At 70.9% G+C, this 115,343-nt stretch carries 98 protein-coding genes, 1 tRNA gene and 2 riboswitches (1 of these 101 running past the window's edge); of the genes, 69 read left to right on the top strand and 30 right to left on the bottom strand.

Annotated features, from left to right (window positions below; all coding sequences use genetic code 11):
* Positions 1–406, bottom strand: the beginning of a protein-coding gene (nadA, locus tag ACPYN5_RS09775) for a quinolinate synthase NadA (protein ID WP_424448791.1). The gene continues 908 nt to the left of window position 1, outside the view; only the first 406 of its 1,314 coding nucleotides appear in the window; the start codon lies at positions 404–406; its stop codon lies beyond the left edge, outside the window.
* 10 nt (positions 407–416) lie between these two features.
* Positions 417–1,112 (bottom strand): NUDIX hydrolase, encoded by a 696-nt coding sequence (locus ACPYN5_RS09770; protein WP_424448790.1) that lies wholly within the window; start codon positions 1,110–1,112, stop codon positions 417–419.
* A 109-nt stretch (positions 1,113–1,221) separates the two neighbouring features.
* Here ACPYN5_RS09770 and ACPYN5_RS09765 point away from each other — a divergent pair, with 109 nt between their 5' ends.
* The 4 genes from ACPYN5_RS09765 to gcvP all read left to right on the top strand — a co-directional run bounded on the left by ACPYN5_RS09765 (position 1,222) and on the right by gcvP (position 7,206).
* Positions 1,222–2,394 carry a MarP family serine protease gene (locus ACPYN5_RS09765; RefSeq protein WP_424448789.1) on the top strand — a complete coding sequence of 391 codons (1,173 nt, stop codon included), beginning with the start codon at positions 1,222–1,224 and terminating at the stop codon, positions 2,392–2,394.
* Between the two features lie 145 nt (positions 2,395–2,539).
* Positions 2,540–2,631: riboswitch (glycine riboswitch) on the top strand.
* A 1-nt stretch (position 2,632) separates the two neighbouring features.
* A riboswitch (glycine riboswitch) is annotated at positions 2,633–2,721 on the top strand.
* A gap of 50 nt (positions 2,722–2,771) precedes the next feature.
* A complete protein-coding gene (locus tag ACPYN5_RS09760; protein ID WP_424448788.1) occupies positions 2,772–3,953 on the top strand; it encodes a glycine cleavage system aminomethyltransferase GcvT in 1,182 nt (393 codons plus the stop codon).
* Entirely contained in the window at positions 3,950–4,333 is a 384-nt protein-coding gene (gene gcvH / locus ACPYN5_RS09755; RefSeq protein ID WP_424448787.1) for a glycine cleavage system protein GcvH, read from the top strand. The genes ACPYN5_RS09760 and gcvH overlap by 4 nt, the downstream gene beginning before the upstream one ends.
* 53 nt (positions 4,334–4,386) lie before the next feature.
* Positions 4,387–7,206 (top strand): aminomethyl-transferring glycine dehydrogenase, encoded by a 2,820-nt coding sequence (gene gcvP / locus ACPYN5_RS09750; RefSeq protein ID WP_424448953.1) that lies wholly within the window; start codon positions 4,387–4,389, stop codon positions 7,204–7,206.
* A 40-nt stretch (positions 7,207–7,246) separates the two neighbouring features.
* Here gcvP and ACPYN5_RS09745 read toward each other — a convergent pair whose 3' ends face one another.
* The 5 genes from ACPYN5_RS09745 to ACPYN5_RS09725 form a co-directional block, all read right to left on the bottom strand.
* Positions 7,247–8,269 carry a type IV toxin-antitoxin system AbiEi family antitoxin domain-containing protein gene (locus ACPYN5_RS09745; protein WP_424448786.1) on the bottom strand — a complete coding sequence of 341 codons (1,023 nt, stop codon included), beginning with the start codon at positions 8,267–8,269 and terminating at the stop codon, positions 7,247–7,249.
* 200 nt (positions 8,270–8,469) lie between these two features.
* The gene (locus ACPYN5_RS09740; RefSeq protein ID WP_424448785.1) at positions 8,470–9,225 is read right to left on the bottom strand and encodes a CPBP family intramembrane glutamic endopeptidase; all 756 of its coding nucleotides are present in this window, start codon (positions 9,223–9,225) and stop codon (positions 8,470–8,472) included.
* Positions 9,226–9,262: 37 nt separating this feature from the next.
* Positions 9,263–9,811, bottom strand: coding sequence for an Lrp/AsnC family transcriptional regulator (locus tag ACPYN5_RS09735; RefSeq protein ID WP_424448784.1), 549 nt, complete (start codon positions 9,809–9,811; stop codon positions 9,263–9,265).
* Positions 9,808–11,172 (bottom strand): M20/M25/M40 family metallo-hydrolase, encoded by a 1,365-nt coding sequence (locus ACPYN5_RS09730; RefSeq protein ID WP_424448783.1) that lies wholly within the window; start codon positions 11,170–11,172, stop codon positions 9,808–9,810. The genes ACPYN5_RS09735 and ACPYN5_RS09730 overlap by 4 nt, the downstream gene beginning before the upstream one ends.
* A gap of 2 nt (positions 11,173–11,174) precedes the next feature.
* Positions 11,175–12,380: a M24 family metallopeptidase gene (locus ACPYN5_RS09725; RefSeq protein ID WP_424448782.1), complete on the bottom strand. Its 1,206-nt coding sequence runs from the start codon at positions 12,378–12,380 to the stop codon at positions 11,175–11,177.
* A gap of 326 nt (positions 12,381–12,706) precedes the next feature.
* Here ACPYN5_RS09725 and ACPYN5_RS09720 point away from each other — a divergent pair, with 326 nt between their 5' ends.
* The 10 genes from ACPYN5_RS09720 (at position 12,707) to typA (ending at position 26,935) form a co-directional block, all read left to right on the top strand.
* On the top strand, positions 12,707–14,317 hold the full coding sequence (locus ACPYN5_RS09720) for a peptide ABC transporter substrate-binding protein (protein ID WP_424448781.1): 1,611 nt from the start codon (positions 12,707–12,709) through the stop codon (positions 14,315–14,317).
* Positions 14,318–14,436: 119 nt separating this feature from the next.
* The gene (locus ACPYN5_RS09715) at positions 14,437–15,366 is read left to right on the top strand and encodes an ABC transporter permease (RefSeq protein ID WP_424448780.1); all 930 of its coding nucleotides are present in this window, start codon (positions 14,437–14,439) and stop codon (positions 15,364–15,366) included.
* Positions 15,356–16,306: an ABC transporter permease gene (locus tag ACPYN5_RS09710; protein WP_424448779.1), complete on the top strand. Its 951-nt coding sequence runs from the start codon at positions 15,356–15,358 to the stop codon at positions 16,304–16,306. Before ACPYN5_RS09715 ends, ACPYN5_RS09710 begins: the two co-directional genes overlap by 11 nt.
* Positions 16,303–18,027, top strand: coding sequence for a dipeptide ABC transporter ATP-binding protein (locus ACPYN5_RS09705; RefSeq protein WP_424448778.1), 1,725 nt, complete (start codon positions 16,303–16,305; stop codon positions 18,025–18,027). Before ACPYN5_RS09710 ends, ACPYN5_RS09705 begins: the two co-directional genes overlap by 4 nt.
* Positions 18,028–18,039: 12 nt before the next feature.
* Positions 18,040–18,594, top strand: coding sequence for a PH domain-containing protein (locus ACPYN5_RS09700; protein ID WP_424448777.1), 555 nt, complete (start codon positions 18,040–18,042; stop codon positions 18,592–18,594).
* A 269-nt stretch (positions 18,595–18,863) separates the two neighbouring features.
* Positions 18,864–20,588: an ABC transporter substrate-binding protein gene (locus tag ACPYN5_RS09695; protein WP_424448776.1), complete on the top strand. Its 1,725-nt coding sequence runs from the start codon at positions 18,864–18,866 to the stop codon at positions 20,586–20,588.
* A gap of 112 nt (positions 20,589–20,700) precedes the next feature.
* Entirely contained in the window at positions 20,701–22,221 is a 1,521-nt protein-coding gene (locus ACPYN5_RS09690) for an ABC transporter permease (RefSeq protein ID WP_424448775.1), read from the top strand.
* Positions 22,218–23,261, top strand: coding sequence for an ABC transporter permease (locus ACPYN5_RS09685; RefSeq protein ID WP_424448774.1), 1,044 nt, complete (start codon positions 22,218–22,220; stop codon positions 23,259–23,261). Before ACPYN5_RS09690 ends, ACPYN5_RS09685 begins: the two co-directional genes overlap by 4 nt.
* Complete coding sequence (locus tag ACPYN5_RS09680) at positions 23,258–24,913, top strand: ABC transporter ATP-binding protein (protein WP_424448773.1); 1,656 nt, start codon at positions 23,258–23,260, stop codon at positions 24,911–24,913. Before ACPYN5_RS09685 ends, ACPYN5_RS09680 begins: the two co-directional genes overlap by 4 nt.
* A gap of 108 nt (positions 24,914–25,021) precedes the next feature.
* Positions 25,022–26,935: a translational GTPase TypA gene (typA, locus tag ACPYN5_RS09675; protein ID WP_424448772.1), complete on the top strand. Its 1,914-nt coding sequence runs from the start codon at positions 25,022–25,024 to the stop codon at positions 26,933–26,935.
* Between the two features lie 79 nt (positions 26,936–27,014).
* On the opposite strand, the gene ACPYN5_RS09670 is transcribed toward typA, so the two are convergent.
* A complete protein-coding gene (locus ACPYN5_RS09670; RefSeq protein WP_424448771.1) occupies positions 27,015–27,356 on the bottom strand; it encodes a DUF2200 domain-containing protein in 342 nt (113 codons plus the stop codon).
* A gap of 48 nt (positions 27,357–27,404) precedes the next feature.
* Between ACPYN5_RS09670 and ACPYN5_RS09665 the strand changes: the two genes are divergently transcribed.
* The 6 genes from ACPYN5_RS09665 (at position 27,405) to ACPYN5_RS09640 (ending at position 31,652) form a co-directional block, all read left to right on the top strand.
* Positions 27,405–28,097: an AzlC family ABC transporter permease gene (locus tag ACPYN5_RS09665; protein ID WP_424448770.1), complete on the top strand. Its 693-nt coding sequence runs from the start codon at positions 27,405–27,407 to the stop codon at positions 28,095–28,097.
* Positions 28,094–28,408 carry an AzlD domain-containing protein gene (locus ACPYN5_RS09660; RefSeq protein ID WP_424448769.1) on the top strand — a complete coding sequence of 105 codons (315 nt, stop codon included), beginning with the start codon at positions 28,094–28,096 and terminating at the stop codon, positions 28,406–28,408. The genes ACPYN5_RS09665 and ACPYN5_RS09660 overlap by 4 nt, the downstream gene beginning before the upstream one ends.
* A 9-nt stretch (positions 28,409–28,417) precedes the next feature.
* Positions 28,418–28,819, top strand: a complete 402-nt coding sequence (locus ACPYN5_RS09655) for a histidinol dehydrogenase (RefSeq protein ID WP_424448768.1) — start codon at positions 28,418–28,420, stop codon at positions 28,817–28,819.
* A gap of 9 nt (positions 28,820–28,828) precedes the next feature.
* Positions 28,829–29,155: a ferredoxin gene (gene fdxA, locus ACPYN5_RS09650; RefSeq protein ID WP_023950512.1), complete on the top strand. Its 327-nt coding sequence runs from the start codon at positions 28,829–28,831 to the stop codon at positions 29,153–29,155.
* Positions 29,152–30,258, top strand: a complete 1,107-nt coding sequence (dapC, locus tag ACPYN5_RS09645; RefSeq protein WP_424448767.1) for a succinyldiaminopimelate transaminase — start codon at positions 29,152–29,154, stop codon at positions 30,256–30,258. The genes fdxA and dapC overlap by 4 nt, the downstream gene beginning before the upstream one ends.
* A gap of 101 nt (positions 30,259–30,359) precedes the next feature.
* Positions 30,360–31,652, top strand: a complete 1,293-nt coding sequence (locus ACPYN5_RS09640) for a citrate synthase (protein ID WP_424448766.1) — start codon at positions 30,360–30,362, stop codon at positions 31,650–31,652.
* Positions 31,653–31,740: 88 nt separating this feature from the next.
* On the opposite strand, the gene ppk2 is transcribed toward ACPYN5_RS09640, so the two are convergent.
* A complete protein-coding gene (gene ppk2 / locus ACPYN5_RS09635) occupies positions 31,741–32,541 on the bottom strand; it encodes a polyphosphate kinase 2 (RefSeq protein ID WP_424448765.1) in 801 nt (266 codons plus the stop codon).
* A 92-nt stretch (positions 32,542–32,633) separates the two neighbouring features.
* Between ppk2 and ACPYN5_RS09630 the strand changes: the two genes are divergently transcribed.
* Positions 32,634–34,241 carry an L-lactate permease gene (locus tag ACPYN5_RS09630; protein ID WP_424448764.1) on the top strand — a complete coding sequence of 536 codons (1,608 nt, stop codon included), beginning with the start codon at positions 32,634–32,636 and terminating at the stop codon, positions 34,239–34,241.
* Positions 34,242–34,312: 71 nt separating this feature from the next.
* Here ACPYN5_RS09630 and dapD read toward each other — a convergent pair whose 3' ends face one another.
* Positions 34,313–35,263, bottom strand: a complete 951-nt coding sequence (gene dapD / locus ACPYN5_RS09625; protein ID WP_424448763.1) for a 2,3,4,5-tetrahydropyridine-2,6-dicarboxylate N-succinyltransferase — start codon at positions 35,261–35,263, stop codon at positions 34,313–34,315.
* 43 nt (positions 35,264–35,306) lie between these two features.
* Here dapD and dapE point away from each other — a divergent pair, with 43 nt between their 5' ends.
* From dapE to ACPYN5_RS09610, 3 genes are all read left to right on the top strand, one after another.
* On the top strand, positions 35,307–36,383 hold the full coding sequence (gene dapE, locus ACPYN5_RS09620; RefSeq protein WP_424448762.1) for a succinyl-diaminopimelate desuccinylase: 1,077 nt from the start codon (positions 35,307–35,309) through the stop codon (positions 36,381–36,383).
* A 10-nt stretch (positions 36,384–36,393) separates the two neighbouring features.
* Positions 36,394–37,599 (top strand): hypothetical protein, encoded by a 1,206-nt coding sequence (locus ACPYN5_RS09615; protein ID WP_424448761.1) that lies wholly within the window; start codon positions 36,394–36,396, stop codon positions 37,597–37,599.
* A 73-nt stretch (positions 37,600–37,672) separates the two neighbouring features.
* Positions 37,673–37,846, top strand: coding sequence for a DUF3117 domain-containing protein (locus tag ACPYN5_RS09610; RefSeq protein ID WP_424448760.1), 174 nt, complete (start codon positions 37,673–37,675; stop codon positions 37,844–37,846).
* A 66-nt stretch (positions 37,847–37,912) separates the two neighbouring features.
* Here ACPYN5_RS09610 and ACPYN5_RS09605 read toward each other — a convergent pair whose 3' ends face one another.
* Positions 37,913–38,548 (bottom strand): O-methyltransferase, encoded by a 636-nt coding sequence (locus ACPYN5_RS09605; protein ID WP_424448759.1) that lies wholly within the window; start codon positions 38,546–38,548, stop codon positions 37,913–37,915.
* Positions 38,549–38,619: 71 nt separating this feature from the next.
* Between ACPYN5_RS09605 and ACPYN5_RS09600 the strand changes: the two genes are divergently transcribed.
* Positions 38,620–39,015 carry a twin-arginine translocase TatA/TatE family subunit gene (locus ACPYN5_RS09600; protein WP_424448758.1) on the top strand — a complete coding sequence of 132 codons (396 nt, stop codon included), beginning with the start codon at positions 38,620–38,622 and terminating at the stop codon, positions 39,013–39,015.
* Here the strand turns inward: ACPYN5_RS09600 and ACPYN5_RS09595 are convergent, their stop codons facing one another.
* From ACPYN5_RS09595 to ACPYN5_RS09585, 3 genes are read right to left on the bottom strand one after another with little or no spacing between them, the layout of a single operon-like run.
* Complete coding sequence (locus tag ACPYN5_RS09595; protein WP_424448757.1) at positions 39,016–40,152, bottom strand: Mrp/NBP35 family ATP-binding protein; 1,137 nt, start codon at positions 40,150–40,152, stop codon at positions 39,016–39,018.
* Positions 40,149–40,673 (bottom strand): DUF1003 domain-containing protein, encoded by a 525-nt coding sequence (locus ACPYN5_RS09590; RefSeq protein ID WP_424448756.1) that lies wholly within the window; start codon positions 40,671–40,673, stop codon positions 40,149–40,151. Before ACPYN5_RS09590 ends, ACPYN5_RS09595 begins: the two co-directional genes overlap by 4 nt.
* A complete protein-coding gene (locus ACPYN5_RS09585; RefSeq protein ID WP_424448755.1) occupies positions 40,673–41,944 on the bottom strand; it encodes a magnesium transporter MgtE N-terminal domain-containing protein in 1,272 nt (423 codons plus the stop codon). The genes ACPYN5_RS09590 and ACPYN5_RS09585 overlap by 1 nt, the downstream gene beginning before the upstream one ends.
* Before the next feature lie 51 nt (positions 41,945–41,995).
* Here ACPYN5_RS09585 and ACPYN5_RS09580 point away from each other — a divergent pair, with 51 nt between their 5' ends.
* Both ACPYN5_RS09580 and ACPYN5_RS09575 read left to right on the top strand, forming a co-directional pair.
* Positions 41,996–42,727, top strand: coding sequence for a YflT domain-containing protein (locus ACPYN5_RS09580; RefSeq protein ID WP_424448754.1), 732 nt, complete (start codon positions 41,996–41,998; stop codon positions 42,725–42,727).
* The gene (locus tag ACPYN5_RS09575; protein ID WP_424448753.1) at positions 42,724–43,395 is read left to right on the top strand and encodes an alpha/beta hydrolase family protein; all 672 of its coding nucleotides are present in this window, start codon (positions 42,724–42,726) and stop codon (positions 43,393–43,395) included. Before ACPYN5_RS09580 ends, ACPYN5_RS09575 begins: the two co-directional genes overlap by 4 nt.
* Positions 43,396–43,422: 27 nt before the next feature.
* On the opposite strand, the gene ACPYN5_RS09570 is transcribed toward ACPYN5_RS09575, so the two are convergent.
* From ACPYN5_RS09570 to ACPYN5_RS09560, 3 genes are read right to left on the bottom strand one after another with little or no spacing between them, the layout of a single operon-like run.
* Positions 43,423–45,180: a gamma-glutamyltransferase family protein gene (locus ACPYN5_RS09570; RefSeq protein ID WP_424448752.1), complete on the bottom strand. Its 1,758-nt coding sequence runs from the start codon at positions 45,178–45,180 to the stop codon at positions 43,423–43,425.
* Positions 45,181–45,206: 26 nt separating this feature from the next.
* Positions 45,207–46,637 (bottom strand): aminopeptidase P family protein, encoded by a 1,431-nt coding sequence (locus tag ACPYN5_RS09565; RefSeq protein WP_424448751.1) that lies wholly within the window; start codon positions 46,635–46,637, stop codon positions 45,207–45,209.
* Positions 46,638–46,675: 38 nt separating this feature from the next.
* Complete coding sequence (locus tag ACPYN5_RS09560; protein ID WP_424448750.1) at positions 46,676–47,695, bottom strand: endonuclease/exonuclease/phosphatase family protein; 1,020 nt, start codon at positions 47,693–47,695, stop codon at positions 46,676–46,678.
* 58 nt (positions 47,696–47,753) lie between these two features.
* On the opposite strand from ACPYN5_RS09560, the gene ACPYN5_RS09555 reads away from it, so the two are divergent.
* Positions 47,754–48,632, top strand: coding sequence for a PHP domain-containing protein (locus ACPYN5_RS09555; RefSeq protein WP_424448749.1), 879 nt, complete (start codon positions 47,754–47,756; stop codon positions 48,630–48,632).
* 27 nt (positions 48,633–48,659) lie between these two features.
* On the opposite strand, the gene ACPYN5_RS09550 is transcribed toward ACPYN5_RS09555, so the two are convergent.
* Complete coding sequence (locus ACPYN5_RS09550) at positions 48,660–50,153, bottom strand: DEAD/DEAH box helicase (RefSeq protein WP_424448748.1); 1,494 nt, start codon at positions 50,151–50,153, stop codon at positions 48,660–48,662.
* A gap of 130 nt (positions 50,154–50,283) precedes the next feature.
* Between ACPYN5_RS09550 and ACPYN5_RS09545 the strand changes: the two genes are divergently transcribed.
* Complete coding sequence (locus ACPYN5_RS09545; RefSeq protein ID WP_424448747.1) at positions 50,284–51,000, top strand: ferritin-like fold-containing protein; 717 nt, start codon at positions 50,284–50,286, stop codon at positions 50,998–51,000.
* Positions 51,001–51,028: 28 nt separating this feature from the next.
* On the opposite strand, the gene ACPYN5_RS09540 is transcribed toward ACPYN5_RS09545, so the two are convergent.
* Complete coding sequence (locus tag ACPYN5_RS09540) at positions 51,029–51,319, bottom strand: hypothetical protein (RefSeq protein ID WP_424448746.1); 291 nt, start codon at positions 51,317–51,319, stop codon at positions 51,029–51,031.
* Between the two features lie 2 nt (positions 51,320–51,321).
* The gene (locus tag ACPYN5_RS09535) at positions 51,322–51,546 is read right to left on the bottom strand and encodes a DUF3107 domain-containing protein (RefSeq protein ID WP_424448745.1); all 225 of its coding nucleotides are present in this window, start codon (positions 51,544–51,546) and stop codon (positions 51,322–51,324) included.
* A 127-nt stretch (positions 51,547–51,673) separates the two neighbouring features.
* Here ACPYN5_RS09535 and ACPYN5_RS09530 point away from each other — a divergent pair, with 127 nt between their 5' ends.
* Both ACPYN5_RS09530 and ACPYN5_RS09525 read left to right on the top strand, forming a co-directional pair.
* A complete protein-coding gene (locus tag ACPYN5_RS09530) occupies positions 51,674–54,745 on the top strand; it encodes an ATP-dependent helicase (protein WP_424448744.1) in 3,072 nt (1,023 codons plus the stop codon).
* Positions 54,742–58,029, top strand: coding sequence for an ATP-dependent DNA helicase (locus tag ACPYN5_RS09525; RefSeq protein ID WP_424448743.1), 3,288 nt, complete (start codon positions 54,742–54,744; stop codon positions 58,027–58,029). Before ACPYN5_RS09530 ends, ACPYN5_RS09525 begins: the two co-directional genes overlap by 4 nt.
* Positions 58,030–58,039: 10 nt before the next feature.
* Here the strand turns inward: ACPYN5_RS09525 and ACPYN5_RS09520 are convergent, their stop codons facing one another.
* Positions 58,040–59,308: a protein kinase family protein gene (locus tag ACPYN5_RS09520; RefSeq protein WP_424448742.1), complete on the bottom strand. Its 1,269-nt coding sequence runs from the start codon at positions 59,306–59,308 to the stop codon at positions 58,040–58,042.
* A 65-nt stretch (positions 59,309–59,373) separates the two neighbouring features.
* Here ACPYN5_RS09520 and nudC point away from each other — a divergent pair, with 65 nt between their 5' ends.
* Positions 59,374–60,276, top strand: coding sequence for an NAD(+) diphosphatase (nudC, locus tag ACPYN5_RS09515; RefSeq protein ID WP_424448741.1), 903 nt, complete (start codon positions 59,374–59,376; stop codon positions 60,274–60,276).
* A complete protein-coding gene (locus tag ACPYN5_RS09510; protein WP_424448740.1) occupies positions 60,273–62,027 on the top strand; it encodes an ATP-dependent helicase in 1,755 nt (584 codons plus the stop codon). The genes nudC and ACPYN5_RS09510 overlap by 4 nt, the downstream gene beginning before the upstream one ends.
* A 781-nt stretch (positions 62,028–62,808) precedes the next feature.
* On the opposite strand, the gene ACPYN5_RS09505 is transcribed toward ACPYN5_RS09510, so the two are convergent.
* On the bottom strand, positions 62,809–64,239 hold the full coding sequence (locus ACPYN5_RS09505) for a zinc-dependent metalloprotease (RefSeq protein WP_424448739.1): 1,431 nt from the start codon (positions 64,237–64,239) through the stop codon (positions 62,809–62,811).
* 125 nt (positions 64,240–64,364) lie between these two features.
* Between ACPYN5_RS09505 and ACPYN5_RS09500 the strand changes: the two genes are divergently transcribed.
* Positions 64,365–65,489 (top strand): YlbL family protein, encoded by a 1,125-nt coding sequence (locus ACPYN5_RS09500; RefSeq protein ID WP_424448738.1) that lies wholly within the window; start codon positions 64,365–64,367, stop codon positions 65,487–65,489.
* A 41-nt stretch (positions 65,490–65,530) separates the two neighbouring features.
* Positions 65,531–68,455, top strand: coding sequence for a UPF0182 family membrane protein (locus ACPYN5_RS09495; protein WP_424448737.1), 2,925 nt, complete (start codon positions 65,531–65,533; stop codon positions 68,453–68,455).
* Between the two features lie 115 nt (positions 68,456–68,570).
* Here ACPYN5_RS09495 and ACPYN5_RS09490 read toward each other — a convergent pair whose 3' ends face one another.
* From ACPYN5_RS09490 to mvk, 6 genes are read right to left on the bottom strand one after another with little or no spacing between them, the layout of a single operon-like run.
* Entirely contained in the window at positions 68,571–69,725 is a 1,155-nt protein-coding gene (locus ACPYN5_RS09490; RefSeq protein WP_424448736.1) for a hydroxymethylglutaryl-CoA synthase, read from the bottom strand.
* Positions 69,722–70,768 (bottom strand): hydroxymethylglutaryl-CoA reductase, encoded by a 1,047-nt coding sequence (locus tag ACPYN5_RS09485; RefSeq protein WP_424448735.1) that lies wholly within the window; start codon positions 70,766–70,768, stop codon positions 69,722–69,724. Before ACPYN5_RS09485 ends, ACPYN5_RS09490 begins: the two co-directional genes overlap by 4 nt.
* Positions 70,768–71,844: a type 2 isopentenyl-diphosphate Delta-isomerase gene (gene fni, locus ACPYN5_RS09480; RefSeq protein ID WP_424448734.1), complete on the bottom strand. Its 1,077-nt coding sequence runs from the start codon at positions 71,842–71,844 to the stop codon at positions 70,768–70,770. The genes ACPYN5_RS09485 and fni overlap by 1 nt, the downstream gene beginning before the upstream one ends.
* Positions 71,834–72,979 carry a phosphomevalonate kinase gene (locus tag ACPYN5_RS09475; RefSeq protein WP_424448733.1) on the bottom strand — a complete coding sequence of 382 codons (1,146 nt, stop codon included), beginning with the start codon at positions 72,977–72,979 and terminating at the stop codon, positions 71,834–71,836. The genes fni and ACPYN5_RS09475 overlap by 11 nt, the downstream gene beginning before the upstream one ends.
* Entirely contained in the window at positions 72,976–73,944 is a 969-nt protein-coding gene (gene mvaD, locus ACPYN5_RS09470) for a diphosphomevalonate decarboxylase (RefSeq protein WP_424448732.1), read from the bottom strand. The genes ACPYN5_RS09475 and mvaD overlap by 4 nt, the downstream gene beginning before the upstream one ends.
* Positions 73,941–74,945 (bottom strand): mevalonate kinase, encoded by a 1,005-nt coding sequence (gene mvk / locus ACPYN5_RS09465; RefSeq protein WP_424448731.1) that lies wholly within the window; start codon positions 74,943–74,945, stop codon positions 73,941–73,943. Before mvk ends, mvaD begins: the two co-directional genes overlap by 4 nt.
* A gap of 144 nt (positions 74,946–75,089) precedes the next feature.
* On the opposite strand from mvk, the gene pyrR reads away from it, so the two are divergent.
* The 27 genes from pyrR (at position 75,090) to pyk (ending at position 105,803) form a co-directional block, all read left to right on the top strand.
* On the top strand, positions 75,090–75,620 hold the full coding sequence (gene pyrR, locus ACPYN5_RS09460) for a bifunctional pyr operon transcriptional regulator/uracil phosphoribosyltransferase PyrR (RefSeq protein ID WP_424448730.1): 531 nt from the start codon (positions 75,090–75,092) through the stop codon (positions 75,618–75,620).
* Complete coding sequence (locus tag ACPYN5_RS09455) at positions 75,617–76,582, top strand: aspartate carbamoyltransferase catalytic subunit (protein ID WP_424448729.1); 966 nt, start codon at positions 75,617–75,619, stop codon at positions 76,580–76,582. Before pyrR ends, ACPYN5_RS09455 begins: the two co-directional genes overlap by 4 nt.
* On the top strand, positions 76,579–77,889 hold the full coding sequence (locus tag ACPYN5_RS09450) for a dihydroorotase (RefSeq protein ID WP_424448728.1): 1,311 nt from the start codon (positions 76,579–76,581) through the stop codon (positions 77,887–77,889). Before ACPYN5_RS09455 ends, ACPYN5_RS09450 begins: the two co-directional genes overlap by 4 nt.
* The gene (locus ACPYN5_RS09445) at positions 77,886–78,410 is read left to right on the top strand and encodes a PH-like domain-containing protein (protein WP_424448727.1); all 525 of its coding nucleotides are present in this window, start codon (positions 77,886–77,888) and stop codon (positions 78,408–78,410) included. The genes ACPYN5_RS09450 and ACPYN5_RS09445 overlap by 4 nt, the downstream gene beginning before the upstream one ends.
* Positions 78,407–79,555 (top strand): glutamine-hydrolyzing carbamoyl-phosphate synthase small subunit, encoded by a 1,149-nt coding sequence (gene carA / locus ACPYN5_RS09440; RefSeq protein ID WP_424448726.1) that lies wholly within the window; start codon positions 78,407–78,409, stop codon positions 79,553–79,555. The genes ACPYN5_RS09445 and carA overlap by 4 nt, the downstream gene beginning before the upstream one ends.
* Positions 79,555–82,842 (top strand): carbamoyl-phosphate synthase large subunit, encoded by a 3,288-nt coding sequence (gene carB / locus ACPYN5_RS09435; RefSeq protein WP_424448725.1) that lies wholly within the window; start codon positions 79,555–79,557, stop codon positions 82,840–82,842. Before carA ends, carB begins: the two co-directional genes overlap by 1 nt.
* Positions 82,839–83,708 carry an orotidine-5'-phosphate decarboxylase gene (pyrF, locus tag ACPYN5_RS09430; RefSeq protein ID WP_424448724.1) on the top strand — a complete coding sequence of 290 codons (870 nt, stop codon included), beginning with the start codon at positions 82,839–82,841 and terminating at the stop codon, positions 83,706–83,708. The genes carB and pyrF overlap by 4 nt, the downstream gene beginning before the upstream one ends.
* Positions 83,701–84,597 (top strand): guanylate kinase, encoded by an 897-nt coding sequence (gene gmk / locus ACPYN5_RS09425; protein ID WP_424448723.1) that lies wholly within the window; start codon positions 83,701–83,703, stop codon positions 84,595–84,597. Before pyrF ends, gmk begins: the two co-directional genes overlap by 8 nt.
* Positions 84,598–84,676: 79 nt before the next feature.
* Positions 84,677–84,931, top strand: a complete 255-nt coding sequence (rpoZ, locus tag ACPYN5_RS09420; RefSeq protein ID WP_023950606.1) for a DNA-directed RNA polymerase subunit omega — start codon at positions 84,677–84,679, stop codon at positions 84,929–84,931.
* 126 nt (positions 84,932–85,057) lie between these two features.
* Positions 85,058–86,251 (top strand): methionine adenosyltransferase, encoded by a 1,194-nt coding sequence (metK, locus tag ACPYN5_RS09415; RefSeq protein ID WP_424448722.1) that lies wholly within the window; start codon positions 85,058–85,060, stop codon positions 86,249–86,251.
* Positions 86,248–88,212 carry a primosomal protein N' family DNA-binding protein gene (locus tag ACPYN5_RS09410; RefSeq protein ID WP_424448721.1) on the top strand — a complete coding sequence of 655 codons (1,965 nt, stop codon included), beginning with the start codon at positions 86,248–86,250 and terminating at the stop codon, positions 88,210–88,212. Before metK ends, ACPYN5_RS09410 begins: the two co-directional genes overlap by 4 nt.
* Before the next feature lie 8 nt (positions 88,213–88,220).
* Complete coding sequence (gene fmt, locus ACPYN5_RS09405; protein WP_424448720.1) at positions 88,221–89,138, top strand: methionyl-tRNA formyltransferase; 918 nt, start codon at positions 88,221–88,223, stop codon at positions 89,136–89,138.
* On the top strand, positions 89,135–90,487 hold the full coding sequence (locus ACPYN5_RS09400) for a transcription antitermination factor NusB (protein WP_424448719.1): 1,353 nt from the start codon (positions 89,135–89,137) through the stop codon (positions 90,485–90,487). Before fmt ends, ACPYN5_RS09400 begins: the two co-directional genes overlap by 4 nt.
* A gap of 17 nt (positions 90,488–90,504) precedes the next feature.
* Entirely contained in the window at positions 90,505–91,182 is a 678-nt protein-coding gene (rpe, locus tag ACPYN5_RS09395) for a ribulose-phosphate 3-epimerase (RefSeq protein WP_424448718.1), read from the top strand.
* A gap of 52 nt (positions 91,183–91,234) precedes the next feature.
* Positions 91,235–91,498 (top strand): phosphoribosyl-ATP diphosphatase, encoded by a 264-nt coding sequence (locus ACPYN5_RS09390; protein ID WP_120262547.1) that lies wholly within the window; start codon positions 91,235–91,237, stop codon positions 91,496–91,498.
* A 40-nt stretch (positions 91,499–91,538) separates the two neighbouring features.
* A complete protein-coding gene (hisG, locus tag ACPYN5_RS09385; protein WP_424448717.1) occupies positions 91,539–92,381 on the top strand; it encodes an ATP phosphoribosyltransferase in 843 nt (280 codons plus the stop codon).
* A 1-nt stretch (position 92,382) separates the two neighbouring features.
* Positions 92,383–93,147, top strand: a complete 765-nt coding sequence (gene hisF, locus ACPYN5_RS09380; protein ID WP_424448716.1) for an imidazole glycerol phosphate synthase subunit HisF — start codon at positions 92,383–92,385, stop codon at positions 93,145–93,147.
* Entirely contained in the window at positions 93,144–93,500 is a 357-nt protein-coding gene (hisI, locus tag ACPYN5_RS09375) for a phosphoribosyl-AMP cyclohydrolase (protein WP_424448715.1), read from the top strand. The genes hisF and hisI overlap by 4 nt, the downstream gene beginning before the upstream one ends.
* Entirely contained in the window at positions 93,497–94,102 is a 606-nt protein-coding gene (locus tag ACPYN5_RS09370) for a Trp biosynthesis-associated membrane protein (protein WP_424448714.1), read from the top strand. Before hisI ends, ACPYN5_RS09370 begins: the two co-directional genes overlap by 4 nt.
* Before the next feature lie 47 nt (positions 94,103–94,149).
* The gene (locus ACPYN5_RS09365) at positions 94,150–94,377 is read left to right on the top strand and encodes a DUF6704 family protein (RefSeq protein WP_424448713.1); all 228 of its coding nucleotides are present in this window, start codon (positions 94,150–94,152) and stop codon (positions 94,375–94,377) included.
* 1 nt (position 94,378) lies between these two features.
* Positions 94,379–95,155: an indole-3-glycerol phosphate synthase TrpC gene (gene trpC, locus ACPYN5_RS09360; protein WP_424448712.1), complete on the top strand. Its 777-nt coding sequence runs from the start codon at positions 94,379–94,381 to the stop codon at positions 95,153–95,155.
* Positions 95,152–96,411 (top strand): tryptophan synthase subunit beta, encoded by a 1,260-nt coding sequence (gene trpB / locus ACPYN5_RS09355; RefSeq protein ID WP_424448711.1) that lies wholly within the window; start codon positions 95,152–95,154, stop codon positions 96,409–96,411. The genes trpC and trpB overlap by 4 nt, the downstream gene beginning before the upstream one ends.
* Entirely contained in the window at positions 96,408–97,202 is a 795-nt protein-coding gene (trpA, locus tag ACPYN5_RS09350) for a tryptophan synthase subunit alpha (protein WP_424448710.1), read from the top strand. Before trpB ends, trpA begins: the two co-directional genes overlap by 4 nt.
* Before the next feature lie 43 nt (positions 97,203–97,245).
* On the top strand, positions 97,246–98,220 hold the full coding sequence (gene lgt / locus ACPYN5_RS09345) for a prolipoprotein diacylglyceryl transferase (RefSeq protein WP_424448709.1): 975 nt from the start codon (positions 97,246–97,248) through the stop codon (positions 98,218–98,220).
* Positions 98,221–98,272: 52 nt separating this feature from the next.
* Positions 98,273–102,853: a glutamate synthase large subunit gene (gene gltB, locus ACPYN5_RS09340; RefSeq protein WP_424448708.1), complete on the top strand. Its 4,581-nt coding sequence runs from the start codon at positions 98,273–98,275 to the stop codon at positions 102,851–102,853.
* Entirely contained in the window at positions 102,846–104,312 is a 1,467-nt protein-coding gene (locus ACPYN5_RS09335; RefSeq protein ID WP_424448707.1) for a glutamate synthase subunit beta, read from the top strand. Before gltB ends, ACPYN5_RS09335 begins: the two co-directional genes overlap by 8 nt.
* A gap of 42 nt (positions 104,313–104,354) precedes the next feature.
* The gene (pyk, locus tag ACPYN5_RS09330) at positions 104,355–105,803 is read left to right on the top strand and encodes a pyruvate kinase (RefSeq protein ID WP_424448706.1); all 1,449 of its coding nucleotides are present in this window, start codon (positions 104,355–104,357) and stop codon (positions 105,801–105,803) included.
* A gap of 58 nt (positions 105,804–105,861) precedes the next feature.
* On the opposite strand, the gene ACPYN5_RS09325 is transcribed toward pyk, so the two are convergent.
* Positions 105,862–105,942, bottom strand: a tRNA-Leu gene (locus tag ACPYN5_RS09325).
* A gap of 80 nt (positions 105,943–106,022) precedes the next feature.
* On the opposite strand from ACPYN5_RS09325, the gene ACPYN5_RS09320 reads away from it, so the two are divergent.
* Positions 106,023–106,640 carry an ANTAR domain-containing response regulator gene (locus ACPYN5_RS09320; protein WP_424448705.1) on the top strand — a complete coding sequence of 206 codons (618 nt, stop codon included), beginning with the start codon at positions 106,023–106,025 and terminating at the stop codon, positions 106,638–106,640.
* A gap of 90 nt (positions 106,641–106,730) precedes the next feature.
* Here the strand turns inward: ACPYN5_RS09320 and ACPYN5_RS09315 are convergent, their stop codons facing one another.
* Positions 106,731–107,162 carry a hotdog fold thioesterase gene (locus ACPYN5_RS09315; RefSeq protein ID WP_424448704.1) on the bottom strand — a complete coding sequence of 144 codons (432 nt, stop codon included), beginning with the start codon at positions 107,160–107,162 and terminating at the stop codon, positions 106,731–106,733.
* A 57-nt stretch (positions 107,163–107,219) separates the two neighbouring features.
* Here ACPYN5_RS09315 and polA point away from each other — a divergent pair, with 57 nt between their 5' ends.
* The 6 genes from polA (at position 107,220) to ACPYN5_RS09285 (ending at position 115,209) form a co-directional block, all read left to right on the top strand.
* Positions 107,220–109,859 (top strand): DNA polymerase I, encoded by a 2,640-nt coding sequence (polA, locus tag ACPYN5_RS09310; RefSeq protein WP_424448703.1) that lies wholly within the window; start codon positions 107,220–107,222, stop codon positions 109,857–109,859.
* A gap of 40 nt (positions 109,860–109,899) precedes the next feature.
* A complete protein-coding gene (locus ACPYN5_RS09305; protein ID WP_424448702.1) occupies positions 109,900–111,576 on the top strand; it encodes a DUF885 domain-containing protein in 1,677 nt (558 codons plus the stop codon).
* Positions 111,577–111,648: 72 nt separating this feature from the next.
* The gene (locus ACPYN5_RS09300; protein ID WP_424448701.1) at positions 111,649–112,689 is read left to right on the top strand and encodes an LLM class flavin-dependent oxidoreductase; all 1,041 of its coding nucleotides are present in this window, start codon (positions 111,649–111,651) and stop codon (positions 112,687–112,689) included.
* Between the two features lie 43 nt (positions 112,690–112,732).
* Complete coding sequence (locus ACPYN5_RS09295; RefSeq protein ID WP_424448700.1) at positions 112,733–114,091, top strand: MFS transporter; 1,359 nt, start codon at positions 112,733–112,735, stop codon at positions 114,089–114,091.
* Complete coding sequence (locus tag ACPYN5_RS09290) at positions 114,081–114,860, top strand: SGNH/GDSL hydrolase family protein (protein ID WP_424448699.1); 780 nt, start codon at positions 114,081–114,083, stop codon at positions 114,858–114,860. The genes ACPYN5_RS09295 and ACPYN5_RS09290 overlap by 11 nt, the downstream gene beginning before the upstream one ends.
* A gap of 88 nt (positions 114,861–114,948) precedes the next feature.
* Positions 114,949–115,209: a DUF6458 family protein gene (locus ACPYN5_RS09285; RefSeq protein ID WP_424448698.1), complete on the top strand. Its 261-nt coding sequence runs from the start codon at positions 114,949–114,951 to the stop codon at positions 115,207–115,209.
* The last annotated feature ends 134 nt before the right edge of the window (positions 115,210–115,343 follow it).

Here is a 115,343-nt window from a genome sequence, read left to right as displayed (position 1 = left end):
TGGCCTCCGCCTCGGGGCGCGACCTCGCCGCTTCCGCGAGCTGGAAGGAGTCGCCGACATAGTCCGCGTGACGCACGACCTCCTCGCGCTGGTAGAAGTGTCCGAGCACGACGACGCGGTCGCCGAGCGCAGCTTTGGCGTCGCGGATGCGATCGTGCAGCTCGGTTTCACTCGCCGTGCGGTAGTACTCCGGGAGTTCGCCCTGCCGTGGCGCGCCGGTGGGGATGACATCGCCCATCGACGACCCCGGCCCGTAGCCCGGTCGGCTGTCGAAGCTCCACGGGCCCGCGGCGAGATCGGTGTTGCAGGTCTCGTCGGTCGAGGCGCCGGCGACGATCGCCTGGATGCCGTGGTCGACGCTCGGGTCGATCGGTCGCGGGGCCAGCGTGAGCGGGAAGGTGGTCATGCGCATTCCTTCATCGGGGGAGCGGGCCGCGGTCGGCGAGCTCGACATCGTGGTTGTAGCGGTACAGGCGGGCGGGCCGGTGACTGCCGGTGCGGAACTCACGCGTGGGGATGAGGGTGCCCGAGCCCTCGACCTGCCGTCGGAAGTTCGCCGGGTCGAGGCGTCTGCCTCCGATCGCCTCGTACACCTCGCGCAGCTCGGCGAGGGTGAACAGATCGGGGAGCAGGCCGTGTGCGATGCGGCTGTAGCCCACCTTGTTGCGCAGGCGCCAGAGGGCGTACTCGACGATGTTGTCGTGATCGAACGCCAGCGGCGGGAGGGCGGCGGTGTCGAACCACGCGACGTTCTCGTCCGCCGGCAGGGGAGTGGCGGCGACGTCCTCGCGCACGAGAGCCCAGTACACGATCGACACGACGCGCGACGGCGAGCGTCCGACGTCGCCGAAGACGTAGAGCTGCTCGAGGTAGCTCGGCGCGAGCGCCGTGGTCTCGGCGAGAGTTCGCGACGCGGCTGACTCGAGGTTCTCGGCGACGCCCAGCCAGCCGCCGGGCAGTGCCCACTGGCCCGCGTGCGGGTCGCGGGTGCGCCGCACGAGGGGCAGGACGACGGCGGGCAGCTCGCCGCCGCCGTGGCGCAGGCTGAAGATCACCGTCGAGACGGCGACCCGGATGTCGTCGGGCGACGCGTCGGCCCTACTTCGTGTCATTGTGACCCTAACTGTTCGCGTCGATCTTATAGTCACGGTGACACGAACGGCAAAACGGAAGTCTCACAGCGGACCGCCGTACGCTGTGACCATCCCCCGAGGAGGTCCTGTGCTGCTGGTCGACGTCATCGTCGTGATCCTCCTCGTCGGCTTCTTCGCCATCGGCGTCACCCGAGGGCTCGTCGCCATCGCCGGCTCGCTCGCGGGGCTCGTGGTCGGGTCGCTCCTGGCGGTGTGGGCCGTGCCCCTCATCGCGCCCGGTGTGGCCGACTGGGAGTACCGGTCGCTCGTCCTCGCGATCTGCGCCATCGCGATCATCGGCCTCTGCACCGCCCTCGGCACGGCCGTCGGTGCGGCCCTGCGGCGCGGGGTGGATCGTGCCAAGCTGCGCATCCTCGACCGCATCCTCGGCGCCGGCGGCGCGACCGTCGCCGGTGGCCTCGTCCTGCTCCTCGGTGCCGGCGCCGTGACCGCGAGCGGCATGCCCGTCGTCTCCACCGCCGTCGCCTCATCCCGCGTGCTCTCGTTCATCGACGGGATCACCCCCGACCCCGTCGACACGGCGCTCGCCGAGGTGCGCGGCTTCGTCGTCGACGAAGGCATCCCGCGCATCGGCGACCTCCTGCAGCCCCAGGTCGCGCCGACCGCGCCGGCCGTCGCTCTCGACGATCCGGAGCTGCAGCGCGCCGCCGCATCCGTCGCCCGGATCAGCGGCACCGCGTATGCCTGCGGCGTCTCGATGACCGGTTCGGGCTTCGTCGTGGGCGAAGGCCTGATCGTCACCAACGCGCACGTCGTCGCCGGCGTCGACACCCCCGTCGTCGAGTTGCCCGGCCGCGACGCCCGGGAGGGCCGCGTCGTCTACTTCGACCCTGTCGACGACCTCGCCGTGATCGCCGTCTCCGGCCTGGACGCCGCAGCGCTGCCGATCGTCCCGCCGGTCGCCGCCGGCGCTGCCGTCGCGGTGCAGGGCTACCCCCTGGGCGGCCCGTTCACGAGCGGCGCGGCGTTCGTGCTGTCGGTCGGCTCGGCTCCCGTGCCCGACATCTACGACGACTCGAGCGCGCCGCGCGAGATCTACGCACTCGAGGCGGACGTACGGCCGGGCAACTCCGGCGGCCCCCTCCTCACCGACGCTGGGGCCGTCGCGGGCGTCGTGTTCGCGCGCGGCGCCGACGACGAACGACGCGGCTACGCCATGACCACGACCGAGCTGCTGCCCGCCCTCGCGGGTGTGACCGTCGAGGCCCCCGCGGTGCCCGCCGGAGCCTGCACCCGCTGATCCCCGCCCCATCCGGACCATCCGGACCCGCGAGACGTCAGTGTTGCCCCGAGAAGGTGGGTTCGCGCCGGGGTGTCGGGGCGAAAGTGGGGTCTCGCGGTTCCGCGGTGGCGCTATGCTGATCGCGCAACTGAAGACAGGCCGCATGACGCACGCGGGAGAGCCCCGGATCCCTCCGGGCACCGAAGGAGCAAGCCTCCCCGCCAATCTCTCAGGTCCGCGTACCGCGCGCGTCCGGCCGCTCTGGAAAGCGATCCCCTCGGGGATCCGCCGACGGTGAAAGCCGGGTCCGCCCGGTGAAACTCTCAGGCCCAAGACAGAGGGGGAGTTCCGGATGCCGCAGCCGTGGCAGCCGCCCGCCCGCGACGGGAGAACTCATGACAGATCCCCGCTCCACCGTCCTGCACCACCGTCACGCCGCCCTCGGCGCTTCCTTCACCGACTTCGGCGGCTGGCTCATGCCCGTGCGCTACACCTCGGACCTCGCCGAGCACCACGCCGTGCGCACGGCAGCCGGGCTGTTCGACATCTCGCACATGGCCGAGTTCTGGGTGCATGACGGCGAGGCGGCCGCCTTCCTCGACTACGCGCTCGCGGGTCGCATCTCCGGGATGAAGGTCGGCAAGGCCAAGTACTCCCTCGTGCTCAGCGCCGACGGCGGCATCGTCGACGACGTCATCGTCTATCGCACGGGAGAGGAGTACTTCCTCGTCGTGGCCAACGCCGGCAATCGCGAGGCGGTCGCCGGTGCGCTGGCGGACGCCGTCGAGCCGTGGCGCGCGACCCGACCGTCTCCGGGCGCAGGCCGGTCCGACGGAGCGTTCGCGTTCGTCGCCGGTGCCGAGGTGCCGCGCATCGAGGACATCACCGACCGGATGGCGCTCATCGCGGTGCAGGGCCCGGCTGCGCAGTCCGTCCTGGCAGGGCTTCCCGGTTTCGAGGTCGTCGGGATCCCGCTCGACGAGGTCGGGTTCTACGCGTTCACCTCCGCCGAGTTCGATGGCGCGAGCGTCGTCGTCGCCCGCACCGGCTACACGGGCGAGGACGGATTCGAACTCATGATCCCGGTGGAGCACGCCGAGCTGCTCTGGGACGCCCTGCTCGAGCACGGTGCCCCCGCGGGCCTCGTGCCGGCCGGTCTCGCCGCGCGCGACACGCTGCGTCTCGAGGCGGGCATGCCCCTCTACGGACACGAGCTCTCGCTCGACATCGCCCCGGCTCAGGCCGGGCTCAACCGCGTCGTGGCCGCTGACAAGAGCGAGTTCGTCGGTCGAGAAGGTCTGGCCACGCGGGCATCCGATGGTGCGCCCGTCCTCGTCGGCCTCGTCTCGGAGGGCCGCCGAGCCGGTCGCGCCGGCTACGCCGTGCTCGGACCCGACGGCGAGCGGGTGGGCGAGGTCACGAGCGGCGCGCTCAGCCCGACACTCGGACACCCCGTCGCCATGGCCTTTGTCGCCCCTGAACACGCCGCGCCCGGCACCGAGCTCGCTCTCGATGTCCGCGGCACCCCCGTCCCCGCCACCGTCACCGCGCTGCCGTTCTACCGGAGGAAGAAATGACCGATCTCGACGCCCTGAAGTACACCGCCGAGCACGAGTGGGTCGCCCTTTCGGGCACCACGGCGACCGTCGGCATCACCGACTACGCGGCCGAGAAGCTCGGTGACGTCGTCTACGTCGACCTGCCCGCCGTCGGAACGGCCGTCACGGCGGATGCCGTCTGCGGCGAGATCGAGTCGACGAAGTCGGTCGGCGAACTCTACGCCCCGCTGAACGGGACGGTCGTGGAGATCAACGACGCCGTCGTCGACGACCCCTCCCTGGTGAACGCCGGACCCTTCGGCGACGGCTGGCTGATCCGCATCGAGATCGATCCCGACGCCGCAGCGGGGCTGCTCGACCGCGCCGCATACGTCGCGCTCACCGGCGGAGACCAGTGAGCGCCGCCTTCGCCGCCCGTCACATCGGCACCGACAGCGGCGCCCAGCGGCGCATGCTCGACGCGCTGGGTTATCCCGACGTCGACGCCCTCCTCGCGCGGGCCGTCCCGGCGGCGATCCAGGTCGATCCGCTCCCCGACAGCGTCATCCCGGCGGCCGTCGCGGAGCACGAGGCGCTCGCGGAGCTTCGCGAGCTGGCGTCACGGAACCGTCCGGCGCGCTCGATGATCGGTCTCGGCTACTACGACACCCTCACCCCCGCCGTCATCCAGCGAAACGTGCTCGAGAACCCGTCGTGGTACACCGCGTACACGCCGTACCAGCCCGAGATCTCGCAGGGCCGGCTCGAGGCGCTCATCAACTTCCAGACGATGGTCACGGATCTGACCGGGCTCGCCACGGCCAACGCGTCGATGCTGGATGAGGCGACCGCCGTCGTCGAGGGGATGCTCGTCGCGCGGCGCGCGTCGAGGTCGCGGAGCAACGTGTTCCTCGTCGACGCCGACGCGCTCCCGCAGACCCGGGCGCTCCTCGGCCATCGCGCCGGGGCCCTCGGGATCGAGCTGCGTGAGGTCGACTTCGCCGATGTGGATGCGGCACCTTCCGTGTCCGATGGGGTGTTCGGGGCCTTCGTGCAGTATCCCGGAGCGTCGGGCCGCGTCTGGGACCCGAGCGCCGTGATCGCCGCCGTCCAGGAGGCGGGCGGACTCGCCGTCGTCGCCGCCGACCTGCTCGCGCTCACGCTCCTGCGCTCGCCCGGCTCACTCGGAGCCGACGTCGCGGTCGGCACGACGCAGCGGTTCGGCGTCCCGATGGGGTTCGGAGGCCCGCACGCGGGCTACATGGCGGTGCGCGGCGGCCTCGAGCGCCAGCTGCCCGGACGTCTCGTCGGCGTCTCGGTCGACGCCGCCGGCGACCCCGCGTACCGCCTGTCGCTGCAGACGCGCGAGCAGCACATCCGCCGGGAGAAGGCCACGTCGAACATCTGCACCGCGCAGGTCCTCCTCGCGGTGATGGCGTCGATGTACGCGGTCTACCACGGTCCGGGGGGCCTCCGCCACATCGCGGAGAACGTCGCAGGACACGCGGCTCTGCTGTCCGAGTGGCTGGCGGATGCCGGTGCCGAGGTCGCACACGCATCCTTCTTCGACACGGTGATGGTCCGTGTCCCGGGCCGGGCCGCAGAGATCGTCGCCGCCGCACGCGGGCGCGGCTACCAGCTGTGGCACCGCGATGACGACACCGTCGGGATCTCCGTCGACGAGACCACCACGACGACCGACCTGCACCGCATCGCGCAGGCCTTCGGCGGGCCTGAGCAGCGCGCGTTCGCCTTCGTCGCCGGAGCATGGCGCGAGCGGCATGCTCCGGCGGCGCTGCTGCGCGAGGACGAGTACCTCACGCATCCGGTCTTCAACAGCCACCACTCCGAGACGGCGATGATGCGCTACCTCAAGCGCCTCGCCGACCGCGACTACGCGCTCGATCGCGGAATGATCCCGCTCGGGTCGTGCACCATGAAGCTCAACGCCGCGACGGAGATGGCGGCGGTGACCTGGCCGGAGTTCGCCCGCGTGCATCCGTTCGCCCCCGCCGACGACGTGCAGGGCTATCTCGACCTCGTGAACCAGCTCGAGTCTTGGCTCGCCGAGGTGACGGGCTACGACGCCGTCTCGCTCCAGCCCAACGCGGGATCGCAGGGAGAGCTCGCGGGCCTGCTCGCCATCCGCGGGTATCACCGCTCGCGCGGCGACGACGACCGCACGGTCTGCCTCATCCCCTCGTCGGCCCACGGGACCAACGCGGCGTCGGCGGTGCTGGCCGGAATGCGCGTCGTCGTCGTGGCGTGCGACGAGGCGGGGAACGTCGACCTCGACGACCTCCGCGCGAAGATCGCCGAACATGCCGCTGCCCTGTCTGCGCTCATGATCACGTACCCCTCGACCCACGGCGTGTACGAGCACGAGGTCCTCGCGATCACCGAGGCGGTGCACGCCGCCGGGGGTCAGGTCTACGTCGACGGGGCGAACCTCAACGCGCTGCTCGGCTACGCCCGGTTCGGCGACCTGGGCGGCGACGTGTCGCACCTGAACCTGCACAAGACCTTCGCCATCCCGCACGGCGGCGGGGGTCCGGGCGTGGGGCCCGTGGCGGCGAAGGCGCACCTCGCGCCGTTCCTGCCCTCGCATCCGTTCGCCCAGCGGTCCGAGCACGCCGGCGGCTTCGCGTTCGACGGCGGACCGATCTCGGCCGCGCCCTACGGTTCGGCATCCATCCTCCCGATCTCGTGGGCGTACGTGCGGATGCTGGGCGCTGCCGGCCTGCGCGCCGCGACGGGGGCCGCCGTCCTGGCGGCGAACTACGTCGCGGTTCGGCTGCGCGAGCACTACCCGGTGCTCTACGCCGGCGAAGGCGGTCTCGTCGCACACGAGTGCATCCTCGATCTCCGTCCGCTCCGCGAGCGCACGGGCATCACGGTCGACGACGTGGCCAAGCGCCTCATCGACTACGGCTTCCACGCCCCGACGATGTCGTTCCCCGTGGCGGGGACGCTCATGGTCGAGCCCACCGAGTCGGAGGACCTCGCCGAGATCGACCGCTTCGTCGAGGCGATGGTCGCGATTCGCGCCGAGGCCGATCGGGTCGCCGCGGGGGAGTGGCCGGCCGACGACAACCCGCTCGTGGCGGCTCCCCATACGGCGGAGTCGGTCGTCGCGGCGGAGTGGCCGCACCCGTACTCGCGCGAGGAGGCGGTGTATCCCGTGCGCTCCCTCGTGCGGGGCAAGTACTGGCCCCCGGTCCGCCGCATCGACCAGGCCTACGGCGACCGCAACCTCGTGTGCGCGTGCCCGCCCCCCGAGGCCTTCGCCTGACCCCGCGCCGCTTCGCCCGCCTCGCCTGATCCGCGAGACGTCAGTTCTGCCCTGAGACGCTGGGTTGACGCCGGGCTCTCGGGGCGAGACTGACGTCTCGCGGGTCCAGGGCGGGCGCCGGGCGGAGAGCGGCGCGGCAGCGCGTGAGGCGGTCCAGGTCGGCGGGGCGCAGGCGACGCACGCCCGCGGAGCGCAGGATGCCGTCGAGCCGGTCGAACTCGACGACATCCTGCCAGCCCCAGTGGACGACCCGGCGGACACCGCCCGAGCGCAGCCGGGCGTCGCGAGCCCGCTGCTCGCGCAGCAGCACCGGAGCGTCGCCGAATCGCCCGTCGTACTTCAGATCGCCGTCCGTCTCGCCGATCACGCCGTCGTCGGCCCAGCGGAAGTCGACCCGGTCACGCCCCAGAACCGTCTGCAGCTCGGGCTCGCTGTAGCCGAGCAGATCGATGGTGCCGCGGCTGAGCGACTCCAGCGTCGACTCGGCCGCGCCGTCGGCGCGGTGCAGCGGCCAGCGCGCACGCCGGCGCCCGCGGCTGCTCGCGCGATCCTCGTTGCGGGCGACGAGGACGTCGACGCTTCGGACGTGGCCCGCCCGCAGCACCGCGTCGGCGACGGCGAGCCCGACCAGCTCTCGGCGGTCGCGCGCGATGTCGATCGCGCACTCCGTGGCGCTGGTCAGCGCGATCCCGTCGACCTCGACGATCTCTCGGCGGTCGCGCGTGGTGTGGATGCGCAGCCCGCCGCGGTCTCCACCCGATACGGCTTCGTCCGCGAGTACATGGACATCCCGCGGGTCGCCCGTGACAGGCAGACCCAGGAGCGCGGCGGCCGACTCATGGCTGAACACGCACCCCGGACGGGTCGCGGCGACCGCGTGCACCCGCGCCACGTAGCGGTCCCACGGCGCGAGCCCGCCCCACGATTCCGCCGGCACGTACACGCCGCGGCGGATCGGCACCAGCTCGCCCCGTCGCGCGGCGCGTTCCGGGTGCGTGCGATGGCGGGCGAGTACGAGCGGAACCGGACAGGGCATGAGAGCGGATGCGGCGACCTCGGGCATCCCGTCATCCTCGCCGCCCGCGCCCCGTCGCCCGCGCGCGCCCTCTCACCCCTCTCGAACCCCGCCGCACCCCCACCCCTGTGCAGGAGCCGCGGCCGCCGCGGCCCCCGAACCGCGAGACGTCTCCCGCGCCCCGAGAGCCCGGCGTCAACCCAGCGTCTCGGGGCGAACCTGAGGTCTCGCGGATCGGAGCCGCACGGTCAGAACAGCGCGGGCCACCACGCCGCTGCCAGCGGGTAGCCGATGAAGGCGATGAGGTCGATGACGACGTGCGCGACGACGAGCGGCATGACCCGGCCCCAGCGGTGGTAAACCCATCCGAAGACCACACCCATCGCGATGTTGCCGAAGATCGGACCGATCCCCTGGTAGGCGTGGTACGCGCCGCGCAGTGCCGACGTCGACAGGATGATCGTCCACGTGCTCCAGCCGAGGCGGCGCAGCCGGTCGAACAGGTAGCCGATGAAGATGACCTCCTCGGTGAGCCCGGCGCGAAGCGCGGCGAGGGTGAGGAGCATGATCGCCGTCCACCCGCCGTCGAGCGGGGCGGCGCCGACCTGGACGGTGATCCCGAGCGTCCGGCCGAGCGCGTAGAGCCCGAGGCCGGGCACCCCGATGATCGCGACGAGCAGGATGCCGGCGCCCGCATCCCTCCCGAACATGCGGAAGTCCAGTCCGATGCGGCGCAGCGCCGAGCGCCCCGGCTCCCACAGGAAGTAGACCGCGAGTGCGACCGGCGCGAGGTTGAACAGGTGCGAGAACGCCTGCGAGACCACCGACCAGGGGTCGACGGTCGCGGCGCCGGGATTCAGCGACGTGGACTGATCGCCCAGGCTCACCTCGCGCGTCACCGCCTGCAGGAACGACAGCACCGAGAAGAACGCCGATCGGCCGACCGACAGCGCCAGGACGAGGGCGATCTCCCACCAGAGCCTGGTGCGCGACACGTGCGTCATGTTTCCTCCGCGTCGATGCTAGGACGGCGCGGCGCGTTCAGGGACGGCGGCGCTTGCGTGCCGGCGTCTCGGTAGCCAGGACGTGCTGCAGGGGCTCCGGGTCGGCGAGGCGGCCGATGGCGAGCATCGTCTCGACGCGGTCGATGCCCGGGATGGGCCACACGTGCTCGACGAGCAGAGCCTGCAGGTCGGCGTGATCGCGCACGCGGAAGCGGGCCATGAGGTCGTAGCCCGCAGCGAGCACGATGACCTCGGTCATCGCGTCGATCGCCTTGAGCGCGGTGAGCACGGCCGCGGCATCCGCGTTGCCGGTCAGTCGCAGCGGCATCACGACGAGCATCGGGTAGCCCAGCGCCGCCCAGTCGAGCTCGATCGTGTGGCGACGGATGACGTGTCCGCGCTCCATCCGCGCGATGCGCTCGGCGACCGCGGGGGCCGACATCCCGACGTCCGCGGCGATGCTGCGCATCGACGCCCGGGCATCCTCGTGCAGCCGGTGAAGGATGCGACGGTCGACGTCGTCGATCTCGAGCACCTCGCGTTCGGGCTCGAGCAGGGAGCGCAGTCGCGCAGGATCGGTCGTCATGCCCCTCCCCGGGCGCTGTCGGCGAAGCCGCTTCGTTCGAGCTCGCGAAGGACGTCGAGCGTGAACTGCACGTGATCGAGGAAGTCCTCGACGTAACCGTGCTCATCGTAACCGTGCATGTTGCCGGCGGGACGGAGCGTCCCGGTGGGCGAGATGATGGGCGCGCCGAGGTGCTCGAGGAACAGGGCCCCGGGACCGGCGCCGGTCATGACGTCGTAGACGACGGCCTCGGCGCCGAAGGCCTGCCCGGCCGCTCGCACCACGGCTTCACCGAACGCCGACTCGACCGGCGAGTAGGCGGGCGCAAGTGCCCGGATCACGGATACCGCGACGTCCGGATGCCGCTCGGACAGATGCGTCCGCACCGCGTCGACGACGCGCTCGGGCTGCATCCCCGGCACGAGCCCGAACCGGACGCGCGCCGACGCCGAGGCCGGGATGCTCTGTCGCACGCCCTCGTCGAGGTCGAAGCCCGACAGGCTCATGGAAGGTTCGAACACGAAGCGGGCGGAGAGCTCCGACGTCGTTCCCGGGAGGTACGGCGAGACCCCGTCGCGGGCGATCGAGGGGCCGGGCAGCGTGATGTCCGCGGTGCGGCGGCGCGCCCGCTCGTCGGGGACGAGCGCGTCGTCTCGAACACCGGCGACCGCGATGCGGCCGTCGGCGGTGCGCAGCGACGAGATCGCGGCCATCAGCTCGAGGGGAGCCGACCGCAGGATCGACGAGTAGGAGGGATGTTGCGCTGCCGCGAGGATGTCGAGCGAGAGCTCGATCTCAAGCGAGCCGCGGCATCCGAATCCTACGGCCGGTCGGCCGTCCTCCTCGCGCAGGTAGCTCTCCCACAGGCACGCGTCGGCGCGGAGGTCCGCGGCGTGGGCCGCCAGCACGTCGCCGAGCCCGGGGCTGCCGATCTCCTCGCACGGGTCGGCGAGGTAGATGACGCCGAAGGGCGTGCGCCCGTCGTGCTCCTCGATCCACAGGCGCAGCGACGCGAGTCGCCCCGCGACGTCGGCCTTGTCGTCGCACGCACCCCGGGCGTACATGGCGCCGCCCCGGATCTCGGTGGCGTACGGCGGCGAGCTCCAGCGCGCGGGGTCGCCCTCGGGCTGCACGTCGTAGTGGTTGTAGAGCAGCAGTGACGCATCGCTCGCGCCGGCGCGGAAGCCGACGACGACGGGACCGTACCCCGGGATGTCGTAGCGGACGACCCGGTCCATCAGGGGCGTCAGGCGCTCCTCGATCCAGTCCGCCGCCGCCGCGATGGCGTCGAGCCGCCCGGCGACCGTGGGGAAGCGGCACAGCTCCTGCCAGCTCGAGACGATCGCGTCGGCGGACTCGTCGATCCGCGGATCGCGGCTCATCGTCACTTCCCCCGCGGCAGCGAGAGCGGCACGAGGTCGTAGGGGTAGTCCGAGATGAGCTCGTAGCCGTCCTCGGTCACCAGCACGATGTCCTCGAGGCGCACGCCGCCGAAGCCCTGGCGGTAGCAGCCGGGCTCGATGGCGATGACGTCTCCCGCGACGAGTACCGCGTCGTTCTGGTTGAGGCTCGGCGGCTCGTGCACCTCGAGTCCGACGCCGTGTCCGAGGGAGTGGAAGTAGCCCTCGTCGAGGACCTCGCCCGGCTTCTTGGTCAGCTGAGTCGGCTGGCCGGCCGCTTCGATGGGCTCGCACGAGATGCGGTGCAGCTCCGCCACCGGCAGACCCGGGCGGATGGCGGCGAGCGTCGCGTCGAAGGACTTCTTGACGATGTCGTAGTAGAAGGCGAGCTCGTCGTCGATGTCGCCCTTGACGAAGGTGCGGGTCATGTCGGAGTTGCCGCCGGAGGCGATGTCGCGGGGACAGATGTCGACGGTGACCGGCTCGCCCTCGAAGATCTGGCCCGACCCGGCGTGGTGGCCGATGCAGGTCTGCGCGCCGTGGGCGACGATCATGCCGGCGTCCTCGCAGCCGTTGCGGAGGAACACCGACCGGATGCGGTCCTTCAGGTCCTCGCAGGTGAGGGGGACTCCGTCGAGGAGGAGTCCGCCGTCCGCGCCGACCGTGGCCCGGTCCATGGCGTCGGCCACGAGCGACACGCCCGCTTCGGCCGCCACCTGGGCGCGGCGGATGCCGGCCAGCTCGTGCGGGGTCTTCACGCGACGGCGCTGCACGAACAGCTCGCGGTCGACGCGCACCTCGACGCCGTTGGCCCGCAGGTGATCGGCCACCTCGAGCGGGAAGGTCGGCGGAACCGAGGCGGCGGTGACGCCGAGGCGGCGGCAGGCTTCGACGAGGGTGGAGAGCTCGGCGAGGTCGGGGTCCTGACCCGCTGCGCGGAAGTCGTCGAAGCCGAGTTCATCGAGGGGGAAGACGGTCATGCCGGGCACGTCGCGCATACGCGCGGCCTCGAGCGACTTGATGGCCACGTGGGGTGCGCCGTCGATCTCGATGTAGAGGAACGGGTCGTGCACATCGTGGGGGATGACGTGGCGCATGTCAGCGGCCAGCGTGCTCGCGTAGATGAGGATGGCGTCTTCCACCACGGCTGCTCTCTTCCAGTCGATGTCCGGCGCGGTGCAGGACGTCACGACCTTACATCAATCGGTTCAGACCAACCCTGCGCCTTCGTTACGAAAGATTTGCGTGTCTTGGGCCTCCGTACCGAAGGTGTCTTCGGAGCCGGTCCATCCGGTCCCGCCGCGTCGGTGCGACGCTCCGCCCAGACGCCGGACGGTTCCCGGCGCAGGATGACAAGCCTCCCGGCGCGATTGTTGCCGACATGTAACGGTTTGGGCCTGGATGCGGTCACAGGACCGGGGCGCGCTTATCGTCGGGGGTATATCCCGTGCTCTGGACACCGGCGTGTCTTCACCGCCGTCGACTATGAGCGCGTACCCGTCACCCAGGAGGAAACATGTCGAGACGACGTTGGGGAGTCGGCGCGATCGCGCTGGTATCCGCCGTCACGCTCACGCTGACCGGATGCTCGGCCGGCGGCGACAGCAACACGGGCGGGGGCTCCAATGCCTCCGCGATCATCACCGCGAACGGCACCGAGCCGCAGAACCCGCTGCTCACGTTCGGCACCACGGAGACCGGCGGTGGGCGCATCCTCACCTCGCTCTACGCGGGCCTCGTCAGCTACCAGGCCGACGGCGCCATCCAGAACGAGGTCGCCTCGTCGATCGAGAGCGATGACAACGTCGTCTGGACGATCACCGTCGCCGACGGCTGGACGTTCACCAACGGTGAGGAGATCACCGCGCAGACGTTCGTCGACACCTGGACCGCCGGCGCGCAGGACCCCAACGGCGCGTACTGGTTCTACACGATCGAGGGCGCGACCGACGACGGCAGCACCGCTCCCACGGGCCTCGCGGTCGTCGACGACATGACCTTCACGGTCACGCTCAAGGCTCCCGACGCCGACTTCCCGCTGCGTCTGGGCTACACGGCGTACATGCCGCTCCCGTCGGTCGCCTTCGAGGACCTCGAGGCGTTCGGTGAGAACCCGATCGGCAACGGCCCCTACATGCTCGACGGCGAGGGTGCCTGGCGTCACAACGAGGGCATCAACCTCGTTCCGAACCCCGACTACAAGGGCGTCCGCGAGGTCAAGAACGACGGCCTCAACTTCGTCTTCTACACCTCGCTCGAGTCGGCCTACGCCGACGCGCAGGGCGGAAACCTCGACGTTCTCGACACGGTGCCCGACACCGCGTTCGCGACCTACGAGACCGACTTCCCCGAGCGTTCGGTGAACCAGCCCGCCGCGATCTACCAGGGCTTCAACATCCCCTTCTACCTGCCGGACTTCGGCAACGACGAAGAGGGTCAGCTGCGTCGTGCGGCGATCTCGATGGCGATCAACCGCGAAGAGATCACCGACACGATCTTCCAGGGCACCCGCACGCCGGCCACCGACTTCACGTCGCCGGTCGTCGAGGGCTGGAGCGACGAGCTGCCCGGTTCCGAGGTGCTCGAGTACAACCCCGAAGAGGCGAAGGCGAAGTGGGCCGAGGCCGAGGCGATCAAGCCGTACACCGGCCCGTTCACCCTCGCCTACAACTCCGACGGCGGCCACCAGGCCTGGGTCGACGCGGTCGCGAACAGCATCGCCAACACGCTGGGCATCGAGGCGAGCGGCCTGCCGTTCCCGACCTTCGCCGCAGCGCTCGACCTGCGCACCACCGGCACCCTCACCGGCGCCACCCGCGCCGGCTGGCAGGCTGACTACCCCTCGCAGGGTAACTTCCTGTCGGCGCAGTACAGCACCGGCGGCAGCTCGAACTACGAGGGCTACACCAACCCCGAGTTCGACGACCTGCTCGCGCAGGCCGCGGCGGCTCCCTCGGTCGAGGATGCGGCCGGCCTCTACGAGCAGGCGCAGGAGATCCTGATGCGCGACCTGCCCAGCATCCCGCTGTGGTACGCCAACGCCGTGGGCGTCTGGGGCGAGGGCGTCGACAACGTCGTCTTCGGCTGGGACTCCGTTCCGCTCTACGAAGAGATCACCAAGGGCTGAGTTCGGCTTCCGGCGATCATCGAGTACGGTGTCCGGGGCGCGTTGCGTCCCGGACACCGTGCTGACCGGACCATGCCACCCCCCAAAACACCCGAACCTCATTTAGGAACTATTCGTCGATGCTCTGGTTCATCGGTCGACGGCTGTTGCAGCTGATCCCCGTCTTCTTCGGGGCGACCCTTCTCATCTACGCCCTCGTCTTCCTGCTGCCGGGAGACCCGATCGCCGCCCTCTACGGTGATCGTCAGCCTTCGCCCGCGGCCATTGAAGCGGTGCGCGCGCAGTACAACCTCGACAAGCCGTTCATCGTGCAGTACTTCCTGTACATCGGCGCCCTGGTCCAGGGCGACTGGGGCACGACCTTCTCCGGTCGCCCCGTCATCGACGTCATGGCTCAGGCATTCCCCATCACGCTGCGTCTGGCCGTCCTCGCGCTCGGCATCGAGGCCGTCTTCGGCATCGTCGTGGGTCTGATCGCCGGACTCCGCAAGGGAAAGCTCTTCGACGCCACCGCGCTGGTGGTGAGCCTGCTGCTCATCTCCGTGCCGACCTTCGTCATCGGCTTCGTTCTCCAGTACCTCCTCGGGATCCAGCTGGGGTGGTTCCGCACGACGGTGAGTGCCGGCGCACCCTGGAACGAGCTGCTGCTGCCCGCCATCGTGCTCGCGACGGTGTCGTTCGCCTACATCGTCCGTCTCACGCGTTCGTCGGTCGCCGAGAACCTGTCGGCCGACTTCGTCCGGACCGCGACCGCCAAGGGCCTCAGCCGCCCGCGCGTCGTCACGGTGCACGTGCTGCGCAACTCGCTCGTCCCCGTCGTCACCTATCTGGGCGTGGACCTCGGGTCGCTCATGGTCGGCGCGATCGTCACCGAGAGCATCTTCAACATCAACGGCGTGGGCGGCACGATCTACCGCGCCATCACGATCGGTGAAGGACCCACGGTCGTGTCCTTCGTCGCCATCATGGTGATCATCATCATGCTGGCGAACCTGCTGGTCGACCTCTTGTACGCCTGGCTCGACCCGAGGATCCGCTATGCCAAGTAATCTCCGCCGGAATCAGGACCACTTCGTCGCGCCCGAGGAGGAGACGCCCCTCCAGGCGATCGACGCCGTCTCGACCGACGACAAGCCGCGCACCGTCTGGGGCGACGCGTGGCAGTCGATGCGCCGACGCCCGATGTTCTGGGTGTCCGCCGTCCTCATCGTCCTCATCCTCGTCGTCGCTCTGCTGCCCGGACTGTTCTCGCCCGTCTCTCCGACCGCGAACTGTCTGCTGGCCAACAGCAACGGCGGCCCGACCGCGGGGCACCCGTTCGGCTTCACGCGCCAGGGATGCGACGTCTACGCACGTGTCATCTACGGCACGCAGTCGTCGGTGATGGTGGGCGTCGTCGCGACCCTGATGGTGACGATCTTCGGTTCGATCGTCGGCGCTCTGGCGGGCTATTACGGCGGCATCCTCGACGCGATCCTCTCGCGTGTGGCCGACATCTTCTTCGCCATCCCGACGGTCCTCGGTGCGATCGTGTTCATGTCGGTCGTCCCCGAGCGCACCCCGCTCGTCGTCGCGCTCGTGATCGCGGTGTTCGCCTGGCCGCAGATCGCCCGCATCATGCGCGGTGCGGTCCTGACCGCCAAGCAGGCCGACTACGTGGTGGCATCCATCGCGCTCGGCGTCTCGCGCTGGCGCGTGCTGCTGCGTCACGTCCTGCCCAACGCCGTCGCCCCCGTGATCGCGGTCGCCACCGTCTCGCTCGGCACGTTCATCGTCGCGGAGGCGACGCTGTCGTTCCTCGGCATCGGCCTCCCCGGCACGGTGATGAGCTGGGGCAACGACATCAACTCGGCGCGCCAGTCGCTCACCACGAGCCCCATGGTGCTGATCTACCCCGCCGCCGCGCTGTCGGTGACGGTCCTGTCCTTCCTCATGCTGGGCGACGTCGTGCGCGACGCCCTCGACCCGAAGGAGCGTGCGCGCCGATGAGCGACACCACGTCCTCGGATGCCACGCCGCTGCTGGACATCCGCAACCTCCACGTCGGGTTCCAGACCAAGGCTGGCCTCGTGCCGGCCGTGCGCGGTGTAGACCTGACCATCTACCCGCGCCAGTCCGTCGCGATCGTCGGCGAGTCCGGCTCGGGCAAGTCCACCACCGCGCAGGCGATCATCCGCCTGCTTCCGGGAACGGGACGCATCACCGACGGCCAGATCATGTTCGAGGGGCGCGATCTCGCCGCCCTGTCGAACCGCGAGCTGCAGTCCGTGCGCGGATCGCAGATCGGCTACGTGCCGCAGGACCCCATGTCCAACCTCAACCCGGTGCTCACCGTCGGGTTCCAGGTGCGTGAGGCCGTGCGCTCCAACCGGAGCGCGACGGGACGCGCCGGCGTGCGCGACCGCGCCGTCGAGGTGCTGACCGAGGCAGGACTCCCCGACGCCGAGGACCGGATGCGGCAGTACCCGCACCAGTTCTCCGGCGGCATGCGTCAGCGCGCCCTGATCGGCATCGGTCTGTCGGCGCGCCCGAAGCTGCTCATCGCCGACGAGCCGACCTCGGCGCTCGACGTGACGGTCCAGCGCCAGATCCTCGACCACCTCGGCACCCTGACGACGGACTTCGGCACGTCGGTGCTCTTCATCACCCACGACCTGGGCCTCGCGGCCGAGCGCGCCGAGCACCTCGTCGTGATGTACCGCGGCCGCGTCGTCGAGTCGGGCCCGTCGCAGGAGATCCTCGCCGACCCGAAGCACCCGTACACCAAGCGCCTGGTCTCGGCGGCTCCCAGCCTCGCGTCCCGTCGCATCCAGGCGGTGCGCCACCACGAGGACGTCGACGTGTTCGGTGCGGGAGAGGAGTTCCTCGCGCGTGCCGAAGAGCGCGAGGCCGAGGCGGAGTCCATCGCCGCGCGCACCGACTTCATCGACATCCGCAACGCGCGCCGCGTCTACAAGGTGCGCACGGGCGGCCTCTCCTCGAAGGAGATCGTCGCGGTCGACGACGTCAGCATCCAGGTCGCGAAGGGGACGACGACCGCGATCGTCGGCGAGTCCGGCTCGGGCAAGTCGACCCTCGCGAAGCTCTTCCTGCAGCTCGAGCAGCTGACCTCGGGCGAGATCCGTTTCGACGGCAAGAAGCTCGGCGGGCTGAGCCGCGCCGAGGAGCTGGCCTTCCGGCGCCGCGTGCAGCCGGTCTTCCAGGACCCCTACGGCACGCTCGACCCGCAGTACAGCGTCGGCGACACGATCGCCGAGCCCATGCGCGTGCACAAGTTCGGCAGCCAGAAGGAGCGGTCGGCGCGCGTGCGCGAACTGCTCGACCAGGTGTCGCTGCCGGCGGCGGCCAAGGACCGCTACCCGAGCGAGCTCTCGGGCGGTCAGCGTCAGCGCGTCGCGATCGCGCGCGCACTGGCTCTGAAGCCCGACGTGCTGGTTCTCGACGAGGCCGTGTCCGCGCTCGACGTGCTGGTGCAGGGTCAGATCCTGAACCTGCTGACGGAACTGCAGACCGAGCTCGACCTGACGTACCTGTTCATCACCCATGACCTCGCCGTGGTGCGCCTGGTGGCGGACAACGTCTCGGTCATGCGGCGGGGGCGGCTCGTCGAGTCGGCGACGACCGATGAGGTCTTCGATCACTCGACCGAGGACTACACGCGCGAACTCCTCGCGGCGATCCCCGGTGCGGGCTTCCAGTTCGGCGTCTGATCCGACCGCAGCATGAACAAGACCTACCGACCGGCGTCGGCGACCATCGCGGTTGCCGGCGCCGGTCTGCTCGCCGCCTTCCTCCTCGGCGACGTGTTCGTCCGCGGCGGCGTCATCCAGGGTCTGCTCATCGCGCCCTGGGTGCTGCTGGCGGTCTGGGTCATCTACACGCTGCTCTACGCGCCCTTCGTCGCGATCGACGAAAGCGCGATCGTCATCGCGAACCCGCTGCGCGTGACGCGCGTGCCGTGGGGCGCGGTCACCGGCGTCCGGCTGCGCTGGCAGATCGTCGTCGACACGGCCGACGGCCGATCGATCACCGCGTTCGGCGGCCCGTCGCCCGGAAGGCCTGCGCGCGTCGGCCGTGGCGCATGGTCGAGCGTGCGCGACGAGGCTGAGCGGATGCCGGCGGCGGTGCGCGAGATCGATGAGATCACGCAGGCGTGGGACGCGAACGCCCCCGGAGCCGTGACGGCTCCGATCACGACGACGTGGAATCGTGCGGTCCTCCTGCCGCTGGCGGTCATCGCCCTCTGGGCCGTCATCGCGCTCGTCGCCGGCGGCTGATCGACCCCGTCGTCCGATCCTCCGGGGCCCGCGTCTCCGCGTGCGCCCGCCGCCTGCCGAAGTGCTCACCCGGGTCGACGCAGGGTGAGCAAGGCGTGCGCCAACGGTGGCTCCCGTAGGACACATTTTGCTAACGAACGTGGTTCGCGCAACACGCTCGAAACGAACGCGCGCCAGGGTAGTGGTCATCTGAGCTCGGCGGCGACGTCGCCGGGCGGGGAGCGGAAAGGTCTTCCGTCGCCCGGATCATCAAGAGAACAGGAGTGGGAATGCGTTTGACGCGTATCTCCATGGCGGCCGCAAGCGCCGCAGCCCTGGCGCTCGTCGTCGTCGGCTGCGCGCCGGCGGACGGCGGCGAACAGGAGGCCACGACGGCGAGCCAGTCCATCGCCGTTTCGGTCGGTCCGAACGACTTCATCAGCTACAACGGGTTCACCCCGGAGACGTACTCGACGTACAACTCCGCGATCGTGGACCGCATCCTCGTGGGCTTCAGCTACTTCGACGAGGTCGGCGCCATCCAGCCGAACTCCGACCTGGGCTCCTACGAGATGGTGTCGGAAGACCCGATGATCATCGAATACACCATCGCCGACGACGCTGTCTGGTCCGACGGCACGCCGATCACGGTCGCGGATGCCGTCCTCGCGTGGGGCGTGCAGAACGCGAACATCGCCGGCGCTGAAGGCCCGCTCTTCAACTCGGTCTCGCAGGACCTCGGCGACACGGTGCCCCAGGGTCCCCAGGGCGAGGCCGACGCCAAGTCCTTCACCGTCGAGTTCGCCGCTCCCGACCCCGACTGGCAGATCCAGACGTGGCTCGTCAGCCCCGCGCACGTCGTGGCGGAGCAGGGCGGCATGTCGACCGAGGAGCTCGTCGAGGCGATCCGCGGCGGCGACGCCGCAGCGCTGGCGACGGCGGCCGAGTTCTGGAATACGGGCTGGAACACTGCGCCCGGCACGCTTCCCGACGAGGCGCTCATCCCGAGCTCCGGCCCGTACGTCCTCTCGTCCTGGGAGGCCGGCCAGTCCGTCACGCTCAAGCGCAACGAGAACTACTACGGTGAGCCGGCCGCCAACGACGAGCTCGTCATCCGCTTCGTCGAGCAGGACGCGATGGTCCAGGCGCTCGAGAACGGCGACCTCGACGTCATCGCGCCCCAGCCCTCGGTCGACACCGTCTCGCAGATCGAGGAACTCGGCGACGCCGCTCAGCTGCTCACCGGTCAGACCCTGACCTGGGAGCACCTCGACTTCAACTTCAAGGGCAACGCCTCGCTCGCGAACAGCCTCGAGCTGCGTCAGGCGTTCGCGATGTGCGTTCCGCGTCAGCAGATCGTCGACAACCTCATCAAGCCCGTCAGCTCGGACGCCGAGGTCATGAACGCCCGCGAGGTGTTCCCGTTCCAGGAGAACTACGACGAGGTCGTCTCGGCGGCGTACGACGGCCGCTACGACGAGCCCGACGTCGAGGCCGCCAAGGCGCTCGTGGATGAGGCCGGCGCCGCAGGCACCGTCGTCCGCATCGGCTACTCGGCTCCGAACCCGCGTCGTGCCGACGAGGTCGCCCTGATCAAGTCGTCGTGCGACCAGGCCGGCTTCGAGATCCAGGATGTCGGCAACGCCGACTTCTTCCAGCCCGGTGGCACGCAGGAGCGCGGTGACTACGACGTGGCCCTGTTCGCCTGGGCGGGCTCCGGCCAGATCACCTCGGGCCAGAACATCTACGCCACCGACAAGCCGCAGAACTACGGCGGCTACTCCAGCCCGGTCGTCGACGAGGCGTGGCAGACGCTCGTGACGAGCCTCGACGAGTCGGTGCACCTCGAGCAGACGAAGATCATCGAGAAGCAGCTGTGGGACGACCTCTACGGCATCCCGCTGTTCGCCCACCCCGGTGTCGACGCCGCCGCTGCCGACATCGAGAACGCGCAGCACTCCGTGGGCCAGAGCGGCATCATGTGGAACGCCGAGAAGTGGTCGCGCGCAGAGTGAACATGTTCTGTCTCTGACACGACCAGAGTGTGGGCCGTCGCTGCGGTGACGGCCCACACTCCCGTGAGGGGCGCACGTGCGCCCCGCGTACGACCAAGGGACTTCGACTTCCGTGCTGAAATTCATCATCCGCCGACTGGCGGCCGCGGTGGGCATCATGCTCGCCGCATCCCTCCTGATGTACGTCCTCACGATCAACTCCGGTGACCCGCTCGCCGACCTGCGCGAGAGCAACGCGGACAACCGCGAGCAGTTGATCGCCCGACGTACCGAATACATGAACCTCGATCTGCCCTGGTACCAGCGCTACTTCAGCTGGCTGCTCGGTGCGAGCAAGTGCCTCATCGGCCAGTGCGACCTGGGGCTGACCCGGCAGGGTGTCGAGGTCACCACGCTCGTGGGACAGGCGGCGGCCTCGACGATGAGGCTCGTCCTGCTCGCCACGATCCTCGCGCTGGTCATCGGCATCGCGATCGGTATCGTGACCGCGATCCGGCAGTACTCCGGCCTCGACTACGCCGTCACCTTCCTCACCTTCCTCTTCTTCTCGCTGCCGGTCTTCTGGGCCGCGGTGCTCTTCAAGGAGTACCTCGCGATCGGATACAACGACTGGATCCGCGACCCGCAGCTGACGCCGACACAGATCGTGGTGATAGCCGTGGTCATCGGTTTCGTCGTCCAGGTGTTCGGCGGCGGCTCATTCAAGCGGCGCGCGATCACCTTCGCCGTCACCGCGGTGTTCGTGGGTGCAGCCGTGTCGCTCATGCTCGCGACGGATGCGTTCCGCGAACCGCGGCTGACGATCATCGGGGTCGCGGTGCTCACCGTCCTGCTCGCCCTGAGCGCGACCGTGGCATCCGTCGGCCTCCACAACCGACGCGTCGTCGTCATCGGTCTGGCCAGTGCGGGTCTCGTCGTCGTCATGCATCTCGCGCTGACGAACGTGTTCATCTACTACATGAACTGGGGCGTCCTGGCGGCGGGCGCCGTCCTGGCGATCGTCGTGCCCTTCCTCATCGGCCGGTTCTTCGGCGGCCGCTTCCGGGGGCCCGCGACGGTGGTCGCCTTCGTGACGGTCTTCGGCGGCGCGCTCCTCACGGTGGTCGACTCGCTGTTCCGCGTCTGGCCGTCGTTCCTGCAGCGCAAGCCCCGACCCATCTCGACGATCGGTGCGCAGACTCCGAACTTCGACGGGACCTTCTGGCAGACCTTCCTCGACATCGGCACGCAGATGCTGCTGCCGACCCTGCTGCTGACGGTCATCTCGCTCGCCTCGTACAGCCGCTACACGCGTACGTCGATGCTCGAGGTCGGCAACCAGGACTTCATCCGCACGGCGCGTGCCAAGGGTGTGCCCGAGCGGCTCGTCATCTTCCGCCACGCCTTCCGTAACGCCCTGATCCCCATCGCGACGATCGCGGCCTTCGACTTCGCGGGCCTGATCGGCGGCGCCGTGGTCACCGAGCGCGTCTTCGGCTGGAAGGGCATGGGCGACCTGTTCGCCACCGGGCTGCACGAGGTCGACCCGAACCCCGTAATGGCCTTCTTCCTCGTGACCGGCCTGGCCGCGATCGTCTTCAACATGCTGGCGGACATCTTCTACGCCGTCATCGACCCGAGGATCCGAGTATGACGAACCCGAACGACAACGTGCCGACCACGACGTCGGTTCTCTCGGTCGCCGAGGCCGAGGATGCGGCGCTGGCCAAGAGCACCGCCCCGCCCCGCTCGCAGGCCCGCATCGTGTGGGGCCGGTTCCTGCGGCACCGGGCGGCCACCATCTCCTCCGTGGTCCTGATCTTCCTCACCCTCCTGAGCTTCTCCTCGGTGGGCTTCTTCGGCATCCCCGGATGGTGGCCGCACGACTACCGCGCCGCCGGCGACGTCGTCAACGGCGGCCTTCCGACGCTGAGCCTCATCCCGGAATGGCTCGGGGGAGACGGCATCCGCATCGGCGAGCACCCGTTCGGTCAGGAGAACACCGGCAAGGACTACTTCGCCCTGACGATGATGGGCACCCAGCGCTCGATCCTGCTGGGTCTCGTGCTCGGTGTGACGTCCACGGCCATCGGCGGAATCATCGGCGCGGTCGCGGGCTACTACCGGGGGTGGGTGGATTCGGTGCTGATGCGCATCACCGACCTGTTCATCGTCATCCCGCTGCTCGCGCTGGCGGCGGTCGTCGGCCAGATCGCGGGCAACATCGGCAAGAACCCGATCCTCCTGGCGTTCATGCTGTCGCTTCTGACCTGGACAGGACTCGCGCGTCTGGTGCGCGGCGAGGTGCTGTCGCTCCGCGAACGCGACTTCGTGCTGGCGGCCCGGGCCTCCGGCGCGGGGGGAGCGCGCATCATCTTCCGCCACCTCATGCCGAACGTCGTCGGCGTCATCGCGGTGAACGCGACGTTCGCCATCGCCGGCGCGATCCTGCTCGAGAGCTCGCTGTCGTTCCTCGGGTTCGGCGTCCAACCCCCGGAGACCTCGCTCGGTCTGCTGATCAGCCAGTACCAGGGCAGTTTCACGAGCCGGCCCTGGCTGTTCTGGTGGCCGGGCGTGATGATCCTCGCGATCGCCCTGTCCATCAACTTCCTGGGTGACGGCATCCGCGACGCGTACGACCCGCGTCAGTCCCGGAGCGTCCGCCGCGAGATCAAGAGGAGGAACCGCGCATGAGCCTCACCGCAACGCGTACCGCACTGAAGTTCACCGATCTCTCGGTCACCTTCCTCACCGGATCGGGTGACGTCGACGCCGTCAAGGGGATCTCGCTCGAGGTCCGACCGGGCGAGGTCGTCGCGGTGGTGGGGGAGTCGGGGTCGGGCAAGTCGGTGACCTCCCTCGCCGCGATGGGGCTCCTCGCCGAGAACGCGATCACACGCGGCTCCGTGACGGTGGGCGACACCGAGGTGATCGGTCTGCCGAACGAACGGATGCGGAAACTCCGGGCCACCGAGATCGCGATGATCTTCCAGGAGCCGATGACCGCGCTGAACCCGGTGCTCACGATCGAGCGTCAGCTCACCGAGATCTTCGAGCTGCACGACGTCGCCTACGGCGAGGACGCACGCGATCAATCGATCGAGCTGCTGCGCGATGTGGGCATCCCCGATCCCGAGCGGCGCATCAAGCAGTACCCGCACCAGTTCTCCGGCGGCCAGCGCCAGCGGATCGTGATCGCCATGGCGATCGCCCTCGATCCGAAGGTCATCATCGCCGACGAGCCGACCACGGCGCTGGACGTGACGGTGCAGGCGGAGATCCTCGACCTGCTGCGTCGTCTGAAGGACCACCGCGACGCCGGCATCCTGCTCATCACGCACAACATGGGCGTCGTGGCCGACATCGCAGACCGCGTGGCCGTCATGTACCGCGGTGACCTCGTCGAGGTCGGCACGGTCGAGGACGTTCTCACCCGGCCGCAGCATCCGTACACGAAGAAGCTGCTGGCAGCGGTTCCCCGGCTCGACCCGGCGATCACGTCGCGGGCTGCCCACGCCGTCACGCGCGACGTCGTCCTCGAGGCGAAGGGTCTCGTGCTCGAGTACGCCGGTCGGGGCAAGACGTTCCGCGCGGTCGAGGACGTGTCGTTCGACCTCGCTGCCGGCGAGGTGCTCGGGATCGTGGGCGAGTCCGGTTCGGGCAAGTCGACCATCGCCCGAGCCGTTCTCGGGCTGATGCCCGTCGCGGAGGGGACGCTGAGCCTGGGGGGAGCGGATCTCGCGAAGCTGCGGGGGCGGAAGGCCAAGAACGTGCGCCGCGAGATCGGTGTCGTCTTCCAGGACCCCGCCGCATCTCTCGACCCGCGGTTCCCGATCGGCGACTGCATCATCGAGCCGATGGTGATCCACCGCGTCGGCACCAAGGCCGAGCGGCTCGATCGAGCCCGCGAGCTGCTCGACGCGGTCCGGTTGCCGCGCGACGTGCTCGAGCGCTACCCGCACGAGCTCTCCGGCGGACAGCGCCAGCGCGTGTCGATCGCGCGCGCGCTCGCGCTGCGACCGAAGCTGTTCGTCGCCGACGAGCCCACCTCCGCGCTCGACGTGTCGGTCGAGGCGGCGGTGCTCGACATGCTGAAGGAACTGCAGGAGACCTACTCGTTCGCGTGCATCTTGGTCAGTCACGACCTCGCCGTCGTCGACCAGCTCTCCGATCAGATCCTCGTGCTCAAGTCCGGTCGCACAGTCGAGCAGGGCGCGACCTCGCAGGTGCTCCTGCAGCCCCGCGAGGCGTACACCCGCGAGCTGCTCGCCGCTTCTCCCGTACCCGATCCCCTCGAACAGCGCCGGCGCCGTGAGGGCCGTCGCGCAGCTCTCGACGCATCCTGAACACCGGCTTCCAGCCTCTCCGCGGGCGCCCCGCGTCCTCGCAGGGCGCCTGCGGTAAACTCTCCTGTCGGCATCCCGGCTTTTCCCCTTCATCCTGAGGACCCCTTCATGGCGCACGCCCTTCGTCCTGACCTCCGCAACGTCGCGATCGTCGCGCACGTCGACCACGGCAAGACGACGCTCGTCGACGCCATGCTCCGCCAGACCGGCTCGTTCGGCGACCACGCGCACGTCGAGGAACGTGCCATGGACTCCAACGACCTGGAGCGCGAGAAGGGCATCACGATCCTCGCCAAGAACACGGCGATCACCTACAACGGCGCACACACCGAGGTCCCCGTCACGATCAACGTGATCGACACCCCGGGCCACGCCGACTTCGGCGGTGAGGTCGAGCGCGGTCTGTCGATGGTCGACGGCGTCGTCCTGCTCGTCGACGCGTCCGAGGGCCCGCTGCCCCAGACGCGCTTCGTCCTTCGCAAGGCGCTCGAGGCTAAGCTGCCCGTCATCCTGCTGGTCAACAAGACCGACCGCCCCGACGCGCGCATCGCCGAGGTCGAGGAAGAGGCGCACGACCTGCTGCTCGGTCTCGCCGGCGACCTCGCCGACGACGTGCCCGACCTCGACGTCGACGCGCTGCTCGACGTGCCCGTCGTCTACGCGTCGGGCCGCGCCGGCGCTGCGTCGCGCAACCGTCCCGGCAACGGCGAGCTGCCCGACAACGAAGACCTCGAGCCGCTGTTCGAGGCCATCCTCGAGCACGTTCCGGCGCCGTCCTACGACGACGAGGCTCCGCTGCAGGCGTGGGTCACCAACCTCGACTCGAGCCCCTTCCTCGGCCGCCTCGCGCTGCTGCGCGTCTTCAACGGCACCCTGAAGAAGGGCCAGACCGTGGCCTGGGTGCGCGCCGACGGCACCACCAGCAACGCCCGGATCACCGAGCTGCTCAAGACCCGCGCGCTCGAGCGCTTCCCCGCGGAGGACGCCGGCCCCGGCGACATCGTCGCCATCGCCGGGTTCCCCGACATCACGATCGGTGAGACCATCGCCGACCCCGAGGACGTCCGCCCGCTCAAGGCGATCACGGTCGACGACCCGGCCATCTCGATGACGATCGGCACCAACACCTCGCCGCTCATGGGCAAGGTGAAGGGACACAAGCTCACCGCGCGCATGGTCAAGGACCGTCTCGACCGCGAGCTCATCGGCAACGTCTCGCTCAAGGTCGTCGACATCGGCCGACCCGACGCGTGGGAGGTTCAGGGCCGCGGCGAGCTGGCGCTGGCCATCCTCGTCGAGAACATGCGCCGCGAGGGCTTCGAGCTCACCGTCGGCAAGCCGCAGGTCGTCACCAAGCGCGGCGAGGACGGCAAGCTCAAGGAGCCCTTCGAGCACCTGACCATCGACGCGCCCGAGGAGCACCTCGGTGCGATCACGCAGCTCATGGCTGCGCGCAAGGGCCGTATGGACGGCATGTCCAACCACGGCACCGGCTGGGTGCGCATGGAGTTCGTGGTGCCCTCGCGCGGTCTCATCGGCTTCCGCAGCGAGTTCCTCACGATCACTCGCGGTACCGGCATCGCCAACGCGATCTCGCACGGGTACGACGACTGGGCGGGCTCGATCACCACGCGCCAGAACGGCTCGATCGTCGCCGACCGCTCGGGCGTGGTCACCCCGTTCGCCATGATCGCGCTGCAGGAGCGCATGAGCTTCTTCGTGCAGCCCACCGAAGAGGTCTACGAGGGAATGGTCATCGGCGAGAACTCGCGCGCCGACGACATGGACGTCAACATCACGAAGGAGAAGAAGCTCACGAACATGCGTTCGTCGACCTCCGACTCCTTCGAGTCGATGACGCCGCCGCGTGTGCTCACCCTCGAGGAGTCGCTCGAGTTCGCCCGCGACGACGAATGCGTCGAGGTCACCCCCGAGAAGGTGCGCATCCGCAAGGTCGTGCTCGCTGCGACCGACCGCGCGCGCGCCACGGCGCGTCTGAAGCGCCAGGACGCCAACGCCTGATCCCGGGCTTCGACGAAGCCTCGACCACGACCCCGGATGCCGACTCCTCGGCATCCGGGGTCGTGTCCTTGCGGCGGGATCAGCTGCGCAGGATGCTCGACATCCGCTTGCCGCGGGCGACCTCGTCGACGAGTTTGTCGAGGTATCGGATGCGTTGCATCAGCGGGTCTTCGATGTCCTCGACGCGGATGCCGCAGATGACGCCGGTGATCTTGGTGGCGTCGGGATTGAGGCGCGACTGGGCGAAGAAGTCCTGGAAGGTCGTGCCGGCGGCGAGGTGGGCCTCGAGCTCTGCCTGGCTGTAGCCGGTGAGCCATCGCGTGACCTCGTCGACGTCGTCACGCGTGCGGCCCTTGCGTTCCGCCTTGGTCACGTAGTGGACGTAGACCGAGGCGACGCTCATCGTGAACACGCGACTCATGCCGTCAGGGTATCCGGCCGTTCGCGACGGGTCGATAGCATCGGAGCGATGGAGCAGGATGCCGCGACGCGGCGCGCGTGGCGCGACGGGGTGGGGGTCGCGATCGCGACGAGCGCCTACGGTGTGTCTTTCGGCGCGCTCGGAGTCGCGGCGGGACTGGATGTCTGGCAGGTCTGCGTGCTCAGCCTGGTCATGTTCACCGGCGGGTCGCAGTTCGCCTTCGTCGGCGTGATCGCGACCGGCGGCTGGTCGGCGGTACCCGCGGCCGTCGCGTCGGCGGCGCTGCTCGGGGTGCGGAACGTCGCGTACGGTCTGCGGATGGCGCCGGTGGTCGGCGGCGGCATCGCACGCCGGCTCGCGGCCATCCCGTTCACGATCGACGAGTCGGCGGCGGTCGCACTCGCCCAGACGGGATCGCGAGCGAGACGTGTCGGGTTCTGGGTCACCGGTGTCGGCATCTACGCCGGATGGAACCTCTTCACGCTGCTCGGCGCGCTGCTCGGCGACATCCTGGGCGACCCGCGCAGCTACGGTCTGGATGCCGCCGCCGCAGCCGCCTTCCTCGCGTTGCTGTGGCCGCGGCTGCGGCGAGCCGAGGCGGTGGCCGTCGGAGTGGCGGCAGCGGTCGTCGCCGCTATGGCGACGCCTGTCACGATGCCCGGGGTCCCCGTGCTCATCGCCGCGGTCGTCTCGATCGTGGTCGCGGCGGCGATGCCGCTCCGTCGGGAGGCGGCGTCGTGACGCCCTGGACCGGCATCCTCCTCGCCTCCATCCTGTGCGTGGCCCTCAAGGCGATCGGCTACCTCCTGCCGCCGCGCTGGTTCGACGGCCCGCGGGCCCAGCGGGTGATCGATCAGTTGACGGTCGCGCTCCTGTCGGCGCTCGTCGTCGTCCAGACACTCGGTGCGGGAACGGCGATCGTCGTCGACGCCCGGCTGCCCGCCGTCGCGGCCGCCGCCGTACTGCTGATGCTCCGGGCGCCGTTCCTCGTCGTGGTCGCCGTCGCCGCGCTCGTGGCCGCGGCGCTTCGAGCGTGGGGGTGGGCCGCCTAGACTTGACCGGTGTCACAGACCTGGTCTCGCCTCGCCGGATGGCTCGTCGCGGCTCTGGCCGGCGGCGTCTACGGAGTGGCCGGCACGATCGCTCAGGCGTACGTGTGGGGCGTGCTCCCGATCGGCCTCATCGTCGCCGTGGCCGGCGTGACCGCTCTCGTGGCGGGGCTGCGCCTGCTCACGAGTGACCGCTGGGCGGCGCTCGCGTGCGGGCTCGGCGCCCTCGTCGCGACGATCGTCTTCTCGGGCCGCGGACCGGGGGGATCGGTCGTCGTCCCCGCCCCGCCGGAGGGTCAGCTGAGCACGGGCCTCATCTGGACGTTCGCGCTGCCGATCATGGTCGCCGTCGTCGTCGGGTGGCCCTCGTTCACCGGCGGCCGGTCGGCGGCGGGTCGTGAGCGCACGAACTAGACTCGTCGTGTGACTTATGTGATCGCCCTCCCGTGCGTGGACGTGAAGGACCGCGCCTGCATCGACGAATGCCCCGTGGACTGCATCTACGAAGGCGAGCGCTCGCTCTACATCCACCCGGACGAGTGCGTCGACTGCGGCGCGTGCGAACCGGTGTGCCCGGTCGAGGCGATCTACTACGAAGACGACCTGCCCGACGAGTGGCAGGACTACTACACCGCCAATGTCGAGTTCTTCGACGACCTCGGCTCGCCCGGGGGCGCCGCGAAGGTCGGCGTCATCGCGAAGGATCACCCCCTCGTGGCCGCTCTGCCGCCGCAGGGGGAGGGGCATTGAGCGTCCTCGACCTCGCCGACTACCCCTGGGACGCCGTCGCCCCGTACGCCGCGACGGCTCGCCGTCATCCCGACGGCATCGTGGATCTGTCGATCGGATCGCCGGTCGATCCCACCCCCGAGGTGGTGGCGCAGGCGCTGCGCGAGGCCACGGACGCCCACGCCTACCCGCAGACCGTCGGGACCCCCGCGCTGCGTGAGGCGATCGTGCAGTGGTACGAGCGCCGCCGAGGGGTGTCCGGCCTCGAGCCGGGGAACGTGCTGCCGACGATCGGGTCGAAAGAGCTCGTCGCGCTGCTGCCGCTCCTTCTCGGGCTGGGCTCGGGCGATGTCGTCGTGCACCCGCGTGCCGCCTACCCCACCTACGAGGTCGGTGCGCGCCTGGTCGGTGCGACGCCGATCGCAGCCGACGAACCCGACGACTTCCCCGAGGGGACCCGGCTCGTCTGGATCAACTCGCCGGGAAACCCCGACGGCCGTGTGCTCGACGTCGCCGACCTCCGCCGTGTGGTGGCGCGTGCGCGCGACCTGGGCGCCGTCGTCGTCTCGGACGAGTGCTACGCCGAGCTCGGCTGGGACGGGGCCTGGGCGAGCGCACCGGTGCCGAGCGTGCTGGACCCTCGCGTGAGCGAGGGCGATGTCTCCGGACTGCTGTCGGTGTACTCGCTCAGCAAGCAGTCGAACCTCGCGGGGTACCGCGCGGCGTTCCTGGCCGGCGACGCGGCGATCGTGGCCCGGCTGCTCACGGCGCGCAAGCACCTCGGGCTGATGCTGCCGTTGCCCGTGCAGCACGCGATGGCGGCGGCACTGCGCGACGACGGTCACGTCGCTGCGCAGAAGGAGATTTATCGCCGCCGCCGCGACGTGCTCCGGCCGGCGCTCGAGCGCGCCGGGTTCCGCATCGATCACAGCGAAGCCGGCCTGTACCTCTGGGCTACGGCGGGCGAGGACGCCTGGCAGACCCTCGGTCGTCTCGCCGAGCGCGGCATCCTGGCCGGGCCCGGGCACTTCTACGGGGAGCACTTCCCGCAGCACGTGCGCTTCTCGCTCACGGCGCCGCAGGAGCGGATCGAGTCCGCCGCTGCACGCCTGACGGATTCGTAGGATTACTCCCACTGATCCGCTGATCCTTTGGCGCCGTCCGGAGTAGGCTCGCGCGCCCGATAGGCTGTAATGACCGCACCGGACGATCGCAAGGAGGCTTCGTGAACGACACGGGCACCCCGCAGAAGGCCACCGTCACCATCGGTGACCGCACCGCCGAATTGCCGGTGCTGCACGGAACCGCTGGAGTTCCGAGCGTCGACTTCTCGACGTTCACGAAGCAGACGGGCCACACGAGCCTCGACTACGGCTTCGTCAACACCGCCGCAACGCGCTCGGCCATCACCTATATCGACGGCGATCAGGGCATCCTGCGGTACCGCGGCTACCCGATCGAGCAGATCGCGAAGCACTCCACCTACCTCGAGGTCGCGTGGCTGCTGCTCTACGGCGACCTGCCGACGGCCGACGAGCTGGCCGGGTTCGACGACCGCATCCGTCGCCACACGCTCCTGCACGAGGATCTGAAGCGCTTCTTCTCGTCGCTGCCGCACACGGCGCACCCGATGTCGGTCCTGTCCGCCGCGACGGCCGCGCTGTCGACCTACTACGAGGACCAGTCCGACCCGAACAACCCCGAGCACGTCGAGCTGAACACCATCCGGTTGCTCGCCAAGCTTCCGGTCATCGCGGCATACGCGCACAAGAAGAGCGTCGGCCAGGCGTTCCTCTACCCCGACAACTCGCTGAGCTTCGTCGACAACTTCCTGCGACTGAACTTCGGTGTGCTCGCCGAGACGTACGAGGTCAACCCGGTGGTCTCCCGGGCGCTCGAGCGCCTGCTGATCCTGCACGAGGACCACGAGCAGAACGCCTCGACCTCGACGGTGCGCCTGGTCGGATCGACCGGAGCCAACCAGTTCTCGTCGATCTCCGCCGGCATCAACGCCCTCTACGGCCCGCTGCACGGCGGCGCGAACGAGGCCGTCCTCGACATGCTCGCGCGCATCCGCGACTCGGGCGAGAGCGTCGAGCGCTTCGTCGAGCGGGTCAAGAACAAGGAAGACGGCGTGAAGCTCATGGGCTTCGGGCACCGCGTCTACAAGAACTACGACCCGCGCGCCAAGCTCGTGAAGGAGTCGGCCGACGAGGTCCTGAACGAGCTCGGCGTCGTCGACCCGCTGCTCGACCTGGCGAAGGAACTCGAAGAGATCGCGCTGAGCGACGACTACTTCCGTGAGCGTCGCCTCTACCCGAACGTCGACTTCTACACCGGCGTCATCTACAAGGCGATGGGCTTCCCCACGCGCATGTTCACGCCGCTGTTCGCAATCGGCCGACTGCCCGGGTGGCTCGCGCACTGGCGCGAGATGCAGAACGACCCCCAGACGAAGATCGGGCGTCCCCAGCAGCTGTACATCGGCTCGGAGGAGCGGGACTACCCCGTCTCCTGACCGAGGCCGAACGAACACGAAAGGCCGGCGCGTACCCATGACGCGCCGGCCTTTCGCACGTCGTCGCGATCTGCGGCCGCTCCGCGTGTCAGTCGGCGAGCAGCGTCGCCGCGTAGTCGGGGACGTATCCGTCCAGCTGCTGCGGCGGCCTCTCGTATCCTCCCGAGGCCGGGCGCGGCGGGATATCGATCTCGGCTCGCTCGACGACCTCGTAGGGGATCTGCTGGAGCAGGTGGTGGATCATGTTGATCCGTCCCCGGCGCTTGTCCTCGTTGTCGACCTCGTGCCACCGAGCCTCGGGGATGTCGGTGTGGACGAACATCGTGTCCTTCGCCCGCGAGTAGTCCTCCCACTTCGTGATGGAGAGCACGTCGTTGGGGGAGAGCTTCCAGCGCCTCATGGGGTCCTCGTTGCGCGAGCGGAACCGCTTCTCCTGCTCGACGTCCGAGACGCTGAACCAGTACTTCAGCAACAGGATGCCGTCCTCGACCAGCAGACGCTCGAAGATCGGTGCCTGGTGCAGGAACCGGTGATACTCGTCACTCGTGCAGTAGCCCATGACGCGCTCGACTCCCGCGCGGTTGTACCAGGAGCGGTCCATCAGCACGATCTCGCCGGCGGCGGGCAGGTGCGCGGTGTAGCGCTGGAAGTACCACTGCGAGCGCTCACGCTCCGTCGGCGCGGGGAGTGCCACGATGCGGGCGACGCGCGGATTGAGGTACTCGGACACCCGTTTGATCGTGGAGCCCTTGCCCGCGGCATCGCGCCCCTCGAAGATCACCACGATGCGGGCGCCGGTGGCCTGGACCCAGGCCTGCATGTCGACCAGCTGCGCCTGCAGACGCTTGAGCTCGGCCTCGTACACCTTCTTCGGCAGACGATCGGACATCTCACCACCTCCTGCCGCGAGCATACGCCCCCTCGCGTCCGCGACCCGGGGCCCGCTAGGGTGAGGCCCGGCGGTCGACCAGGGGAGTGCGCATGTGGGAGCAGACGACGGATCCGCTCGGTTCATTGGTCCTGTCGGCGCTCGTTGCGGCCATCCCCATCGTGGTGTTCCTCGTCGCGCTCGTGGTGGTGCGGCTCAGCGGCATCCTCGCCGGATTGATCGCCCTCGTCGCGCAGCTCCTGGTCGCGTCGCTCGGGTTCGGGATGCCGCTCACAGCCATCGGCGGAGCGGGACTCCTGGGTCTGCTCACCGCGATCTGGCCGATCGCGTACATCATCGTCATGGCGGTGTGGCTCTACAAGCTCGCCGTCGCCAGCGGCCGCTTCGACGTCATCCGCTCGTCGATCGGGGGGATCTCGACGGATCAGCGCATCCAGGTCCTGCTGATCAGCTTCTCGTTCGGCGCGTTCCTCGAGGGCGCCGCCGGGTTCGGCGTTCCCATCGCGATCTGCGCGGCGCTCCTGGTGCAGCTGGGCTTCCGTCCGCTGCGCGCGGCGATGATCTCGCTCGTCGCCAATGCCGGCGCGGGAGCCTACGGCGCCATCGGCATCCCGGTCATCGTGGGTGCGCAGGTCGGCGGGATCGAGGTGCACGAGCTCTCGCGGGCGATGGTGCTCGTCCTCCAGCCGCTGACACTGCTCATCCCGTTCCTGCTCGTCGTCATCCTCGACGGCGTCCGGGGACTCCGCGAGACGTGGCCGGCGACCGTCGTCGTCACGATCGTCTTCAGCGGAGTGCAGGCCGGGGTGCTGTGGTTCCTCGGCCCCGAGCTCGCCGACCTCGCCTCCGGCCTGGCAGCGATGGTCGCGCTCTTCCTGCTCGGCCGGGTCTGGCAGCCCCGCCGCATCCACCGCGAGCCGGGCGCGCCCGAGCCCGAAGCGCGGCGCGCGAGTCTCGGCGAGGTCGTCTCCGCGTGGAGCCCGTTCTACATCCTCACCGCGGTCATCCTGGTGTGGAGCCTCCCGGCGTTCAAAGACCTGTTCGCGGCCGGAGGGCCGCTGTCGTTCCTCGTCTTCGGGGTTCCGATGCCCGGGCTGACCGGCAGTGTCCAGACCCCGGCCGGCGACGTCGTCACGGCGGCCTGGAGCTTCACGCCGGTCAACGCGACCGGTACGGCCATCCTGCTGGCGGTGCTCGTATCGTTCTGGACGACTCCGCAGCTGCGGGCGGCGGATCTCGCGCGGACCCTCGTCGAGACGATGCGTGAGCTGTGGCGCGCGCTGCTCCTCATCGCGATCATCCTCGTTCTGGCGAACATCGCGAACTACTCGGGCGGGTCGGCGTCGATGGGAACGGCGCTGGCGGCCGTCGGCCCGCTCTTCCCCCTCCTCGCGCCCATCATCGGGTGGATCGGTGTGTTCCTGACCGGTTCGGTGGTCAACAACAACACGCTCTTCGCGCCCCTGCAGGTGGCTACCGCCGGTCAGCTCGCCGTCGACCCCGCGCTGCTGGTCGCGGCGAACACCGCCGGTGGCACGGCGGCCAAGGTCATCTCACCGCAGTCGATCGCGATCGCGGCCGGCGCCGTCGGGCTCGCGGGCCGGGAGTCCGAGATCCTCCGAGCGTCGCTGTGGTACAGCCTCGGAATGCTCGCGGTGGTGTGCCTCTGGAGCGGCCTGCTCTCGCTGCTCCTGACCTGATCAGTTGAGCCGGCCCTCCGGCGTCGTCCCGCCGCCGCACGTCCCGCCGCCGCACGTCCCGCCGCCGCTGGTCAGGCGTGCAGGGCCTCGTTTAGGGTGACACCGACGCCCGCACGCCGCACGGCTTCGATCGCGCCCGTCAGGGAGTTGCGACGGAACAGGATGCCGTCACGGCCGGACAACTCGGCGCCCTTGACGTTCGGGCGGGCTCCGGACGCGGTCGCAGGCTCGTCGGCGAGGACGATCTTCGAACCGGCCGTGATGTACAGACCGGCCTCGACGACGCAGTCGTCGCCGAGGGAGATGCCGATGCCGGCGTTGGCACCCAGCAGCGTGCGGCGACCGATCGAGACCTGGTGGCTGCCTCCGCCGGAGAGAGTCCCCATGATCGAGGCGCCGCCGCCGATGTCGCTGCCGTCGCCCACGACGACGCCCTGCGAGATCCGGCCCTCGACCATCGAGGCGCCGAGGGTACCGGCGTTGAAGTTGACGAAGCCCTCGTGCATCACCGTGGTGCCCGGCGCGAGGTGCGCCCCGAGTCGCACGCGCGAGGCGTCGGCGATCCGGACCCCGGGGGGAGTGACGTAGTCGAGCAGCCGCGGGAACTTGTCGAGGCTGTGCACCTGGATGCCGTCGCGCTGGAGCAGCGGGCGACGGCGGGTGGCGTCGTCGGGGTGCATCGCGCCGGCCGTGGTCCAGGCGACGATGGGGAGGTGGCCGAAGATGCCGTCGAGGTTGACGGTGTTGGGTGCCGCCAGGCGGTGCGAGAGCACGTGCAGGCGCAGGTAGGCGTCGGGGGTCGAGGCGGGCGCGGCGTCGAGGTCGATCGTGACGGTGACGGCTTCGACGCTCACTTCCCGACGCTCGTCGTCGGCGGCGAGAGGCGCCCAGGCGACCATCGCGGCGGCCGACTCGGCGGCCGTGGGCGCGCCCAGTGCGGGCTCGGGGTACCAGCTGTCGAGTGTCGTGCCGTCGCTGCTCGAGGTCGCCAGTCCCACGCCCCATGCCCACCGTTCGCTCATGCCTCCAGGTTATCGGTGCGGTCGGCGTCGATAGAATCGCGGCATGCCTGAGCTCGATCTGACCGTGTCCAGCGCCGATCTGACCCGGGCCGTGTGCGACATCCCGAGCGTGTCGGACGACGAGACGACCCTCGCCGACGCCATCTTCGCCGCCGTCTCGCCCCTGGGACACCTCGAGGTCGTCCGCGACGGCGACACGATCGTCGCCCGGACTCGGCTCGGGCGCGAGCAACGTGTCGTGATCGCCGGTCACATCGACACCGTTCCCATCAACGACAACCTCCCTGTGCGCGAGATCGTCGAGGACGGGCAGAAGCTGCTGTGGGGTCGGGGCACCGTCGACATGAAGGCGGGTCTGGCCGTGCAGCTGAAGCTGGCCGCCGAGCTGGTCGACCCGCGCGTCGATCTGACGTGGATGTGGTACGACCACGAGGAGGTCGCGGCGGAGCTCAACGGCCTCACGCGGCTCGCCGCGAACCGCCCCGATCTGTTCGCGGGCGACTTCGCGATCCTCGGCGAGCCCTCGAACGGTCAGGTCGAGGGAGGTTGCAACGGCAACCTCCGCGCGATCGTGCGCACCCGGGGCGTGCGGGCCCACAGCGCGCGGGCCTGGATCGGGGACAACGCGATCCACCACGCGGCGCCGATCCTGGAGCGTCTGGCCGCGCACACCCCGGCCGAGGTCGAGGTCGAGGGGCTCGTCTACCGCGAGGGTCTGAACGCCGTCCGCATCTCCGGTGGGGTCGCCGGCAACGTCATCCCCGACCTGTGCGAGGTGGAGGTCAACTACCGCTTCGCGCCGAGCCGGACTCCCGAGGAGGCGGTCGAGATCGTCCGCGCCTTCTTCGACGGCTTCGAGGTCGAGGTCATCGATCTCGCCGGCGGTGCCCGCCCGGGGCTCGACGCGCCGCTCGCGCAGGAGTTCGTCGCCGCCGTCGGCGCGGAGCCCCGTCCCAAGTACGGTTGGACGGATGTCGCGCGCTTCTCGGCGCTCGGTGTGCCCGCCGTCAACTACGGCCCCGGCGACCCCTCGCTGGCGCATCACGACGAGGAGCGGGTGCCGGTGGCGCAGATCGAAGCGGTCGAGCACGGGCTCCGGTCGTGGCTGTCGTCGCGGTGATCCCGGCCGCATGAGGCCGTTGCGCCGCGCCGCGATCGCTCTGCCCGCTGCGGCCGCGATCGCGCTGGTCTACCTCGCCTCCCGCGCGGTGACCACGGCCCTCCTGATCGCCGCCGCCGATCTGAGCGGCCCGCGATCGCGGTTCGGGCCCGATGCGACGCTGGGCTCGCTCACGATGGGGTGGGATGCCCAGTGGTACTGGCTCATCGCGCACAGCGGGTACCCGACGGCGCTGCCGGTGGATGCCGCCGGTCACGTCGCGCAGAACGCGTGGGCGTTCATGCCGGTGTATCCCGCGATCACCGAGGCCGTCGGCCGCCTCGTCGGAGGTTTCCCGGTCGCGGCGCCGCTGGTCTCGGGGGTGGCCGGGTATCTCGCGTGCCTGGTCTTCTTCGCGCTGCTGCGACGACGCATCGGGCGGGCCGCGGCGATGTGGGCGGTGGTCTTCTTCAGCTTCGCCGGTCCGATGGCCGCGCTGTTCCAGCTCGGCTACGCGGAATCGCTCTTCCAGCTGTTCCTTCTGCTCGGACTCCTCGCCGTCGAGCGTCGTCGGTGGTGGTGGCTCTACCTCTGGATCCCGCTCATGGCTTTCACGCGGCCGGGCGTGCTGGCGTTCTCGCTGATGCTCGCGCTCTACGGGATCTGGCGCTGGAGTCGGCGCACGCGCGACGCACTGACCCGACGCGAGGTCGTGCACATCGTCGCCGGTGGACTGCTCGCGGCCGCCTGCGGCCTCGCGTGGCCCATCATCACCGGCCTCGTGACGGGCGATGCGGGCGCTTACCTGCAGACCGAGCTGGCGTGGCGTCGATCGTGGGTGGGTGACCACGGCGGGTTCGTCCCCTTCGACGGCACGGTCCGGGCAGCTCTGCTGTGGTCCGAGATCTGGGGCATTCCGGCGTGGACCTGCCTGGCGGCTCTGGTCGCCGTGGCGGTCGTCTCGGCGGTGGCGCTCATCGCCGACCGTCGCGTGCGACGTCTCGGGGCGCCGATCCGCCTCTGGTCCGGCGCCTACCTGCTGTACCTGCTCGCCGTGTTCTTCCCGCAGTCCAGCACGTTCCGCCTCCTCGTCCCGCTCTCACCGCTGTGGGGCGCGGTGGCGCTTCCGACCTCGCGCCTGTGGCGGGTCGGGGTGCTCGCGGCGGGAATCGGCGTGCAGTGGTGGTGGATCTACACGATGTACGCCCTCGGGAGCACCTTCGCTCAGATTCCCTGAGGTGCGTGTCCGCGCCGTGCCTGCGCCGCACGATAAACTCTTCAGGTAGTCCTCATGACGAAAGGGAGCCGCGATGGCAGCCATGAAGCCGCGAACCGGAGACGGACCGATGGAGGCCGTGAAGGAGGGGCGCCTGATCATCGTGCGTGTCCCCCTGGAAGGCGGAGGGCGTCTGGTCGTCTCGGTCAATGATGAAGAGGCCAAGGAACTCCACAGCGTGCTGAGCGGAGTCGTCGGCGGCGCCTGACGACGAAGCCACGAGAACGGCCGGTCCCGATGGGGACCGGCCGTTCTCGTTCGTACGGGGCCGCCGTCAGGCGGACGCCACTGTCGTGAGCTGAAGCAGCCCCTCTCCGACGATCGAGAGAGCGCCGAGGACGGCGGGGGAGGACTGCGTCTCGTGGATGAGGGACCGGTAGGCGCGAGTGATGTCGTCGCGCCGGACCGGATCGGCGACGGCGCCGCCCGCGAGCACACGGGGGACGAGAACCATGCCGCCGGGCCGCACGAGGCGCAGTCCGTGCTCGACGTACTCGATCACGCCGTCGGGGTCGGCGTCGACGAGGACGATGTCGTACGACGCCTCGTTCATGCGGGGCAGGACGTCGGCGGCGCGGCCGGTGATGAAACGCGCACGCGCGGGCGGGACCTTCGCCTCGGTGAACGACTGCCGGGCGACGGCGAGATGCTCGGGCTCGATGTCGATCGTCGTGAGAGTCGCCCGGGGAGAGCCGTGGAGCAGCCACAGCGCCGAGACGCCGCCGCCGGTGCCGATCTCGACGATGTTGAGAGCTCCCGTCGCCGCGGCGAGGACGGCGCACTGCGCGCCCACCGGCGGACTGATCGGTGCCGCCCCGATCTCGAGGGCGTGTGCACGCGCGCGGGAGATGTGCTCCGGTTCCACCGTCGCCTCCATCGCGAACCTGCGGATCGCTTCTTGACCACCCATCGTTTCCTCCTCGTGCCAGCGTAGGTGCCCGAGTGGCTCGGTCCGCTCAGGCGCACGGGTAATCTGGGCTCATGTTCTTCGGCCTTGACGGGGACAAGCTCATCCTCATCGGGCTCGCCGCTGTCCTCCTCCTCGGTCCCGAGCGCCTTCCGCGTCTCGCCGAGACCCTGGCGCGCTTCACCGTGCGCGCGCGCGAATGGGTCAACGGCGCCAAGGATCGCGTCAAGGACGAGATGGGCGACGACTTCTCCGACGTCGAGTGGCGCAAACTCGATCCGCGCCAGTACGACCCGCGGCGCATCATCCGCGACGCCCTCCTCGAGGACGCGCCGGTGCCCACCGTCCGCGCGGCGGCAGCGGGAGCGGCCATCACGACCGCGGCCGCGGTGGGAATGGATGCCGCCGGCGAAGCCGCGATGCGCTTCGAGCGCGGGGCCATCGTGCCTTTCGACGACGAAGCGACCTGATCAGCCGACGCGCAGCGGCAGCGGCCGGCCGCCCAGGGCGCGCCCGCCGCGGGCGATCGTCTCGGCGATCCCGACGATCGCTGCAGCGGCCGGGTCGCCGGGGTGGGCCACGACGACGGGGACGCCGCTGTCGGCGTCGCTGCGGAGGGCAGGGCTCAGCGGAACCGACCCGAGCAGCGGCACCGGCGCATCGACCGACAGCGCCTCCGCGACACGGGCTCCGCCGCCGCTGCCGAACAGGTCCAGAGCGGTGCCGTCGGGCAGCGTCATGGCGGACATGTTCTCGATGACCCCGATCACGCGCTGACCGGTCTGCCGCGCGACCAGGCCGCTGCGCACGGCGACATCCGCCGCCGCCGTCTGCGGCGTCGTGACGACCACGACATCGGCGTGGGGGAGCAGCTGGCCGACGCTGATGGCGACGTCGCCGGTCCCGGGCGGCATATCGATCAGGAGCACATCGATGTCGCCGAAGTACACGTCGGTGAGGAACTGCGAGACCGTGCGGTGGAGCATCGGTCCGCGCCAGGCGACCGCACCGGGCGCTCTCTGATCACGGGGGAGGAACATCCCGATCGATATCGTGCGAACGTCGTGCGCGATCGGGGGGAGCATCAGTCCGTCGATGCGCGTCGGCTGGGGCGGCAGCCCGTCGTCTCCGACGAGGCCGAGAAGGGCAGGGATGGAGAAGCCGTGCACGTCCGCGTCGATCAGGCCGACAGCGAGCCCGCGCTGCGCCAGGGCGACGGCGAGGTTGGCGGTGAGCGTCGACTTGCCCACGCCGCCCTTGCCGCTCGTGATGGCGATGACGCGCGTGAGGGAGTCGGGACCGAACGGATTCTCCCGCGTCGCCCTCCCACCGCGCAGGCGCTCCGTGAGTGCCGCCCGCTCCGCGGGGGTCATGACGCCGACCTCGACCGAGACCGTCTCGACACCGGGCGCCGACAGCGCTGCATCCCGGACATCGCGCTCGATCCGGTCGGCCGCAGGACACCCGACGATCGTCAGAGCGATGCCCACGCGTGCGTGGGTACCGTCGAGGACGACGTCGCGGACCATGTCGAGCTCTCCGAGCGGCCGGCGCAGCTCGGGGTCGCGAACGGCGGCGACGGCAGCTCTTACCGCGGCCGAGGTCATCGCGGAGCCGGCCGCTCGTCCGAGTCGAGCCGGTCGAGCGCCGTTCGCAGCTCGGCGCGCAGCGTCTCCTTCGTCACGAGACCGTCCGTGAGGTCGGAGATCGCCATGCGGAGCGCGACGACCTCGCGGGCGAGGTACTCCGTGTCGGCCAGGTTCCGCTCGGCGCGCTGCCGGTCCTGCTCGATCTGCACGCGGTCGCGATCGTCTTGGCGGTTCTGAGCGAGCAGGATGAGGGGCGCGGCGTACGACGCCTGAAGCGAGAGCATCAGCGTCAGCGCGGTGAAGCCGTTGGCTGCGGAGTCGAAGCGCAGCTCGACCGGCGTCAGCGTGTTCCACGCGACCCACGCGGCGCAGAACAGCGACAGCGCCAAGAGGAAGGCCGGGGTGCCCATCGCCCGCGCGATCCATTCGGTGAAGCGCCCGAAGCGGTCGCGCGAGGGCTGCGGCGTCCGGGCTCCCAGAACGCCGGCCCGCCGGCCGCGCGGCGCCTCGAGCGACGGGGTCTTCGACGAGCGGGCCATCAGCGTCGCCCTCGCAGCGCGGCGGCTTCCCGGGGCTCGACATCCTGCGACCGCCAGTCGTCGGGCAGGAGGTGATCGAGCACATCGTCGACGCTCACGACGCCCAGGAGGCGGCGCGCCTGGTCGACGACGGGGACGGACACGAGGTTGTAGCTGGCCAGCATGCGTGCGACCTCGGCCGCCGACGAGGACGCTGCGACCGGGTCGACCGTGTCGTCGATGATGGCTCCCAGGCGCTCGTGGGGCGGGTAGCGCAGCATCCGCTGGAAGTGGACGGTGCCCAGGAGTCGCCCCGTGGGCGTCTCGTACGGCGGCAGGGTCACGAAGACCGAGGCCGCGAGAGCCGGATGCAGTTCGTGCCGCCGGATCAGCGCGAGGGCCTCGGCGACGGTCGCCTCGGCCGACAGCACGATCGGGTCGCTCGTCATCAGGCCGCCGGCGGTATCGGGGCCGTACTCGAGGAGCGCGCGGACATCCTCGGCCTCTTCGGGCTCCATGAGGTCGAGGAGCTGCTCCACGCGGCCCTCGGGCAGCTGGCCGAGCAGATCGGCGGCGTCGTCGGGCTCCATGGCGTCGAGGATGTTGGCGGCGCGTTCGTCGCCGAGGCGCTCGAGGATGTGCACCTGCTCGTCCTCGGGCATCTCCTCGAGGGCGTCGGCGAGCCGCTCGTCGGGGAGCTCTTCCGCCACCTCGAGCAGCCTTTCCGCGGGCAAATCGAGCAGCGTGTTGGCCAGATCGGCGGGCTTGAGCTCGGAGTACGTCGCGACGAGCTGCTCGGCCGACTGGGCGGCACCCGACGACTGGTCCTCGCGCACGTCGCCCCAGGAGGCGAAGGTCGTCGGTCCCTTGGCGAAGGGAGAGGCGCTGGTCTTCGGGCGACGGAGGAAGAGCTGGCCGATGTCCCATTCGCCGAGGCGGTTGCGCTCGATGGCGACATCTTCGATGACCGCGCCGCCCGAGCCGTCGCGGAGGTACACCTTGCGGCCGAGGAGCTCGGCCATGACGCGCACCTCGCCGCCGCGCTGCTCGAAGCGCCGCACATTGATGAGGCCCGTCGTGATGACCTGTCCCGTGGCGATCGAGGTGACCCGCCCGATCGAGAGGAAGACGTTGCGCCGGCCGGGGATCTCGACGACGAGACCGATGACGCGCGGAGGATCCGACTTGCGGAAGATCACGACGACGTCGCGGACCTTGCCGAGACGGTCGCCGGCGGGATCGAAGACCACGCACCCGACGAGGCGCGCGACGAAAACCCTCTGCGTACTCACCGCTCCAGCGTAGTCGGCGACCGCCGGAGTCGCCCGTGACACAATGACGGGATGAGCATGATGGGCGGGCCGCCCGCGGTCACGGGCGAGAAGGTTGCCGAATACGCGTCGTACGAGGCCGCGCAGAAGGCGGTGTCGACGCTCATCGCAGCCGACATCCCCGCACGTGAGATCGCGATCGTCGGCTCCGGCCTGCGCTCCGTCGAGACCGTCACCGGCCGGCTCGGCTACGCCACCGCAGCGCGGACGGGCGCGATCAACGGCATCCTGCTCGGCCTGATCTTCTCGCTCATCTTCGTCTTCGGCACTCCGGATGCCGCGATCCAGCTGTTCCTCGGCGTGATGCTCGTCGGAGTCGCGATCGGCATGATGATGAGCCTCGTGATGTTCGCCCTCGTGCGACGCCGACGCGACTTCGCCTCGGTCACGCAGGTCGTCGCCGATCACTACGAGGTCACCGTGCAGGCGAGCAGCATCCACCGGGCGCGCGGTGCGCTGAACGTCGCGGCCACCCGTCCGGCCGCGCCCGCCGCCCCGGTGCCCGATGGTCCTCCCCGCTACGGCGAGCGCATCGATCCCGTGCCCGCGCCCTCGGGCGATCGCCCCGCGCCGGGGCCGGCCGCGCCCAGCGGGGCTCCCGCGGGCCCGCCGTCGGGTGTCGGTGCCCCCGGCCCCGCGGACGCGCCGCTGCCGCCCGCCACGGGCCCCGCGCCCGGCGGCGAGGCCCCGGGGCCCGAGCTTCCGGAAACGCCCGCGCCGCCGACGGGCGATACGTCGCGATGACCGAGACGGTGCCGGTCGCTGTCGCCGCCGGAACCGTCCACCTGCCGCTCCTCCGCGACGACGCAGCTGATCCGCGTGCGGTGACCGTGGTCGCCCACGGTGCCGGCGCCGGACCGGACCACCCCTTCCTCGCGGGCTACGCGCGCTCGTGCGCAGCAGCCGGAGTCGCGGTCGTACGCTTCCCGTTCCCCTACGTCGTCGCCGGTCGCCGCCTGCCGGGCGCTGCCGCCGACGCCGTCGCGGCGTGGTCCGGCGTTCTCGAGTTCGTGGCCGAGGCGCACCCGGGACTCCCGGTGATCGCGGCGGGCAAGTCCTACGGCGGGCGGATGGCGTCGATGGCGGCCGCCGCGGGGTCTATCGATCCCGCCCTGCTCGTCTACCTCGGCTATCCGCTCCACGCGCCCGGGCGACCCGACCGGCCGCGGGCGGAACACCTTCCCGACGTGCGCGCTCCGCAGCTGTTCGTGTCCGGCACGCGCGACCCGTTCGTCGAGCCCGTGAGCGACCTCGAGGCGGTTGTGGCGTCGTGCCCAGACGCGGAGCTGATCTGGGTGGACGGCGGTCGGCACTCGTTCGAGGTGGCCGGCCGCAGACGAGACGCCGATGAGATCGGTGCCGGCATCGCCGGCCTCGTCGTGCCCTGGTGCCTCCGGCGGCTCGCCGCCTGACCGGAACGGCGACGGGACGACAGCGGCTCAGCGGCCGGCGGCGTAGCCCTGCATCCCCCGGGGGTTCGCCGCTGCCCACAGCACTCCGCGCTCGCGGTCCATCCCGACGGCAGAGAGGCGGCCGAGGCTCCAGGGGCCGGTCCGGGTGATGTCGTGGCCGCGGGCGATCAGCCCGGTCACGACATCGTCGCCGAATCGGTCCTCCATCACCACGCCGGCGGGAGTCCAGGTTCGCGGCCAGAACGAGTCGATCATGGCGGTGGTGTGCAGCGTCGGCGCGTCGATAGCCGACTGCGCGTCCCACCCGCCCACGAGCATGCGCAGCAGCATCGGGAGCTGCCACTGGTCCTGCTGATCGCCGCCGGGCGTGCCCAGCGCCGTGTCGGCGCGGTCCCCGCTCATCACGAGCGTCGGCGACAGCGTCGTCCGGGGACGCACGCCGGGCCGGAGGGCGGCGGGGGAGCTCTCATCGAGCCACATCATCTGCAGTCGTGTGCCGAGAGCGAATCCGAGCCCGGGGATCGCCGGCGACGACTGCAGCCAGCCGCCCGACGGCGTCACGGCGATGATGTTGCCCCAGCGATCGACGACGTCGATGTGGCACGTGTCGCCGCGCGTCTCGCCGGTCCGCCCGACCGTGGGCTCGCCGGTGCCGGCGGCCGTGGTGCCCGCGGGGCGCAGGAGCGGAGGGCGGTGCGGGAGGCGTCCCGCGGTGCTGCCCGGGTTCCACTCGCGGGATGCGGCGGCGCCGATCTCGGCCCGTCGTGCGCCGAGGTAGGCGGGATCGAAGAGACCCGCGATGTCGCTGCCGTCCCCGAAGTGCGCGTCGCGGTCGGCGAGGGCCAGTTTCAGCGTCTCGACGACGTTGTGCGCGCCTTCGACCGTCGCGGGGTCGAGGCGGGCGTCCGGCAGCGGCTCGAGCAGCGCGAGCGCCTGGAGCAGTGCCGGTCCTTGCGTCCACCCGCCGGCCTTCACGACGGTCCGCCCGCGGAAGACGGTCGTGAGTGGCTCCTCGTAGCCGGCCGAGAACGCGGCGAAGTCCGCGGCGGCGATGACGCCGGCGTGGCGTCCTCCGGTGGAGTGGCGATGCGGCTGGGCGGCGAACGCGCCCGCCGTCTGCGCGACGACGCCCGTCTTCCACTCGACGCGGGCCGCCTCGATGCGCGAGGCGCGCTCGTCCTCTCGACGCCCGGCATCCACCAGACGCTCGAAGACCTCCGCGAGCGCGCGGTTGCGGAACAGGTCGCCGGGCCGGGGCGCCCGCCCATCGGGCAGCCACAGCGCCGCGGACGTCGGCCACTCGTCACGGAAGAGGTCTGCGACCCGCGCGATCGTCGCCGCCGCCGATGCGAGCAGCGGGAACCCGTCGCGCGCGTAGCCGATCGCGAAGGCGAGGACGTCGGCGAGCTCCCAGGTGCCGTAGTCGCGCAGCAGCACCAGCCAGGCGTCGACGGCGCCGGGCACCGCCGCGGCAAGGGCGCCGGAGCCCGGCACGACGTCGAGACCCTCCGCGCGGTAGTGCTCGATCGTCGCTGCGCGAGGTGCGGGCCCCTGTCCCATGAGGACTCGGGGATGAGCGTCGCGGGCAGCGTGGAACAGACCCACGAGGTCGCCACCGGGTCCGTTCAGGTGGGGCTCCACGACCTGCAGGACGAAGCCGCCCGCCACGACGGCGTCGAAGGCGTTCCCCCCGCGTTCGAGGACCGCCTGCGAGGCGGCGGTGGCGAGCCAGTGGGTCGAAGCGGCCATGCCGAACGTGCCCGTCAGCAGCGGGCGGGTCGTCATCGCCGGCGGCGTCGAGAAGGACGCGCTCACGAGGCGGCGCGGGCGATCCAGGCTTCGATCTCGTCGGCGGTGCGCGGGATGTCGGCCGAGAGGTTGACCGGTCCGCTCTCGGTCATCAGGATGTCGTCCTCGATGCGCACACCGATGCCGCGATACTCCTCGGGCACCGTCAGGTCGTCGATCTGGAAGTACAGCCCCGGCTCGATGGTGAAGACCATTCCGGCCTCGAGCACTCCGTCGTAGTACATCTCGCGGCGGGCCTGGGCGCAGTCGTGAACGTCGATGCCGAGGTGGTGGCTCGTGCCGTGCACCATGTAGCGGCGGTGCTGGCCGCCGCGGTCGGCGTCGAGCGCCTCCTCGGCGCTGACGGGCAGGAGACCCCACTCAGACACCCGCGCGGCGATGACACTCATCGCGGCCTCGTGGATCGATCGGAAGGTCACTCCCGGGCGCGCTGCGGCGAGGGCGGTGTCGGCGGCTTCGCGCACCGTCTCGTAGATGCGCCGCTGGATGTCGGTGAAGCGTCCGGAGACCGGGAGCGTGCGGGTGATGTCGGCGGTGTAGAGGCTGTCGACTTCGACACCGGCATCGATGAGGATCAGATCGCCGGGCACCACCGGCCCGTCGTTGCGGGTCCAGTGCAGGTAGCACGCGTGGGGGCCGGACGCGGCGATGGTGTCGTAGCCCTCGCCGTTGCCGTCCGTACGGGCGCGCAGGTGGAAGAGGCCTTCCACGACACGCTCGCCCCGCGGAGTCGCGACGATGCGCGGCAGGTCGGCGACGATGTCGTCGAAGCCGCGCGCGGTCGCGGTCACGGCGAGCCGCATCTGCTCGATCTCGTACTCGTCCTTCGTCAGTCGCAGCTCCGACACCGCCCGCGTGAGGTCGGCGTCGGCATCGATCACGAGGTCGTCCGCGCGCAGTTCGACGTCGGCCAGATGCGCCGTCGCGACACCGAGGTCGACGGCGACGTCGTCCAGCGCCGGACGCGGTCCGATCCAGAACTCGCCGATCGACGCATCGGCGTAGAACTCCGCGGTGCTGCGGTCGGCGCGGTCGCGCAGATACAGCGTGACATCGTGGCCGGCGGCAGTGGGCTCGAACACGAGAACCGAGTCGGGGACCGCGTCGCTGCCCCAGCCGGTCAGGTGCGAGAACGCGGAGTGCGCGCGAAACGGGTAGTCGGTGTCGTTCGAGCGCTGCTTGAGCGAGCCCGCGGGGATGACGAGGCGCCGGCCGCGGAACTCGCGCGACAGCCGCTCGCGGCGAGCGGCGGCGAACACGGCGGCTTCGCGGGGCGTAGCGGGCATGTCCTCGCGTGTCGCCCACCCTTCCGAGATGGTGTCGAGGAACCCCTGCGGGAACGGCTGCCGCCGGTTGGTGTTCTCGGCGGGCGCCTCGGTCGTCTCGGTTCCGGTCGTGTCGGTTCCGGTCGTGTCGGTCTCGCTCGTGCTCATGGCTCCAGTCTCGCACCCGGGAGCGGTCGCCGGAACGGTCAGCGGCGCGTGTACTGCACCACGAGCGGGCGGTGATCGCTGCCGGAGTGGTCGAGCGAGGAGATCACGACCGAGCCCTCGGGCTTCCAGGATGCCGTCGCCATGACGTGGTCGATCGGTGCGCCGAGCGGTGCCGGTAGGTCGGTGGGCCAGGTGCCGATTCCGCCGTTCCCGGTGGTGCGCGCGGCGTCGTGGCACCGTCCGAGGTCGGCGTCGTCGACACCGAGGCGTGCCATGTGGTCGAGCGTCGCGTTGAAGTCGCCTGCCATGATCACATCGTCGGTCGCGCACTGGTCGGCGAGCCATTGGAGATCGCTGCGCCAGCTCGCCATCTCCTCCGGACGCGGCGCGACCGCGTGGACGGCCACGACCACGGGGCCGTCGCCGTCGACGGGCATCGCGACGGCGCTCGGGACGATGGTCGTGTTGCTCGTGCCGGCGGCCTCGGACTCGATGACCGCGTACTCGCCGAGCTCCGGCGAGATCAGCAGCGCCGTCGAGTTGGCGTCCCAGGTGTCGGGCCCCTCGTAGCTGTCGACGTGGGCCCACATCGGGCGGCCGCGTTCCCGCATCGCGATGGCGACGTCGCGTCCGGTGTCGATCGTCGTCTCCGGCAGCGCCACGATGTCCGCCTGCATGGCGACCGCGGTCTCGGCGATGGTCTCGGCGTCCGTCGCCTGACCGGCCGTGTTCCAGGTCATGACGCGGACGCTCTCGTCGGTCTTCGGCGGCAGCGTCTCGGCGCCGAGGCCGCGAATGGCCAGCGTGCCGGCGCCTCCGGCTGCGCCGACGAGCGAGACGAGGACGATCCAGAGGCAGAACGCGCGGATGCGTCGGCCGAGGGCGAGGACCAGGAAGAGCAGGGCGATCGCGATCAGGGCCCCGATGAGGATCGGGCGCAGCGCGACGATCTGGGCGAAGGGGAACTCGCGCTCGAGGCGGGCCAGCTCCGGCCAGGTCAGGAGCACGATCGCCGCCGCGAACAGTGCCACCACCACGGCTCCGAACACGCGCTTCACGCCTCGACTCTAAGAGAGCGAGCCTGGACGATCGCCGGGCACGGCTACGCTGTGGAGGATGGGAACGGCACAGGGGGCGACGCGATTCCGCGGGCCCACCGACCTGCACCTGCACTCGGTTCGTTCCGACGGCACGGAGCCGCCGGCAGGTGTCGTACAGGCGGCTCACCGCGCGGGTCTGCGCACCATCGCGCTCACCGACCACGACACGACCGCCGGCTGGGCCGAAGCGGCCGAGGCGTCGTCATCGCTGGGCATGACGTTCGTTCCGGGGATGGAGCTCAGCGCGCGCCACGACTGGCGAACGGTGCACCTGCTCGCCTACCTCTTCGACCCCGATCATCCGCGCCTGCGCGCCGAGACGGAGCGCATCCGTGAAGACCGCATCGGGCGAGCCGAGCGGATCGTCCGCAGCATCGCCCGCTCCCACGACCTGACGTGGGAGGACGTACTCGAGCAGACGGGAGCGGGCGCCACCGTGGGGCGGCCTCACATCGCCGATGCGCTCGTCGCTCGCGGACTCGCCGCCGATCGAGCCGCCGCCTTCGCCGGCATCCTCCATCCGAGCCAGGGTCACTTCACGCCCCACTACGCACCCGACCCGTTCACCGCCGTCGAGCTCGTCGTCGCGGCCGGGGGAGTGCCGATCCTCGCGCACCCGTCTCCGAGCGGCCGCGAACGGATGATGTCATCCTCCGTGCTGCGGGAGCTCGTCGACCGCGGCCTCGCGGGATTCGAGATCGAGCATCGCGAGAACACCGCAGACGGCAAACGGGCCCTGCGCGCCCTCGCCGCCGAGCTCGACCTCATCGTGACGGGTTCGAGCGACTATCACGGACTCGGCAAGCCGAATCAGCCGGGCGAGAACACGACCGACGACAGCATGGTCGCGCGCATCATCGCCCGGGCAAGCGGAACGGCGCCCGTCTACGCGTAGACGGGCGCCGTCGGCGCGTGGCGGCTGTCAGCCGGCGGCGGGAGCCGCGGCCCCCGCCGAGCCGGAACCCGAGCCGCCGCGCCGGCGGCGCCGCCGACGCGGCGACGTCTGACCGTCGCGGTGCTCGGACCCGCCGCCGTCATGAGTGCCGCTGCCGGCATCCGACGACGCGGGTGCGGCGCCCTCCGACGGGGCGGTGCGGTCGGCGGCAGCGGTGCTGTCAGAAGCGGTGCCATCGCCCGAGCCGCGCGAGCGACGACGGCGCGGACGCTTGGCGCCGCCTTCCGCGGAGTCCGACTCGGGTGCGACGGTCTTCACGCTCTGCGTGGTGGGGAGCTTGCGCAGCCGGCCCTTGGTGCCGGCGGGGATGTCGAGGTCTTCGAACAGATGCGGGCTCGACGAGTACGTCTCGACGGGCTCGGGCTGACCGAACTCCAGTGCGCGGTTGATGAGGGCCCACTTGTGCAGGTCGTCCCAGTCGACGAAGGTCACCGCGATGCCGGTGCGACCGGCGCGACCGGTGCGGCCGACGCGGTGCAGGTAGGCCTTCTCGTCGTCGGGGATCGTGTGGTTGATGACATGGGTGACGTCGTCGACATCGATGCCGCGGGCGGCGACGTCCGTCGCGATCAGGACGTCCTTCTTGCCCGCCTTGAAGCCGGCCATCGAGCGCTCGCGCGCCTCCTGGCTCATGTCGCCGTGCACGGCGCCCGCGTTGAAACCGCGGTCGTTCAGCTCGTCGACGAGCTTCTGCGCGGCACGCTTGGTGCGGGTGAAGATGACGGTCTTGCCGCGGCCCTCGGCCTGCAGGATGCGGGCGATGACCTCGTCCTTGTCGAGCGAGTGCGCGCGGTAGACGAGGTGCTTGATGTTCGCCTGCGTCAGGCCCTCGTCGGGGTCGGTCGCCCGGATGTGGATCGGGTTCGACATGAACCGCCGCGCGAGCGCGACGATCGGCCCCGGCATGGTCGCCGAGTACAGCATCGTGTGACGCACGGGGGCGACCTTCTGGAAGATCTTCTCGATGTCGGGCAGGAACCCGAGGTCGAGCATCTTGTCGGCCTCATCCAGCACGACCTCCGTCGCGTTGGACAAGTCGAGCAGACGCTGACCGGCGAGGTCGATCAGGCGGCCCGGGGTGCCGACCACGATCTGGGCGCCGGCCTTGAGCTGGTCGATCTGACCCTCGTAGGCCTTTCCGCCGTAGATCGCCACGACGCTCGTGGAGCGGTTGCGGGTGAGCATGTCCATGTCCTCGAACACCTGCACCGCCAGCTCACGGGTCGGCACGACGATGAGCGCCTTGACGCCGGGTGCCGGGTCGAGGCCGAGGCGCTGGACGACGGGGATGCCGAAGCCGAAGGTCTTGCCGGTGCCGGTCTTCGCCTGGCCGATGATGTCCTGGCCCGGGAGTCCGAGCGGGATCGTCTGCTCCTGGATGGGGAAGGCATCGACGATGCCCTTGTCGGCGAGGGCGTCGATGATGTCCTGGTCGACGCCGAGATCAGCGAATGTGGTCATGGGTGACGTGCCTGTCTGGCGGTGAGAAGCCGCCGGGAATGTGGGTCCACGCCCTTCACTCAGCCACAGGCGCGGGGCCCCGGTCCGATGCCGGGGCGCATCCAGCCTACCGCGACCCTAGGCTGGACCCGTGGTGAGCTGGTTCTTCAAGCGCAAGCGTCCCGTCGGCCGGACCCTGCGACTGCGTTCGCGGGGTGACTACGGCGATGTGCGCCGTGTCGATTTCGAGGAGCTCGCTCCCGATGTCGACACCTTCCTCGGGCAGGCCGCCTACCTGCAGCTCGGCTACTTCGAGACCCTCAGCGACCTCATCGCCTCGACGCCGGAGCTCTCGCAGAAGGAGTCCCTCTCGCTCGCCGCGGGGACGGCTCTGCTGAAGCACCGCGAACTCGTCGGGGTCATCCGCGATCGCGGGGCGGATCCGCTCGAGCTCATGCTGCCGTTCCGCGAGCCCCTCGACGCCTTCCGCCGCGCGACTCACGGAGCGCGTCCGCTCGAGACCATGCTCTCGGTGCACCTCACCGCGGGAATGCTCGACGACTTCTACCTCGCGCTGTCGGCGAGCTACGGCGACACCGGACGCCAGGTGGCGGTGATCCTGCGTGCCCACGACGACCGCAGCGCCCTCGTGAGCATCATCACCGATGCCATCGCGAGCGACGAGCAGTGGCGGGGGCTCCTGTCGCTGTGGGGTCGCCGCCTCGTGGGAGACACGCTGCTCATCGCGCGCGCCGCCCTGCGCTCGACCTCGCTGCAGCCCGCCGACGAGAAGCGGGTCGAGCCGACGTACGCCGACGTGATCGCCGCGCACTCGCGCCGCATGGCGGCGATGGGTCTCGAGGCCTGACGGTCCCGAGACCTGAGACGGAGCCGGCTCAGCCGATCCGAAGGCGGCGACGCTCGGCCGCGTCGGCCTGCATGCGCGTGCGCGTCAACAGGACGAGGACGGCGGGCACCACGACCACGGGGGCCAGGACGGAGACCGCCCAGATCACCGGATGATCGAATCCGAGACCCGCCCAGGTCAGGGCCGCCCACACCACCCCGCCGACGGCCGCTCCCAGCGCGGGGGCGAGAGCAGCGCCGCGCGTCTCGCGTCCGGGAAGGGCGTATTCGGCGGCGAGGCCGATCGCGGCGCCGATGAGCAGCGCCAGGACGATCTGCACGGTCAGGCCACGAAGCCCACGCGCCGGGTCTGGTCGGTGCCGACCTCGACGAACGCGATGCCCGCGGTCGGGACGATGTAGGAGCTGCCCTTCGCGTCGGTGAGCTCGACGAAGGGAGCGCCGGAGGTCAGAGCCTCGGAGACGGTCTTCCGGACCGCCTCCGCGGGCTCGTTGGACTCGAGGCTGAGCTCGCGGCCGGTGTTCGCGATGCCGATACGGATCTCCACGGATTCATCCTCCTCCGCGCCCGAGCCTCGGGCGCCATTCGACTCTACGACACGCGTCGGTGCGGGATGCCGACGGGGTCACGCCCTGGGCGAACGCGTGTCTGCGGTGCCGGTTAGCGTGGACGTCATGGGTCACGTCTCCGCCGGCATCGAGCTCGACGCGGCGCAGTCGCACGTTGTCGCGCTTCCGGTCGAGGCGAGCGCCGTCGTCGTCGGGGCGCCGGGCACGGGCAAGACACGGACCATCGTCGAGCGGGTGCGCAAGCTGGTGACGGATGGGTTCGATCCCGACTCCCTGGTGGTCCTCACCGCCACCCGTCAGGCCGCGACCGACCTCCGAGACGATCTCGGCATCGCGGTCGGTGTGGCGACGGCGGGGCCGCTCGCCCGGTCGGTGCCGGCGTTCGCGTTCCAGATCGTCCGAGCCGAGGCGGTGCGGCGCGGCGCGGAGCCCCCGCGCCTGCTGACCGGTGCCGACGAAGACGCGATCATCCGCGACCTGCTCGACGGCGACGCCGACGACGAGCGCGAGGGCCGGTCGCGTTGGCCGGTCGAGCTGCCCGCCCACGTCCGCGGCTCACGAGCGTTCCGCGCGGAGCTGCGCGCCTTCATCGCCGAGTGCACCGCGTCGGGCATCGACCACCGGGCGCTGGCCGCGCGAGCGCGGCACGAGCAGCGCCCGGCGTGGCAGGCGGCCGCGTCCTTCATGGCCGAGTACTTCGCGGTGCGCGACTCGATGCGAGGCGCGCACCGAGACGCCGCGGGTCTCGTCCGCGAGGCGGTGGAGATCGTCTCGCGGCGCGGCCTGCCGCAGCTGCGCGTCGCTCTCGTCGACGACGCGCAGGAGCTCACCGCGGGGGGCGTCGATCTGCTCGAGGCCTGCCGCGCCCGGGGGATGGCTGTCGTCGCGTTCGGCGATCCCGACGTCGGGTCGGGCGCGTTCCGCGGCGCCACGCCCGAGAACTTCGCCCGTCTCGCCGCGGGGGGCGATGTCCTGGTGCTCGACACCGTCCATCGCGCCGACGGACGTCACGCGCCGCTCGTCTCGGCGGTCACGGCCCGCATCGGCGCCGTCGGGGTCGTCGCCCATCGACGTCCCGTGATCTCGGGCGAGCCGATCACCGGCGTCCGCGCACTCGCGCTGCGCTCCCGATCGGAGGAGTTCGACGCCGTGGCACGGCTGCTGCGCGAGCGTCATGTGCACGGCGGCATCCCGTGGGAGCAGTGCGCCGTCATCGCCCACGACAGCCGGCAGGTGACAGCGCTCGAGGCCGAGCTCGCCGCGCGAGACGTGCCGACGGCGACGTCCGGCACGGGCACATCGCTCGGGGAGTCGCCCGTCGTGCGCGATCTGCTTCATCTGGTCGACCTCGCCGCCCGCCCCGGCGACACCTGGCAGCGCGACGAGGTGATCGCCGCGCTGAGCGGCGCGGGACTCGACGCGATCGACCAGCGCCGGCTCCGCTCCGCCCTCCGGCAGGCGGCGCCGGGGCGGGAGGCCGAGCCGGTGCCCGCCTGGGAGCTGCTGCGTTCGGCCATGGTCCATCCCGCTGAGCTCGCGCTCGTCGATCTGCGCGAGGCTCGACGCGCCGCTCGGGTCGCCGAGACGCTGCGCTCGATCGGCGACCTGATCGCCGACGACGCGACGGCCCACGAGCTCCTGTGGGCCGCATGGGAAGGCTCGGGACGCGAGCGCGGGCTGCGTGAAGCCGCTCGGGGACGCGGGCCCGTGGCGGCACAGGCCGATCGCGACCTCGACGCCGTCGTCGCGCTCTTCCAAGCCGCCAAGCGGCACGGCGAGCGCGAGGACGGCACGACCCCGGTCGGCTTCCTCCGCGGCATCCTCGACGCCGATGTCGGAGACGACCGCTTCGTTCCGCCGCCGGTCAGCGGGGCGGTGCGGGTGCTGACGCCGGCCGCGGCTCTCGGCACCGAGTTCGACACGGTCGTGGTGGCGGGCGTTCAGGAGGGTGTCTGGCCGAACCTGCGTGTGCGCGGCGGACTGCTCGAGACGTGGCGACTGCCGTTCGACGACCCCGCGGTCGCCGATGCGCTGGACCGCCGACGCGGGGTGCTCCACGACGAGCTGCGCTTGTTCGCCCGGGCCTTGTCGCGGGCGCGGGAGCTCGTCGTGGTGACGGCCGTCGACGATGACGACACCGGCCCGAGTCCCTTCTTCGAGCTGCTGCCCGAGGCTGAGGGCGCGTCCGCAGAGGTGGCGCATCCGCTGACCCTGCGCGGCCTCGTCGCCCGCCATCGCCGCGTCCTGACCGATCCCCGCTCGGCCGACGCCCATCGCGGCGCCGCGGCCGGGCAGCTGGCCCTGCTCGCTGACGCGGGCATCCCGGGCGCCGATCCCGGTGAGTGGTTCGGCGTGCGGCCCCCCACCACGACGGCACCGCTGCGCGAGCGGGCGACCGAAGGCATCCGAGTGTCGCCCTCGCGTCTGGAGACCCTCGAAGAATGCCAGTTGAACTGGGTCATCGCCGACCTCGGCGGCGACTCGTCGAGCGCGACGGCGGGCATCGGCACGATCGTGCACAGCGCGCTCGAGATCGCCTCGCCCGATGAGGAGTCGCTGTGGCAGGCGGTGGCCGCGCGCTGGGGAGAGCTCGATTTCGAGTCCGCGTGGCGAGAGCGTGCGGAGCGGGCGCGGGCGCGCGACCTCGTGCGGCGGCTGGCACGCTACCTGCGGGACTTCGAGCGCGACGGGGGACGCCTGCTGGGCGCCGAGCCCCGCTTCGAGGTCGAGCTCGCTCACGACGACGCCGAGGGCAGCATCGTCCTCAGCGGCGCCGTCGACCGGGTCGAGCTCCGCGCCGACGGCAGCGTCGTCATCGTCGATCTCAAGACGGGCAAGCGCGAGCCGCAGACCGACCGCGCCGTGACCCACCACGCGCAGCTCGCGGCGTACCAGCTCGCGCACGAGCGCGGAGCCATTCCGGCGGCTGCCGGGCTGCCTCCGGGCGGTGCGATGCTCCTCGTGCTGCGGCCGACGGCGGCCACGAAGGATTACGCCGTGCCGCGGCAACCGCCGTTCGGCGACGACGAGCGCGCCGCGTTCCTCGGTCGCGTGCACGGCGCGGCGCGCGTCATGAGCGGCTCGCGGTTCGACGCGCCCTTCGAGGAGCACTGCCGCGACGATCACTCCTTCGGCCTGTGCCGCATCCACACCATCGCGGCGGTGAGCGCCACGTGATCGTCTCTCCGGCAGCACTGGCCGCGGCGCTCGGTCAGTTCCCGCCCACCCCGGAGCAGAGCGCCGTGATCGCCGCCCCGCTCGAACCCGCCCTCGTCGTCGCCGGTGCCGGCAGCGGCAAGACCGAGACGATGGCGGGGCGCGTCGTGTGGCTCGTCGCGAACGGCCGGGTCGCGCGCTCGGGCGTGCTCGGGCTCACCTTCACGCGCAAGGCGGCGGGGGAGCTGAGCGAACGCATCCGGCGGCGGCTCGACCGGCTCGCCGAGTTCGAGGACGCGGGGCTCGTCCCGTACCTCGATGAGTTGCATCGCCGCGGCGCGCTCGACGTGTTCGGTGAACTGGAGCGCGCGGGAGACCCGGGGGGCGCCCGCAGGCACGCTGCGCAGCGTCGACTCGCCGATGACACGGGAGCCCGGACTCTCGCCTCCGCGACCGACTCGCTGCTCGAGCGACCGACGGTGTCGACCTACAACAGCTTCGCCGACGGCATCGTGCGCGAGAACGCGGTGCGCATCGGGCGCGACCCCGAGGCGGCCGTGCTCAGCGAGTCCGCCGCGTGGCTGCTGATGCGCCGCGTCGTCCTGGACTCCGACGACGAACGCCTCGAGACGCGGGAGAATGCGCTGCGGAGCATCATCGACGGTGCCCTCCGCATCGCCCGCGACGGCGTCGACAACCTCGTCGACTTCGCCGAGGTCGCTCGCTTCGGTGAGGCGTTCCAGGACGTCCTCGAGCGGCCCTCGACCCGGAGCGGCACGACCGTCTACGCCGATGTCGCACGCGCCGCCGAGCAGGTGGGAGGACTCCCCGTGCTCGCGGACCTCGCCGTGGAGTACCAGCGGCGCAAGGCGCGCTCCGGCGTCATCGACTTCTCCGACCAGGTGGCGGGCGCACTGACGATCATCCGGGCGCACCCGAGCGTCGCCGCCGAGCTTCGCGCGCGTCACCCCGTCGTGCTCCTCGACGAGTACCAGGACACCTCCGTCGTCCAGACCCACCTGCTCGGTGCGGTGTTCGCGGGGACCTCGGTCATGGCCGTCGGCGATCCCCACCAGTCCATCTACGGGTGGCGCGGCGCGAGCGCGGGCAACCTCGGCGACTTCGCGACGGCGTTCGCGCCCGGTGCGACGGCGGGCCGCTACTCCCTGGCCACGAGCTGGCGCAACAGCGAGCGGATCCTGGATGCCGCCAACGCCGTCCTCGCGCCGCTGTCGGAACGCTCACCGGTGCCGGTCGACCGGCTCAGGCCGCGCCCGGGCGCACCGGCCGGCGATGTCGAGATCGCGTTCGAGACCGATCTCGACGCCGAGACCGAACGCGTGGCCGCATGGTTCGAAGACGTGCGCACGGCGCGGGCCGGGCGCGGACTGCCGACGAGCGCCGCGATCCTCCTCCGGAGCAAGAAGCACATGGTGCGCTTCGCCGACGCGCTCGCGCGCCGCGGCATCCCGCACCGCATCCTCGGTCTCGGGGGCCTGCTCAGCACTCCCGAGGTCGTCGACGTCGTCTCCGCCCTCCGCGTCATCAGCGATCCGACCGCGGGCTCGGCGCTGCTGCGGCTGCTCGCCGGACCGCGCTGGTCGATCGGCCTGCGCGACCTCCGCTCGCTCGCCGAGCTCGGGCGGCGTCTGGCGCGATCGGATGTCGCGTTGCAGCCGCTGCCGGCTGAGACCGGAGCGGACGAGAACGCCTCACTCATCGACGCGCTCGACTTCTTCGTCCGCGTGGGCCCCGACCACGGATGGCTCGCCGAGTTCACTCCGGCCGGCGTCGAGCGGCTGCGCGACGCCGCCGCGACGTTCGCGGGACTGCGGCGTGCGTCGTCGATGCCGATCCCCGAGCTCGTGCGCCTGATCGAGGCGGAGCTCCGGCTCGACATCGAGCTCGCCGCGAACGAGAGCCGCGGGCCGGCCCGAGTCGCCTCGGATCAGCTGCGCGCCTTCGTCGATGAGCTGCAGGGGTTCCTCGCGACGGACGAGTCGGGGTCGTTGCCGAGCTTGCTCGCCTGGCTCGATCATGCCGAGCGCCAGGACGAGTTCGCCCCCCGTACCGAGCCTCCCGAAGACGACGTCGTGCAGATCCTCACCATTCACGGCTCGAAGGGGCTGGAATGGGATGCCGTCGCGATCGGGCGGGTCGTGGCCGATGAGCTCCCTTCGCGCCCGCGCGACAAGCAGGGGTGGCTGGGATTCGGCGTGCTGCCCTACGCCTTCCGGGGAGACGCCCGCTGGCTGCCGGGCCTCGCGTGGGAGGCTCACGCGTCGCCGACGCAGCAAGACCTGAAGGTCGCGCTCGCGCGCTTCGCCGACGAGAACGCCGACCGCCAGCGCGAAGAGGAGCGCCGCCTGGCCTATGTCGCGGTGACCCGCGCCCGCGACGCGCTCCTGCTGAGCGGATCGTTCTGGTCGGGCACGCGCAATCCCCGCGGCCCGAGTGCCTTCTTGCGCGAGATCGCGGCCGAGCTCGGGCGCGATCTGGCCGACAGCGACCCCGGAGACAACCCCTACCTCGACCGCCGCCAGATCCTCCAGTGGCCGCTCGATCCGCTGGGCGCGCGGAGACCGCGTGTGGAGGCCGCCGCCGAGCGCGTACGGCAGGCCCGCAGCGCCGACGGTCGGGACGAACCCGAGCGCGACCTGGCGCTTCTGCTCGCCGAGCGCGAGGAACGGGCACGAGGCGCCATGCGGGTGGCACCCACCCGCATCCCGGCGTCGCGCTTCAAGGACTACGCCGCGGACTACGACGCCGCGGTGGAGGCCACGCTCCGCCCGCTCCCCGAGCGCCCCTACCGCGAGACGCGCCTGGGTACCCGCTTCCACGCGTGGGTCGAGCAGCGCTCGGGCATCACCGCTCGCGGACCGCAACCGGACGCGCCGCTGTGGGAGATCGACGATCCCGAGGAGACCGCGGCGGGCGAAGCCGGCGGCGGCGATGACCTGAGCCGACTGCAGGAGATCTTCCTGCGGTCGGAATGGGCCGCCCTGCAGCCGATCGAGGTCGAGACCGAGATCGACTTCGCCGACGACCGGATGCTCGGCGACGGTCGTCCGCACGTCATCATCTGCAAGCTCGATGCCGTCTATCGCCGCGCGGACCGGAGCGGCCGCATCGAGATCGTCGACTGGAAGACGGGACGGCCACCGCGGACACCGGCTGAGCGCGCCGAGCGGATGCTGCAGCTCGAGCTCTACCGTCGGGCCTACTCGATCCGACACGGCATCCCCGAGTCGGAGATCGATGTCGCCTTGTTCTACGTCGGCGACGACCTGATCCTCCGCGGCTGAGCTGCAGCGGTCACTCCGCGCTCGACCACCGCCGCAGGGCGTTCCGGGCTGCTTCGGCGTGCTCGGCGTCGTCGGCGTCGCCCCTCGATGCCTCGGCGGGCGCGGCGATCGTCGGCGACGCGCCGGTGTCGGCACGTCGGTCGCTCGACGCCCCCTCGGGAGTCCAGTCGGAGAGGTCGATCGGCACCGTCTCGATATCGGCCTGTTCGGCGGTGTCCTGATCGGCGAGGTAGGCCGCGAGGAGGGCCGGGTCGTACGTGTCGGTCTGCATCGAGGTGTCGCCCGCCGTCACGGTCGCGGGGGTGCGACCGAGCAGCTCGAGCGCGTCGTCGACCGTGCTGTAGTCCTCAGGCAGCAGCGGCTCGTCGCGCACGCCCTCGTCGAGGGCGGAGAGCAGGGCGACGGCATCCTCCACGACCCGCGCGGCGCCGGTCTCGTGGCCGTGGGCGAGCCACCGGGCGAACTCGAGCTCGGCGTAGAGGCGGGAGCGGGCGGCGAGGGCGGCGTCCGGGGTGTGGTGGGCGGCTTCGGCGTAGGCGTCGAGGACGTCGTCTCGCGCGTCGGGTGCCGAAGCGAGCCAGCGGAGGTCTTCGGCCGGGTCGCCGACGCCGAGGCCGTGCCACGCGAGCAGGCCGGTCACGGTGGGGCCGGCTGCGGTATCGCTCAGGACGAATCTGCCCGGGTCCACGCCGCCGAGGGTCACCGTCGCCTCGAATCGCCACAACCGGTCTTCGCCGAGCGCGGTGCTCCACCTGCGGAGGAGCCCGAACGGCAGCGAGCCGGTCGCCTCGGCGCGATCGAGCAGTCGCTCGGCGTCGCGCCGCACCTCGGCGCTCGTCCGCGTGCGCAGACCGGCGTCGCGGGCGACGGCGTGGGGGAGCGCGTGCACGCGCGCGATCGCCGAACCGAGCGACCACGCGGCGCCGCGACCGGGCGGGATGTGTCCGGCCTCGACCCGGTAGCCGGCGACGTACTCCTGCACGACCGCGGTGAAGCCGCCCATGCGCGCGGTTCCGAGCACGGTGGGGGCGGCGAAGGGCAGCAGGCCGCGAACACCCGGCGTCAACGCCCGCAGGGCGCGGGTGTCGGCCACCAGTTCGAGGTCGGCGTCGGCGTCGACCGGAACTCGCACGACCACCCGCCGGCCGTCGTCCAGTGTCACGAGAGCACTGTCGTACCGGCCGTCCGCTCGCTCGGTGAGTTCGGCCGCGCCGACGACGGCGGCACCTGGGAGAGCCGAACTGACGGACGCGGCTAAAGTGAAGGGAGAGCGAGCCATGCCATCAGGGTAGGTCGGGCGGCCGTGCAGGCCGAGGCGCCACGCCCGCGAGAGAGGTCCCCGAGATGCGAATGCAGCCGCCGGCTCTGGCCCGGTCCGTCTTCGAGACGTCGCCCGAGGAGCGCTCCGACGAGTCGCTGATCGAGCGCCTGCGTGACGACTCCACGACCCGGGTCGTGCGGGTGCGCGGCGACCGCGCTCGCATCCGCGGCGACCGGCTTCTGTGGACCGCGCCCGCCGAGGCCGTCGATTCCGCGGATGCCGTGGAGTGGGGGTTCCTCGGACGTGCGACCGACGGCTCGGCCCGTCTCGTCGCAGCGAGCCCGGCACCTGCGGCCGATGCGGATGAGGCCGGCTGGGCGTCGCTGCGGATGTCGGGCGGCGACCTCGTCGACGAGGATGCCGGTGCGTTCGTGACGGCCGTCGCACTCGGACGGTGGTTCGCCGACTTCCGCTTCTGCCCGAGGTGCGGGGCGCCCGCGCGCCTGCGGTCCGCCGGGTGGTCGCGCCAGTGCACCGGATGCGGACGGGAGCAGTTCCCTCGGACGGACCCCGCGGTCATCGTCGCGGTGCGCGACAGGTCGGACGAGCGGCTGCTCCTCGGTCAGAACGCGGCGTGGGCCGTGGACAACCGGTTCTCGACCTTCGCCGGGTTCGTCGAGGCCGGTGAGTCCCTCGAGACGGCGATCCGGCGCGAGGTCGAGGAAGAGGCCGGAGTCGTCGTGGACGACCTCGTCTACCGCGGGTCGCAGGCCTGGCCGTATCCGCGTTCGCTCATGCTCGGTTTCCATGCCATCGCGGCAGACGAGCCGGCGGCGCGTCCCGACGGCGAGGAGATCGTCGCCGTGCGCTGGTTCGACCGCGATGAGATCCGTCGTTCCCTCGCCGGCACGGGTCCCGTGGCGCTCCCGGGCACCGCGTCGATCGCACGCCGGCTCATCGCCGACTGGTGCGGGGACGGGGCGTGACCGACCCGCTCGCCGGGCTCGACGATCAGCAGCGCGAGGCCGCGTCCGCGCTGCGCGGGCCGGTGTGCGTGCTCGCGGGCGCGGGGTCGGGGAAGACCCGGGTCATCACCCACCGGATCGCGCACGGTGTCGATACCGGCGCGTACTCTCCGGGCCGCGTGATGGCGGTGACGTTCACGGCGAAAGCGGCGGGCGAGATGCGCGGGCGACTGCGCGCGCTCGGGGTCGGCGGTGTGGCCGCCCGGACGTTCCACGCGGCGGCCCTGTCGCAGCTGAACTACTTCTGGCCGCAGCTGGCGGGGGACGCGGCACCCACGATCCTCGGAAGCAAAGTACGCCTGCTGGCCCAGGCGGCCGACTCGATCGGGCTCGATCCCGACCCGGCCGTGCTCCGTGACATCGCGACGCGCATCGAGTGGCGGAAGATCACGATGCGCTCGATCGAGAAGTACGCCCTCGACAGGCCGGAGCCCGTAGGCCCCCTGTCGCTCGACGCGGTGGTCGCCCTCCAGCGGGCGTACGAGAAGCTGAAGGACGAGCGCCGGCAGCTCGACTTCGAGGACGTCCTCCTCGCCTGCGCCGGGATGCTCGAGGCGGAGCCTCGCGTCGTGGCGGAGGTGCGCGAGCAGTACCGCCACTTCACCGTCGACGAGTTCCAGGACGTCTCTCCCATCCAGCACCGGCTCCTCGAACTCTGGCTCGGCGACAGGCGCGACATCTGCGTCGTCGGTGACGCCAGCCAGACCATCTACTCCTTCGCCGGCGCCGACCCCTCGTACCTCCTCGACTTCGGGGTGCGGCATCCGGATGCGCGCATCCTGCGCCTGGAACGCAACTACCGCTCCGAGGCGGGCGTGGTCGCCGTCGCGAACGCCCTCATGCGCGGCCGGCCCGGCGCGCTCGAGCTCGCCGCGCAGCGCGACACCCCGGGACACCCTCGTCCCACGGTGCGCGAGTTCCCCGACGACGCCGCGGAGGCGAACGGCGTGGCGGCGGCAGTGGCCGAGCAGCTCGCGCAGGGCGCCGACCCCCGCGACATCGCCGTGCTGTACCGGGCGAACGCGCAGTCGGCTCCGCTCCTGGCGGCCCTCGCCCGCCGGGGTATCGCCGGCGCGGTGCTGGGAGGTGCGCGCTTCTTCGACATCCCCGAGGTGCGTCAGGCCGTCATGGCCTTGCGTGGCGCATCCGTCGCTCCCTCTTCCGGCGACCTCGTGGCGGACGTGCGCGCGATCCTGCACTCGCTGGGATTGAGCGACGAGCCGCCCGCCGCGGGAGGTCCGCTCCGCGACGCATGGGAGGCGCGCGCGGCGCTCCTCCGCCTCGCCGAGGAGGCGCCGCCCGGGACGACGATGCGGGCGTTCACCGACGACCTCCAGGTTCGCGCGAAGGACCAGCACGAGGTCGCGACGCGCACGGTGACCCTGTCTACTCTCCACGCGGCCAAGGGGCTGGAGTGGGACCACGTCCATCTCGTGGGTCTCGCCGAGGGACTGCTGCCGATCGCCTACGCCACGACGTTCGAGCAGGTCGACGAGGAGCGCCGGCTCACGTACGTCGGAGTCACGCGGGCTGCGCGTACCCTGACGATCTCGTGGGCACGGGCGTCGGGGCGCTACGAGCGGCAGGTGTCGCGCTTCGTCCGGGAGATCGGCACCAGCACGCTGGATGAGGTTCGTGGTCGCGCCACGTCGGCTCGACGGCCCCCGTCCGCAGAGTCATCGAGCGCGTCCGTTCCACCGCGGGCGCGCTGACGAGCCGAAGGGCCGTCGCGCAGGCCTCGGCGATGAGCGCCGGGTCGGTCGGTGGACAGGGGCGGGCCAGCAGCTGCGCTGCCAGCGCCGGCCAGGCGGCGTCCTGATCGCGGCGGTGCTGGTGAAGGCATTCCAGGCACCCGGTGGTTCCCGGCACGACGAGGGGACCGACGATGACCCGGTCGCCGGAGAGCTCGATGCCGAGGTGAGGCGCGTCCGCCGCGACGAGGGCCGCGGCTCGGCGCGGCTCGACCAGTCGCGAGGCGACGAGGACGACGACGGCGGACGACCCCGCGGGCTGCGCCGCGCCGAGTACCGCCCCGGCCGCCGAGAACGCCGCGCGTACGGCCTCCCGATCGGCGTCGCCGACCTCGTCGGCGAACGAGACGTCGATTCGGGCAGGCATCCGCCCCGGCCGCGCGAGCGCGGGCTCCACGAGCTCGCGCAGGCCCGCGACCTCGTCGGCGGTCGCTCCGGCCTGTCGGGCAATCGTCTCGAAGAGACCGTCGGGAACACCGGCGATGAGCGCCTGGATGACCCGCTCCTGCCAGGGCTGGACCGGATCGATCAGCGCGCGCGGCTCGTCTCCGAGCTGCAGGGCGGTCGGGGATCGCCAGAGGGGCGGTGCGGATGCATCGAGCTGCAGCATCCCCTGATTCTGGGCGGGGTGCCGCTCCCGGGCCGGACGTTTCCACAGGGTGCCGCGCGGCCGGGGCGCCGGACCGCCTGGGGAGGAGCGATGCCCGGGAGGAATCCGCGAGCGACGCCCAGCCCCTGGAGGTCAGACCGGCGTGGGCCCTTCCGGTCCGTCGTCGTCGCTCCGACCGCGGCCCGCGTCGGGAGCATCGCCGGCAGCCCCCTGAGCGCCGGCCGTCCCCTCGGCGTCGCCCGCGGCGGAGGCCAGGAGCGCGTCGAGGGCATCGTCCATCTCGTCGCGTTCGGGTGCTTCGCCGCGGGCTCGCGCCTGCAGGCGCGCGATGAGCGCGGACGGGTCGTCGACGTCGGCGGGCGTGGGCATGAGATCGGGGTAGTCCCACAGGCCGTCACGGGCCTCGCGCCCGACGGCATCCGTGATGGCGCGCCACATCGCGGCCGCCTCGCGCAGTCGCCGCGGGCGCAGTTCCAGACCGACGAGCGAGGCCATCGCCTGCTCGGCGGGGCCGCCGACCGCACGCCGTCGCCGGACCGCCTCGGCGATCCGGCCCGCTGCGGGAAGGCGCGTCGTCGCGTCGGCGGACACGACGTCGACCCAGCCCTCGATCGTCGCGAGGAGGTGCTCGAGCCGGGTGAGGGCGGCCGCCTGCGCCTCCGAACGCTGGGGGAGGAGCACGCCGCTTTCGAGCGCCTGGCGCAGCTCGTCGGGCTGCGAGGGGTCGAAGCGGGATGCCAGCTCTTCGAGGGCGTCGGTGTCGACGTGGATGCCGCGGGCGAAGTCGGTGACCTGCGAGATGACGTGCAGGCGCAGCCAGCGGGCGTGGCGGAACAGGCGCGCGTGCGCGAGCTCACGGGTCGCGAGCGCGAGGGCGAGCTGCTCGTCGTCGATCCCGAGGTCGCGTCCGAAGTCCGCGAAGTTCTGCGGGAGGATCGCCGCTTCGCCGTCGGGCATGACCGGGATGCCCACGTCACCGCCTGAGACGACCTCGAGCGAGAGCTTGCCGACGACCGCGCCCAGTTGCGCCGCGAAGAGCGACCCGCCGACGGTTCGCATGAGCCTTCCGGCCCCCGCGATCATGCTCTGCATGTCTTCCGGCGCCTGGGACTCGAGAGCGGCGGTGAGGGCGTCGGCGACCGAGGTCGCGACCGGCTCGGCCAGCTCCTGCCAGACCGGCAGGGTCGCCTCGACCCAGGCGCCTCGGGTCAGCGCCCGCGGAGGGGCGGCGAGGTCGGAGATCGTCGTCGCCTCGCTCAGCCAGAGCGTCGCCAGCGCGAAGGCGTCGGTGAAGTCCTGGCGGTCGCCCGCGCTGATGCCGTGTCCGTCCTTGTTGGCCAGATGCAGCGCCTGCGTTCGCGTCGCGGTCCAGTCGACGGCGCCGTCGCCGCCGGCCGCGAACGCACCCTGGAGATGCTGCATCATCTGCTGCAGCATCGCGGGGTCGACGCCCATGGCCGAGAGTCGTTCGAGTTGCTCGGGCCCGAGCGTGCCGCCTTGCCCCAGCAGGCTGCGCAGCAGCTCCTGGAAGTCGTCGTCGGGGGAGCGGTCGTCATCAGCCATGTCAGGCGCCTTTCAGCAGGGCGGTCAGCTCGCGTTCTACGCTAGCCGCACGACCTCGTCGCACGGCTCGAACGGACCTCGTTCGCTTTCGCCGGTCGCGAACGACCGGGACCAGAAAGCAGCACGTGTCACTTTTCGACGAGAACGTCCCCGTCCACGCCCCGCGACGCCGCCGGATGAGCCGCGCCTCCCTGGCCGGCCTCTGGGCGGTGTCGTTCTCGCTCGTGGCGCTGCTGGTCCTCACGATCGTGCCCACCTCGTTCGTGATCCAGCGGCCGGGCCCCGTCTACGACACCCTCGGGTCCGTCGCCGCCGGTGACGGCGAGCAGCGGCCGCTGATCAGTGTGGCCGGCGCCGAGACCTTCCCGACGTCGGGGTCGCTCGACCTGCTGACCGTCGAGGTCCTCGGCAACCGGGAGCGCACGCCCTCGTGGCTCGAACTCGCCGCCGCGTGGTTCGACCCGTCACGCGCCGTCGTGCCGATCGACGACATCTTCCCCGAGGGGGTCACGACCGAGCAGCGCAACGATGAGAACGCTGCGCTGATGGTCGACTCGCAGAAGGAGGCGACGGCCGCCGCGCTCACCGAGCTGGGATACGACGTGACCTCTCTCGTACGTGTCTTCCAGCTGGCCGACGACTCGCCGGCCGAGGGAGTCCTCGAGCCCGACGACGTCATCCGCGCTGTCGACGGCGTGCCGGTGTCCACGACGACGGCGCTGCGCGACGCGATCAACGCAGCCGGCGGCGACCCGGTCACCCTCGAGGTGGACCGGCAGGGCGACATCCGTTCAGCCGAGGTGACCCCCGCTGAGGCGACGCTCGACGGTGAGACGCGGTGGGTCATCGGCGTCACGATCGCCCAGGACTTCGACTTCCCGATCGAGGTGACCCTCCAGCTCGACAACGTCGGCGGCCCGAGCGCGGGGATGATGTTCGCCCTCGGCATCATCGACACTCTGACGCCGGGCGAGCTCACCGGCGGTGAGCGCTTCGCCGGGACCGGGACGATCGACGCGGCCGGCGAGGTCGGCCCGATCGGCGGCATCCGCCAGAAGCTGTACGGCGCGAAGGATGCCGGCGCCGAGTGGTTCCTCGCGCCCGAGCGCAACTGCAACGAGGTCGTGGGCCACATCCCCGACGGGTTGCGGGTGTTCTCGGTCGCCGATCTCGAGGACGCACTCGCGGTCGTCGAGACGGTGAGCGAAGGCGGCGACCTCGACGCTCTGCCGACCTGTACCACGGGCTGAGGCACGGCGTCCGCCCAGCGGGCGACGCCTAGGATGGAGGGGTGACCACGACCTCAGCGCCGACCCCGGCCACACCCAGCAGATCCCGCCGCGCCGTCGGCATCACCCTCGCCGTCATCGCGGCCGTGGTGGTGGCCTTCTTCATCTTCGCGAGCCTGTACGCGGATTGGTTGTGGTTCCGTCAACTGGGCTTCGACGGCGTGCTGGTCACGCAGTGGACCGCTCGCGTCCTCATGTTCCTCGTCGGGTTCGTGGCCATGGCGGTTCCCGTCTGGCTCTCGATCCAGCTGGCCTACCGGCTGCGCCCGGTGTACGCGCGTCTGAGCTCGCAGCTCGACCGCTACCAGGAGGTCGTCGAGCCGCTGCGTCGCCTCGGCATGTGGGGCATCCCGACGTTCTTCGGGTTCTTCGCCGGCTTCGCCGCCTCGGCGCAGTGGGAGACGGTGGCGCTGTGGCTGAACGGCGTCACGACCGGCACGACCGACCCGCAGTTCGGGCTCGACACCGGTTTCTACCTCTTCACGCTTCCGTTCCTCTCGGCCGTGGTCGGCTTCGTCTCGGCCATCGTGATCGTGTGCCTGCTCGTGACGGCCCTCGTCTCGTACCTCTACGGCGCCGTCCGCGTCGGACAGCGCGAGCTGCGCATCTCCAAGTCGGCCCGCATCCAGCTCGCGGTGATCGCGGGGATCTACCTGCTCGTGCAGGGCGTGAGCATCTGGATCGATCGATACCGCACGCTCGTGACCCCGAACGACCGCATCACCGGTGCCGGTTACGTCGACGTCAACGCCGTCATCCCGGGTCAGACCATCCTCGCGATCGCCGCGGCGATCGTCGCGCTCCTCTTCTTCGTCACGGCCGTCATCGGGCGCTGGCGCTTCCCGCTCATCGGCACCGGTCTGCTCGTGGTGACCTCCCTCGTCGTGGGCGTCGCCTATCCGTGGTTCGTCAACAACGTGCAGGTGCGGCCGAACCAGCTGACGCTCGAGTCGCAGTACTACGAGCGCAACATCGAGGGCACGAAGGCGGCGTACGGCATTTCCGGGCTGGAGAAGACCGACTTCCAGGCGGTCACCGACGTCGAGCCGGGACAGCTGCGCGCCGACGCCGACACGACGGCGTCGATCCGCATCATGGATCCCGCCATCATCGGCCCCACTGTCCGTCAGATCGAGCAGTACCGCTCCTACTACCAGTTCGCCGAACCGCTCGACGTCGACCGCTACCAGATCGACGGCCAGTCGCAGGACACCGTCGTCTCGGTGCGCGAGCTCAACGTCGACCAGCTCGGTGACGCGGCGTCGTGGTACAACACCACGCTCGTCTACACCCACGGCTACGGCATGGTTGCGGCCAAGGGCAACGAGCGCACCGCCGACGGAAACCCCGTGTTCGTCGAGCGCGGCATCCCGGCCTCGGGCGAGCTCACCCTCGACCAGGAGTACGAGCCGCGGGTCTACTTCGGCGAATTCTCGCCGACCTACTCGATCGTCGGAGCCCCGGAGGGCTCGTCGCCCATCGAGCTCGACTACCCCCGCGGGCAGGAGGGCGAGAGCCAGACCAAGACGACCTTCGACGGAGACGGCGGCCCTTCGATCGGCGACGTGTTCCACCGCCTGATCTACTCGTTGAAGTTCCAGTCCACCGACATCCTCTTCTCGGACGGCATCAACGAGAACTCGCAGATCCTCTACGACCGCGATCCCGCGACGCGCGTGCAGAAGGTGGCGCCCTACCTCGAGCTCGACAACGACCCGTACCCGTCGGTCGTCGACGGGCGCATCGTGTGGATCGTCGACGGTTACACGCTCAGCGCGAACTACCCGTACTCCTCGATCGTGAGCCTGAGCGACGCGATCTCGGACTCGTCGAACCCGCAGCCGCGGGTGGCGCTGGACAACATCAACTACATCCGCAACTCGGTGAAGGCGACGGTCGACGCCTACACCGGTGAGGTGACGCTGTATGCGTGGGACGCCGAGGAGCCGCTGCTCCAGGCATGGCAGAAGGTGTACCCGAACACGCTCAAGCCCATCAGCGACATGAGCGCCGACCTCATGACCCACGTGCGCTACCCCACGGACCTCTTCAAGGTGCAGCGTGCGATGCTCGGCACCTACCACGTCGACACGGCGCAGTCGTTCTACTCGCGCGACAACGCCTGGAAGACGCCCAACGACCCGCAGCAGGACACCCAGCTGCAGCCGCCGTACTACCTGACGATGAAGATGCCGGGCCAGGAGGCGCCTTCCTACTCGATGTTCTCGTCGTTCATCCCCGGCGGTCAGGACACCCGGAACGTCCTCATGGGCTACCTCTCGGTCGACTCCGACGCGGGGTCCGAAGCCGGAGTCGTCAGCGGCGAGTACGGCAAGCTCCGGATGCTGGAGATCAACGCGGAGACGCCCGTGGCCGGGCCGGGACAGGTGCAGAACACCTTCGACGCCGATCCCGAGGTCTCCTCGTTCTCGAACATCCTCCAGCAGGGCCAGTCGGAGGTCATCAACGGAAACCTTCTGACGCTGCCCGTCGGCGGCGGTCTGCTCTACGTGCAGCCGGTGTTCGTGCAGTCCTCGGGCGCCACGAAGCTCCCCACGCTGCAGAAGGTGCTCGTCGGATTCGGCGACGAGGTCGCCTTCGAGAACACGCTGCAGGAGGCGCTCGACGTGCTCTTCGGCGGCGACTCGGGAGCCAGCACCGGTGACACCGACGTCGTTCCCGATCCGGTCCCCGGAGACGGTGCGACGCCGACGCCGGCCCCGACGGAGCCCGGCGGCGACGCGGGTGCCCCCGCCCCCGCCCCAAGCCTCGACTACCAGGCCGCGCTGGACCAGGCGCGCGACGCTCTGGCCGAGCGCAACACCGCGATGCAGAACGCCGATTGGGCCGCCTACGGCGAGGCCGACGCGAAGCTCACGGAGGCCATCGCGCGCCTGCTCGAGCTGGGCGAGCAGGGCCAGGGCTGACGGTCCGACCCGCATGAACGAGGGGCCCCGACTTCCGAGTCGGGGCCCCTCGTTCATGCGCCGGCCGGCGCTCCGCCTGGCCAGGGTTCGTGCGCTCTCGCGCGGGCGGGCCGGCTCAGTCGCGCGTGTAGCGGCGGGCTCGACCGGCAAGGCCGGCGAAATGGAACAGACCGGGGGACTCGGGGGCGATCTCGACGTCGACGGTGCTGTCGCGGTGCGTGGCGTCGTGAAGCTCGCGATAGGTCGGGACGTCCACCGGCGTCCGGGCGGCGAGGAGCGCCTCCGTCTCGGCGCCGCGCGTGACCTCGCGGTAACCGGGCTGCACGACGAGGGTGAAGAACTCGCTGACCGAGCCCGAGCCGTAGCTGAAGAGCCCGATGCGCGACCCGGTGAGGTCGTTATCGCCCTCCAGCAGCGCCGCGAGGGCGATGTACAGCGAGGCGGTGTACGAGTTGCCGATGCGGCGGTTGTACCCGGTGGTGGCGGTCACGAGCTCGGGATCGAGGTCGACGCCCACGTGCTGGCCGAGGGCGCGGTGCGCCTTGACGGCCATCTTGGTGAAGGGCTGGTGATGGCAGAACCAGTCGATCTGGTCGATGTCGACGCCGCCGCGCGAGCGGTAGTCGTCCCAGGCCCCCGCGACGCCGTCGAGGTAGGCGCTGACCGACAGCTTGCCGTCGACGACCGCGGTGACGCTGTCGTTGGGCCGCCAGAAATCGTCGACCTCGGCCGTGTGGACGCCGGCGGCGGTCTCGAGGACGGCGAGGGCCGGGTCGGCCGACACCAGGAACGCGACGGCGCCGGCGCCCTGGGTGGGCTCGGCGGCGGTGTCGAGCTCGTAGCGGGCGACGTCGCTCGCGATCACGAGCACGCGCTCACCCGGGTTGCGGGCGATGAGGCCTGCGGCGGCCTGGAGTGCCGCGGTGGCGGAGTAGCAGGCCTGCTTCAGCTCCACCACACGCACCGATCGAGGCAGCCCGAGGAGCTCGTGCACATGCACGCCCGCCGCCCGCGACTGGTCGATGCCGGTCTCGGTGGCGAAGAAGAGCGTCCGGATGCCGTCGACGCCGTGGCGGTCGATGATGCGCTGAGCGGCAGCTGCGCCCATCGTGACGATGTCCTCGTCGAGCCCCGGGATGCTCATCTGCTCCTGACCGAGCCCGATGCGGAACTTCGCGGGGTCGATGTCGGCGCGTGCTGCCAGGTCGTCGAGCTCGACGACGTGCGATGCGGTGGCGACGGCGAGGTCGTGGATGCCGATGGTGGTCACTTCGTGGAATCCTTCCGGCGCTCGAGGAGAAGGTGCGACTGCATCAGCTCCCCGGGGTTGGTCTGGGCGGCGAGCAGGGAGAGCTCGCCGCAGAGGACGGTGGCGGCGATCAGCCCGGCGAGCCGCCGCGCGTTCTCGCCGGCGGGGCGCTCGTCGCGGCAGCCGAGGCGCGCGAGTGCGTCGTCGACGGCCGGCAGGTCTTTGCCGTTTCCGACGGTGCCGACGATGAGGTGGGGGAGCGTGCACGAGAAGTACAGGTCTCCCTCCCCGCGCACCTCCGCCCACGTGAAGCCCTGCGAGCCCTCGACGATGTTGGCCGCGTCCTGCCCGGTGGCCAGGTAGAAGGCCAGCAGCATGTTGGCATAGTGGGCGTTGGCTGAACGCAGGGCTCCCGCGATGGTCGAGCCCACGAGGTTCTTCTGCACGTTCAGGTCGACGATGCGCTGCGCGGTCGACCGCAGCTGCTTGTCGACGAGCTCCGCCGGGATCAGGATCTCGGCGATGACGCTGCGGCCGCGCCCGAGGATGCCGTTGACGGCGGTCGCCTTCTTGTCGGTGCAGTAGTTGCCCGAGATCGAGCCGTACGAGAGCTCAGGATGCCAGGCCAGCACGCGCTCCATCAGCGTCTCGGCGGCGAAGGTCACCATGTTGTGACCGGAGGCGTCGCCCGTGGTGAGAGCGAAGCGCACGTAGAGCAGGTTGCCGACGATCTCGGTGTCGAGGTCGATGAGCTTGGCGTGCCGGCTGCGTTCCGAGACGGCGGCCGCGAGCTCGTCGAAACGGCCGGCGATCGCTCGGGAGGCTGCGACGGCGGCGGCAGCCGACTCGGCGACGAAGAGAGACGAGCGGGTCATCCGCTCGTCCACGACGGTGACGCGGATGCCGTCCTCGACGAGGCGCGAGATGCGCGCACCCCGGCCCACGGAGGGCCACAGCGGCGACTCGTAGGTCGCGAGGGGGACCTCCTGCTCGGTCTCGACGTCGCCCGTCAGGCGCAGCGGGCCGACCCAGCGCAGCGGGATGGGGGTGAATTCGGCGCTCATCATGCATCCTTCCCGCCCGCGCGGCGCGCCAGGCTGTCGATGTCGATCCCCCGGGCGCGGGCGAACTCGGCCGCGCGTCCCTGGATGATCAGGTCGGTTCGGAGGAGGTCGCCCGGAGCGGTCGCCCCCACCAGTGAATGCAACGCCGTGAGGTGGTCTGACCATTCCCGGATGCGGGAAACGAGGGCCTCGGCGCCGCCGTCGAGCACGACCGAGAGGAACGAGCCGGATGCACCCACGGCGCGGGCGCCGAGGGCGAGCCCACGAGCCACGTCGAGCGGGGTGCGGACGCCGCCGGACGCCAGCAGCACGGGTGCGTCCTTCGGGGCCTCGAGCAGGCACTCGACCGCCGACTGCCCCCATCCGGCGAGGTAGGCGTAGTCGCGGCCCGAACGGCGGTCGTTCTCGATGCGCATGAAGTCCGTCCCCCCGACGCCGGAGACGTCGGCGAAGCGGACGCCGATCGACTGCAGACGGGAGAGGGTGGCTGCGCTGAGCCCGAAGCCGACCTCCTTCACGACGACGGGGACGTCGACGGCGGCGACGATCGCCTCGAGCGACGCCGGCCAGCTCGAGAACGAGCGGCTGCCCTCGGGCATGACCGTCTCCTGCATCGCGTTGACGTGAACCTGGAGCGCATCGGCGTCGAGCGCGTCGACGGCGCGGCGGGCGTCGTCGGGTGAGCGTTCGATGCCGACGTTGGCCATGACGAACCCGTCGGGGTTCTCCTCGCGGATGACCCGGAAGGTGCTCATGAGCTCGGGGTTGTCCAGCGCGATGCTGAGCGAGCCCGACGCGATCGCCACGCCCGTCTCCCGCGCTGCGATGGCCAGGTCACGGTTGATGGCGCCGGTGGAGGCGCTGCCTCCCGTCATCGCGTTGACGTAGAAGGGCAGTGCCCAGCGAGACCCGGCGACCTCGACGCCGAGGTCTACACGGTCGGCGTCGACGCCCGCCAGGGCGTGGTGGACGAAGCGCACGTCATCCCAGCCGTTGGGCCGCGGCGACTCCTTCTGCTGCGCGGCGGCGAGGCGGACATGGTCGTCCTTGCGCTCGGAAGCCCGTTCAGCCGGCATGGTGCTCTCCTTCCGGCGGGTGCACGCCGATCGTGAGGTGACGGATGTCGTTGGTCTCCCAGACGCGGAGCATGCCGGCGACATCGGCGTCGGCCGGTGCGAGCACGATGCCGCAGTCGCCCCCGCCGGCGCCCGAGGGCTTGCCGGCGGCGCCGATCGCCTCCGCCGCGTCGCACAGGATCCGCAGTCGGTCGGTCTCGATGGTCACGCCCGTCCGTTCGCCGAGGGCCTGCAGCAGGCGGCGGTTGCGGCGGAGGGCGTCGAGCGCGAGCCGGTCAGGCGGGGTCGTGGCATCCTGCTCGTCGCCCGTCCCCGCGGCGAGGGCTCGCCAGAGGTCCTCGACGCAGTCGCGCGATCCCTCGAGGAAACCGGCGTGCGCGTCGCCGGTGACGTTCGTGCCGCGCGAGACGCCGCTGACGAGACGTTCGGTGGATGCGGGGTGCCCGGTCCACCCCACGAGCAGGTCGAGGCCCGCCGGCGCGGCCAGGCGGGTGATCTCCGCGTCGTGCCAGGCATCCGAGCCGAGGACGGCCGCGACCCCGTGCTCGGAGCGGGCCGCGCGCAGCCGGTCGCGATCGGGGGAGCGGTAGCCGATCCAGCCGCCGTAGGTGCTGGCCGCGACGTCTCCGCCGGAGGCGTTCGGGGCGACGGCGATCGTGGCGAGCATGGCCAGTTCGTACCGGCCACGGGCATCGAGCCCGAAACCGTAGAACTCGTCGATCGCGGCGATCGTCGCGACGGTGACGGCGGCGGACGAGCCGAGGCCGAACTTCCGACCGCTCGGATCGTCCAGCCCGCTCTCGATGTGCAGGTCGAAGAACCGCGGGTGGAGCCCGCGCTCGGCCCGCAATCCCTCGGATGCCTCGATCGCGGCGATCACGTAGTCGTACGGGTGGTGCTCGCGGTCGAGCGTGAGACCGTCCTCACCGCGGGTCCATCGCACCGGCATCCTGCTGTACTCGGGGGAGTGGATGCTGCCGGCATCGACGCTCTCGGTGAGCGACACCGTCAGGTATCGGTCGACGGCGATGAGCACGGAGGGCTCTCCCGGCGAGACGACGGCGTACTCGCCGGCGACGAAGAGCTTGCCGGGCGCACGCGTGACGATGGCTCCGGCTCGGTCGGTGCGCGTCATCCGTCTGCTCGCGTGACCAGAGCGGCCGCGGGTCCGGGGCGGGCGACGGCGAGCTCGGCGAGGCCGGTCAGGGCGGCGGTGACCGCATCCACCGAATCGGGTTCAGTGAGCACGACGACGTTCGGTCCGGCGTCGGCGGTGGCCCAGGCATCGACCCCGGACTCGCGCAGCGCCGCGACCCGGTCGAAGATCTCGACGCTGACCGGGTTCAAGTAGCGGATCGGCGGATCGCACGACTGGATGAGTGCGTGCATCCGCAGCGCGTTGACCTCCGTGATGCGGCCGAGCCGCTCGACATCGCCCGCTCGACTCGCGTCGGCGGCGGCCTCCAGGCTCTCGGCCGTCGACGAGACCCACGCGGGGTAGAACGGCGAGGTGAGCACGGTGCGGCGCATGGCCTCTCGGCTCGAGACCGCCTTCTCGCGCTTCTCGACCATGGCGACGACCATCGCGAGCTCGGGTGCGTCGAGCGGTTCGGCGAACGAGGACTCGTCGTCCTCGCCGGCGTGCCAGATGGCGAAGCCGGGGATGATCGAACGCGATGCCGACCCGGATCCGCGGCGCGCGAGGCGGCTCAGTGCCCGGGTGTCGAGGTCGAGGCCGTAGGCCGCGGCGGCGGCGACAGCCAGCGCCGCGAACCCCGAGGCCGACGATGCGAGGCCCGCGGCCGAAGGCACGGTGTTGACCGTCTCCACCCGAGCCCGCGCGCTGCTGCCGGCGAGCGCGCGCACGATGTCGAGGAATCGCGAGACCCGTTCGGCGGGCCCATCGGTGCGCTCGTCGCCGTTCAAGACGAGCGAGTCGCGCTCGGCCGCGTCATCGAGGGTGACGGTCGTCGTGGTGGGGAAGATGTCGAGGGTCATCGAGAGGCTGCCCGTCGCCGGCAGGTTCAGAACGCTGTCGCGCTTGCCCCAGTACTTCACGAGCGCGATGTTCGGATGCGCGATTGCTGTCGCGGTGCTCATGCCGCTCCTTCGACGGTGGTGGTCCAGACCGCGGCGGCGCCGGCGCGGGTGAGTCGTTCGGTGAGTTCGCCGGCGGACGCCGCGTCGCGGGCGAGCGCCAGGACGCAGCCGCCCCGGCCGCCGCCCGTCAGCTTCGCGCCCAGGGCTCCGCCCGTCGTCGCGGCGCGGACGAGGTGATCGAGTGCCGGGTCGCCCACGCCGAGGCCGTTGAGAAGGCGGTGGGCGCGATTCATCGCGTCGCCGATGGCCGCGCGGTCGCCGTTGGACACATCCGCGCGCAGATCGGTCGCCAGCATGCCGAGCTCGTCGAGCGCTGATTCGACGCCGCGCGGGTCGTTCTTCCGCCGCTCGGCGACAGCCGCGACGGCCTCGCGCGTGCGTCCTCGGACCCCGGTGTCGGCGATGACGAAGACCAGATCGTGACCGACGGACACGGGCTCGATGCGTCCGCGCTCGAACCAGACGGCGGCTCGGGCGCGCACGGTCCGCGCATCGAGGCCGCTCGGGGCGCCGTGGGCGGCTCGTTCGGCGGTCTGGATCAGCTCGTGCATCGTCTCGTCGTCGGCAGCGAGCCCGCAGGCACCCAGCACCGCTTCGATGACCGCGGCCGACACCGCTGCACTGGAGCCGAGCCCGCGCTCGGCGGGGATGCTGCTGTCGATCGCGATGTCCAGCGCTGCGTCGGGTCGTCCGGCTGCGGCGAGGGCGGCACGCATGGCCGTGATCGTGACGTTCAGTCGCTCCGGGGCCCGCGCGATCGGGCCGTGATACAGCGTGCTGGCGAGGGTTGCCGAGCCGCGTGCGGGGCGAGCCTCCGCGCGTGCGCCGAGGGCGCGGACGGGGATGGCGATCGCGGGACGACCGTAGACGACGGCGTGCTCGCCGAGGAGGATAGCCTTCGCACCGGCGCGGCCCGTCGCTCCGGGCTCCGCGGCCGAGCCGTGCGTCGCCGCGTGCAGACGAGCGTCCGGTGCAATGGGGACGTCGGTCGATGCAGTCATGGAATTTCGACGAGCGTAACAGTCCGGCCCCGGGCGCGACCTGAGGGCGGGCGGATGTGCCACGACGGTCCTTCGACCGCTATCATGGGCGCCGCACCCAGCAACCTTTAACACCGTCCCGTGAGGCGGAGAAGGGAGCGGCGGATGAGCACACGTACCGTGCTGCATGAAGCCGACATCGCCCGGGCCCTGACGAGGATCTCGCACGAGATCCTCGAATCGAACAGGGGACCCGAAGAGCTCGTCATCCTCGGCATCCCTCGCCGGGGCGTTCCGCTCGCGGCACGGATCGGCTCGCTCCTCACGGAGTTCTCCGCCGCGGCCGTGCCGGTCGGCGCCCTCGACGTGACGATGTACCGCGACGATCTGCATCGCAACCCCACGCGCACGCCGCAGCCGACCGACATCCCGGACGGCGGGATCGACGGCAAGGTCGTCGTCCTCGTCGACGACGTCCTCTTCTCCGGACGATCGATCCGTGCCGCCCTCGACGCGCTGCAGGACATCGGACGCCCCGCAGCGGTGCGGCTGGCCGTCCTCGTCGACCGCGGGCACCGCGAGCTTCCGATCCGTCCCGACTTCGTCGGCAAGAACCTGCCCAGTGCGCGCGACGAGCGCGTCAACGTGCGTCTGCGCGAGGTCGACGGCGCCGAAGAGGTGACGATCGGCTCATGAGGCACCTGCTCGACACCAAGGACCTCGACCGCGCCGCGGCGCTGCGCGTGCTCGACGTCGCCGAAGACATGGCGGCGACCCAGCAGCGCGAAGTCCGCAAGCTCCCGACGTTGCGCGGCAAGACGGTCGTGAACCTCTTCTTCGAAGACTCCACGCGCACCCGCATCTCGTTCGAGGCCGCGGCCAAGCGTCTTTCCGCCGACGTCATCAACTTCTCCGCCAAGGGATCGTCGGTCTCCAAGGGCGAGTCGCTGCAGGACACGGCCCAGACGCTTCAAGCGATGGGCGCCGACGCCGTGGTCATCCGGCACGGGGCCTCCGGCGCGCCGCACACCCTTGCGACCAGCGGCTGGATCAGCGCCGGGGTCGTCAACGCCGGAGACGGCACGCACGCCCATCCGACGCAGGCCCTCCTCGACGCGTTCACGATCCGCAAGCGCTTCTTCGGCGACGACAGCCGCGGGCGGGACCTCGCCGGCTTTCGGGTCACCATTGTCGGCGACGTCCTGCACTCCCGGGTCGCCCGCTCGAACGTCTGGCTGCTGACGACCCTCGGCGCCGAGGTCACCCTCGTCGCCCCGCCCACGCTCGTGCCGCAGGACGTATCGGCCTGGCCGGTGCGGGTGCTGTACGACCTGGACGAGGCCATCGCGGCCGGTCCCGACGCCGTCATGATGCTCCGCATCCAGCTCGAACGCATGAACGCCGCGTATTTCCCCACTGAACGGGAGTATTCGCGCACGTGGGGTCTCGACGCGGCGCGCTTGGCGTCGCTCCCGGCCGATAGCATTGTGCTGCACCCCGGCCCGATGAACCGGGGGATGGAGATCTCCGCCGCCGCCGCCGATTCGCCTCGCTCGACCGTGCTCGAGCAGGTCGCGAACGGCGTCTCGGTGCGGATGGCCGTGCTCTACCTGCTCCTGGCGGGCGAGCGCACCGAAGCTGAGGAGGACGGACGATGAGCGAGCGCTTCCTCATCCGCGGGGCCCGCCGCGCCGGCGGCGAGCCGACCGACATGATCGTCGCCGACGGGGTCATCACCGAGGTCGGCGGGGGCGTCAGCGCCGCGGGCGCGACGGTGATCGACGCCGACGGGCTCATCGCCCTGCCCGGACTCGTGGATCTGCACACCCACCTGCGCGAACCGGGCTACGAGGCATCCGAGACCATCCTCACCGGGTCGCGGGCCGCCGCAGCCGGCGGGTTCACGACGGTCTTCGCGATGCCGAACACCTCGCCCGTCGCCGACACCGCGGGAGTCGTCGAGCAGGAGCTCGCGCTCGGCGAGGCTGCGGGATACGCGCACGTCCAGCCGATCGGCGCCGTCACGATCGGGCAGAAGGGCGAACGTCTCGCCGAGCTCGGCGCCATGGCCGCCTCGCGCGCCCGGGTGCGGGTGTTCAGCGACGACGGGTTCTGCGTCTTCGACCCGCTCATCATGCGCCGCGCGCTCGAGTACGTGAAGTCCTTCGACGGCGTCGTCGCCCAGCACGCCCAGGACCCGCGACTGACCGAGGGCGCGCAGATGAACGAGGGCACCGTCTCGGCCGAGCTCGGTCTCACCGGGTGGCCGGCGGTCGCGGAGGAGTCGATCATCGCGCGCGACGTCCTGCTCGCCGAGCACGTCGGGTCGCGCCTCCACGTGTGCCACCTGTCCACGGCCGGGTCCGTCGACATCATCCGGTGGGCCAAGAAGCGCGGCGTCCGGGTGACCGCCGAGGTCACGCCCCACCACCTCCTGCTCTCGGAGGAACTCGTCCGCGGCTATGACGCGCGCTTCAAGGTGAACCCCCCGCTCCGGCGCGATGAAGACGTGCAGGCCGTCCGCGAGGGCCTCGCCGACGGCACGATCGACATCGTGGCGACCGATCACGCACCGCACCCCGCCGAGGCGAAGACGTGCGAATGGGCCGCGGCCGCGAACGGCATGGTGGGTCTCGAATCGGCGCTGCGCGTCGTGCAGCAGGCGGTCGTCGACACCGGGATGCTCGGCTGGGACGACGTCGCACGAGTGTTGTCGTCGGCGCCCGCGCGGATCGGGCGTCTCGACGACGCCGGGACGCCGCTGGATGCCGGGCGCCCCGCCTCGCTCACCCTGTACGACCCGCGCCCGGTGCGCCCCTTCACGGATGCCGACCTGCGCGGTCGCAGCGTGAACTCGCCGTACCTGGATCGCGAGCTGCCGGGCGAGGTCCGCTGGACCTTCTTCCGCGGCACGGCGACGGTCGCCGAGGGCGATCTGCTCGACGCGCCGGGAGCCCGCGCGTGAGCCGCGAGGGCGCCCTGATCGTCATGATCGCCGCCGCCGTGGTCCTGCTCGCCGTCGGCGTCTGGGCCTGGCGACGACGAACGAGGCGCGACAGCGGCCTCGCGGCGCCCGTCGGCGAACTGCCGGACGGGGCTGCGCCGACGGCGGCGTTCTCGGGGCTCTACGTCGCGACGACCCGCCATGACGAGCCGCTCGAGCGCCTCGCGATCCGCAGGCTCGGCTTCCGCTCGCGCGTCGACGTCACCATCGCCGCCGGGGCTGCCGGCGGGGGAGTCGCCCTCGACCTCACGGGTCAGCCGCGACTGTTCATCCCCGCCGGGCGCATCGTCTCGGTCGACCAGGCCACCGTCGCGATCGACCGGGTGGTCGAGAAGCAGGGCCTGACCCGACTGAGCTGGCGCATCGACGACGCGACGATCGTCGACAGCTACTTCCGCCCCCAGACCGCCTCGGCCCGTGCGCTGGCCGAGGCCATCCAGACCATCGTGACCCCCACCCAGACCCCAGGAGGCGACGCGTGACACTGTTCACCCGCGACCCCGCCGTGCTCGTGCTCGAGGACGGATCCCGCCACACCGGCCGCGCCTACGGAGCGCGCGGCACCACCCTCGGCGAAGTGGTCTTCGCCACCGGCATGACCGGCTACCAGGAGACGCTCACCGATCCGTCCTACGCCGGCCAGATCGTCCTGCAGACGGCGCCCCACATCGGCAACACCGGCATGAACAGCGAAGACGTCGAGTCGCGTCGGATCTGGGTGGCGGGCTACATCGTCCGCGACCCGTCGCGCGTCGTGTCGAACTGGCGGTCCGAGAACTCGCTCGACGAATCGCTCGAGCGCGACGGCATCGTCGGCATCAGCGGCATCGACACCCGCGCTCTGACGCGCGTGCTGCGGTCGGCCGGCTCCATGCGCGGCGGCGTCTTCAGCGGCGACGCGGCGGCGATCGACCCGCAGGAGCAGCTGCGCATCGTCCGGGAGGCGCCCGAGATGACCGGCCGCAACCTCTCGGCCGAGGTGTCGGTGCCCGCAGCGGAGGTGACCCCCGCGACGGGGGAGCGCCTCGGCAACCTCGCGGTGCTCGACCTCGGCGTCAAGCAGGCGACGGTGAACAACCTCGCCGCACGCGGATTCGATGTCCACGTCCTCCCGCAGGACGTCACGCTCGAGCAGCTGCGCGAGATCGACCCCGTCGCCGTCTTCTACTCCAACGGCCCGGGCGACCCCGCCGCGAGCGACCACCACGTCGAGCTGCTGCAGGGCGTGCTGGCCGAGAAGCTGCCGTTCTTCGGCATCTGCTTCGGCAACCAGCTGCTCGGCCGCGCCCTCGGCTTCGGCACGTACAAGCTGCCCTTCGGCCACCGGGGCATCAACCAGCCGGTGCTCGACAAGCAGACGGGCCGTGTCGAGATCACCGCCCACAACCACGGCTTCGCGGTCGACGCTCCCATCGACGGCGTCGTCGACAGCCCCGCCGGCTTCGGCCGTGTCGAGGTCAGTCACGTCGGCCTCAACGACAACGTCGTGGAGGGCCTGCGCGCCCTCGACCTGCCGGCCTTCTCGGTGCAGTACCACCCCGAGGCCGCGGCCGGACCCCACGACGCCAACTACCTCTTCGACCGCTTCCGCGACCTCGTGATCGCGTCCCAGGAGAACAAGAACTGATGCCCAAGCGCGACGATATCCAGAGCGTCCTCGTCATCGGGTCGGGGCCGATCGTCATCGGCCAGGCCTGCGAGTTCGACTACTCCGGCACCCAGGCGTGCCGCGTCCTGCGCGAGGAGGGCGTGCGCGTCATCCTCGTGAACTCGAACCCGGCCACCATCATGACCGATCCCGACTTCGCCGACGCGACCTACATCGAGCCGATCACGTGGCAGGTCATCGAGACGATCATCGCCAAGGAGCGCCCCGACGCGATCCTGCCGACCCTGGGCGGGCAGACCGCCCTGAACGCCGCGATCGACCTACACAAGCACGGCGTCCTCGAGAAGTACGACATCGAGCTGATCGGCGCGAACTTCGAAGCGATCAACAAGGGCGAAGACCGCCAGATCTTCAAGCAGCTCGTCCTCGACTCCGGAGCGGATGTCGCCGACAGCCGCATCTGCCACACGATGGACGAGGTGCTCGCCGGAGCCGCCGAGCTCGGGTACCCGCTCGTGGTCCGCCCGTCGTTCACGATGGGCGGGCTCGGGTCGGGCTTCGCCTACGACGAAGAGGGACTCCGCCGGATCGCCGGCGCCGGCCTGCGCGACTCGCCGACGACCGAGGTCCTGCTCGAGGAGTCGATCCTCGGGTGGAAGGAGTACGAGCTCGAGCTCATGCGCGACACGGCCGACAACACCGTGGTCGTCTGCTCGATCGAGAACGTCGACCCGGTCGGCGTCCACACGGGCGACTCGATCACGGTGGCGCCCGCGCTGACCCTCACCGACCGCGAGTACCAGAAGATGCGCGACATCGGCATCGACATCATCCGCGCCGTCGGCGTCGACACCGGCGGCTGCAACATCCAGTTCGCCGTCGACCCGGAGACCGGCCGCATCATCGTCATCGAGATGAACCCGCGTGTGTCGCGCTCCTCGGCTCTGGCGTCGAAGGCGACCGGGTTCCCGATCGCGAAGATCGCCGCGAAGCTCGCCATCGGCTACCGGCTCGATGAGATCCCCAACGACATCACGAAGGTCACCCCGGCGAGCTTCGAGCCGACCCTCGACTACGTCGTCGTGAAGGTGCCGCGCTTCAACTTCGAGAAGTTCCCGGCGGCGGACACGACCCTGACGACCACCATGAAGTCGGTCGGCGAAGCGATGGCGATCGGCCGCAACTACAGCACCGCCCTGCAGAAGGCGCTGCGCTCGCTCGAGAAGCGCGGCTCGAGCTTCCACTGGGGCGACGAGGATCGGTCGGTCTCCGAGCTGCTCGAGATCGCGAAGACCCCGACGGACGGTCGCATCGTCGTGCTCCAACAGGCGATGCGCAAGGGCGCGAGCATCGAGGAGGCCTTCGAGGCCACCGCGATCGACCCGTGGTTCCTCGACCAGATCGCGCTGATCAACGAGGTCGCCGCGTTCGTCGCGGATGCCGCCGAGCTCGACGAGCACGTCATCCGCACGGCGAAGGACCACGGGTTCAGCGACGCGCAGCTCGCCCAGCTCCGCGGGATGACCGAAGAAGAGGTGCGCGGCATCCGTCACGGTCTCGGCCTGCGCCCCGTGTTCAAGACGGTCGACACCTGCGCCGGCGAGTTCCCCGCTCTCACGCCGTACCACTACTCGTCGTACGACACCGAGACCGAGGTCACGCCCTCCGACCGCACGAAGGTCGTCATCATCGGATCCGGCCCCAACCGCATCGGACAGGGCGTCGAGTTCGACTACTCGTGCGTCCACGCGAGCTTCGCGCTCTCGGCTGCCGGCTACGAGACCATCATGGTCAACTGCAACCCCGAGACCGTCTCGACCGACTACGACACCAGCGACCGGCTCTACTTCGAGCCGCTGACCCTCGAGGACGTCCTCGAGGTGCTCCACGCCGAGGCGCAGTCGGGCACGATCCTCGGCGTCATCTGCCAGCTCGGGGGACAGACCCCGCTCGGACTCGCCAAGGGGATCGAGGCCGCCGGCTACGACATCCTCGGTACGCAGCCCGCCGCGATCGATCTCGCCGAGGAGCGCGAGCTGTTCTCGCGTCTGCTCGACGACGCCGGTCTCGTCGCCCCCCGCAACGGCACCGCGATCGACGTCGAGGGCGCCGTGGGGGTGGCCGAGTCGATCGGATACCCGGTCCTGGTCCGGCCGAGCTTCGTGCTCGGCGGCCGCGGCATGGAGATCGTCTACGACACCGAGAGCCTGCGCGACTACTTCGTGCGGGTCGCGGACCAGGCCATCATCGGCCCCGGACTGCCGCTGCTGGTCGACCGCTTCCTCGACGACGCGGTCGAACTCGACGTCGACGCGCTGTTCGACGGCGATGAGCTGTACATCGGCGGGGTCATGGAGCACCTCGAGGAGGCCGGCATCCACTCCGGCGACTCGAGCTGCACGCTGCCGCCGATGTCGCTGGGCCGCACCGAGATCGACCGCGTGCGCGAGGCGACCCTCGCGATCGCGCGGGGCGTCGGCGTCCGCGGGCTCCTGAACGTCCAGTTCGCGGTGTCGGCGGGCGTGCTCTACGTCATCGAGGCCAACCCGCGCGCGAGCCGCACGGTGCCCTTCGTCTCCAAGGCGCTCGGCATCCCGCTCGCCAAGGCCGCCTCGCGCATCATGGCGGGATCGACGATCGCCGAGCTCAAGAGCGAGGGCCTGCTGCCCGTGGAGGACGGCTCGCGGGTGCCGCTCGATGCTCCGGTCGCGGTCAAGGAGGCCGTGCTTCCCTTCAAGCGCTTCCGCACGGCCGACGGACGGACGGTCGACTCCATCCTCGGACCCGAGATGCGCTCGACGGGTGAGGTCATGGGCATCGACCGCGACTTCCCGACGGCGTTCGCGAAGAGCCAGGCGGCTGCCTACGGCGGCATGCCGACCTCGGGCACGGTCTTCCTGTCGGTGGCGGACGACGACAAGCGCGCCGTCATCCTCCCCGCCCACCGGCTGCAGGAGCTCGGGTTCCGCCTCGTCGCGACGGAGGGCACCGCGGAGATTCTCGCGCGCAACGGCATCCGCGTCGAGGTGGTCGGCAAGTACTCCGAGACCCAGGGATCGGGGGAGCGCAACGTCGTCGACCTCATCAACGCCGGTGAGATCGACATGGTCGTGAACACGCCGTCGGGCGGGGTCGCGCGTGCCGACGGGTATGAGATCCGGGCTGCCGCGGTGGCGGGCGACCGGGCTCTGTTCACCACGATGGCCGTCCTCGGGGCCGCCGTCAGCGCCCTGCCGGTGCTCCGCGAAGGCTTCGCGGTGAAGAGCCTGCAGGACTATGCGATCGAGCGGGCGGAGCGCCGGTGACCGCATTCGGGGAGCGCCTCGCCGGCGCGCTCGGAACGTACGGACCCCTGTGCGTGGGGATCGACCCGCACGCCGCGCTGCTCGCGGACTGGGGCCTTCCGGCCTCGGCCGCGGGCGCGCGCGAGTTCGGTCTGCGGGTCGTGTCCGCAGCTCAGGGGCGCGTGGGCATCGTCAAGCCGCAGGTCGCGTTCTTCGAGCGGTACGGCTCGGCCGGATTCGCCGCTCTCGAAGAGGTGCAGACCGCGGCGCGCGAGGCCGGACTCCTCGTCATCGCCGACGCGAAGCGCGGCGACATCGGGAGCACGATGGACGGCTACGCCCAGGCGTGGCTCGAACCCGGCGCCCCGCTCGAGGCGGATGCGGTCACCGTGAGCCCCTACCTCGGTCCGGGCTCGCTGCGCGGCACGATCACCGCGGCCGCCCGCGCGGGGAAGGGCGTGTTCGTCCTCGCCGCGACCAGCAACCCCGAGGCATTGGGTCTGCAGTCCGCCGAGGTGACCGTCGTCGACGCGCAGCGCGGACAGAGCGTGGCCGACTGGGTGGCCGCCGGAATCGGCTGGGCGAACCGCGCCGCCGCTGAGGGCGGCGGGCTCGGGCATGTCGGGCTCGTCGTGGGCGCGACGGTCGACCGGCACGACGTGGGGCTCACCGACGAGGCACTCCGCGGCGCCCCGATCCTCGCTCCGGGATTCGGTGCCCAGGGTGCGGCGCTGCGGGATCTCTTCGCGGTGTTCGGTCCGCACGCACATCAGGTGATCGCCAGCGCGAGCCGCAGCGTCCTCGCTGCCGGCCCCGACGGCGTCGCCGCCGCGATCGATGCGCATCGGCACGAGCTGGCCGAGGCGGAGGAGGCTTCCCGTGGCTGACCGACCCCACCCGCCCGAGGTCGATCGCGCCGCGGCATCACGCCGTGCGGTCGAGGCGCGCCGCACGCGCGCGGCGCTCAAGAAGGACGTCGCCATGCGCGTGATCTCGCCGCAGGAGCTCCTGCGACGAGCCCTCGCCGACCCCGATTCCGCGGCCGGCGCCATGCGCGTCACCGACTTCCTGACGGCGATTCCCGCGATCGGCGAGAACAAGCGCGACCGCATCCTGGCGGACCTCGACATCTCGCCGGTGAAGCGCCTGGGCGGTCTCGGGTCGCGGCAGCGTCTCGCGCTGCAGGACTACCTCGACACGCGTCTGCCCGAGCCCCAGCCCCGAGCGGGCCGCTCGCGACTGCTCGTGCTGGCGGGCCCGACCGCCGTCGGCAAGGGCACCGTCGCCGCGCACATCCGTGACAACCACCCCGAGATCATGCTGTCGGTCTCGGCCACGACGCGCGCCCCTCGTCCGGGCGAGGTCGACGGCGAGCACTACTACTTCGTCGATGACGCCGAGTTCGACCGCCTCGTCGCCGAGGGCGAGCTCCTCGAGTGGGCGACCGTGCACAACCGCCATCGCTACGGGACGCCGAAGGCGCCCATCGAGGCGGCGCTGGCCGCCGGGCGCACCGTGCTCCTGGAGATCGATCTGCAGGGTGCCCGTCAGGTGCGCGCCGCGGCACCGGATGCCACGCTCGTGTTCCTGCTGCCGCCCAGCTGGGACGAGCTGGTCGATCGGCTCGTCGGGCGCGGCACCGAAGACGCCGAGGAGCGGGCTCGGCGCCTGCGGACGGCCCGCGTCGAACTGGCCTCGCAGGGCGAGTTCGACTACCGCGTCGTCAACGACACCGTCGCCCGCGCGGCCGACGAGGTCGCTGCACTGGCCCACTGATCGCGTAGACTGGGGGGATGCCTGCGCCTGCGGCGCGGCAGCAGACTCTCCACCGACATCGATCCCGGAAGGATCAGCCATGGCCGGAAGCAACGAAGGCATCATCGACCCGCCCATCGACGCCCTGCTCGACAAGGTCGACTCGAAGTACCAGCTCGTCATCTACGCGTCCAAGCGTGCGCGTCAGATCAACGACTACTACTCCGACCTGCACGAGGGAAACCTCTTCGACAACGTGGGCCCGCTCGTCGACTCGTCGGTCGAGGACAAGCCGCTGACCATCGCGATGCACGAGATCCACGAAGACAAGCTGCGTCTGCGCTCGCTCGACTGATCCGACGGTCGACCCGTCGTATTTCTGCCCGCGGCAGCCGGATGTCGGTTGCCGCGGGCAGAATCGTCTCCGTCCCGACTCCGTCCTGATCCCGACCCGTTCCGTCCTGTCCCACAGGGAGCCCCGATGAGCCAGCTGCGCCTGTTCACGTCCGAGTCCGTCACCGAAGGGCATCCCGACAAGATCTGCGACCAGATCTCCGACAGCATCCTCGATGCGCTTCTGACGGTCGACCCGGGTTCGCGCGTGGCCGTCGAGACGCTCGTGACCACGGGGCTCGTCCACGTCGCCGGCGAGGTGCGCACCGACGGGTACGCCGACATCCCGGGCATCGTGCGCGGCGTCGTCAACCGCATCGGCTACACCTCGAGCGAGACCGGCTTCGACGGCGACTCCTGCGGCGTCACCGTTTCGATCGGCGAGCAGTCCTCCGACATCGCCGCGGGCGTCGACAACGCCCTCGAGCACCGCGAGCAGGGATCCATCGACCCGACGGATGCCCTGGGCGCCGGCGACCAGGGCATCATGTTCGGCTACGCCACCAACGAGACGCCCCAGCTGATGCCGATGGCCATCTGGACGGCTCACCGCATCGCCGAGCGTCTCACGTCGGCGCGTCGGACGGGGGCGCTGCCGTTCCTGCGGCCCGACGGCAAGACGCAGGTCACGCTCGGGTACGACGGTTCGGTGCCCCGCACCGTCGAGACCGTGGTGCTTTCGACGCAGCACCAGCCCGACATCTCACTCGCCGCGCTGCGCGCGGCGGTCCAGGCCGAGGTCATCGAGCCGATCCTCGCCGAGACCGGCCTCGACATCTCCGACGTCGAGTACGTCATCAACCCCGCCGGACCCTTCGTCGTGGGCGGCCCCAAGGGCGACGCGGGCCTCACCGGTCGCAAGATCATCATCGACACCTACGGCGGAGCTGCACGCCACGGCGGCGGGGCCTTCAGCGGCAAGGACCCGTCCAAGGTCGACCGGTCGGCCGCGTACGCCATGCGGTGGGTCGCCAAGAACGCCGTCGCCGCGGGGCTCGCGGACCGCCTCGAAGTGCAGGTCGCCTACGCCATCGGGCGCGCTGCACCCGTCGGGCTCTACGTCGAGTCCTTCGGCACGGGTCACGTCGACGACGAGATCATTTCGGCCGCGATCCGCGACGTCTTCGACCTGCGGCCGCAGGCCATCATCGATCACCTCGACCTGCTCCGGCCGATCTACGCGAAGACTGCCGCGTACGGTCACTTCGGCCGCGAACTGCCCGAGTTCACGTGGGAGCGCACCGACCGCGTCGAGGAGTTGCGCGCCGCCGCGGGCCTGTGAGCGGCGCGCCGCGGCGCGTCGCCCGCGTCCTCATCGACTCGCCGCTGCCGCAGCTCGATCGGCTGTTCGACTACGTCGTGCCCGAAGGGCTCCTCGGCGCGGCGGTGCCGGGGGTGCGGGTCAAGGTGCCGCTGCGGACGGTCGGACGCACGGTCGAGGGGTATCTCGTCGAGCTCGGAGACGAAGCCGACGGCGACCGCCCGCTCTCCGAGCTCGAGGACGTCGTCTCGCCCGTCGAGGTCCTGCCTGCCCGGCTCTACGCACACGCGCGGCGGGTGGCCGACCGCGCGGCGGGCTCGGCGAGCGACATCCTCCGTCTGGTGATCCCGAAGCGGATGGTGCGCGCCGAGAAGGCGTGGGTCGCTGCCGGCGCGCCCGAGCCGCCCGTCGTGGACGCCGCGACTCTCGAGTGGGCGCGTGAGGCCGCTGCCGCGTACCCCGACCTCGCGGACGCGGTCGATGGCGGTGAGCGCGTCGCTGTCGATGCACCGCCGCGACCCGGCGATGACGTGCCCGCGTGGGCCGAGCTGCTGGCGGCCCTGGCGGTGCTCACGCTGGCGCGGGGGAGGAGCGCCATCGTCGTGGTGCCCGATCACCGCGATGAGGCGCACGTCCTCGCCGTCCTGGCACGCCGGGTCGACGACGCGGCAGTCGTCCGCGACGACGCGCGTCGCTCGGGTCCCGAGCGTTACGCAGGCTATCTGCGACTGCTGGCCGAGGTGCCCTGCATCGTGGTGGGCAATCGGTCGAGCGTCTACGCGCCGGCCCACGACGTGGGCGCCGTGCTGCTGTGGGACGACGGCGACCCGCTGCTGGCCGAGCCCCTCAGCCCCGGAGTCCATGCCCGGGATGCGGCGCTCGTGCGGCAGGAGTTGCAGCATTGCGCCCTGGTGTTCGCGGGCCTCACCCGCACGACCGACGTCGAGCGGCTCGTCGCGCTCGGCTGGGTGCGCGAGATCCCGGCACGGCGACGCGAGAGCCCGCGCGTCGTGCTGTCCGCCACGCGAGAGGGCGAGTCGCGCGGGACGCGCGTGCCCTCCGCCGCCTTCGCGGCCGCGCGGGAGGCACTCGTGCACGGCCCCGTCCTGGTGCAGGTCGCCCGTCCGGGGTACGCCCCGGTCCTCGTCTGCGCCGACTGCCGCACGCCGGCGCGCTGCTCGCACTGCGCGGGTCCGCTGCGTGCCCGGCGCCCCGGCGCCGTGCCGGAGTGCGCGTGGTGCGGACGGGCGGCGCCGGCCTGGGCCTGCGCATCGTGTTCTTCGCAGCGCCTGCGGATGGCCTCATCCGGGAGCGAGCGGACCGCCGACGAACTGGGTCGCGCCTTCCCGAACACCCGCGTGATCGTCTCGGACGGCGAGCACCAGATCACGCGCGTCGACGGCAGACCCGCGCTGGTCATCGCCACGCGCGGGGCGGAGCCGTTCGCGCCGGGCGGTTACCGGGCCGTCATCCTCCTCGACGGCGATCGGATGCTCATGACCGAACAGCTGCGCATCGCCGAGGCGTGTCTGCGCTGGTGGTCCGATGCCGCCGCTCTCGCCGCGCCGGGGGCGCCCGTGCACCTCGTCGGTGTGGCCGGACCCGCGGCGCGGGCCCTGGCGACCTGGACGCAGCCCGCCTACGCACGGACGGAACTGGCGGAGCGGGCACCGTTGCTCATGCCGCCGACGGTCCGGGTCGCTGCGGTCGAGGGCACGGCCGCGGCGGTCGCGGACGCGCTGACGCAACTCCGAGCCGACGTGCCGACACTGCCGGAAGCCTCGGTGCTCGGCCCGGTGCCGCGTGAGGACACCGTGCGCGCCCTCGTCCGGTTCGAGTACGCGCTCGGTCGTGCCGTCGCCGATTCGCTGCGGGCGTCGGTGGTCGCGGCGGCCCTGCGCGGGCGCCGTCGGCGAGGGGCGCCGCCCGGCCCGCGCAATACACTGAGGGTTCGTCTCGACGTGCCCGAACTCGATCTGTGAGGAGCGCCATGCGCATCGTCTTCGCCGGCACACCCGAGCCGGCCCTTCCCTCGCTCCGGCGCCTCGCCGCGTCGGATCACGAGATCGTCGGTGTCGTCACGCGGCGCGACGCACCCCTCGGCCGCAAGCGCGTGCTCACGCCGTCGCCCGTGGCGGCCCTCGCCGACGAGCTCGGACTGCCCGTGCTCAAGACCGACCGTCTCGACGCCGCGGCCACCGAGACGATCACGTCGTGGGGCGCCGAGCTCGGCGTCATCGTCGCCTACGGCGGACTCGTGCGCGAGCCGCTGCTCTCGGCGCCGGACCACGGCTGGATCAACCTCCACTTCTCCCTGCTTCCCGCGTGGCGCGGGGCGGCGCCGGTGCAGCACGCGCTCATCGCGGGCGACCGGGTCAGCGGGGTGAGCGTCTTCCAGCTGGTTCCCGAGCTCGACGCGGGAGACGTGTTCGCACAGACCCGTCATCCGGTCGAGCGCGGCGCGACGGCGGGGGAGCTCCTGTCGGACCTCGCCGACCTCGGCGCAGCCACGCTGTCGGCCGTCGTCGACGCGATCGCCGCGGGCACGGCGGCGGCGGTGCCGCAATCGGGGGAACCGTCGCTGGCCCCCAAGCTCACCCTCGCCGACGGTCTGCTCGACCTCGATCGTCCCGCAGACGTCGTCCTCGACCGGTTCCGCGGCACGACGCCCGAGCCCGGTGCACACACGACGGTGGCCGGGCAGCGCCTCAAGGTCCTCGCCGCCCGGCGCGGCCCCGACGCCGCGCTCGCGCCGCGCGAGATCCGTCTCGTCGGAAAGGACGTGCTCGTCGGCACCGGCGACGGCACCATCGCCCTGCGCACCGTGCAGCCGGCCGGCCGCGGCGCCATGCCGGCGGCCGACTGGTGGCGAGGGCAGCGCGCCGACAGCCTCGAGGCCGGCTCGTGAACCCGGCGCGCCGCGTCGCGTTCGACGTGCTCCGCGCCGTGTCGGAATCGGACGCGTACGCCAATCTCCTCCTGCCGCAGGAACTTCGTCGAGCGGGGCTCACCCCCGCCGACGCGGGGCTCGCGACCGAGCTGACCTACGGCACCCTGCGCCGCCAGGGCACGTACGACGCGATCATCGAGCAGGCCTCCGGCCGATCGGTCGACACGATCGACCCGCCGGTGCGTGATGCGCTGCGGCTCGGGGTGCATCAGCTGCTGTCGACGCGCGTGGCATCGCACGCCGCCGTGAACGAGAGCGTCGAGCTCGTGCGCCGTGCCGGCAACTCCGGCGCGGCCGGGTTCGCCAACGCGGTGCTGCGCCGCATCGCCCGCGACAACCCGGGCGACTGGCTCCAGCGCGTGGCCGACGGTGCGCGCTCGGACGACGAGAGGCTCGGGCTGCGCTTCTCGCACCCCGTGTGGATCATCCGCGCCTTCCGGCGGGCGCTCGCGGCGGAGGGTCGGGCCGATGAGCTCGAGGATCTGCTGGCCGCCGACAACGTGTCGCCGAGCGTGACGATGACGGCGCTGCCCGGGCTCGCCGACATCCCCGCCGAACGATCGCGCACGCCCTACTCGCCGCTCGGGTTCCGCCTCGACGGCGGCGACCCGGAGCCGCTCGTGCGGCGGGCGGAGGGTCGGATCCGCGTGCAGGACGAGGGGTCCCAGCTCGCCGCTCTGGCCCTGTCCCGCGCGCGCGCGGTGCGGCCGGGCGAGCGCTGGCTCGATCTGTGCGCGGCCCCCGGCGGCAAGACCGCTGTGCTCGCGGCCGAGGCTCTGGCGGGCGGCGCCGCACTCGAGGCCAACGAGATCTCGTCGGCCCGTGCACGGCTCGTCCGCTCCTCGGTGGCGGGGGTGCCGCTCGAGGTCCCGGTGTCGGAGGAGGACGGCCGCGAGCGGGCCGGCCGAGGCCGGTACGACCGGATCCTCGTCGACGCGCCCTGCACGGGACTCGGCGCCCTGCGCCGCCGTCCCGAGGCCCGGTGGCGGAAGAGCCCCGCCGACGTGCCCGACCTCAGCGCGCTGCAGCGCGAACTACTGGGCGCGGCCGTGGCGGCGCTGGCGCCGGGCGGCATCGTCGCCTACGTGACGTGTTCCCCCCACCTCGCCGAGACGTCGGTCGTCGTCGCTGACGTGCGCGGCGCGCATCCCGACCTCGACGAGCTCGACGCACGCGAGGTGCTCCGGTCGGTCTCGCGCGGGAGCCTCGACCTGCCCGAGCAGCACGACGGCTCCGGACGTGCGCAGCTGTGGCCGCACCGTCACGGTACCGACGCGATGTCGATCACGCTGCTGCAGAAGCGCTGAGCGGCGATAATGGTCGCGTGAGCGACGCCGACGCCCTGCGCATCAACCCCAGCATCCTGGCCGCCGACTTCGTGAACATGGAGGCCGAGCTCGCCCGCATCCGGTCCGCCGACTTCGTGCACGTCGACGTCATGGACAACCACTTCGTCCCGAACCTCACGTTCGGTCCGCAGATGGTCGAGCGGATCCAGGCGACGAGCCCTGTGCCGCTCGACGTGCACCTCATGATCTCGGACGTCGACCGCTGGGGCCCGGGCTACGCCGAGATCGGGGCGGCGAGCGTCACCTTCCACCTCGAGGCGGCCGGCGACCCGGTGTCGCTCGCCCGCAGGCTCCGTGCCATCGGCGCCCGCGCCGGTGTCGCGGTCAAGCCGGCGACCGCCGTCGAGGGCCTGTTCGACGTCCTCGACGAGTTCGACCAGATCCTCGTGATGACCGTCGAGCCGGGGTTCGGGGGACAGGGCTTCATGGCCGACCAGATGCCGAAGCTCCGCCGACTCGCCGACGAGGCACGTCGCCGCGGATCGTCGGTCTGGCTGCAGGTTGACGGCGGCATCTCCGAATCGACGATCGCGCAGGCGGCAGAGGCCGGCGCCGACACCTTCGTCGCCGGCTCGGCGGTGTTCGGCGCGGCCGATCCGGAGGCCGCGATCGCGAGCCTGCGCGAGCGCGCCCAGCACGCGCACCGGCACTGATCGGGCGAGCCGTGCGGTCGGCGGTCCCCTCGCAGCCCGGTAACCTGGCTAGGTGAAGACGTTCGACGCCCTGTTCGCAGAGCTCACCTCTATCGCCGAGACCCGGCCCGAGGGTTCTGGCACCGTCGCGCAGCTCGACCGCGGCGTGCACGCCATCGGCAAGAAGATCGTCGAAGAGGCGGCCGAGGTCTGGATGGCGGCGGAATACCAGTCCGACGTCGAGACGGCCGAGGAGATCTCGCAGCTGCTCTACCACCTGCAGGTGCTCATGATCAGCAAAGGTCTGAGCCCCGAAGACGTCTACCGACATCTCTGAGCGACGCCCCGCCCGCCCGCTCTGAGACAGAAAGACACCCATGCTGCGCATCGCCGTCCCGAACAAGGGATCGCTCGCCGAGACCGCCGCCGAGATGCTGGCCGAAGCCGGCTACATCGGACGCCGCGACTCGAAGGACCTCCACGTCATCGACCCCGGCAACGAGGTCGAGTTCTTCTACCTGCGCCCGAAGGACATCGCGACCTACGTCGGATCGGGTGCGCTCGATGTCGGCATCACCGGCCGTGACCTGCTTCTCGACGCGAGGATGCCGGGAGCGCGTGAGATCGAGCGTCTCGGCTTCGCCGGCTCGACCTTCCGCTTCGCCGCACCCACGGGCACGTTCACGGACGTGAGCGAGCTCGCCGGCAAGCGCATCGCGACGTCGTACCCGGGCCTCGTCGATGCCTTCCTCGACGAGCGCGGCATCGCCGTCGACCTCGTCCCGCTCGATGGCGCGGTCGAGTCGGCCGTCCGCCTGGGCGTCGCGGATGCCGTCGCCGACGTGGTCGAGACCGGCACGACGCTCCGCCAGGCTGGGCTCGAGGTCTTCGGCCCCGAGATCCTGCGGTCGGAGGCGGTCCTCATCGCGGGCCCGCACGACGCCGAGGGCACCGAGCGGCTGCTGCGCCGGCTCCGGGGCGTGCTCGTGGCCCGGCGTTACGTGCTCGTCGACTACGACCTGCCCGCGCGCCTCGTCGACGAGGCCGTCGCGATCGCCGGCGGCATCGAGTCGCCGACGATCTCGCCGCTCCGCGACCCCGAGTGGGTCGCGGTGCGGGTCATGGTGCCGCGCGCGAGCGTGAACACCACGATGGACGAGCTCTACGCGATCGGCGCCCGCGCGATCCTCGTCACCGCGATCGACAACGCGAGGCTCTGACATGACCCTGGCACGCCGCGTCATCCCGTGCCTCGACGTCGCCGCGGGGCGCGTGGTCAAGGGCGTCAACTTCGAGAACCTGCGCGACATGGGCGACCCGGTCGAGCTCGCGCGTCTGTACTTCGAACAGGGCGCCGATGAGCTCACCTTCCTCGACGTCACGGCCACGGTCGACGGCCGGGCGACGACCTACGACGTCGTGCGCCGCACGGCCGAGCAGGTCTTCATCCCGCTCACCGTCGGTGGCGGCATCCGTTCGGTCGAGGATGTCGCGCGCCTGCTCTCGGTGGGCGCCGACAAGGTCGGGGTGAACTCGGCCGCGATCGCGCGCCCCGCCCTGATCGGTGAGATCGCCGACCGCTTCGGCGCTCAGGTGCTCGTGCTCTCGCTCGACGTCAAACGCGCCCCCGGCACCGAGTCGGGCTTCGTCGTGACGACCCACGGCGGACGCACGGCGACCTCGATCGACGCCCTCGCCTGGGCGCGCGAGGCGATCGAGCGGGGCGCCGGTGAGCTGCTGGTGAACTCCATCGATGCTGACGGCACGAAGGACGGCTTCGACCTCGAGCTCATCGCGCTGATGCGCGACATCTCCACCGTCCCCGTCATCGCGTCCGGCGGCGCGGGCGCCACGGAGCACTTCGCTCCGGCGATCGACGCGGGCGCGGACGCGGTTCTCGCCGCATCGGTCTTCCACTCCGCCCAGCTCACCATCGGCGACGTGAAGGATGCGCTGAGCGCGCACGGGATCGAGGTGCGGCGATGAGCGAGAGCGTGGCGGAGCGCATCGCGCGGGTGTCGTTCGACGCGAACGGACTCGTCGCGGCCATCATCCAGCAGCACGACACGCGCGAGGTTCTGATGCTGGCATGGATGGATGCCGAGGCGCTGCGCCGCACGCTCACCACCGGCCGCGTGACCTTCTGGTCGCGGTCGCGGCAGGAGTACTGGCGCAAGGGCGACACCTCCGGGCACATCCAGCTCGTGCGCGGAGCCCGGCTCGACTGCGACGGCGACGCCGTGCTGATCTTCGTCGAACAGGTGGGAGCCGCGTGTCACACCGGCACGCGCACGTGTTTCGACACGGACGACCTCGACCCCGTCGTGGCCGGATCGTGACACGGCGCTCCCGCACGATCGCCGTCCTCGCCGCGGTCATCGGCGGCGGCCTCGCCGTGATCGGTTCGACGCAGCCCTGGCTCGAGGCGACCCTGCGCGACGGCGCCAACGCCGTGCTGCCGGTGCCGGGCACCGACGCGCTCCCGCTGGTGACGCCGCTCGGGCTCGCGGCGCTGGCCCTCGGACTGGCGCTGTCGATCGTCGGGACGGCGCTGCGCTACGTCTTCGGCGCGCTCGGCGTGCTGATCGGGGGCGCACTGCTGGCCGAGTCGGTGCGGATCGCGCTGACGGCGCCGCCGGAGGCCGTGGTGCGCGTCGTCGCCGAGTCGACCGGGCTCACGGGGGTGGCGGCGGTCGAGACGCTCGTCTCGGGCATCGCGGTGACGGCATGGCCGTGGATCACCGCCGTCGGTGCCGCGCTCGTGTGCGCCGGGGGAGTCCTCACCCTCGTGACGGCTCGATCCTGGCGCAGCACGGCCCGCCGGTACCGCACCGACGCCGCCGCAGAGGTCCGGCAGCCGCGCGGGTCGCGCCCGCACGATTCCCACGATCCGATCGATTCGTGGGACGACCTCAGCCGCGGGTCCGATCCGACGGCCTGAGCCCCGATAGACTGACCTCTGCCCGAGAAATCCCGCGAAGGAGAACAATGAGCAACATCGGCGACCCCGGCCACGGACACTCCCCGGCGGCGTGGACGGCTGTGGTGATCATGCTCGTCGCGTTCGCGCTGGGCACCCTGTTCTACTGGCTCGACATGCCGGTGCTCGTGTGGGTCTCCGCGGGCCTCGTCGTCGTCGGCCTCATCGTCGGATGGGCGATGTCGAAGGCGGGTTACGGCGCGTACGGCGACAAGTACACCCCGAAAGCGCACTGACGTGCTGGCCGGTCTCATGGCCGGCGCCGTCGAGGATGCCGAGGCCCGCGCGGCCGAGCGGCCCCTCGCCGCCGTCGAGCGCGACGCGCTCGCTCAGAGCCCGGCACGGGACGCCCTCGCGGCCCTCGCCCCGGCGGAGCGGGTCAAGATCATCGCCGAGGTCAAGCGCGCGAGTCCGTCGCGCGGAGATCTCGCCGCGATCCCCGATCCCGCGCTGCAGGCGGCGCGTTACGAGCAGGGCGGAGCCTCCGTCATCTCGGTGCTCACCGAGGGACGGAAGTTCAAGGGCAGTCTGGCCGATCTCGAGGCCGTCCGCGCGGACGTGTCGGTGCCGGTGCTCCGCAAGGACTTCATCGCCAACGCCTACCAGGTCTTCGAGGCCCGCGCCGCCGGGGCGGATCTGGTGCTCCTCATCGTCGCGGCGCTCGAGCAGCCCGACCTCGCCGAACTGCACGAGCTCGTCCTGGAGCTCGGGATGACCCCGCTCGTCGAGACGCACTCGCTCGACGAGGTCCACCGCGCCGCCGATGTCGGGGCGCGCCTGGTCGGCGTCAATGCGCGCAACCTGTCGACGTTCGAGCTCGATCGCGACCTGTTCGGCCGCCTCGTCGAGCACCTTCCCGCCGACGCGGTGAAGATCGCGGAGTCCGCCGTCCTCACCCCCGCGGACGTCGCCCACTACCGTCGCGCCGGCGCCGACGCCGTCCTGATCGGCGAGGCGCTCGTGACGGGCGATCCCGTGACCACACTGCACACATTCCTGGAGGCCGGCGCGTGAGCCTGAGAGAACAGCACGGTCCCTTCTTCGGCGAGTTCGGCGGCCGATTCATGCCCGAGTCGCTGATCGCCGCGATCGACGAGCTGACGGCGGTCTACGAGTCCGCCATGGCCGACCCCGAGTTCGCCGCCGAATTGGCGCGGACCCTCGCCACCTACGCCGGACGTCCGTCCGCGCTCACCGAGGTGCCCCGCTTCGCCGAGCACGCCGGCGGCGCGCGGGTCTTCCTCAAGCGCGAAGACCTCAACCACACCGGCTCGCACAAGATCAACAACGTCATCGGGCAGGCGATGCTCACCCAGCGTCTGGGCAAGACCCGGGTCATCGCCGAGACCGGTGCCGGACAGCACGGCGTGGCGACGGCGACGGCGGCGGCCCTGTTCGGGTTCGACTGCACGATCTACATGGGCGAGGTCGACACCGAACGCCAGGCGCTCAACGTCGCCCGCATGCGTCTCCTGGGCGCGGAGGTGGTGCCGGTCACCACCGGCTCGCGCACGCTCAAGGACGCGATCAACGAGGCGTACCGCGACTGGGTCGCATCCGTCGAGACGACGAACTACATCTTCGGCACGGCGGCGGGTCCGCATCCCTTCCCGGCCATGGTCCGCGACTTCCAGAAGATCATCTCCGAAGAGGCCCGCGAGCAGCTGCTGGCCGAGACGGGACGCCTACCGGATGCCGTCGTGGCGTGCGTGGGCGGCGGCTCCAACGCGATCGGCATGTTCGACGCGTTCCTCGACGACGAGGGGGTCGCCCTCTATGGCGTCGAGGCCGCCGGCGACGGTGTCGACACCGAGCGCCATGCCGCCTCGATCGAGCGCGGCCGCGCGGGCGTGCTCCACGGGGCGAAGACGTTCGTGCTGCAGGACGAAGACGGGCAGACCGTCGAGTCGCATTCGATCTCGGCGGGCCTGGACTACCCGGGCGTCGGGCCGGAGCACGCCTGGCTCGCCTCGATCGGCCGCGCCACGTACATCCCGGCGACCGACACCGAGGCGATGGAGGCGCTGCGGCTCATGAGCCGCACCGAGGGCATCATCCCGGCGATCGAGTCCGCGCACGCGCTCGCGGGTGCGCTGCGCATCGGGCGCGAGCTCGGTCCCGACGCCATCATCGCGGTCAACCTCTCGGGTCGCGGCGACAAGGACATGGACACCGCCGCACGCTGGTTCGAGCTCTACGACGAGGGCGCGGAGCCCGTCGTCGAGCCCGAGCACGACGAGGCCGCATCGGGCGAGGGAGTCGAGCTGTGACCTCGCGTGTGGCTGCGGCCATCGATGCGGCGCATGCCGAGGGACGCGGCGCCTTCGTCGGCTACCTCCCGCTCGGCTTCCCCGATCTCGACACGAGCGTCGAGGCAGCCGTGGCGCTGGCGGAGGCCGGAGCCGACGTGCTCGAGCTGGGGCCGCCGTACTCCGATCCCGTCATGGACGGTCTGGTCATCCAGGAGGCGACGCAGACCGCCCTCGCCGCCGGCTTCCGCCTGCGCGACACGTTCACCGCGGTCCGCGCGATCGCCGCGCGCGTGGATGTCCCGATCCTCGTCATGACGTACTGGAACCCCGTGCTCCAGTACGGGGTCGACCGGTTCGCCGACGATCTCCTCGCCGCCGGCGGTGCCGGTCTCATCACGCCCGACATCACTCCCGACGCGGCGCCCGACTGGATCGCAGCGTCCGAGCGCACGGGCCTCGACCGCGTCTTCCTCGCGGCGCCGACCTCGACCGAGGAACGGCTGCGGATGATCGTCGAGGCGTCCACCGGCTTCGTCTACACGGTCTCGACCATGGGGATCACGGGGGAGCGGGCCGAGCTCGACGCGGCCGCGCGGACCCTCGTCGGCCGCCTGCGCGAGCTCGGCGCGGCGCACGCGTGCGTCGGAATCGGCATCTCGACCCCCGACCAGGTGACCGGCGTCGTCGACTACGCCGACGGCGCGATCGTCGGCACCGCGCTCGTGCGCGCGCTGCGCGACGGCGGCGTGGCGGGCCTGACCGAGACCGCGCGCGCTCTCGCGGCCGGGACGACCCGCGACCGCGTCTAGACTTTTCCGGTCGCACGACCGCCGAATTCCGAGGGACGATCCGATGATCAACGCTGCACACACGCTCGTCGCGAGCATCCCGAGTCCGTCGGTGAGCTACATCGACCTCGGACCGCTGCGCATCCACTTCTACGCGCTGTGCATCATCGCGGGGATCATCGTGGCGACCCTGCTGACGAACCACCGGCTGACGCGCCGCGGCGCCGAGCCGTGGGTCGTCATCGACATCGCGCTGCTGGCTGTTCCTCTCGCGCTCGTCGGCGCCCGCGCGTTCCACGTTCTCACGCACCCCGGCTTCTACTTCGGCCCCGACAAGAACCCGTGGGCGGTGCTGTTCATCTGGGAGGGCGGCATCGCGATCTTCGGCGCTCTCATCGGCGGCGCCGTCGGTGCGTACCTCGGCTGCAAATGGACGGGCATCCGGTTCTGGAGCTTCGCGGACGCCCTGGCCCCCGGGATCCTGCTGGCACAGGCCATGGGACGCTTCGGCAACTGGTTCAACCAGGAGCTCTTCGGTCTTCCGACCGACCTCCCGTGGGGGCTGGAGATCGACCGCGACAACCCCGCCTTCCCCGCCGGGCTCGCACCCGACACCCTGTTCCACCCCACCTTCCTCTACGAGGTGATCTGGAACGGTCTCGGCGTGCTCGTGCTGCTGTGGGTCGGCCGGACGATGTGGGCGCAGTGGGGCAAGCTGTTCGGCCTGTACCTGGTCTGGTACGGCGCGGGCCGCATCGTGTGGGAGTCGATCCGGATCGACCCGAGCGAGATCATCCTCGGCATCCGCACCAATGTCTGGGCCGCGATCCTCGCCGTCCTGGTCGGACTCGCGATCATCGTCGTGCAGGCGCGCCGGCACTACGGCGACGAGCCGTCGCCATATCAGCCCGGTCGCGAATGGGTCGCCCAGAGCGCGCTACAATCTGAGAGCACCGAAGACTTCGTGGATCTGAGCGCACCCCCGACGCCCGAAGCTCACGCAGACAGCGCCACAAGCGCGGTCACCTCGAAGCAGTAGTTCCCCAGGGCCGACGTCGTCCCGGTTCAGCACCAATGTGAGGACGGTCAGTATGGCCTCGAGCCCTCGACCCCAAAAGTTCGGATTCGGTTCCTTCCCCCCCAAGCAGGGCATGTACAACCCTGCCTTCGAGAAGGACGCGTGTGGTCTGGCGATGGTCGCCACCCTGCGCGGAGAAGCGGGGCACGACATCGTCGAGCTCGCGCTGACGGCTCTGCGCAACCTCGAGCACCGCGGCGCCATCGGCTCCGACGCCGGAACCGGTGACGGCGCCGGCATCCTGACGCAGATGCCCGACGCGTTCCTGCGCGCCGTCGTCGACTTCGACCTGCCGCCGGTCGGCGAGTACGCCGCGGGCATGGCGTTCCTGCCGCGCGACGCCGATGAGCGCCACGCGCTGAAGGCCGACATCGAGACGCTGGCCGCGTCCGAGGGTCTGACGGTGCTCGGCTGGCGCGACGTGCCGACCGAGGACGAGAACCTCGGAAAGCTCGCGTTCGCCGCGCGCCCGGCCTTCGAGCAGCTGTTCCTCTCGCGACCCGCGATCGGCGACGCCCCCGCCCTCTCGGGCATCGAGCTCGACCGTCGCGTCTACCGGCTGCGCAAGCGCGCCCGCCACGAGCACGACGCCTACTTCGTCTCGCTCTCGAGCCGCACGCTCGGCTACAAGGGAATGGTCACGACGCTCCAGCTCGAGCCGTTCTACCCCGACCTGCAGGACGAGCGGTTCGCCTCGGAGCTCGCGGTGGTCCACTCCCGCTACTCCACGAACACCTTCCCGTCGTGGCCTCTCGCTCAGCCGCTGCGCATGCTCGCCCACAACGGCGAGATCAACACCGTCAAGGGCAACCGCAACTGGATGCGGGCGCGCCAGTCGCAGCTCGAATCCGAGCTGCTCGGCGACGTGCAGCCGCTCCTGCCGATCTGCACCGACGGGGCCAGCGACTCCGCCTCGTTCGACGAGGTGCTGGAGCTGCTCACCCTGACGGGACGCAGCCTGCCGCACGCCGTCATGATGATGGTCCCCGAGGCGTACGAGAAGCAGACGGACATCGACCCCGATCTGCGGGCGTTCTACGACTACCACTCCATCCAGATGGAGCCGTGGGACGGACCGGCCGCCCTCATCTTCACCGACGGCACGCTCGTCGGAGCGACCCTCGACCGCAACGGGCTGCGCCCGGGTCGGTGGACGGAGACGACCGACGGACTCGTCGTCATCGGCAGCGAGACCGGTGTGCTCGATTTTGCCCCCGAGCGCATCAAGCGCCGCGGCCGCCTCCAGCCCGGTCGTATGTTCGTCGTCGACACGGCCGAGGGCCGCATCGTCGAGGACGAGGAGATCAAGCGGGACCTCGCCTCGCTGCACCCGTGGCAGGAATGGCTCGACGCGGGCCGCGTCCGGTTGAAGGACCTGCCCGAGCGCGAGCACATCGTGCACCCCATCGCCTCGATCACGCGCCGGCAGCGCACCTTCGGCTACACCGAGGAGGAGGTGCGCATCCTCCTCACCCCGATGGGGCAGGTGGGCGCCGAACCCCTCGGCGCGATGGGCAGCGACACCCCGGTCGCCGTCCTCAGCGAGCGGCCGCGCCTGCTCTTCGACTACTTCACGCAGCAGTTCGCGCAGGTGACCAACCCGCCGCTCGACTCGATCCGCGAAGAGGTCGTCACCTCGCTGTCGCTGGGGCTCGGTCCCGAGGCGAACCTGCTCGCGTGGGGCCCGGAGCACACGCGCACCGTGACGCTGGACTTCCCGGTGATCGACAACGACGAGCTGGCGAAGATCCAGCACATCGACACGGCGCTCAAGGGACGCTCGTCCGTCACCATCCGCGGCCTCTACCGGGTCGAGGCGGGTCACAAGGGGATGCAGAAGCGCCTCGCCCAGATGTGCGCCGAGGCCGATCAGGCCATCGAGGACGGCGCCGAGTTCCTCGTGCTCAGCGACCGCGACTCGAACAAGGACCTCGCGCCCATCCCGTCGCTGCTCATGCTCGCAGCCGTGCACCACCACCTCATCCGGCAGCAGACCCGCATGCGGGTCGGCCTGGTCGTCGAGGCCGGCGACGTGCGCGAGGTTCACCACGTCGCGACCCTCCTCGGCTACGGTGCGTCGGCGGTCAACCCCTACCTGGCGATGGAGACCGTCGAGTACCTCGTACGCGCGGGGTACATCACCGGCGTCTCGCCCGAGAAGGCCGTCAAGAACCTGATCTACGCGCTCGGAAAGGGCGTCCTGAAGATCATGTCCAAGATGGGCATCTCCACCGTTTCCTCCTACGCCGGCGCGCAGGTGTTCGAGGCGGTCGGACTCTCCGACGACTTCGTCTCGAAGTACTTCACCGGCACCGAGACCAAGCTCGGCGGCATCGGCATCGAGGTGATCGCGGCCGAGAACGCCGCGCGTCACGCGTACGCCTACCCCGAGGATGCCGCGGTGCGCGCGCACGAGCGCCTGTGGACGGGCGGCGAGTACCAGTGGCGTCGTGACGGCGCCCCGCACCTGTTCAACCCCGACACCGTCTTCCGGCTGCAGCACGCGACGCGCACGCGCCGCTACGACATCTTCCGCGAGTACACCAAGCTCGTCGACGATCAGGCTGCGGAGCTGAAGACCCTCCGCGGGATGTTCAAGCTGCGCACGGGGGTGCGCCCGCCCGTTCCGATCGACGAGGTCGAGTCGGTCGCTTCCATCGTGAAGCGCTTCTCGACGGGAGCGATGAGCTACGGCTCGATCTCCAAGGAGGCTCACGAGACCCTCGCGATCGCCATGAACCGGCTCGGCGCGAAGTCGAACACCGGTGAGGGCGGCGAGGACGTCGAGCGACTGCTCGATCCCGAGCGCCGCAGCGCCATCAAGCAGGTGGCCTCGGGCCGTTTCGGTGTGACGAGCATGTACCTCACGCACGCCGACGACATCCAGATCAAGCTCGCGCAGGGCGCCAAGCCCGGCGAAGGCGGCCAGCTGCCGCCCGGCAAGGTGTACCCCTGGATCGCCCGCACGCGTGGCGGCACCCCCGGTGTGGGCCTCATCTCGCCGCCGCCGCACCACGACATCTACTCGATCGAAGACCTCAAGCAGCTGATCTTCGACCTCAAGCGGGCCAACCCCGCCGCCCGGGTCCACGTGAAGCTCGTGAGCCAGTCGGGCATCGGGGCGGTAGCGGCCGGAACCGCGAAGGCTCTCGCCGACGTCATCCTCGTCTCGGGTCACGACGGCGGTACGGGTGCGAGCCCGCTGAACTCGCTCAAGCACGCGGGCACGCCGTGGGAGCTGGGCCTCGCCGAGACGCAGCAGACGCTCATGCTGAACGACATGCGCGACCGCGTGGTGGTACAGGCCGACGGGCAGCTCAAGACCGGACGGGATGTCGTCATCGCCGCCCTGCTGGGCGCCGAGGAGTTCGGCTTCGCCACGACCGCCCTGGTCGTGGAGGGGTGCATCATGATGCGCGTCTGCCACCTCGACACCTGCCCCGTGGGGGTCGCGACCCAGAACCCGGTGCTGCGCGAGCGCTTCACCGGCAAGCCCGAGTTCGTCGTGAACTTCATGGAGTTCGTGGCCCAGGAGGTGCGCGAGTACCTCGCCGAGCTCGGCTTCCGCTCGCTCGACGAGGCCATCGGGCGCAACGACGTCCTCGACGTCGACGGCGCGATCGAGCACTGGAAGGCGAACGGGCTCGACCTCGGTCCCATCCTGACGGGCCCGGCCTTCGCCGACGACGCCCCGCGTCGTCATCAGCGCGACCAGGACCACGAGCTCGAGGAGCACTTCGACGTCCAGCTCATCGAGCGGGCGCAGGATGTCGTCGCGCACGGCGGTCACATCGACATCGACCTGCCCATCCGGAACACCGAGCGTGCCGTGGGCACGATGCTCGGCAACCGGGTGACCCTCGCCCACGGCGAGAACGGGCTGCCGAGCGACTCGATCGTGGTGAACCTGACCGGCTCCGCCGGGCAGTCCTTCGGCGCGTTCCTGCCCGCGGGCATCACCCTGCGGCTGGAGGGCGACTCGAACGACTACGTCGGCAAGGGACTGTCGGGAGGTCAGATCGTCGTGCGCCCGCCGCGCGACGCCGCCTTCGACGCGTCCGAGAACGTCATCGCCGGCAACGTCATCGGCTACGGCGCGACGCAGGGCACGATGTTCCTGCGCGGCGTCGTGGGGGAGCGGTTCCTCGTCCGCAACTCCGGCGCGACGGCGGTCGTCGAGGGTGTGGGCGACCACGCGCTCGAGTACATGACCGGCGGCCTGGCGGTCATCCTCGGCGCGACGGGCCGCAACCTCGGTGCCGGGATGTCGGGCGGCAACGCCTACGTCTACCGCCTCGAAACGGCGAACGTGAACCGCGAGGCGATGGCCACCGGTGAGCTCGTGCTCGAGGAGATGGGATCCGGTGACGCCGAGATCCTCCGCGACCTGCTCGAGCGCCACGTCGCCGAGACGGACTCCCAGCTGGCGGCCCGCCTGCTCGAGGACTTCGAGACCGAGGTCGTGAACTTCGTCCGTGTGGTGCCGCGCGACTACGCAGCGGTGCTCGAAACCCGACAGACGGCGGCCGCCGAGGGGCTCGACCCCGACGGCGACGAGGTCTGGAGCCGCATCCTGGAGGTGACCCGTGGCTGACCCCAAGGGCTTCCTGAAGATCACGGAGCGCGAGCTCCCCAAGCGTCGCCCCGTCCCGGTCCGCATCATGGACTGGCGCGAGGTCTACGAGCCCGGTGACACCGCGGTGGTCCGCCGTCAGGCGGGGCGCTGCATGGACTGCGGCGTGCCGTTCTGCCACCAGGGATGCCCCCTGGGCAATCTCATCCCGGAGTGGAACGACCTCACATGGCGGGGCGAGGGCCGCTCGGCGATCGAGCGTCTGCACGCCACGAACAACTTCCCGGAGTTCACCGGCCGGCTCTGCCCGGCGCCCTGCGAGAGCTCGTGCGTGCTCGGGATCAACCAGCCGCCGGTCACGATCAAGCAGATCGAGGTCACGACGATCGACGAGGCCTTCGCGAACGGCTGGGTCGAGGCGGAGCCGCCGGGGCGCCTGACCGGCAAGACCGTCGCCGTCGTGGGCTCCGGCCCCGCCGGGCTCGCCGCCGCGCAGCAGCTCACGCGCGCCGGTCACACCGTCGCGGTCTACGAGCGCGACGACCGCATCGGCGGCCTCCTGCGCTACGGCATCCCGGACTTCAAGATGGAGAAGCGCCACATCGAGGCGCGTCTGCGTCAGATGCAGGACGAGGGCACGCGGTTCCGCGCCGGCGTGGAGATCGGCAAGGACATCACGTGGGATGCGCTCCGCGCTCGCTACGACGCCGTCGTGGTGGCCACGGGCTCGACGCTTCCGCGCGATCTGGCGATCCCCGGCCGCGACCTCGCGGGCGTGCATTTCGCGATGGAGTACCTCGTCGAATCGAACAAGGCCGTCGCGGGTGACCAGGTCGCCAACCAGATCCACGCCGAGGGCAAGCACGTCGTCGTCATCGGCGGCGGCGACACCGGTGCGGACTGCATCGGCACCGCGCACCGTCAGGGCGCCCTCAGCGTCACGAATCTGGCGATCGGCCAGCAGCCGCCGTCCGACCGCCCCGACACCCAGCCGTGGCCGATGATGCCGACGATCTTCGAGATCGCCTCGGCACACGAGGAGGGCGGTGAGCGCAGCTACCTCGCGTCCACCGTCGAATTCCTCGCCAACGACGCGGGGGAGGTGCGCGCGCTCCGCGTCGCCGAGACGGAGTTCATCGACGGCCGCCGGGTGCCCAAGAGCGGCACCGAGCGCGAGATCCCCGCCGACCTCGTGCTGATCGCGATGGGCTTCACCGGCCCGGAGCGCGCCGAGCTCGAGTCCCAGCTGGGCACGCTGTTCACCGATCGCGGCAACGTCGATCGGGCGGACGACTACCAGACCGCCACGCCGGGCGTGTTCGTGGCCGGCGACGCCGGTCGTGGGCAGTCGCTCATCGTCTGGGCGATCGCGGAGGGCCGTGCCGCGGCGTCCGCGGTCGACCGCTACCTGATGGGCGACACCGAGCTGCCGGCGCCGGTGCGTCCGACGGACGTCGCGATCGGGCTCCAGCGGGCATAGGCTGGACCCATCCCCTCCCGACCCGACACCACCGGAGATTCAGTGAGACGCGCCAAGATCGTCGCCACCCTGGGACCGGCCACAGCCAGCTACGAGATGGTGCGAGCCATCATCGACGCCGGCGTGGACGTGACCCGATTCAACCTCAGCCACGGAGACTATTCGGAGCACGAGGTCCGCTGGGCCAACGTGCGCAAGGCGGCTGATGACGCGGGTCGCCCCGTGGCCATCCTGGTCGACCTGCAGGGGCCGAAGATCCGCCTCGGCAAGTTCGAGAACGGACCCCACCAGCTCGCGGTCGGCGACATCTTCAAGATCACCACCGACGACATCCTCGGCACCAAGGAGATCGTCTCGACGACCTTCAAGGGCCTGCCGGGGGACGTCAAGCCGGGCGACTTCCTGCTCATCGACGACGGCAAGGTCCGCGTCGAGGTGGTCTCGGTCGACGGTGCCGTCGTCACGACGAAGGTGATCGTCGCCGGTCCGGTGTCGAACAACAAGGGCATCAACCTGCCGGGTGTCGCGGTGAGCGTCCCGGCACTGTCCGAGAAGGACGAAGCCGACCTGCGCTGGGGGCTGCAGCAGGGCGCCGACATCATCGCGCTGTCGTTCGTGCGCGATGCCGGCGACGTGACGCGCGTGCACGAGATCATGGCGGAGGAGGGGCGCAAGGTCCCCGTCATCGCCAAGATCGAGAAGCCGCAGGCCGTCGACAACCTCGAGGGCATCATCGACGCCTTCGACGGCATCATGGTCGCCCGCGGCGACCTCGGCGTCGAGCTTCCGCTCGAGGCCGTCCCGATCGTGCAGAAGAAGGCCGTGGCCCTGTGCCGCCGCATGGCCAAGCCCGTCATCGTCGCGACGCAGATGCTCGAGTCGATGATCGAGAACCCGGTGCCCACCCGTGCCGAGACCAGCGACGTCGCCAACGCCGTCCTCGATGGTGCCGACGCCGTCATGCTCTCGGGCGAGACGAGCGTGGGCAAGTACCCCGTCGGCGTCGTCGAGACGATGGCCCGCATCGTCGACTCGACCGAGACGCACGGCCTCGACCGCATCGCGCCGCTGACGGCGAAGCCGCGCACGCAGGGCGGTGCCATCACGCTCGCCGCGATGGAGGTCGCCCAGTTCATCGAGGCGAAGTTCCTCTGCATGTTCACGGAGTCCGGTGACACGGCCCGTCGCATGTCGCGCCTGCGCCCCGAGATCCCCATGATCGCCTTCGCGACCGACCCGGCCATCCGCCGACGCATGGCACTCACGTGGGGCATCCGCTCGAGCCTGGTCGAAGAGGTCGCTCACACCGACCTGATGTACCACCAGGTCGACGACTACTTCCTCTCGACCGGTCTCGCCGAGGTCGGCGACAAGGTCGTCGTGATCTCCGGCTCGCCTCCCGGAATCGAGGGTGCGACCAACGACATCCGCATCCACAAGATCGGTGACGCCGTCAACGGCCGTGCGCCGATCTACCAGACCATCCAGTGACGGTCTGACGGACGCCGAAGGGCGGGCACCTCTCCACGAGGTGCCCGCCCTTTCGTCGTGCCGGTGGTGGGAGTCGAACCCACACGTCCGAAGACAACCGAGTTTGAGTCGGTCGCGTCTGCCATTCCGCCACACCGGCGCACGTCATTCGACAATAGCGCCTCTCGTCGCATCGTCCGACGGAAGCATCGGCGGAACGCCATACCGTAGGATCAAAAGGTGACAGAGCAAGAAGAGGCCCCCACGCCGGCCGCTCCCGCACCCCGTCGTGTCGTCGTGGCCGAGGACGAGTCGCTCATCCGGCTCGATATCGTCGAGATCCTGCGCGACAACGGATACGACGTCGTCGGTGAGGCCGGAGACGGCGAGACCGCCGTGCAGCTCGCGACCGAGCTTCGTCCCGACCTCGTGATCATGGACGTGAAGATGCCCGTCCTCGACGGCATCTCCGCCGCCGAGCGTCTCGGCAAGGCGCACATCGCCCCCGTCGTGCTGCTGACCGCGTTCAGCCAGAAGGAGCTCGTCGAGCGGGCCACCGAGGCCGGAGCGCTCGCTTACGTCGTCAAGCCCTTCACGCCGAACGACCTGCTGCCCGCGATCGAGATCGCCCTGGCACGCTACGAGCAGATCATCACCCTCGAAGCCGAGGTGGCCGACATGGTCGAGCGCTTCGAGACGCGCAAGCTCGTCGACCGCGCCAAGGGGCTGCTGAACGAGAAGATGGGCCTCAGCGAGCCCGAGGCGTTCCGCTGGATCCAGAAGGCGTCGATGGACCGTCGCCTCACGATGCAGGACGTCGCGAAGGCGATCATCGAGCAGCTCGCCCCGAAGAAGTAGGCCCGCTCCGCGAGACGTCTCTTCCGCGCCGAGCAGCCGGGTTTCCCCCGCGCTCTCGGCGCGGAGCTGTTTCTTCGCGCGGGGAGAGGATCAGGATGCGGCGGGCGCATCCTTGATCATGTTGGTGATCCGGATCGTCGAGCACCGCCGGCCCTGTTCGTCCGAGACGACGATCTCGTGCACGGTCATGGACCGGCCGAGGTGCAGGGGAGTGCATACCCCCGTGACGACACCGCTCGTCGCCGAGCGGGTGTGCGTGGCGTTGATGTCGACGCCGACGGCGAGGCGCCCGCGACCGGCATGCATGTTCGCCGCCATCGACCCGAGCGATTCGCCGAGCACGACATAGGCGCCGCCGTGGAGCAGGCCCACCGGCTGGGTGTTGCCCTCGACGGGCATCGTGGCGACGCAGCGCTCCGTGGTGAACTCCGTGAACTCGATCCCCATGCGTTCCGCGAGCGCGCCCTTGCCGCGTCCCTGCGCCCACGCGAGGCCGTTGTCGGGTTCGGTGTTCTCGGGCATGCTCCACCCTCGGTCGCAGCGGGTCGTCGTGTCCGTGCTCGTCGTTAGGCTGGACGGGTGACGGACTCCGCAAAGCCTACCCTTCTCGTCGTCGACGGCCACTCGCTGGCCTACCGGGCGTTCTTCGCGCTGCCGGTCGACAACTTCACGACGAAGGACGGGCAGCACACCAACGGCATCTACGGATTCCTGTCGATGTTCGTCAACCTGATCAAGGCCGAGAAGCCCACGCACCTCGCCGTCGCCTTCGACACGTCGCGGCAGTCGTTCCGCACACGCGAGTACACGGAGTACAAGGCGAACCGGTCGGAGTCGCCGGCCGAGTTCAAGGGTCAGATCCCGCTGCTGCAGGAGTGTCTCGCCGCCATGAACGTCACGGTGCTCACGAAGGAGGACTTCGAGGCCGACGACATCCTGGCGACCCTGGCGACGCAGGGCGCCGCCGAGGGGTACGACGTGCTGGTGTGCTCGGGTGACCGCGACACCATCCAGCTCGTCAGCGACGACGTCACGCTCCTGTACCCGAGCGTCCAGGGTGTGTCGCAGCTGAAGCGCTACACGCCCGAATCCGTCATCGAGAAGTACGGCCTCCCGCCGCACAACTATCCCGATATCGCGGCTCTCGTGGGCGAGACGAGCGACAACCTCCCCGGCGTCCCCAAGGTGGGCGAGAAGACGGCGGTGAAGTGGCTGACGCAGTGGGGCTCGCTCGACGCCCTGCTCGAGAACGCCGACAAGATCGGCGGAGTGGTGGGCGGCAACCTGCGAGACCATCTCGACGACGTTCGCCGCAACCGCGCGCTGAACCGTCTGTTGCGCGACGTCGAGCTCGGTGTCACGCCCGCCGACCTCGCCGTGGCGCCGATCGACGCCGAGGCGGTGCGCGACATCTTCGCCCGGCTCGAGTTCCGAACCCTGCTGCCGCGCGTCTTCGAAGCGGCCGGGGCCGACCCGGCGATGGCGGTCGAGACCGCCCCGCCCGCAGTGCCGGCCCCGACGGCCGCCGAGCTCTCCGCATCCGATCTGGCCGCGTGGGTCGGTGCGCGTGAGGGCGAGATCGGAGTCACCGTCATGGTCGCCGGGGGATTCCCCCAGCGAATCGGCCTGGCGAGCGCCGACGAGGCCGTCGAGTCGACGTGGGACGACGCCGTCGCCGAGGCGCTGCGGCCGTGGCTCGAGTCCGCCACACCGAAGGTCATCTCCGACGCGAAGGTGCAGGTCAAGGCGCTGCGCCGCGCCGGAGTCCGCCTCTCCGGGCTCGCATTCGACCCGATCCTGGCCGGATGGCTGCTTCGACCGAGCCTGCCCGACAAGACGCTGGCCGACCTCGTGCACCGCTACCTCGACGAGAAGCTCCCCGAGGCCGATCCGACGCAGCTGGTGCCCGAGACCGAGGGGGCGACGCCCGGCCAGCTGTCGTGGTTCGCGCTGCGCGTCGCCGAGGCGGTGCGCGCCGAGATGCCCGCGTCCGTCCTCTCCGTCCTCACCGACATCGAGCTCCCGACCCTCGACACGCTCGCCGACATGGAGCTCGCCGGCGTCGCCGTCTCTCACGAGAAGCTGTCCACGTTCTCGGCCGAGCTCGCCGCGCGCGCCGACGACATCGCTCGCCGCGCCTACGCCACCATCGACCGTGAGGTGAACCTCGGCTCGCCGAAACAGCTCCAGGAGGTGCTGTTCGAGCAGCTCGAGCTTCCGAAGACCCGCAAGACGAAGACGGGGTACTCAACGGATGCCGCCGTCCTCGCCGATCTCCAGGAGTCGAACCCGCATCCGTTCCTCGAGCTGCTGCTGCAGCATCGTGAGGCCACGAAGCTCCGCCAGATCATCGAGTCGCTCGACACGGCGATCGCCGCCGACGACCGCATCCACACGACCTACGTCCAGACCGGCAGCCAGACGGGTCGCCTGTCGAGTACCGACCCGAACCTCCAGAACATCCCCATCCGCAACGAGGAGAGCCGTCGTATCCGGGCCGCCTTCGAGGTGGGCGAGGGATACGAGACCCTGCTGACGGCCGACTACTCGCAGATCGAGATGCGGATCATGGCGCACCTGTCCGAAGACCCGGGACTCATCGAGGCGTTCGTCTCCGGCGAGGACCTGCACCGCTTCGTGGGTGCCCGGGTGTTCGGCGTCGACCCGGCCGACGTCACGCCCGCGATGCGCACGAAGGTCAAGGCGATGTCGTACGGGCTCGTGTACGGCCTGTCGGCGTTCGGCCTGTCGAAGCAGCTGCGCATCGAGCAGTCCGAGGCGAAGCAGCTCATGCTCGAGTACTTCGCCCGCTTCGGAGCCGTGCGCGACTACCTCCGTTCGAGTGTCGAGCAGGCTCGCATCGACGGCTACACCGAGACCATCTTCGGGCGCCGGCGTCCGTTCCCCGACCTCGCGAGCCCCAACCGGGTGCTGCGCGAGAACGCCGAACGCGCGGCGCTGAACGCTCCGATCCAGGGCAGCGCCGCCGACATCATGAAGATCGCTCTCTTCCGGATCGATCGCGAGTTCCGCGCCGAGGATCTGCGGTCACGCGTGCTGCTGCAGATCCACGACGAGCTCGTCGTCGAGGTGGCCCCGGGGGAGTGGGATGCCGCTGAGCGCATCGTGCGCGAGCGCATGGGCGACGCGGCAGAGCTGACCGTTCCGCTCGACGTCCAGATCGGGCGCGGCGGTGACTGGGACGTCGCCGGTCACTGACCGACCTTTTCGCGCGGGGGTGCCGGACTAGGCTCGGAGAATGACCGAAGCACAGCGCACCCCCACACCGATCGACCGGATCGCCGATGCGTGGGTCGACACCCTGGCCGAGCTCTCACCCGGACTCGCGACCTACATCGGCCGTTTCGAGCACAACGCGCGCCTCGACGACTATTCGCCGGAGGGAACGGCCCGGGCTCTCGAGGCTGCTCGCAGCACCCTCGCCGCCCTCGAAGCCGCTGAGCCGGCGGACGACGTCGACGTCGTCACCAAGGCGGACCTCGCGGGAGACCTGCGGCTGCAGATCGAACTGGCGGAGGCCGGCGCGCATCTCCGCGATGTCAACGTGATCGCATCACCCGCCCAGGAGATCCGCAACACCTTCGACCTCATGCCCACCGCGACGGTCGAGGACTGGGGCGTCATCGCCGCACGCCTCGGCGCCGTCCCCGCGGCCATCGACGGTTACATCCGGACCCTGCGCGAGGGCATTGCGCAGGGGGTCGTCCCGGCACGGCGTCAGGTCTCCGAGGTCGCCACGCAGATCGCGCGCTACACCGCCGACACCGGCTTCTTCGCGACGTTCGCCGCCGACGCGGCGCCCGCCGAGGGGGGCCTTCCGGCCTCGCTCGCTCGCGAGCTGGCCGACAACGCCAACGCGGCGCGGGTGGCCTACGACGGCCTGGCGAACTTCTTCACGGTCGAGCTCCTGCCCGAGGCCGGCGAGACCGACGCCGTCGGACGCGAGCTGTACGCGCTGCACTCGCGCCGATTCCTCGGCGCGACCATCGACCTGGACGAGACCTACGAGTGGGGACTCCAGGAGCTCGCCCGCATGGTGGCCGAGCAGGAGGCGATCGCGAACGAGATCCTTCCCGGCGCGTCGGTGGAGGAGGCCGTCGCGCATCTCGAGAGAGACGAGTCGCGCAAGCTGCGGGGCACCGATGCGCTCCAGAAGTGGATGCAGGAGACGAGCGACCGCGCCGTCGAGGAGCTCGGACGCAGCCACTTCGACATCCCCGAGCCCATCCGGACGCTCGAGTGCATGATCGCGCCGACCAACGAGGGCGGCATCTACTACACCGGACCGACGGACGATTTCTCGCGCCCGGGGCGTATGTGGTGGTCGGTGCCCGAGGGGGTCGACTCGTTCGACACCTGGCGGGAGCTGACCACGGTGTACCACGAGGGCGTCCCGGGACACCACCTGCAGATCGCGCAGGCCGTCTACAACCGCTTCGAGCTCAACTCGTGGCGCCGTCTGCTCGCCGGATCGAGCGGGCACGCCGAGGGCTGGGCGCTGTACGCCGAGCGCCTCATGGAGCAGCTCGGCTACCTCGACGACCCCGCCGATCGGCTGGGCATGCTCGACGGCCAGCGGATGCGGGCCGCACGCGTCGTTCTCGACATCGGCGTGCACCTGGGCAAGCAGCGCCCGGACGGCCAGGGCATCTGGGACGCCGATTACGCACTCGAGTTCATGATGCGAAACGTCAACATGTCGGACGAGTTCATCCGCTTCGAGGTCAACCGGTACCTCGGCTGGCCCGGGCAAGCCCCGTCGTACAAGGTCGGCCAGCGCATCTGGGAGCAGATCCGCGACGACTACGCCGCACAGTCGGGGGACGAGTTCGACGTCAAGGCGTTCCACATGAAGGCGCTGCGCCTCGGCGGAGTCGGCCTCGACACCCTGCGGATGGCCCTCGCGCAGGGCTGAACGCGTCGACGGTGGGGCGGGAATAGTCTTCCCGTCCCACCGTTGTATGCGCATGAATGAAAGGTGGTCCCCATGACCGCGACATCCGTCCAGTTCGCTCTCGACACCTTCGGCGACGTCACCCGCGGCGCCGACGGCGAGTTGCTCTCCGACGCGCAGACGATCCGGAACGTCGTCGACCAGGCGGTCCTCGCCGACGAGGTCGGCCTGAGCTTCTTCGGGGTGGGGGAGCACCACCGTCGCGAGTTCGCCGTCTCGAGTCCGGAGATCGTGCTCGCCGCAGCTGCCGCTCGCACGAAGGACATCCATCTCGGAACCGCGGTGACGGTGCTCTCGAGCGACGATCCCGTGCGCGTCTACGAGCGTTTCGCGACCCTCGACGCGGTCTCGAACGGTCGCGCGGAGATCATCCTCGGACGAGGATCGTTCACCGAGTCGTTCCCGCTCTTCGGCTTCGACCTCGCCGACTACGAGATCCTCTTCGAGGAACGCCTCGACCTCTTCGGACGCTTGCGATCGGAGCAGCCCGTCACCTGGCAGGGCAAGACCCGGCCGGCGCTGACGGATGCCGACGTCTTCCCCAAGACCGAGAACGGTCTGCGCGCCTGGGTCGGGGTCGGCGGGTCGCCGGAGTCGGTGCTGCGGACGGCCCACAACGGCTACGGCCTGATGCTGGCGATCATCGGCGGGGGCGCGGCGCGTTTCCGTCCGTACGTCGACCTGTTCCACCGCACCCGTGACGCCATGGGGGCAGACCGGCTGCCCGTCGGTGTGCACTCGCCCGGTCACATCGCCGACACCGACGAGGAGGCCTGGGAGGAGCTGTTCCCGGCCATGAAGGTGAACCGTGACGCTATCGGCGCCGAGCGCGGCTGGCCGCCGTACTCGCGCCTGCAGTTCCAGCACGACCTCGGTCCCGACGGGGCGGTGTACGCCGGCTCGCCCGAGACCGTGGCGCGCAAGCTCGCGCAGACGATCCGGACCCTCGGCCTGGACCGGTTCGACCTGAAGTTCTCGCACGGCACGCTCGCCCACGACCGGATGCTGCGCTCGATCGAGCTCTACGGCACGCGGGTCGCCCCGCTCGTGCGCGACATGCTCGCGGACGACTGAGGACGTGGCGCCGGAGGTCGTCGCGGGTCAATAGCATGGTCGAATGACCGATACCGCGACGCCCTCGGTGGCGCGCCGCCTCGACGATCTTCCCTTCGGACGCCGGCACCTGAAAGTCCTGACGGGCTCCGGCCTGGGCTGGGCCCTCGACGCGATGGACGTCGGGCTCATCTCCTTCATCATCACGGCGCTCATCGCGCAGTGGTCGCTGGACACGTCGCAGGCGTCGTGGATCGCCTCCGCCGGGTTCGTCGGCATGGCGATCGGTGCGAGCCTCGGCGGGCTGCTGGCCGACCGGTTCGGACGTCGGTCGGTCTTCGCCGTCACCCTTCTCGTGTACGGCGTCGCGACCGGCGCGAGCGCGCTGGTGGGCGGGCTGGCGATGCTGCTCGTCCTCCGGTTCGTCGTGGGCCTGGGGCTCGGCGCCGAGCTGCCGGTGGCGAGCACGTACGTCAGCGAGTTCGCCCCCGCCCGCATCCGTGGGCGAGTCATCGTCATCCTCGAAGCGTTCTGGGCCGTCGGATGGACCGCGGCGGCGCTCATCGGCTACTTCGTCATCCCGCAGGTCGAGGAGGGCTGGCGCTGGGCCTTCGTCGTCGGGGCCATCCCGGCCGTCTACGCGCTCATCGTGCGCTGGGGGCTGCCGGAGTCCGCGCGGTGGCTCGAGCGCCGCGGCCGGCACGAGGAGGCCGACGCGGTCGTGCGCGGTTTCGAAGCCGATGGTCCCCGCAAGCCGGCCCCGCGTCGCGAGACGGTCGTCGACACGGCGGCGCCCGCGGCTCCAGCGGCCGCGATCTCGTCGAGCGGACGACTCCGTGCGCTCTGGTCGGCGGAGTTCCGCGGGCGGACCGCCAGCCTGTGGCTCGTCTGGTTCTGCGTGAACTTCTCGTACTACGGCGCCTTCATCTGGATCCCGACGATCCTCTACACGCAGGGCTACGACCTCGTCCGCTCGTTCGGGTTCACCCTCATCATCACTCTCGCGCAGCTGCCCGGGTACGCCGTCGCGGCCTGGTTGATCGAGGTGTGGGGGCGGCGGCTCACGCTCTCGGTCTTCCTCCTGGGGTCGGCGGCATCCGCCGTCGTCTTCGGGACAGCGGGCACCGAGACCGTGATCATCGCGGCCGGCATGGCGCTGTCGTTCTTCAACCTCGGCGCCTGGGGCGCGCTGTACGCCGTCACGCCGGAGATGTATCCGACGTCGCTCCGCGGCACGGGCGCGGGCTGGGCGGCCGGGGTCGGCCGCATCGCGTCGATCATCGCTCCACTGTCGGTGCCACCCCTGCTGCTGTGGGGCGGCGCGCCCGTGCTCTTCGTCGTGTTCGCCGTGTTCTTCGTCCTCGCCGCCGCCGGCGCGTGGGGCCTCGCCGACCGCAGAGGAGAGTCGCTCGATGACCGGTGACGCGGGGGGATCCGAGGTCCGGTACGTCGCGATCGGCGACTCGTTCACCGAGGGGGTGGGCGACGAGCTGCCCGACGGCGCCGTGCGCGGGTGGGCCGACCTCGTTGCCGCGGGCTGGGCCGATGCGACCGGTCGAGCCGTCCACTACGCCAACCTCGCCATCCGCGGCAAGCTCGTGCGACCCATCGTCGACGAGCAGCTCGAGGCCGCGCTCGCGCTGAAACCGACGCACCTGTCGTTCAACGGCGGGGGCAATGACATGCTGCGACCGCGGACCTCGATCGCGCACATCCTCGACGCCTTCCTCCAGGTCGTGCGGCGCTGCGACGAGGAAGGCGTCCGCCTCATCCTGCTCTCCGGAGCCAATCCCTCGGCGCAGCTGCCGCTGGGGGGTCTCGTCAACCGACGGGGCGATGCGCTGTCGGATGCCGTGGTCGAACGCATCGCGGATCGAGATGACATCGTGCGCGCCCTCAACTGGTACGACCGCGCGCTGACGCATCCCTCGTACTGGTCGGCCGATCGGCTGCACATGAGCGCGCGCGGTCACCATCGGGTGGCGGCGCGCGTGCTCGGATCCCTCGGGCTCGAGGCGCCGGGGGAGTGGTGGTCGCTTCCGCTCGACGAGCAACCGCCTGCCCTCGCCCGCGGCGAGTACTTCCGCGAGCACCTCGCCCCCTGGGTACGCCGCCGGCTGACGGGGCGGTCATCGGGAGACCACCGCGAACCGAAGTTCGGGTCCTGGGTCGAGGTCGCCCCGCGCTCCTGACACGCCGCGAGATGCGGTGTCAAGCCAGTGCGCGGGGCCGGGCGCGCGCGCCAGGATCGAAGGGTCCGCACACCCGGAAGGAACTGACATGAGCATTGGTGCCGGAATCGCACTCTTCGTCATCGGCGCGATCCTCGCGTTCGCTGTGAACGTCGAGGTTGAGTGGGTGAACCTCGACCTCATCGGCTACATCCTGATGGGTGCCGGCGCGCTCATCTTCCTCCTCGGCCTCATCCTGATGGTGCGTCGCCGTCAGACCGAGACCGTCAGCCGCACCGCCGTCGACCCGGCGAGTGGACAGCGGGTCACGCGCAACAGCACGAGCACGTCGGGCGACCCGACGCTCTGATCTCGACGACTGCGGCGGGGGGGGGGGGGGGGGGGCCCCGGGGGGCCCCCCCCCCCCCCGGCGAGACGGTTACGGGAGCTGGAAGTAGATCTCGTCCGCGAGCATGCCCGGAGTCACCCGGATGAGGCCGTCGA

The sequence above is a fragment of the Microbacterium arborescens genome, assembly GCF_049707515.1.
GTDB classification, from domain to species: Bacteria; Actinomycetota; Actinomycetes; order Actinomycetales; family Microbacteriaceae; genus Microbacterium; species Microbacterium arborescens_B.
Note: the sequence above shows the minus strand (reverse complement) of the source record. Positions and strands in the feature narration are given on the sequence as shown.

Excerpts from the sequence above, each read along its gene's own strand:
- ACPYN5_RS09770 (WP_424448790.1), bottom strand. The coding sequence starts at position 1,112 with ATGACACGAAGTAGGGCCGACGCGTCGCCCGACGACATCCGGGTCGCC.
- ACPYN5_RS09760 (WP_424448788.1), top strand. The coding sequence starts at position 2,772 with ATGACAGATCCCCGCTCCACCGTCCTGCACCACCGTCACGCCGCCCTC.
- gcvH (WP_424448787.1), top strand. The coding sequence starts at position 3,950 with ATGACCGATCTCGACGCCCTGAAGTACACCGCCGAGCACGAGTGGGTC.
- gcvP (WP_424448953.1), top strand. The coding sequence starts at position 4,387 with ATGCTCGACGCGCTGGGTTATCCCGACGTCGACGCCCTCCTCGCGCGG.
- ACPYN5_RS09745 (WP_424448786.1), bottom strand. The coding sequence starts at position 8,269 with ATGCCCGAGGTCGCCGCATCCGCTCTCATGCCCTGTCCGGTTCCGCTC.
- ACPYN5_RS09740 (WP_424448785.1), bottom strand. The coding sequence starts at position 9,225 with ATGACGCACGTGTCGCGCACCAGGCTCTGGTGGGAGATCGCCCTCGTC.
- ACPYN5_RS09735 (WP_424448784.1), bottom strand. The coding sequence starts at position 9,811 with ATGACGACCGATCCTGCGCGACTGCGCTCCCTGCTCGAGCCCGAACGC.
- ACPYN5_RS09730 (WP_424448783.1), bottom strand. The coding sequence starts at position 11,172 with ATGAGCCGCGATCCGCGGATCGACGAGTCCGCCGACGCGATCGTCTCG.
- ACPYN5_RS09720 (WP_424448781.1), top strand. The coding sequence starts at position 12,707 with ATGTCGAGACGACGTTGGGGAGTCGGCGCGATCGCGCTGGTATCCGCC.
- ACPYN5_RS09715 (WP_424448780.1), top strand. The coding sequence starts at position 14,437 with ATGCTCTGGTTCATCGGTCGACGGCTGTTGCAGCTGATCCCCGTCTTC.
- ACPYN5_RS09710 (WP_424448779.1), top strand. The coding sequence starts at position 15,356 with ATGCCAAGTAATCTCCGCCGGAATCAGGACCACTTCGTCGCGCCCGAG.
- ACPYN5_RS09705 (WP_424448778.1), top strand. The coding sequence starts at position 16,303 with ATGAGCGACACCACGTCCTCGGATGCCACGCCGCTGCTGGACATCCGC.
- ACPYN5_RS09700 (WP_424448777.1), top strand. The coding sequence starts at position 18,040 with ATGAACAAGACCTACCGACCGGCGTCGGCGACCATCGCGGTTGCCGGC.
- ACPYN5_RS09695 (WP_424448776.1), top strand. The coding sequence starts at position 18,864 with ATGCGTTTGACGCGTATCTCCATGGCGGCCGCAAGCGCCGCAGCCCTG.
- ACPYN5_RS09685 (WP_424448774.1), top strand. The coding sequence starts at position 22,218 with ATGACGAACCCGAACGACAACGTGCCGACCACGACGTCGGTTCTCTCG.
- ACPYN5_RS09680 (WP_424448773.1), top strand. The coding sequence starts at position 23,258 with ATGAGCCTCACCGCAACGCGTACCGCACTGAAGTTCACCGATCTCTCG.
- typA (WP_424448772.1), top strand. The coding sequence starts at position 25,022 with ATGGCGCACGCCCTTCGTCCTGACCTCCGCAACGTCGCGATCGTCGCG.
- ACPYN5_RS09670 (WP_424448771.1), bottom strand. The coding sequence starts at position 27,356 with ATGAGTCGCGTGTTCACGATGAGCGTCGCCTCGGTCTACGTCCACTAC.
- ACPYN5_RS09665 (WP_424448770.1), top strand. The coding sequence starts at position 27,405 with ATGGAGCAGGATGCCGCGACGCGGCGCGCGTGGCGCGACGGGGTGGGG.
- ppk2 (WP_424448765.1), bottom strand. The coding sequence starts at position 32,541 with ATGTCCGATCGTCTGCCGAAGAAGGTGTACGAGGCCGAGCTCAAGCGT.
- ACPYN5_RS09630 (WP_424448764.1), top strand. The coding sequence starts at position 32,634 with ATGTGGGAGCAGACGACGGATCCGCTCGGTTCATTGGTCCTGTCGGCG.
- dapD (WP_424448763.1), bottom strand. The coding sequence starts at position 35,263 with ATGAGCGAACGGTGGGCATGGGGCGTGGGACTGGCGACCTCGAGCAGC.
- dapE (WP_424448762.1), top strand. The coding sequence starts at position 35,307 with ATGCCTGAGCTCGATCTGACCGTGTCCAGCGCCGATCTGACCCGGGCC.
- ACPYN5_RS09615 (WP_424448761.1), top strand. The coding sequence starts at position 36,394 with ATGAGGCCGTTGCGCCGCGCCGCGATCGCTCTGCCCGCTGCGGCCGCG.
- ACPYN5_RS09610 (WP_424448760.1), top strand. The coding sequence starts at position 37,673 with ATGGCAGCCATGAAGCCGCGAACCGGAGACGGACCGATGGAGGCCGTG.
- ACPYN5_RS09605 (WP_424448759.1), bottom strand. The coding sequence starts at position 38,548 with ATGGGTGGTCAAGAAGCGATCCGCAGGTTCGCGATGGAGGCGACGGTG.
- ACPYN5_RS09600 (WP_424448758.1), top strand. The coding sequence starts at position 38,620 with ATGTTCTTCGGCCTTGACGGGGACAAGCTCATCCTCATCGGGCTCGCC.
- ACPYN5_RS09595 (WP_424448757.1), bottom strand. The coding sequence starts at position 40,152 with ATGACCTCGGCCGCGGTAAGAGCTGCCGTCGCCGCCGTTCGCGACCCC.
- ACPYN5_RS09590 (WP_424448756.1), bottom strand. The coding sequence starts at position 40,673 with ATGGCCCGCTCGTCGAAGACCCCGTCGCTCGAGGCGCCGCGCGGCCGG.
- ACPYN5_RS09580 (WP_424448754.1), top strand. The coding sequence starts at position 41,996 with ATGAGCATGATGGGCGGGCCGCCCGCGGTCACGGGCGAGAAGGTTGCC.
- ACPYN5_RS09575 (WP_424448753.1), top strand. The coding sequence starts at position 42,724 with ATGACCGAGACGGTGCCGGTCGCTGTCGCCGCCGGAACCGTCCACCTG.
- ACPYN5_RS09570 (WP_424448752.1), bottom strand. The coding sequence starts at position 45,180 with ATGACGACCCGCCCGCTGCTGACGGGCACGTTCGGCATGGCCGCTTCG.
- ACPYN5_RS09565 (WP_424448751.1), bottom strand. The coding sequence starts at position 46,637 with ATGAGCACGAGCGAGACCGACACGACCGGAACCGACACGACCGGAACC.
- ACPYN5_RS09555 (WP_424448749.1), top strand. The coding sequence starts at position 47,754 with ATGGGAACGGCACAGGGGGCGACGCGATTCCGCGGGCCCACCGACCTG.
- ACPYN5_RS09550 (WP_424448748.1), bottom strand. The coding sequence starts at position 50,153 with ATGACCACATTCGCTGATCTCGGCGTCGACCAGGACATCATCGACGCC.
- ACPYN5_RS09530 (WP_424448744.1), top strand. The coding sequence starts at position 51,674 with ATGGGTCACGTCTCCGCCGGCATCGAGCTCGACGCGGCGCAGTCGCAC.
- ACPYN5_RS09520 (WP_424448742.1), bottom strand. The coding sequence starts at position 59,308 with ATGGCTCGCTCTCCCTTCACTTTAGCCGCGTCCGTCAGTTCGGCTCTC.
- nudC (WP_424448741.1), top strand. The coding sequence starts at position 59,374 with ATGCGAATGCAGCCGCCGGCTCTGGCCCGGTCCGTCTTCGAGACGTCG.
- ACPYN5_RS09505 (WP_424448739.1), bottom strand. The coding sequence starts at position 64,239 with ATGGCTGATGACGACCGCTCCCCCGACGACGACTTCCAGGAGCTGCTG.
- ACPYN5_RS09485 (WP_424448735.1), bottom strand. The coding sequence starts at position 70,768 with ATGAGCGCCGAATTCACCCCCATCCCGCTGCGCTGGGTCGGCCCGCTG.
- fni (WP_424448734.1), bottom strand. The coding sequence starts at position 71,844 with ATGCCGGCTGAACGGGCTTCCGAGCGCAAGGACGACCATGTCCGCCTC.
- ACPYN5_RS09475 (WP_424448733.1), bottom strand. The coding sequence starts at position 72,979 with ATGACGCGCACCGACCGAGCCGGAGCCATCGTCACGCGTGCGCCCGGC.
- mvaD (WP_424448732.1), bottom strand. The coding sequence starts at position 73,944 with ATGAGCACCGCGACAGCAATCGCGCATCCGAACATCGCGCTCGTGAAG.
- mvk (WP_424448731.1), bottom strand. The coding sequence starts at position 74,945 with ATGACTGCATCGACCGACGTCCCCATTGCACCGGACGCTCGTCTGCAC.
- pyrR (WP_424448730.1), top strand. The coding sequence starts at position 75,090 with ATGAGCACACGTACCGTGCTGCATGAAGCCGACATCGCCCGGGCCCTG.
- ACPYN5_RS09455 (WP_424448729.1), top strand. The coding sequence starts at position 75,617 with ATGAGGCACCTGCTCGACACCAAGGACCTCGACCGCGCCGCGGCGCTG.
- ACPYN5_RS09450 (WP_424448728.1), top strand. The coding sequence starts at position 76,579 with ATGAGCGAGCGCTTCCTCATCCGCGGGGCCCGCCGCGCCGGCGGCGAG.
- carB (WP_424448725.1), top strand. The coding sequence starts at position 79,555 with ATGCCCAAGCGCGACGATATCCAGAGCGTCCTCGTCATCGGGTCGGGG.
- rpoZ (WP_023950606.1), top strand. The coding sequence starts at position 84,677 with ATGGCCGGAAGCAACGAAGGCATCATCGACCCGCCCATCGACGCCCTG.
- metK (WP_424448722.1), top strand. The coding sequence starts at position 85,058 with ATGAGCCAGCTGCGCCTGTTCACGTCCGAGTCCGTCACCGAAGGGCAT.
- fmt (WP_424448720.1), top strand. The coding sequence starts at position 88,221 with ATGCGCATCGTCTTCGCCGGCACACCCGAGCCGGCCCTTCCCTCGCTC.
- hisG (WP_424448717.1), top strand. The coding sequence starts at position 91,539 with ATGCTGCGCATCGCCGTCCCGAACAAGGGATCGCTCGCCGAGACCGCC.
- hisF (WP_424448716.1), top strand. The coding sequence starts at position 92,383 with ATGACCCTGGCACGCCGCGTCATCCCGTGCCTCGACGTCGCCGCGGGG.
- hisI (WP_424448715.1), top strand. The coding sequence starts at position 93,144 with ATGAGCGAGAGCGTGGCGGAGCGCATCGCGCGGGTGTCGTTCGACGCG.
- ACPYN5_RS09365 (WP_424448713.1), top strand. The coding sequence starts at position 94,150 with ATGAGCAACATCGGCGACCCCGGCCACGGACACTCCCCGGCGGCGTGG.
- lgt (WP_424448709.1), top strand. The coding sequence starts at position 97,246 with ATGATCAACGCTGCACACACGCTCGTCGCGAGCATCCCGAGTCCGTCG.
- gltB (WP_424448708.1), top strand. The coding sequence starts at position 98,273 with ATGGCCTCGAGCCCTCGACCCCAAAAGTTCGGATTCGGTTCCTTCCCC.
- ACPYN5_RS09315 (WP_424448704.1), bottom strand. The coding sequence starts at position 107,162 with ATGCCCGAGAACACCGAACCCGACAACGGCCTCGCGTGGGCGCAGGGA.
- ACPYN5_RS09305 (WP_424448702.1), top strand. The coding sequence starts at position 109,900 with ATGACCGAAGCACAGCGCACCCCCACACCGATCGACCGGATCGCCGAT.
- ACPYN5_RS09300 (WP_424448701.1), top strand. The coding sequence starts at position 111,649 with ATGACCGCGACATCCGTCCAGTTCGCTCTCGACACCTTCGGCGACGTC.
- ACPYN5_RS09295 (WP_424448700.1), top strand. The coding sequence starts at position 112,733 with ATGACCGATACCGCGACGCCCTCGGTGGCGCGCCGCCTCGACGATCTT.
- ACPYN5_RS09290 (WP_424448699.1), top strand. The coding sequence starts at position 114,081 with ATGACCGGTGACGCGGGGGGATCCGAGGTCCGGTACGTCGCGATCGGC.
- ACPYN5_RS09285 (WP_424448698.1), top strand. The coding sequence starts at position 114,949 with ATGAGCATTGGTGCCGGAATCGCACTCTTCGTCATCGGCGCGATCCTC.